104 protein-coding genes and 3 pseudogenes (2 of these 107 running past the window's edge) are annotated in these 115,343 nt (G+C 44.4%); 51 read left to right on the top strand and 56 right to left on the bottom strand.

The features are described from left to right. A protein-coding gene (locus tag ITG10_RS15060; RefSeq protein ID WP_017632865.1) for an ACT domain-containing protein crosses the window boundary here: on the top strand, nucleotides 1-100 show its 3' end. It extends 302 nt beyond the left edge of the window; only the last 100 of its 402 coding nucleotides appear in the window; its start codon lies off the left edge, out of view; the stop codon is at nucleotides 98-100. 99 nt (nucleotides 101-199) lie between these two features. On the opposite strand, the gene ITG10_RS15055 is transcribed toward ITG10_RS15060, so the two are convergent. Continuing rightward, entirely contained in the window at nucleotides 200-2,086 is a 1,887-nt protein-coding gene (locus ITG10_RS15055; RefSeq protein WP_017632866.1) for a methyl-accepting chemotaxis protein, read from the bottom strand. A gap of 304 nt (nucleotides 2,087-2,390) precedes the next feature. Between ITG10_RS15055 and ITG10_RS15050 the strand changes: the two genes are divergently transcribed. Next, nucleotides 2,391-3,092 carry a YafY family protein gene (locus ITG10_RS15050; RefSeq protein WP_026084449.1) on the top strand — a complete coding sequence of 234 codons (702 nt, stop codon included), beginning with the start codon at nucleotides 2,391-2,393 and terminating at the stop codon, nucleotides 3,090-3,092. A gap of 133 nt (nucleotides 3,093-3,225) precedes the next feature. Continuing rightward, nucleotides 3,226-3,585 carry a VOC family protein gene (locus tag ITG10_RS15045; protein ID WP_017632868.1) on the top strand — a complete coding sequence of 120 codons (360 nt, stop codon included), beginning with the start codon at nucleotides 3,226-3,228 and terminating at the stop codon, nucleotides 3,583-3,585. A 77-nt stretch (nucleotides 3,586-3,662) separates the two neighbouring features. On the opposite strand, the gene ITG10_RS15040 is transcribed toward ITG10_RS15045, so the two are convergent. Further along, nucleotides 3,663-4,379 (bottom strand): DUF1826 domain-containing protein, encoded by a 717-nt coding sequence (locus tag ITG10_RS15040; protein ID WP_017632869.1) that lies wholly within the window; start codon nucleotides 4,377-4,379, stop codon nucleotides 3,663-3,665. Between the two features lie 232 nt (nucleotides 4,380-4,611). On the opposite strand from ITG10_RS15040, the gene ITG10_RS15035 reads away from it, so the two are divergent. The 7 genes from ITG10_RS15035 (at nucleotide 4,612) to ITG10_RS15005 (ending at nucleotide 9,980) form a co-directional block, all read left to right on the top strand. Further along, a complete protein-coding gene (locus tag ITG10_RS15035) occupies nucleotides 4,612-5,184 on the top strand; it encodes a YceI family protein (protein WP_017632870.1) in 573 nt (190 codons plus the stop codon). Between the two features lie 211 nt (nucleotides 5,185-5,395). After that, on the top strand, nucleotides 5,396-6,640 hold the full coding sequence (locus tag ITG10_RS15030; RefSeq protein WP_017632871.1) for an NADH:flavin oxidoreductase/NADH oxidase family protein: 1,245 nt from the start codon (nucleotides 5,396-5,398) through the stop codon (nucleotides 6,638-6,640). A 154-nt stretch (nucleotides 6,641-6,794) separates the two neighbouring features. After that, on the top strand, nucleotides 6,795-7,490 hold the full coding sequence (locus tag ITG10_RS15025) for a VC0807 family protein (RefSeq protein WP_017632872.1): 696 nt from the start codon (nucleotides 6,795-6,797) through the stop codon (nucleotides 7,488-7,490). A gap of 352 nt (nucleotides 7,491-7,842) precedes the next feature. Then, nucleotides 7,843-8,118: an HU family DNA-binding protein gene (locus ITG10_RS15020; protein ID WP_017632873.1), complete on the top strand. Its 276-nt coding sequence runs from the start codon at nucleotides 7,843-7,845 to the stop codon at nucleotides 8,116-8,118. A 27-nt stretch (nucleotides 8,119-8,145) separates the two neighbouring features. Next, on the top strand, nucleotides 8,146-8,292 hold the full coding sequence (locus ITG10_RS15015; RefSeq protein WP_017632874.1) for a hypothetical protein: 147 nt from the start codon (nucleotides 8,146-8,148) through the stop codon (nucleotides 8,290-8,292). Between the two features lie 321 nt (nucleotides 8,293-8,613). After that, the gene (locus tag ITG10_RS15010) at nucleotides 8,614-9,528 is read left to right on the top strand and encodes a VirK/YbjX family protein (protein ID WP_248386473.1); all 915 of its coding nucleotides are present in this window, start codon (nucleotides 8,614-8,616) and stop codon (nucleotides 9,526-9,528) included. A gap of 248 nt (nucleotides 9,529-9,776) precedes the next feature. Continuing rightward, complete coding sequence (locus ITG10_RS15005; protein WP_017632875.1) at nucleotides 9,777-9,980, top strand: hypothetical protein; 204 nt, start codon at nucleotides 9,777-9,779, stop codon at nucleotides 9,978-9,980. Between the two features lie 42 nt (nucleotides 9,981-10,022). On the opposite strand, the gene ITG10_RS15000 is transcribed toward ITG10_RS15005, so the two are convergent. Both ITG10_RS15000 and ITG10_RS14995 read right to left on the bottom strand, forming a co-directional pair. Beyond that, the gene (locus ITG10_RS15000; RefSeq protein ID WP_017632876.1) at nucleotides 10,023-11,114 is read right to left on the bottom strand and encodes a transporter substrate-binding domain-containing protein; all 1,092 of its coding nucleotides are present in this window, start codon (nucleotides 11,112-11,114) and stop codon (nucleotides 10,023-10,025) included. 185 nt (nucleotides 11,115-11,299) lie between these two features. Further along, nucleotides 11,300-11,713, bottom strand: a complete 414-nt coding sequence (locus ITG10_RS14995; RefSeq protein ID WP_017632877.1) for a PaaI family thioesterase — start codon at nucleotides 11,711-11,713, stop codon at nucleotides 11,300-11,302. 44 nt (nucleotides 11,714-11,757) lie between these two features. Between ITG10_RS14995 and ITG10_RS14990 the strand changes: the two genes are divergently transcribed. Beyond that, complete coding sequence (locus tag ITG10_RS14990) at nucleotides 11,758-12,036, top strand: DUF134 domain-containing protein (protein ID WP_017632878.1); 279 nt, start codon at nucleotides 11,758-11,760, stop codon at nucleotides 12,034-12,036. Between the two features lie 43 nt (nucleotides 12,037-12,079). Here the strand turns inward: ITG10_RS14990 and nqrM are convergent, their stop codons facing one another. Continuing rightward, the gene (gene nqrM / locus ITG10_RS14985; protein ID WP_248386472.1) at nucleotides 12,080-12,277 is read right to left on the bottom strand and encodes a (Na+)-NQR maturation NqrM; all 198 of its coding nucleotides are present in this window, start codon (nucleotides 12,275-12,277) and stop codon (nucleotides 12,080-12,082) included. Further along, nucleotides 12,274-12,720, bottom strand: coding sequence for a NifB/NifX family molybdenum-iron cluster-binding protein (locus ITG10_RS14980; RefSeq protein ID WP_017632879.1), 447 nt, complete (start codon nucleotides 12,718-12,720; stop codon nucleotides 12,274-12,276). Before ITG10_RS14980 ends, nqrM begins: the two co-directional genes overlap by 4 nt. A 239-nt stretch (nucleotides 12,721-12,959) precedes the next feature. Here ITG10_RS14980 and ITG10_RS14975 point away from each other — a divergent pair, with 239 nt between their 5' ends. Continuing rightward, the gene (locus ITG10_RS14975) at nucleotides 12,960-13,784 is read left to right on the top strand and encodes a DMT family transporter (protein WP_026084450.1); all 825 of its coding nucleotides are present in this window, start codon (nucleotides 12,960-12,962) and stop codon (nucleotides 13,782-13,784) included. A 32-nt stretch (nucleotides 13,785-13,816) separates the two neighbouring features. Here the strand turns inward: ITG10_RS14975 and ITG10_RS14970 are convergent, their stop codons facing one another. The 3 genes and pseudogenes from ITG10_RS14970 to tnpA (ITG10_RS14960) form a co-directional block, all read right to left on the bottom strand. After that, nucleotides 13,817-15,223 carry a HAMP domain-containing sensor histidine kinase gene (locus ITG10_RS14970; RefSeq protein WP_248386471.1) on the bottom strand — a complete coding sequence of 469 codons (1,407 nt, stop codon included), beginning with the start codon at nucleotides 15,221-15,223 and terminating at the stop codon, nucleotides 13,817-13,819. Beyond that, on the bottom strand, nucleotides 15,207-15,881 hold the full coding sequence (locus tag ITG10_RS14965) for a response regulator transcription factor (protein WP_026084451.1): 675 nt from the start codon (nucleotides 15,879-15,881) through the stop codon (nucleotides 15,207-15,209). Before ITG10_RS14965 ends, ITG10_RS14970 begins: the two co-directional genes overlap by 17 nt. Before the next feature lie 197 nt (nucleotides 15,882-16,078). Then, nucleotides 16,079-16,512 (bottom strand): annotated as a pseudogene (gene tnpA / locus ITG10_RS14960) (IS200/IS605 family transposase). A gap of 134 nt (nucleotides 16,513-16,646) precedes the next feature. Here tnpA (ITG10_RS14960) and ITG10_RS14955 point away from each other — a divergent pair. Beyond that, nucleotides 16,647-16,802, top strand: coding sequence for a DUF1289 domain-containing protein (locus ITG10_RS14955; RefSeq protein WP_277619149.1), 156 nt, complete (start codon nucleotides 16,647-16,649; stop codon nucleotides 16,800-16,802). Nucleotides 16,803-16,811: 9 nt separating this feature from the next. On the opposite strand, the gene rcnR is transcribed toward ITG10_RS14955, so the two are convergent. Further along, nucleotides 16,812-17,087, bottom strand: a complete 276-nt coding sequence (gene rcnR / locus ITG10_RS14950; RefSeq protein ID WP_017631168.1) for a Ni(II)/Co(II)-binding transcriptional repressor RcnR — start codon at nucleotides 17,085-17,087, stop codon at nucleotides 16,812-16,814. A gap of 316 nt (nucleotides 17,088-17,403) precedes the next feature. On the opposite strand from rcnR, the gene ITG10_RS14945 reads away from it, so the two are divergent. From ITG10_RS14945 to ITG10_RS14910, 8 genes and pseudogenes are all read left to right on the top strand, one after another. Further along, complete coding sequence (locus tag ITG10_RS14945; protein WP_248386470.1) at nucleotides 17,404-18,126, top strand: DUF1007 family protein; 723 nt, start codon at nucleotides 17,404-17,406, stop codon at nucleotides 18,124-18,126. Between the two features lie 94 nt (nucleotides 18,127-18,220). Beyond that, nucleotides 18,221-19,336, top strand: coding sequence for a nickel/cobalt transporter (locus ITG10_RS14940; RefSeq protein ID WP_248386469.1), 1,116 nt, complete (start codon nucleotides 18,221-18,223; stop codon nucleotides 19,334-19,336). Nucleotides 19,337-19,826: 490 nt separating this feature from the next. Continuing rightward, nucleotides 19,827-21,344 (top strand): alpha/beta hydrolase, encoded by a 1,518-nt coding sequence (locus ITG10_RS14935; protein WP_026084183.1) that lies wholly within the window; start codon nucleotides 19,827-19,829, stop codon nucleotides 21,342-21,344. A gap of 12 nt (nucleotides 21,345-21,356) precedes the next feature. Next, nucleotides 21,357-23,351 carry a choice-of-anchor X domain-containing protein gene (locus ITG10_RS14930; RefSeq protein WP_017630268.1) on the top strand — a complete coding sequence of 665 codons (1,995 nt, stop codon included), beginning with the start codon at nucleotides 21,357-21,359 and terminating at the stop codon, nucleotides 23,349-23,351. A gap of 468 nt (nucleotides 23,352-23,819) precedes the next feature. Continuing rightward, entirely contained in the window at nucleotides 23,820-24,323 is a 504-nt protein-coding gene (locus tag ITG10_RS14925) for a YcxB family protein (RefSeq protein WP_248386468.1), read from the top strand. A gap of 88 nt (nucleotides 24,324-24,411) precedes the next feature. Further along, nucleotides 24,412-25,137, top strand: a complete 726-nt coding sequence (locus tag ITG10_RS14920; RefSeq protein WP_017630270.1) for a metallophosphoesterase — start codon at nucleotides 24,412-24,414, stop codon at nucleotides 25,135-25,137. Between the two features lie 125 nt (nucleotides 25,138-25,262). Next, nucleotides 25,263-27,304 (top strand): annotated as a pseudogene (locus ITG10_RS14915) (FUSC family protein). 340 nt (nucleotides 27,305-27,644) lie between these two features. After that, the gene (locus ITG10_RS14910) at nucleotides 27,645-27,890 is read left to right on the top strand and encodes a hypothetical protein (protein ID WP_017630271.1); all 246 of its coding nucleotides are present in this window, start codon (nucleotides 27,645-27,647) and stop codon (nucleotides 27,888-27,890) included. 57 nt (nucleotides 27,891-27,947) lie between these two features. Here ITG10_RS14910 and ITG10_RS14905 read toward each other — a convergent pair whose 3' ends face one another. Continuing rightward, nucleotides 27,948-29,759, bottom strand: a complete 1,812-nt coding sequence (locus ITG10_RS14905; RefSeq protein WP_017630272.1) for a PLP-dependent transferase — start codon at nucleotides 29,757-29,759, stop codon at nucleotides 27,948-27,950. 142 nt (nucleotides 29,760-29,901) lie between these two features. On the opposite strand from ITG10_RS14905, the gene ITG10_RS14900 reads away from it, so the two are divergent. Then, a complete protein-coding gene (locus ITG10_RS14900; RefSeq protein ID WP_012604166.1) occupies nucleotides 29,902-30,357 on the top strand; it encodes an Lrp/AsnC family transcriptional regulator in 456 nt (151 codons plus the stop codon). 11 nt (nucleotides 30,358-30,368) lie between these two features. Here the strand turns inward: ITG10_RS14900 and ITG10_RS14895 are convergent, their stop codons facing one another. Further along, nucleotides 30,369-30,995 (bottom strand): type II secretion system protein, encoded by a 627-nt coding sequence (locus ITG10_RS14895; protein WP_017630273.1) that lies wholly within the window; start codon nucleotides 30,993-30,995, stop codon nucleotides 30,369-30,371. 345 nt (nucleotides 30,996-31,340) lie between these two features. On the opposite strand from ITG10_RS14895, the gene ITG10_RS14890 reads away from it, so the two are divergent. The 3 genes from ITG10_RS14890 (at nucleotide 31,341) to ITG10_RS14880 (ending at nucleotide 34,142) form a co-directional block, all read left to right on the top strand. Next, complete coding sequence (locus tag ITG10_RS14890) at nucleotides 31,341-32,249, top strand: dienelactone hydrolase family protein (protein ID WP_017630274.1); 909 nt, start codon at nucleotides 31,341-31,343, stop codon at nucleotides 32,247-32,249. A gap of 207 nt (nucleotides 32,250-32,456) precedes the next feature. Continuing rightward, nucleotides 32,457-33,260 (top strand): MetQ/NlpA family ABC transporter substrate-binding protein, encoded by an 804-nt coding sequence (locus tag ITG10_RS14885; RefSeq protein WP_248386467.1) that lies wholly within the window; start codon nucleotides 32,457-32,459, stop codon nucleotides 33,258-33,260. A 201-nt stretch (nucleotides 33,261-33,461) separates the two neighbouring features. Beyond that, nucleotides 33,462-34,142, top strand: coding sequence for a haloacid dehalogenase type II (locus ITG10_RS14880; RefSeq protein WP_017632860.1), 681 nt, complete (start codon nucleotides 33,462-33,464; stop codon nucleotides 34,140-34,142). Between the two features lie 155 nt (nucleotides 34,143-34,297). Here ITG10_RS14880 and ITG10_RS14875 read toward each other — a convergent pair whose 3' ends face one another. Continuing rightward, entirely contained in the window at nucleotides 34,298-34,636 is a 339-nt protein-coding gene (locus tag ITG10_RS14875) for a hypothetical protein (protein ID WP_017632859.1), read from the bottom strand. A gap of 289 nt (nucleotides 34,637-34,925) precedes the next feature. On the opposite strand from ITG10_RS14875, the gene folK reads away from it, so the two are divergent. The 4 genes from folK to folM all read left to right on the top strand — a co-directional run bounded on the left by folK (nucleotide 34,926) and on the right by folM (nucleotide 37,288). Then, complete coding sequence (gene folK / locus ITG10_RS14870; RefSeq protein ID WP_017632786.1) at nucleotides 34,926-35,423, top strand: 2-amino-4-hydroxy-6-hydroxymethyldihydropteridine diphosphokinase; 498 nt, start codon at nucleotides 34,926-34,928, stop codon at nucleotides 35,421-35,423. A gap of 125 nt (nucleotides 35,424-35,548) precedes the next feature. After that, a complete protein-coding gene (gene folX / locus ITG10_RS14865) occupies nucleotides 35,549-35,926 on the top strand; it encodes a dihydroneopterin triphosphate 2'-epimerase (protein WP_017632787.1) in 378 nt (125 codons plus the stop codon). Between the two features lie 10 nt (nucleotides 35,927-35,936). Further along, nucleotides 35,937-36,575 carry a GTP cyclohydrolase I FolE gene (folE, locus tag ITG10_RS14860; RefSeq protein WP_017632788.1) on the top strand — a complete coding sequence of 213 codons (639 nt, stop codon included), beginning with the start codon at nucleotides 35,937-35,939 and terminating at the stop codon, nucleotides 36,573-36,575. After that, entirely contained in the window at nucleotides 36,572-37,288 is a 717-nt protein-coding gene (gene folM, locus ITG10_RS14855) for a dihydromonapterin reductase (RefSeq protein WP_017632789.1), read from the top strand. Before folE ends, folM begins: the two co-directional genes overlap by 4 nt. Before the next feature lie 128 nt (nucleotides 37,289-37,416). On the opposite strand, the gene ITG10_RS14850 is transcribed toward folM, so the two are convergent. From ITG10_RS14850 to ITG10_RS14840, 3 genes are all read right to left on the bottom strand, one after another. Further along, nucleotides 37,417-37,785, bottom strand: a complete 369-nt coding sequence (locus tag ITG10_RS14850; RefSeq protein WP_128644433.1) for a hypothetical protein — start codon at nucleotides 37,783-37,785, stop codon at nucleotides 37,417-37,419. Nucleotides 37,786-37,800: 15 nt separating this feature from the next. Beyond that, the gene (locus ITG10_RS14845) at nucleotides 37,801-38,673 is read right to left on the bottom strand and encodes a patatin-like phospholipase family protein (RefSeq protein WP_017632791.1); all 873 of its coding nucleotides are present in this window, start codon (nucleotides 38,671-38,673) and stop codon (nucleotides 37,801-37,803) included. A gap of 395 nt (nucleotides 38,674-39,068) precedes the next feature. After that, nucleotides 39,069-39,623, bottom strand: coding sequence for a hypothetical protein (locus ITG10_RS14840; protein WP_017632792.1), 555 nt, complete (start codon nucleotides 39,621-39,623; stop codon nucleotides 39,069-39,071). Between the two features lie 518 nt (nucleotides 39,624-40,141). Here ITG10_RS14840 and ITG10_RS14835 point away from each other — a divergent pair. The 3 genes from ITG10_RS14835 to ITG10_RS14825 all read left to right on the top strand — a co-directional run bounded on the left by ITG10_RS14835 (nucleotide 40,142) and on the right by ITG10_RS14825 (nucleotide 43,944). Further along, the gene (locus ITG10_RS14835) at nucleotides 40,142-41,650 is read left to right on the top strand and encodes a DUF3360 domain-containing protein (protein WP_248386466.1); all 1,509 of its coding nucleotides are present in this window, start codon (nucleotides 40,142-40,144) and stop codon (nucleotides 41,648-41,650) included. A 444-nt stretch (nucleotides 41,651-42,094) separates the two neighbouring features. Then, entirely contained in the window at nucleotides 42,095-43,297 is a 1,203-nt protein-coding gene (locus tag ITG10_RS14830; protein WP_017632793.1) for a YbfB/YjiJ family MFS transporter, read from the top strand. 14 nt (nucleotides 43,298-43,311) lie between these two features. Then, nucleotides 43,312-43,944, top strand: a complete 633-nt coding sequence (locus tag ITG10_RS14825) for a glutathione S-transferase N-terminal domain-containing protein (RefSeq protein WP_017632794.1) — start codon at nucleotides 43,312-43,314, stop codon at nucleotides 43,942-43,944. Nucleotides 43,945-44,060: 116 nt separating this feature from the next. Here ITG10_RS14825 and ITG10_RS14820 read toward each other — a convergent pair whose 3' ends face one another. Further along, nucleotides 44,061-44,987 carry a hypothetical protein gene (locus ITG10_RS14820; RefSeq protein WP_017632795.1) on the bottom strand — a complete coding sequence of 309 codons (927 nt, stop codon included), beginning with the start codon at nucleotides 44,985-44,987 and terminating at the stop codon, nucleotides 44,061-44,063. Nucleotides 44,988-45,285: 298 nt separating this feature from the next. After that, the gene (locus ITG10_RS14815) at nucleotides 45,286-45,426 is read right to left on the bottom strand and encodes a hypothetical protein (protein ID WP_017632796.1); all 141 of its coding nucleotides are present in this window, start codon (nucleotides 45,424-45,426) and stop codon (nucleotides 45,286-45,288) included. Between the two features lie 65 nt (nucleotides 45,427-45,491). On the opposite strand from ITG10_RS14815, the gene ITG10_RS14810 reads away from it, so the two are divergent. Both ITG10_RS14810 and ITG10_RS26330 read left to right on the top strand, forming a co-directional pair. Then, nucleotides 45,492-45,749 (top strand): hypothetical protein, encoded by a 258-nt coding sequence (locus tag ITG10_RS14810; protein WP_017085640.1) that lies wholly within the window; start codon nucleotides 45,492-45,494, stop codon nucleotides 45,747-45,749. A gap of 60 nt (nucleotides 45,750-45,809) precedes the next feature. Beyond that, nucleotides 45,810-45,932 carry a hypothetical protein gene (locus ITG10_RS26330; RefSeq protein WP_258183960.1) on the top strand — a complete coding sequence of 41 codons (123 nt, stop codon included), beginning with the start codon at nucleotides 45,810-45,812 and terminating at the stop codon, nucleotides 45,930-45,932. A gap of 380 nt (nucleotides 45,933-46,312) precedes the next feature. Here ITG10_RS26330 and ITG10_RS14805 read toward each other — a convergent pair whose 3' ends face one another. Continuing rightward, on the bottom strand, nucleotides 46,313-47,185 hold the full coding sequence (locus tag ITG10_RS14805; RefSeq protein WP_017632797.1) for an alpha/beta hydrolase: 873 nt from the start codon (nucleotides 47,183-47,185) through the stop codon (nucleotides 46,313-46,315). 327 nt (nucleotides 47,186-47,512) lie between these two features. Here ITG10_RS14805 and ITG10_RS14800 point away from each other — a divergent pair, with 327 nt between their 5' ends. From ITG10_RS14800 to ITG10_RS14790, 3 genes are read left to right on the top strand one after another with little or no spacing between them, the layout of a single operon-like run. Next, nucleotides 47,513-47,974: a hypothetical protein gene (locus tag ITG10_RS14800; protein WP_017060455.1), complete on the top strand. Its 462-nt coding sequence runs from the start codon at nucleotides 47,513-47,515 to the stop codon at nucleotides 47,972-47,974. Between the two features lie 10 nt (nucleotides 47,975-47,984). Further along, a complete protein-coding gene (locus ITG10_RS14795) occupies nucleotides 47,985-49,214 on the top strand; it encodes a helix-turn-helix domain-containing protein (protein WP_248386465.1) in 1,230 nt (409 codons plus the stop codon). Then, on the top strand, nucleotides 49,211-50,317 hold the full coding sequence (locus tag ITG10_RS14790; RefSeq protein WP_017060453.1) for a beta family protein: 1,107 nt from the start codon (nucleotides 49,211-49,213) through the stop codon (nucleotides 50,315-50,317). The genes ITG10_RS14795 and ITG10_RS14790 overlap by 4 nt, the downstream gene beginning before the upstream one ends. On the opposite strand, the gene ITG10_RS14785 is transcribed toward ITG10_RS14790, so the two are convergent. The 7 genes from ITG10_RS14785 to ITG10_RS14755 all read right to left on the bottom strand — a co-directional run bounded on the left by ITG10_RS14785 (nucleotide 50,262) and on the right by ITG10_RS14755 (nucleotide 60,473). Further along, nucleotides 50,262-50,885 (bottom strand): sce7726 family protein, encoded by a 624-nt coding sequence (locus ITG10_RS14785; RefSeq protein ID WP_017060452.1) that lies wholly within the window; start codon nucleotides 50,883-50,885, stop codon nucleotides 50,262-50,264. The genes ITG10_RS14790 and ITG10_RS14785 overlap by 56 nt on opposite strands. Before the next feature lie 242 nt (nucleotides 50,886-51,127). Next, nucleotides 51,128-53,533: a phenylalanine--tRNA ligase subunit beta gene (gene pheT / locus ITG10_RS14780; protein ID WP_017632798.1), complete on the bottom strand. Its 2,406-nt coding sequence runs from the start codon at nucleotides 53,531-53,533 to the stop codon at nucleotides 51,128-51,130. An 18-nt stretch (nucleotides 53,534-53,551) separates the two neighbouring features. Beyond that, complete coding sequence (gene pheS / locus ITG10_RS14775) at nucleotides 53,552-54,535, bottom strand: phenylalanine--tRNA ligase subunit alpha (RefSeq protein ID WP_004734764.1); 984 nt, start codon at nucleotides 54,533-54,535, stop codon at nucleotides 53,552-53,554. A 414-nt stretch (nucleotides 54,536-54,949) separates the two neighbouring features. Continuing rightward, on the bottom strand, nucleotides 54,950-56,182 hold the full coding sequence (locus ITG10_RS14770) for a hypothetical protein (RefSeq protein ID WP_017632799.1): 1,233 nt from the start codon (nucleotides 56,180-56,182) through the stop codon (nucleotides 54,950-54,952). Between the two features lie 9 nt (nucleotides 56,183-56,191). Next, nucleotides 56,192-56,998: an outer membrane lipoprotein-sorting protein gene (locus tag ITG10_RS14765; RefSeq protein ID WP_017632800.1), complete on the bottom strand. Its 807-nt coding sequence runs from the start codon at nucleotides 56,996-56,998 to the stop codon at nucleotides 56,192-56,194. A 44-nt stretch (nucleotides 56,999-57,042) separates the two neighbouring features. After that, nucleotides 57,043-59,568: an MMPL family transporter gene (locus ITG10_RS14760; protein ID WP_128644438.1), complete on the bottom strand. Its 2,526-nt coding sequence runs from the start codon at nucleotides 59,566-59,568 to the stop codon at nucleotides 57,043-57,045. A gap of 119 nt (nucleotides 59,569-59,687) precedes the next feature. Then, on the bottom strand, nucleotides 59,688-60,473 hold the full coding sequence (locus ITG10_RS14755; RefSeq protein WP_017632802.1) for a TetR/AcrR family transcriptional regulator: 786 nt from the start codon (nucleotides 60,471-60,473) through the stop codon (nucleotides 59,688-59,690). Nucleotides 60,474-61,006: 533 nt separating this feature from the next. On the opposite strand from ITG10_RS14755, the gene ITG10_RS14750 reads away from it, so the two are divergent. Continuing rightward, nucleotides 61,007-61,792 carry a hypothetical protein gene (locus ITG10_RS14750; protein WP_017632803.1) on the top strand — a complete coding sequence of 262 codons (786 nt, stop codon included), beginning with the start codon at nucleotides 61,007-61,009 and terminating at the stop codon, nucleotides 61,790-61,792. Next, a complete protein-coding gene (locus ITG10_RS14745) occupies nucleotides 61,713-62,501 on the top strand; it encodes a hypothetical protein (protein ID WP_017632804.1) in 789 nt (262 codons plus the stop codon). The genes ITG10_RS14750 and ITG10_RS14745 overlap by 80 nt, the downstream gene beginning before the upstream one ends. A 114-nt stretch (nucleotides 62,502-62,615) precedes the next feature. On the opposite strand, the gene tnpA (ITG10_RS14740) is transcribed toward ITG10_RS14745, so the two are convergent. The 14 genes from tnpA (ITG10_RS14740) to ITG10_RS14675 form a co-directional block, all read right to left on the bottom strand. Beyond that, nucleotides 62,616-63,050, bottom strand: coding sequence for an IS200/IS605 family transposase (tnpA, locus tag ITG10_RS14740; RefSeq protein WP_017633274.1), 435 nt, complete (start codon nucleotides 63,048-63,050; stop codon nucleotides 62,616-62,618). Between the two features lie 214 nt (nucleotides 63,051-63,264). Then, nucleotides 63,265-63,759: an outer membrane beta-barrel protein gene (locus ITG10_RS14735; protein ID WP_017107497.1), complete on the bottom strand. Its 495-nt coding sequence runs from the start codon at nucleotides 63,757-63,759 to the stop codon at nucleotides 63,265-63,267. A 143-nt stretch (nucleotides 63,760-63,902) separates the two neighbouring features. Next, nucleotides 63,903-67,955, bottom strand: a complete 4,053-nt coding sequence (gene hrpA, locus ITG10_RS14730) for an ATP-dependent RNA helicase HrpA (RefSeq protein WP_248386464.1) — start codon at nucleotides 67,953-67,955, stop codon at nucleotides 63,903-63,905. A gap of 260 nt (nucleotides 67,956-68,215) precedes the next feature. Beyond that, nucleotides 68,216-70,372 (bottom strand): glycoside hydrolase family 3 N-terminal domain-containing protein, encoded by a 2,157-nt coding sequence (locus tag ITG10_RS14725; RefSeq protein WP_017629505.1) that lies wholly within the window; start codon nucleotides 70,370-70,372, stop codon nucleotides 68,216-68,218. A gap of 3 nt (nucleotides 70,373-70,375) precedes the next feature. Beyond that, on the bottom strand, nucleotides 70,376-70,861 hold the full coding sequence (locus ITG10_RS14720; protein ID WP_017629506.1) for a hypothetical protein: 486 nt from the start codon (nucleotides 70,859-70,861) through the stop codon (nucleotides 70,376-70,378). Beyond that, the gene (locus tag ITG10_RS14715; protein ID WP_008222128.1) at nucleotides 70,861-71,682 is read right to left on the bottom strand and encodes a carbohydrate ABC transporter permease; all 822 of its coding nucleotides are present in this window, start codon (nucleotides 71,680-71,682) and stop codon (nucleotides 70,861-70,863) included. Before ITG10_RS14715 ends, ITG10_RS14720 begins: the two co-directional genes overlap by 1 nt. A gap of 2 nt (nucleotides 71,683-71,684) precedes the next feature. Further along, entirely contained in the window at nucleotides 71,685-72,560 is an 876-nt protein-coding gene (locus ITG10_RS14710; RefSeq protein WP_017629507.1) for a sugar ABC transporter permease, read from the bottom strand. 22 nt (nucleotides 72,561-72,582) lie between these two features. After that, nucleotides 72,583-73,830, bottom strand: a complete 1,248-nt coding sequence (locus tag ITG10_RS14705) for an extracellular solute-binding protein (RefSeq protein WP_017629508.1) — start codon at nucleotides 73,828-73,830, stop codon at nucleotides 72,583-72,585. A 7-nt stretch (nucleotides 73,831-73,837) separates the two neighbouring features. Beyond that, entirely contained in the window at nucleotides 73,838-74,827 is a 990-nt protein-coding gene (locus ITG10_RS14700; protein WP_248386463.1) for a LacI family DNA-binding transcriptional regulator, read from the bottom strand. Nucleotides 74,828-74,922: 95 nt separating this feature from the next. Next, nucleotides 74,923-78,294, bottom strand: a complete 3,372-nt coding sequence (locus ITG10_RS14695; protein ID WP_017629510.1) for a cellobiose phosphorylase — start codon at nucleotides 78,292-78,294, stop codon at nucleotides 74,923-74,925. 17 nt (nucleotides 78,295-78,311) lie between these two features. Continuing rightward, nucleotides 78,312-79,436: a sn-glycerol-3-phosphate ABC transporter ATP-binding protein UgpC gene (gene ugpC / locus ITG10_RS14690; protein ID WP_017629511.1), complete on the bottom strand. Its 1,125-nt coding sequence runs from the start codon at nucleotides 79,434-79,436 to the stop codon at nucleotides 78,312-78,314. 154 nt (nucleotides 79,437-79,590) lie between these two features. Next, the gene (locus ITG10_RS14685; protein WP_017629512.1) at nucleotides 79,591-80,571 is read right to left on the bottom strand and encodes a hypothetical protein; all 981 of its coding nucleotides are present in this window, start codon (nucleotides 80,569-80,571) and stop codon (nucleotides 79,591-79,593) included. Between the two features lie 15 nt (nucleotides 80,572-80,586). Continuing rightward, nucleotides 80,587-81,879, bottom strand: a complete 1,293-nt coding sequence (locus tag ITG10_RS14680) for a hypothetical protein (RefSeq protein ID WP_241430274.1) — start codon at nucleotides 81,877-81,879, stop codon at nucleotides 80,587-80,589. A 417-nt stretch (nucleotides 81,880-82,296) separates the two neighbouring features. Beyond that, entirely contained in the window at nucleotides 82,297-83,613 is a 1,317-nt protein-coding gene (locus ITG10_RS14675) for a MipA/OmpV family protein (protein WP_017629514.1), read from the bottom strand. Nucleotides 83,614-83,694: 81 nt separating this feature from the next. Between ITG10_RS14675 and ITG10_RS14670 the strand changes: the two genes are divergently transcribed. The 3 genes from ITG10_RS14670 to ITG10_RS14660 all read left to right on the top strand — a co-directional run bounded on the left by ITG10_RS14670 (nucleotide 83,695) and on the right by ITG10_RS14660 (nucleotide 86,821). After that, complete coding sequence (locus tag ITG10_RS14670) at nucleotides 83,695-84,252, top strand: hypothetical protein (RefSeq protein ID WP_102327669.1); 558 nt, start codon at nucleotides 83,695-83,697, stop codon at nucleotides 84,250-84,252. Between the two features lie 8 nt (nucleotides 84,253-84,260). Then, on the top strand, nucleotides 84,261-86,258 hold the full coding sequence (locus tag ITG10_RS14665; RefSeq protein WP_017629516.1) for an alkaline phosphatase D family protein: 1,998 nt from the start codon (nucleotides 84,261-84,263) through the stop codon (nucleotides 86,256-86,258). Nucleotides 86,259-86,371: 113 nt separating this feature from the next. Next, the gene (locus ITG10_RS14660; protein ID WP_017109705.1) at nucleotides 86,372-86,821 is read left to right on the top strand and encodes a TerB family tellurite resistance protein; all 450 of its coding nucleotides are present in this window, start codon (nucleotides 86,372-86,374) and stop codon (nucleotides 86,819-86,821) included. Nucleotides 86,822-86,941: 120 nt separating this feature from the next. On the opposite strand, the gene ITG10_RS14655 is transcribed toward ITG10_RS14660, so the two are convergent. From ITG10_RS14655 to ITG10_RS14640, 4 genes are read right to left on the bottom strand one after another with little or no spacing between them, the layout of a single operon-like run. Further along, nucleotides 86,942-87,379 carry a hypothetical protein gene (locus ITG10_RS14655; RefSeq protein WP_017629517.1) on the bottom strand — a complete coding sequence of 146 codons (438 nt, stop codon included), beginning with the start codon at nucleotides 87,377-87,379 and terminating at the stop codon, nucleotides 86,942-86,944. Further along, nucleotides 87,369-88,256, bottom strand: a complete 888-nt coding sequence (locus ITG10_RS14650) for a winged helix-turn-helix domain-containing protein (protein ID WP_026084104.1) — start codon at nucleotides 88,254-88,256, stop codon at nucleotides 87,369-87,371. The genes ITG10_RS14655 and ITG10_RS14650 overlap by 11 nt, the downstream gene beginning before the upstream one ends. A gap of 48 nt (nucleotides 88,257-88,304) precedes the next feature. Next, nucleotides 88,305-88,985, bottom strand: a complete 681-nt coding sequence (locus ITG10_RS14645; RefSeq protein WP_017629519.1) for a hypothetical protein — start codon at nucleotides 88,983-88,985, stop codon at nucleotides 88,305-88,307. Nucleotides 88,986-89,001: 16 nt separating this feature from the next. After that, entirely contained in the window at nucleotides 89,002-89,358 is a 357-nt protein-coding gene (locus ITG10_RS14640; protein WP_026084105.1) for an antibiotic biosynthesis monooxygenase family protein, read from the bottom strand. A 194-nt stretch (nucleotides 89,359-89,552) separates the two neighbouring features. Between ITG10_RS14640 and ITG10_RS14635 the strand changes: the two genes are divergently transcribed. Beyond that, nucleotides 89,553-90,083, top strand: a complete 531-nt coding sequence (locus tag ITG10_RS14635; RefSeq protein ID WP_248386462.1) for a cytochrome b/b6 domain-containing protein — start codon at nucleotides 89,553-89,555, stop codon at nucleotides 90,081-90,083. A gap of 163 nt (nucleotides 90,084-90,246) precedes the next feature. After that, a pseudogene (locus ITG10_RS14630) lies at nucleotides 90,247-91,453 on the top strand (IS256 family transposase). Nucleotides 91,454-91,610: 157 nt separating this feature from the next. On the opposite strand, the gene ITG10_RS14625 reads toward ITG10_RS14630, so the two are convergent. Beyond that, on the bottom strand, nucleotides 91,611-92,141 hold the full coding sequence (locus ITG10_RS14625) for a 3'-5' exonuclease (protein ID WP_017109700.1): 531 nt from the start codon (nucleotides 92,139-92,141) through the stop codon (nucleotides 91,611-91,613). An 87-nt stretch (nucleotides 92,142-92,228) separates the two neighbouring features. Continuing rightward, complete coding sequence (locus ITG10_RS14620) at nucleotides 92,229-93,767, bottom strand: sensor domain-containing diguanylate cyclase (protein WP_248386461.1); 1,539 nt, start codon at nucleotides 93,765-93,767, stop codon at nucleotides 92,229-92,231. A 348-nt stretch (nucleotides 93,768-94,115) separates the two neighbouring features. On the opposite strand from ITG10_RS14620, the gene ITG10_RS14615 reads away from it, so the two are divergent. The 3 genes from ITG10_RS14615 (at nucleotide 94,116) to ITG10_RS14605 (ending at nucleotide 99,655) form a co-directional block, all read left to right on the top strand. After that, nucleotides 94,116-94,748 carry a DUF2760 domain-containing protein gene (locus tag ITG10_RS14615; protein WP_017631863.1) on the top strand — a complete coding sequence of 211 codons (633 nt, stop codon included), beginning with the start codon at nucleotides 94,116-94,118 and terminating at the stop codon, nucleotides 94,746-94,748. Beyond that, complete coding sequence (locus tag ITG10_RS14610; RefSeq protein WP_017631862.1) at nucleotides 94,748-96,676, top strand: Hsp70 family protein; 1,929 nt, start codon at nucleotides 94,748-94,750, stop codon at nucleotides 96,674-96,676. Before ITG10_RS14615 ends, ITG10_RS14610 begins: the two co-directional genes overlap by 1 nt. Nucleotides 96,677-96,814: 138 nt before the next feature. After that, nucleotides 96,815-99,655, top strand: a complete 2,841-nt coding sequence (locus ITG10_RS14605; RefSeq protein WP_017631861.1) for an Hsp70 family protein — start codon at nucleotides 96,815-96,817, stop codon at nucleotides 99,653-99,655. Nucleotides 99,656-99,827: 172 nt separating this feature from the next. On the opposite strand, the gene ITG10_RS14600 is transcribed toward ITG10_RS14605, so the two are convergent. The 8 genes from ITG10_RS14600 to ITG10_RS14565 all read right to left on the bottom strand — a co-directional run bounded on the left by ITG10_RS14600 (nucleotide 99,828) and on the right by ITG10_RS14565 (nucleotide 107,717). Further along, nucleotides 99,828-100,043, bottom strand: coding sequence for a hypothetical protein (locus tag ITG10_RS14600; protein ID WP_017108192.1), 216 nt, complete (start codon nucleotides 100,041-100,043; stop codon nucleotides 99,828-99,830). Nucleotides 100,044-100,298: 255 nt separating this feature from the next. Continuing rightward, nucleotides 100,299-100,772, bottom strand: coding sequence for a DUF2947 domain-containing protein (locus tag ITG10_RS14595; protein ID WP_026084354.1), 474 nt, complete (start codon nucleotides 100,770-100,772; stop codon nucleotides 100,299-100,301). 152 nt (nucleotides 100,773-100,924) lie between these two features. Further along, nucleotides 100,925-101,512 (bottom strand): ribosomal protein S5-alanine N-acetyltransferase, encoded by a 588-nt coding sequence (gene rimJ / locus ITG10_RS14590; RefSeq protein WP_017109695.1) that lies wholly within the window; start codon nucleotides 101,510-101,512, stop codon nucleotides 100,925-100,927. Between the two features lie 18 nt (nucleotides 101,513-101,530). After that, nucleotides 101,531-103,075, bottom strand: coding sequence for a transcriptional regulator TyrR (gene tyrR, locus ITG10_RS14585; RefSeq protein WP_017108195.1), 1,545 nt, complete (start codon nucleotides 103,073-103,075; stop codon nucleotides 101,531-101,533). A gap of 123 nt (nucleotides 103,076-103,198) precedes the next feature. Beyond that, on the bottom strand, nucleotides 103,199-104,251 hold the full coding sequence (locus ITG10_RS14580; protein WP_248386460.1) for a TIGR01620 family protein: 1,053 nt from the start codon (nucleotides 104,249-104,251) through the stop codon (nucleotides 103,199-103,201). Nucleotides 104,252-104,265: 14 nt separating this feature from the next. Further along, nucleotides 104,266-105,639 (bottom strand): YcjX family protein, encoded by a 1,374-nt coding sequence (locus ITG10_RS14575; RefSeq protein ID WP_017631858.1) that lies wholly within the window; start codon nucleotides 105,637-105,639, stop codon nucleotides 104,266-104,268. Between the two features lie 211 nt (nucleotides 105,640-105,850). Next, complete coding sequence (locus ITG10_RS14570) at nucleotides 105,851-106,036, bottom strand: hypothetical protein (RefSeq protein WP_004734731.1); 186 nt, start codon at nucleotides 106,034-106,036, stop codon at nucleotides 105,851-105,853. A gap of 163 nt (nucleotides 106,037-106,199) precedes the next feature. Next, nucleotides 106,200-107,717 carry a fumarate hydratase gene (locus tag ITG10_RS14565; protein ID WP_009847029.1) on the bottom strand — a complete coding sequence of 506 codons (1,518 nt, stop codon included), beginning with the start codon at nucleotides 107,715-107,717 and terminating at the stop codon, nucleotides 106,200-106,202. Nucleotides 107,718-107,971: 254 nt separating this feature from the next. On the opposite strand from ITG10_RS14565, the gene pabB reads away from it, so the two are divergent. Beyond that, nucleotides 107,972-109,351, top strand: a complete 1,380-nt coding sequence (pabB, locus tag ITG10_RS14560; protein ID WP_017631857.1) for an aminodeoxychorismate synthase component I — start codon at nucleotides 107,972-107,974, stop codon at nucleotides 109,349-109,351. A 161-nt stretch (nucleotides 109,352-109,512) separates the two neighbouring features. Here the strand turns inward: pabB and ITG10_RS14555 are convergent, their stop codons facing one another. Together ITG10_RS14555 and ITG10_RS14550 are read right to left on the bottom strand one after the other, a co-directional pair. After that, nucleotides 109,513-111,231, bottom strand: a complete 1,719-nt coding sequence (locus ITG10_RS14555; protein WP_017631856.1) for an ATP-binding protein — start codon at nucleotides 111,229-111,231, stop codon at nucleotides 109,513-109,515. 1 nt (nucleotide 111,232) lies between these two features. Next, nucleotides 111,233-111,775, bottom strand: a complete 543-nt coding sequence (locus ITG10_RS14550) for a heme NO-binding domain-containing protein (RefSeq protein ID WP_017631855.1) — start codon at nucleotides 111,773-111,775, stop codon at nucleotides 111,233-111,235. Nucleotides 111,776-112,075: 300 nt separating this feature from the next. On the opposite strand from ITG10_RS14550, the gene ITG10_RS14545 reads away from it, so the two are divergent. The 3 genes from ITG10_RS14545 to ITG10_RS14535 form a co-directional block, all read left to right on the top strand. Next, nucleotides 112,076-112,675: a CoA pyrophosphatase gene (locus ITG10_RS14545; RefSeq protein WP_017631854.1), complete on the top strand. Its 600-nt coding sequence runs from the start codon at nucleotides 112,076-112,078 to the stop codon at nucleotides 112,673-112,675. A 308-nt stretch (nucleotides 112,676-112,983) separates the two neighbouring features. Further along, complete coding sequence (locus ITG10_RS14540; protein WP_017631853.1) at nucleotides 112,984-114,237, top strand: aromatic amino acid transport family protein; 1,254 nt, start codon at nucleotides 112,984-112,986, stop codon at nucleotides 114,235-114,237. Nucleotides 114,238-114,357: 120 nt separating this feature from the next. After that, a protein-coding gene (locus ITG10_RS14535) for an L-serine ammonia-lyase (RefSeq protein WP_017631852.1) crosses the window boundary here: on the top strand, nucleotides 114,358-115,343 show its 5' portion. The gene runs 376 nt beyond the window's last position; the window shows 986 of its 1,362 coding nt (coding positions 1-986); it begins with the start codon at nucleotides 114,358-114,360; the stop codon falls past the right edge of the window.

The following is a 115,343-nucleotide window of genomic DNA, read 5'->3' as shown; positions in this document are numbered from 1 at the left end:
CAACGTAATTGCAGGCTATTACCATGACCACATCTTCGTTCAGAAAGACAAAGCTGAAGCTGCAATGGGCGCACTTAGAGAGTTTTCAGAAGCGAGCTAACAAAGCGTTCACCAGACACAAAAAAAGCGACGTAATCTACGTCGCTTTGGCTTATTGCTTAATGTTCATTCGCTGATCAGGCATCAGAGAATAAGACAGTTAAGCAAGCTTAAAAGTCGCCACTTTGTCACTTAAACCAGCGGCTTGGCTCTTAAGTTCGTTCGACTCAGTTAATCTGTCCTGTGCGCCCACAACTAGGTGGTCGGTAACATCTTTAATGGTCGTCACGTTCTGGGTAATTTCACCCGTCACATGTGTTTGCTCTTCAGCTGCTGTCGCAATTTGAGTCGCCATATCGCTGATCAAAGCAACGGCCGTATTGATCTCTTCAAGCGCGTGCGAAGCTCTGTCGGCATCTTCTACTGAATGTATTGCCAGTTTAGAACTGCTTTCCATCAACTCAACGGCTTGGGTCGTTGTACGCTGCAGTATGTCGATCGTCGATTTGATCTCTTCTGTTGAAGAGTGAGTGCGCTGTGAAAGCACACGAACTTCATCAGCGACCACGGCAAACCCGCGGCCTTGTTCACCCGCACGAGCCGCTTCAATCGCCGCATTTAACGCAAGTAAATTAGTTTGCTCTGCAATGCCTTGGATTGTCGCTAATACCGTTGAGATCTCTTGAGCGTGCTTGTTAAGTTCGCTAATCACATTGCCTGCTTCGTTCACTTCATTGGCCAAGTTATTAATTGAGCCTTTAGTGTCGACAACCAGAGCATGACCACTGTTAGTACTTGCCGCTGAGTCTTGTGCAGCTTTTGCGGTTTGCTCGGCATGCGATGCAATCTCTTGAGTTGCACAAGCCATCTCGGTGACTGCTGTCGCCACCATGGTGATTTCTTGTTGCTGGTGGTTAAGTTCATCCACAGAACGATTTGCACGCTGGGCACTTTGCTCCGACTGGCTGTTTAACTGCTCCGATTGTCCACGGATATGACCAATCAACTGCTGTAGACTGCCAACAAAGGTATTGAAGTTCTGAGCAAGCTCGCCCACTTCATCTTGATTATCAACATGAATACGTTGAGTTAAATCACCACTACCATTCGCGATTTGCGCCAGCGCTTGAGATACATGATTAAGTGGACGGAATAGAATCGTACACAGCAGGTTGAACAAAACAGTACATACGATGACAACCAGCAATGTCACCAACACTTGGCCAATCACAGCATCAAATAACGGTGCCACCAAAGAGTCATGGTTAACCACACTGATGGTAATCAGGTTTGTTCCATCAATCGCACGTGCGTAAAGAACATAGTCGCTGCCGTTTAAGTCGATCGAGGTATCTTTACCGCTCGCCAACGCCTTTTGTACATCCGCGAAATCAAGCCCAAGTGAGCTGATATTCTTGTTCAATAGCTTGGTGTCAGCGTGCGTGTAAACCGTGCCTTTGTTGGTCGCGATGAACATGTAACCTTCACCTGGAAGAATCACTTGCTCAAGGCTGTTAAGGATGTCGGTGATTTCTACATCCGCACCCAATACAACCTGCTGACCATGCAATTGCATTGCGGTACCCAGCGACACAACATTAGCGCCCGTTGCCGCCGCCACCGTTGGGTTGTCCATGAATACTTTACTTGGGTTTGCTACCGCATTGGTGTACCAACCCCATAGACGTGGGTCATCATTACCCGGTGGCAACACAACACCGTTCGCGTTCTTTTGCGAACCATCAGGAAATGCCAAGAAGACATTATCAAAAGAGGCAGAATCACGAACCTGTTTCAGGTGAGTCACCAAACTTTCTTGTTTAGACTCTTTTGACAGAGAAGTGAGCGCACGCTCTTTGGATAATATCCAATCTGATACGTATTGGTTGTAAGAAGCCGATGCCCCTTCCAGGCGCTGTTCAACTTCAGTATCCAATCGTTGCAACGATGCACGAAATGAAAGTGCCTCGACCAAAATCCCCCCTAGGATGATGGCCATACTGGCAGAGATCGCCAGCTTATTTTTAAGCGAGAGTTTCTTTAACATAGGAAACCTATAATTTTTATATAAATAACCGTGGGTAACAGAACCGTTCCCATCGGGTAGCAAGCGAATATATTTTACACATTAAAATAAATAATAAAACGGACTAACTCATTGTATTATCGTTATATGTGAACCAATAACAGATCCAGATCAATTCACAATCGAAAGAATGATATACGTTAAGTTGCGCCGTCAAAGCTACGCCTAAAATGCCGAGCCTTTTGCTTCATTTATCTCGATGTAATTAGCGTTCACATTCTCAATGCATTAATCTAATAAGCTGTTAAGTACACAGAGTTTTCCTATGTCCCGAAGCCAACGTCTCTTCGATCTGCTCCAATTATTGCGCTGTCATAAATACCCCGTGTCGGCCGATCATCTCGCTAAAGAGCTAAACGTGAGTACTCGCACCATTTATCGAGACATCGTGACACTGCAAGCACAAGGCGCTGAAATTGATGGTGAAGCCGGAGTTGGTTATCAGTTGAAACCGACTTTCACGCTACCGCCGATGATGTTTTCAATGGAAGAGTTGGAAGCATTAAGGCTCGGTGCTGAATGGGTCGCTAAGCAAGCCAATGGCGAGTTCAGCGAATCGGCTAGAAATGCGATTGCCAAGATTTCAGCCGTACTACCTGCTGATCATCAAGCCAAACGCAGTGAAGACATTATTCGTGTCGCTTCTATTATTGAAGTCGCAGAGTTAACCATTGAGCTTTCAGACATCAAGTTGGCAATTAAGCAACAGAACAAAGCTGAAATCCATTACACAGACGCAAAAGATCATGTTAGCGAAAGAATCGTTTGGCCGATGTTGATTGGCTTATTCGAACAGCACTATGTGTTAGTCGCTTGGTGTGAAACGCGAAGTGCGTATCGTAATTTCAGGCTCGATAGGATTGCCGATTGGAAAATGCTTGAAGAAATATATCAACGTCCGCGTCATGACTTAATCAAAGACTGGCAGAACATGGAAGGCATTGCAGATAAAGTGATTCGCTACTGACAAAAACTGTCACTGACTCGCGCTATATTTCTCTCAACCCAAGCGAACTCGATACAATTCGAGTTAACTTAAATCGCAACGGGTTTATTTAGAAACAACATCGCAAATCAAATTGACCAGCCTAGGAGCTACTATGTTTACCATTGATTCATTTGTTCTTTATGTCGCAGACATTCATCGCAGCATGGACTTTTACGCCAAGGCATTTGATTGCGAGCCAAAGCTTCTATCACCAACCTTCGCTGCCTTAGACTTTGCAGACAACGTAAAAATCACACTTAAGCAAGCGGATGTTCTAACCCCAGCAAGCAACATCAAGGGTGGTGGCACTGAGCTCTCTATGCCTGTTGCAGACAAAGAGACATTAGAAAGTCTTTACCAAGCTTGGAAAGAGGAAGGCATTCAATTTGAACAAGAGCCAGAAGAATCGGTTTACGGCATCAACTTCCTTGCTGTTGATCCGGACGGACACCGTATCCGCGTCTTCGCTTAAGCGGACAAGAGCAAGCTGCACTTGGCCGCTTGCTCATCTCATCTCATCTCATCTCATCTCATCTCATAAGAAGCTAACTAACCGAAATCTAGTGTCAGCAACAGTCGTGTTTCGTCAGATGAAGTGACTGGAGAGCGGTGAACAAGACCTGCGTTTTCATTGCCACTCCAACGCTCACCTTTCAATAGCGCCACGTCACCACTCGCCATTTGTTGAATATCAGATTCTCGTGCGTACAAGCCTGATGCAGAATCGGGTTGTCCGTTACTTCCACGACCTAACTTTGAACGATCGACTGAGTCATTCTGTAGCCATTGTGTTGCAACACCGTGGTAAGTGGTCACCAAGCGACAAGGAACTTGGTCGAAATGAAAACGAGGACACATTGCCTTATTTAAAACCGCTAAACGCAACCCTACTTCTTCAAGTTCAAACAAACAACAGAACATATCCACCAACTGTGCCATGTTTTCTAATAGCGCTTTAGAAGCCGTTCCATCTGTCGAAAATTCTAATTTCTCGTAGGCATTATCGGGTGACACACTCACAGATTTACTAAAATTTGGATTCGACGCGATAAACTCACCAATGTCGCCGATTAAATCAGCATCAAACTTACGCTGCCAAATCGCGATGTTGATATCACTTTGATAGATATCGGCTAATACCGTGGGCTGCTCCGAAGCACTAACGCATGGCGTGTGACTCGCCTGATCTTTGATACTCACAGCCGAACTAATATTAAGTGGCTGGTTATTATTGGTTGCCAAAGGCTTCGTTAACACGGCATTCATTACGTCTTCTCCTTGATACATACTTATCGCTTCACTCGTACTGCTACAATCGTTATTCGCAGCAAGAACGAATTTAGTTATGTTATAACATAACTAAAAATACACAAGTCAGTTAACCGATCATGCTTCCAATTATGTAGAGCTGCCTTTCTAGCTTTGGGTAATTCTTAAGATACTGACCTAAGCTTCTATCTACACTTACCAAAGAAACTCATCGATATGGTGACCACTTATGAAAAAGCTAATACCTGCACTCGGTCTGTTTTGTAGCCTCATTTCTGCACCCTCTTTTTCAGAAACGGGCTACACGTTGGATCCAAAGCTATCGAACGTGACGTTCGCAACCATTAAGAAGCAGTTTGTTGTAGAACCCGCATCCATAAAGCCTTTATCTGGTGGGCTGACAGAAGATGGCCAGTTTTCTATTTTGTTAGATTTGAAAAGCCTGAGTACCGGGGTATCCATTCGCGACCAACGACTCAATGAGCTCTACTTCGAATCAATGAGTTTTCCTGAAGTGAAGATCTCCGGAAAGGTTGATCCTTCAATGCTATCTGGCGACCCGAAAAACACCACCATCGCTGCCGAAGTTACCTTGCATGGCGTTACCAAAACCATCGACTTCCCTGTTATGGTTGTTCCTTCTGAAGGTTTTGTGATGGTCAATTCAACATCAACGATCATCGTCAATGGCGCTGATTTTGGGATTTCGACAGAAAACCTCAACAAGCTTTCTGCAACCGTTGGCGGGCTAGCGATTTCCGACAAGGTTCCACTAAGTTTCAATCTCATGTTCGACCAATAATCAACACCTCCCGCCCCACTCTTCTCTCTGACACTGAACCATTTAGCATAGTGCCTGAGAGAAGCGTGTTTGATTGAACATTGTATTTGAGAGGGTGTGCACTTGTTATGCGAAATCAGCTCGACCATACAATCAAACTCAAATAATTCGGAACGTTCGACAAAATAAGACATACTAGAACCATCTATAATGCACATCCGAACTCTTATCTATGCAACCTATTAGCCTCAGCGAACCGTTTACTCTTCCTAATGGTCACGTCATCAAAAACCGCCTGTTTAAATCAGCAATGAGCGAACAACTTGGCGACAAGCAACACAATCCTAAAACTGGGCTAGCGACCTTGTACCAACGTTGGGCAAAAGGTGGGATTGGTTTGTCTATGACGGGAAACGTGATGGTTGATAGGAACGCACTGGGTGAACCAAAGAACGTAGTTTTAGATGAACGCAGTGACCTCACTCAGTTTCAAGCTTGGGCAAGTGCTGGAAAGCAAAATGGCTCACAGATTTGGATGCAGTTAAACCACCCAGGAAAACAGATCCCCAAGTTCCTGTGTGATAAACCTGTCGCTCCTTCTGCTATCTCATTAGAACGCGGATTAGAGAAAGGCTTCAATATCCCGCGAGCACTGACTGATTCAGAAATCCATGAAGTGATTGGTAAGTTTGCCTTAAGCGCTAAGCTAGCAAAACAAGCTGGCTTTACTGGCGTACAAATTCACGGTGCTCATGGCTACCTTGTCAGCCAATTTTTATCTTCGAGACACAACCAACGAGATGATAAATGGGGCGGTTCGTTAGATAACCGACTTCGCTTTGTACTCGAACTGTATCGCGCCATTCGTGCAGAAGTTGGTGAAGATTTTCCTATCGGGATAAAACTCAACAGCGCTGACTTCATGAAAGGCGGCTTTACCGAAGAAGAGTCAATGCACGTTGTTCAAGCGCTTAGCCGTGAAGGTATCGACCTAATTGAAATCTCAGGTGGCACTTACGAGAGCCCGTCGATGATGGGTTCTAAGAACAAAAACGACCCCGTTAAAGCCAGCACAGCGAAACGTGAAGCGTATTTCTTGGATTACATGGTCAAAGTAAGAAAACTAGTTAGCACTCCTTTGGTGGTGACTGGTGGCTTTAGAACCGCACCGGCAATGAACGAAGCGTTGCAAACATCCGCTACCGACTTTATTGGTATTGCTCGTACCATGGCGGTTGATCCAGACTTTCCAAACAAACTCATTGAAAACCCAAGCCATGGAATGCCGTTAGATGTGCCAACCACAGGCAAACCGGTACTAGATAAAATAGCCATGGTGGGCTTAGTTTGGTACGAACATCAAATGTGGCGAATTGCCGCAGGTAAACATGCAGATCCGAAACTGAGCGCTCATGGCGTAGTGATTAAAACGATTTTGAGTGCAGGTTGGCATGCCTTCAAAAAACGTAGGGCATAACACTTTATTCAGGAAAATAGGGAACCTGACATTCCAAAATATGCCGTTGGTGTCACATGTCGTTACATAGCATGGCCCCTTAAGGCTTTACATCTTGGGCGAGGTAAACAACAATCCCTGAGAATAAATCCATAACATAATGTATTTAGAAATTATGAGTAATACAGAAAACAAAAAATCGAGCCCTCTTTTCGAAGTCGTTTTTAACGTCTTTCTTCCTTCATTCATCCTAATGAAGTTCAGTGGAGAAGAGCATCTCGGAACTGGCTTAGCTCTGCTTGTCGCACTCGCCTTCCCTATCGCTTACGGTGGTATGGAGCTCATCCGCAACAAGAAATTTAACTTCATCGCCGCGCTTGGCTTTGTCAGCGTGCTTTTAACGGGCGGCATTGGTTTCTTCGAATTAGACACGCGTTGGTTAGCACTAAAAGAAGCACTAATCCCTGGCTTAATCGGCTTGGCGGTACTTGGTTCTACCTTTACTCGCTACCCATTTATCCAAAAAGTGATCTTCACGCCTGCACTGTTAAACATCTCTCTGATTGAAGAGCGTTTAAGACAGTTTGGTAATCAAGCTAAGTTTGACCGTTGCCTGATGACATCAAACTACATGTTCGCTAGCACATTCGCTTTCTCATCTGCGATGAACTACTTCCTAGCGACTTGGATTGTAACCAGCCCTGCTGGCACTGCAGCTTTCAACGAAGAGCTTGGTAAACTGACACTTTACAGCTACCCAGCGATCGCGATCCCTAGCCTGCTTATGATGCTCGGTATTTTCTACTATATCTGGCGTCAGGTTCGTGACATGACATCGCTAGAAACAGAGCAGATATTTATCACTAAGTAACTGTCACTGATTTCGCACAGAAACGCATATCAAAAGCCCAGCACATACGCTGGGCTTTTTGTTTTTGTACTCGCACCAAGGCGCCTGTTAGGCATTACCTTTGATTGATCAAATGAATCACATCTAAAATTCGAGGTCACTTTTCTCAAGTTTGCTTGAGTAACTGACTTTAAATCCATAATAATCAATGAATTCCATTGATTGAACCGACAGATGCTTTTATAGTCGATTTTGTTGGTTACTTTACAAAGCCCTACCCAATCACTGACATTATTTCAGTTGCGATTGATAAGATCACATCAGCTAGGTGCTAAAGGTAGACGCCAACCGTACTCAATAAGGAATATAGATTATGAACAAATCTCAATTAGTTGAACACATCGCGACTTCTGCAGACATCTCAAAAGACCAAGCAGGCTCAGCATTAAATGCTCTCGTTGAAGGTATTTCTACAACGCTTGCGAACGGTGATGATGTGTCCATCCTTGGATTTGGCAGTTTTAAAGTGAACACTCGTGCTGCACGCACAGGTCGTAACCCACGAACTGGAGAAGAGATTCAAATTTCAGCATCAAAGACGCCAGCATTTAAAGCAGGTAAAGCTTTAAAAGAGGCATGCAACCTTTAACACAGCAATACAACAAGGAAAGTTACAATGACTACGCCAAAGGAAAAAGCGAAAACCAGTCGCAGTAAGAAAGCAGGCAAGTCAACGAAAGCACAAGCCGAAGGGCCGAAGGCTCGTCAACGCATTGAAGAGCTTCTCGAAGAACGCGAACTGGCGAAACTGTTAGAACTATAATTTATATAAGAACTCAAGTTTAGGCTTGAGCAAAGCATAGATTGTTAGTGTTTAAATGCCACTGCAGCCCTGCAGTGGCATTGTTTATTTAGAATTAAGCTCCTACTCCCCCCGTTATCCCTATCAATCCAATGTGATTATTAATAGAGGATTGAATAATTTCTGAACACTAAGTAACTGACTCAATTACATTGCTATACATACCCATACATACCCAAAAGACACTTTTCATTATCATCATCTCCCTTGTTATTTGTGAGAAGAAAGGAAGCTGTTCGCGGCACTGATGTGTTTGTGTTGTGCTTCTTTGTTGAGGTGATTATGAATGTAGTTCGCATGGGAATTGACGCTAATGTCCATAAGAATAAGGGAAAGTACAAAGCGATAATTAAGTTCGCTGCTCGTGCACTGTTTTATTATTCAGATACTAAAAAAATGAATGAGAATTTTAGCTCTGTCGAAAGAAAACTCCTATTCAAAAAGCAGCCAAATTTCCTATCTAAGTTTGTCACCCCTTACTTGTGTACTGACTTTAGTAAAAAAGAAAAAATCGAAATACTATCAAAGCATTATGATTGGTTCGAAAACAAGTTCACAACAGAAGCTCGCCATCAAATATATAACGAAAGGCTTAACCTTCTAGAGCTAGAAATCAGCGAGCAAACCTACTTGCTAAACCTGAGCTTTGAAAGAAATTCGAGAAAAGAAGGCGAGCTCACTCTCTCTCTTACTGATTACATGTTGAACAAAATGTACACCATATCATTCTCTGTTTTTAACAATGATATCTACATTGGTGGCGTTCAAGGCGGAGCAAATGACAATGGTTTCAGCCGTGCATTCACAAAGGCATTTTATGGTTTAAGACCCAAATCCTTTATGGTCGAAACCCTTCGATTAATGGCGATCAGTTTAGGTATTAATCACATCTATGCGGTCAACGAAACTGGACATGTTTCGAATTCATTACGCTATGGGAAGAAAGGAAAAGAGATAAGCCTTAAATACAATTGTTTGTGGGAAGAGCACGACGGGCAACAACATGACAAATGTTTTTACGCCCTGCCTATCCACTCAACAAGGAAAGATCTTGAAGCACTTAAACGTCAGAAACGAAAGCTATATCGTGAGCGCTACGCTTGGTTAGACCTATATGAACAAGACCTACATAACGTAATCAGTCAGCACACTAATGGTGCTGACATGCAACCAATTCAATTAGCAAAAGCGAGCTAATTTAATAGAACAGGGCCGAGGCCTCGCAATCGCGGGGCCTTTGATCCCAGATTCGATTTACCTCTACAGAACAATCCACTTCCAAAAACGAAATTTTAGCTTACTGGCTTTAGACCGATATCGCGTTGACGGTTAGGCTTGAGAAGCGCATGCTTTTATTTCCAAGCAGAACCGTTCTTGGTCGCGTTAATAGCTTAAGCCGCCGATAACTTGTTCTGTATAACGCATTTCATTGAAAGGCTGGTCACATGAATAAAGTTATTATGTTAGTTATGGGGCTGCTGTTTACCAGTCGATTGTTTGCCAGTATTGTGCCGCACGTTAACCAACTTGAGCATGACGCGCCTATCCTCCTACGCTCTGCACTTATCGTTGGTGTTGCGGCTTATGCCGTTTGGACAGCGTTTAAATACTTCAAGAAAAACAAAGCTTCAAGTTCTGACCAGTTGTAACGATAAATACCCAGAAAGCTCAAGGCTCGTCACTGGTGTCGGTTACTTATCCACGAAGTATTCGACTAAGATTTTACGCCACTTCCTAGACTCCCGAATTTGCAGCAGTGCGCGGTTTATCTCTTCTTCATACGGGTTATTTTCCGTGATGATGAAACCATAGTTTTGTTTCTCTAGCTGATACGGCAACACCTCTAAATCTTCAAATTGGCCGCTCATTCTACCGTTACCGATCATATATTTGAGCACCACATCATCGGCTACAATGGCATCTACCTCCCCTTCCTCTAGAGCAACCAAAAGCCTTGGCATATCGATATAGTTTTCGTGTCTGATACCGAAGCTCGTCAATAACAGAGAGGACGTAGTCGCGACCTTGGCACCTACTTTGACATTCGCAAGATCATTAATACCTTTGATCTGTGAAGAGCCTTGGCTAAGCGTGAGTTTACTCGCCAACACAGCGGTAATACTGGCGATAAAAAGCATACTGAATACACCGATGAACACCGTCGCAATTCGCCCTGTTAAGCTCTTAAATTCAAAGTAATTGAAGGGACCTCGGGTAATAAAAAGCAAACCCAAGATAAAGCTCTCTAGCCAACGCCCCGTGCGGCTTTTCATGGTGTATAGCTTTTCGTTTTCTCCATGTTCCAATGCATAGAAGAATGCGCCAATAGCTCCAGCGACAAAGACGATCACTCCAATAATGAGCCACAACGCAGGGTTCAAGAATATCGAATGTAACGTCTCTAAGTAGCCTTTCTTCTTCACTGCGATAGCAAGGTGAGTTTCGTAGAATGAATGTGAGAAATCAGCGAACAGTTCACGTTCTGGCGTGATTGAAATGCAAGAGACACCAATATCGATTTGCCCAGCTTCAATGGAGCTGAGTAAATCATCGAGAGGGTGATTTTCTACCGTGAACTCAACGCCCATGTCTTGGGCGATCTTTTCCCACAGTTCAATGCTGAGTCCATCCCACTCATTATCCATAGAACCAATAATAAAAGGAGGACAAGGGTAAACGCCAACTTTAAGCGGTGCAGCCGAAGAAAAAGTGCTGAAGAATGGAAATAGTAAAACGATTGAAAGAGCACAGTATCGAGATATCGATTTGAAGAATTTTTGCATCAGCAGCCCTCCAGAACAGGGCAGCGATGAATTGAATCGAGTGCAAAGGTTCGTCTAGCGAACACACCTTAGCGTCCTCAAAAATGAAAAGAGTTTATGATAAATTCAATGCTGCCATAGCTTTAATAGTTGTTACTTTAACTATAGAGAACCCTATTTATTCTGCAAAATATTGAGCTCTAAACCTAAGACATAAACTGACTTTGTGCCGATGAACACAACTTCCCATTCTGAATAATTTTGCTCTCTAAGAAGTGAATCTTGCGTCTGCTTTTGACCCATTGAGCGCGAACTTCCAACTCTTGACCAATTGCTATTGGATGATGAAAGCGAGACGTTAAACTCACCGTCATCGCATTGATACTGTTTTGGAACAAACAATGCAGCATCGCGCTGTCGTGTAATGTGGTAACAATACCGCCCTGCATGATGCCATCGTAGCCCTCGACTTTATCTGTTGGTACAATCTTGGCTATAACATCATACTTAGGTTTAACTTCATGCGTGCCAACGGTTTCAAAACAAATGGGGTTGTCTGCGAAAAAACCTTGGCTGCACACTTGGCAACGGCGATGGTTGTGAGGAATGAAAACCTTCATACTTTCCCTTATTCCTTTTTACCCTTAGATTCTTAGAGATTGATATGGCTCGACCAAAAAAACATCGCCAGTTATGTACCCGTGCGGCTTACTCTTGTTTCAAGCCCAATGGTGTTCCTATGGATGAACTTCATAAGGAAGAACTGCTGTTAGAAGAATTGGAAGCCTTGCGCTTAGCGGATCAAGAAGGTCTGAGCCAACTTGAAGCCGCCGAGCAAATGCAGGTGTCGCGCCAAACATTCGGAAACATCATTAAACGAGCACGAACCAAAGTCGCTGAGTGCATCGTCAACGGTCATGCATTAGTGATTCAAGGCTCATAGTTCGAAGCTTTAACTTTGCTTGTCGAAAGGATCTCAAAGAGCACTAATATGATGGCTCAGTAATCTGATACAGCTTTCGGCTTTGCCCTTCGCACACATCCTTGCAATTGCATTCGCGCTCAATGTCTACCTGCGCGAGTCCTCCACAACTGCCTTTTATTGGCTTACGTGAAAAAATCACGCCTATCGCCATTAACGCAATCACTCCAACAAAAGCCATGAGTGTGAGTAAGAATGTCATTTTCGGACACCTCGAATAACATTGAACCTATTTAACTGGGGCGTGAGAATCAACGTTTCTTTCTTGTATCCTTTCTCGCCACACGTTTTCTTGCTGCATCCGCTATTTCGTGACTCTCGGCCGTAATCAAGATCGGTGACTTCTTGCAGATTGTTGAAGTCCAAAGTCGCCACTTCCGCCTTTTCTTTAGACGCAAAAACACGAATATCGTTGTTGAACAAGTGCGCCAACATCTTCTTCCCGATGTGTCGAACCACCACAGCCTGCACATCGTAAGATTTAACGACAGACATCCATTGTTTCTTCTTATTGCACGGGCTATCTGACTCAATCAAAGGGATAAGATGCTTGATTTGTTGTCGCTCATCGACAATAGCTATCTGAGGAGAACGAGCAAAGTGGTTGCCGATATGAAGGTCGCGGCAAGGTACTGCGTATAACATGGTAACTTCCTGTTATTGATGATCAGGAGCTCAGAATACGCCTAGTTATTTGCATATGCCAATAACTATCGTGTGGAAAATTAGATTTACCGTTTGTAGAGATCTAAATGGCAAGTATGCAAAATCTGATTAAACAATAGGTTTCAATTGAATGAAGCGGTTAAATTCTGCACAATCACTCAGTATGGAAACCTGATACGCACGATAAGGAAATCACTATCTCATCAACGATTCTTTGGATAATAGGCACACTGATGTCATTCAGTTTGATGGCCATCGGAGCGCGAGAGCTTAGCGGTAACATCAGTACTTATCAAGTGTTGTTAGTACGAAGCATCATTGGGTTGTGTGTCGTGTCATTTCTGATCATCGCGGCCAAGCAAAAGGGACTGTTTTCAACACAGCGACTCCGCTTACATAGCCTGCGTAATGTCTTTCACTTTGGAGGGCAGTTTGGCTGGTTTGTTGGAATTGGATTACTTCCCCTGTCGGAAGTGTTCGCGCTTGAATTCACCGTCCCACTTTGGACAGCTCTATTGGCGAGCCTTTTCCTGGGCGAAAGTCTGACGCTTAAGAAAATGTTGGCTATCGCATTAGGGCTATTCGGCGTTGTCATCATTGTTCAGCCGACTCAAGATGTCATGAATGCCGGAGCTATTGTCGTGTTGTGTGCAGCTTTTTGTTACGCAGTCGCGCATACGTCGACCAAATCATTAGCCAGCACCGAGGCTCCGCTGAGCATCCTGTTTTACATGTGTTTAATCCAACTGCCTATCGGCTTGATTCTGTCTTGGCAAGTATGGAAAACACCTACAACTCTTGAATCGGCTTGGTTGCTCCTCGTCGCCCTTTCGGCACTCTCCGCTCATTATTGTTTGACCAAAGCCATGAAGAACGCTGAAGTAACTCTGGTGATGATACTCGACTTCTTCAGGCTTCCTGTTATCGCGGTAGTCGGAATTGTGCTTTATGACGAGCCATTGACGTTCTCGCTAATCATCGGTGGTGTGGTGATGCTGCTCGGTAACCTACTCGTTACTTACAAAGGTCGCCGTCCTTCGTAGCCAATAAAAACGACAACCTGCAATCCCGCTTATCAAAGCGTAAGTGTGAAGGTGCTCCCCACACCTAGCTCAGATTTCACTTTCAAAGTGCCTTCGAGGTTCTCGACCATAGCAAGCGCCAAAGATAACCCAAGACCATATCCCTCAACGTTACTTCGGCTGCTGTCGGCTCGGTAAAGCCTTTCAAAAATCAGATCCTGATATTTCTGCTCTATACCTATACCAGTATCTCGAACGCTAATCTCTACCTTATCCAGAGCATTTCTATCTACATGAACCGTCACTTTCCCCTTTGGTTCCGTGTACTTAATGGCATTGTCTACAAGGTTGACCAACACCTGAGACAATTTTTCAGGGTCTGACTGAACAACAACCTTAAGCTCACCTTCCACCAGCAGCTCGATTTGTTTATCTTCAGCGACATCTTCATACCAACTCACCACATTGGTAATCACATCCGATACCTGTGTCGGCACTTTCTGTGGTGTGCGCTTGCCAGTAAGTTCATCGTTTAGCTTCATCAAGGCGGTTAGCATATTACTTGCCTGCATCGCATGTTCAGAACAGTCTGCCAACGCATCTTTCATTGCTCGCTCATCGGCGTTATTCAGCAATGCGGTTTGAGACGCTAAAGTGATGCGAGATAAAGGGGTTCGAATATCATGTGCGATAGCATCGACGGTCGTATTCAAGGTAGTCGTCACGTGCTGCAGTTTCGCAACCGCCGTGTGAACACTGGAACTGATGATGTTGAGGCCTTGTTGCTGTGTTTCAGATTCGGTTTCTTTCTGATCGCTAATGCTGGAAAGTTCTAACTGCCCTTTTTTCAACTTATCGAGCAGATCGCCAAAGGTAATCAGTGGCGACATCGCGCTGTGAATAATTTTACGAGTAAACACCGCAGTAACCGCCACAAGTGCAAGCAATGCGTACAAGGTCATTAACCATTGATTGTAAGCGACATAATCTCTCGAACGGTTGTCCAAGACCAACCAGAAGTCATATTGCTCCCCTTCAATTGCCAAAGACATATAAGGGCTAAGTATGAAGCTCTCTAGCCACGAGCGGTTGTCTTCAATTTGGTAGCTGGAAAAAGGCTCTGTTGCTGGTTGGTGTTGAGTTCCCGCAATGAACGTTCCCTCAGATGAAACGCCCTTTTCAACCTTATAAGCGGCTATGTTGTTCTCAAGTAACCGATGTGGGTTAGCCTCTAAAACGTGAATCAAACGTTCGCTAGAGTCGTAAGTTAGAATACGTTGATACTCAGTCGACATTGACGTAAGAATCTTCTTCTCCGTTTGATAAAGATCGAAAAAGAAAATGGCCCCCACGATCATTTCCACCAGCAGCAAGCAGAGTAGCAAGGTCGACATAAAACGAACCAATAAATGTCTCTGCGTTTTGGCAAGCGCCTGTTCAATACTACGACTTGAGGACATAGCCAACACCTCGAAGTGTGTGAATCAGTGGCTTAGAGAAACCTTTATCGACTTTGCTGCGAAGTCGGCACACGAGCACATCCACAACGTTGGTTTGCGGATCAAACTGATGTCCCCAAACATGCTCAAGAATCGCCGTTTTCGACATCACTGACTCTGGATTTTCCAGCAGTAGCTTCATCAACATAAACTCACGTTGATTGATGGTGATCGTTTGTTGATCTCTTTGTAGCGTGTGCTTTAGAAGGTCTAGACTTAGGGGACCATAATGCAGTTCTAATGGTTGAGATGTCGGTTGCTTTCCTCGGCGCACCAAGGTTTGGCAACGAGCGAGTAACTCAGGAAATGCAAAAGGCTTCACCAAATAATCATCTGCCCCCGACTGCAGCCCTTGCACACGCTCTTCCACCGAGTGCTTGGCACTTAATATGATGACGGGTGTCGCGTAGCCCTGCCCTCGCAGCTCGGCAAGCACTTCAAATCCATCTTTCTTCGGTAACATGATATCGAGAATGATCACGTCGCATTCTGCAGTTACGGCCTCGTGTAATCCATCAACACCATCCGCTGAGTGGGTCACCGTTATCCCTTCTTGCTGAAAACCGTTCACCAAAAATTTTGCGATATGAATGTCATCCTCAATCAATAGTATTTTCATTAACGTCCGTTTATCTGTTAGCCGTGGTCTAAACACACTCTATCAATATCCTTTCTCGAATATAACCAACATTGCAACTTTGTAATGTTCGAGAAAGCTCCTCGTAATCCTGCGTTCGTTAGTATGAACCTGTTGAGTAAATTACCACCTTCTAAAGAAGGTGGCTTTATGTGAGCCCCCTAAAAGGGGGCCTTTGTTTAGTCCAACGCCAATTGCTGCTGCTCCACGCGCTCTTTTTTCTCTTGATGTCTTACATAGCGTCGAATGATTTCTTCATTAACCCCTACGCTATCGACAAAATAGCCCCTTGCCAAAAGTGGTTACCCCAGAGTTTGTTTCTCCTTAAATATGGAAATTTACTAAAGAGTTTTAAAGCTATTTTGCCTTTCAATACGCCCATCAACTTGGATATCGATAACTTAGGCGGAACTTTTACTACCAAGTGCACGTGGTCAACTTGAACGTTTAATTCAACGACTTCACATCCAAGTTGATTACAGTAAACGTTTATACATCGATAAACTTCTTTACCTACATTGTTTTTCAAAATCCTAAATCGATACTTTGGTGTCCACACTATGTGATATTGACATCTCCAAAATACGTGGGAAGCTTGATTATATCTGCTCATGTTATTTGTCCTCTTTGACTTCGCTAAAAATCAAGGGAGCATTTAACATGGGTAGAACTACAGGCAAAGCCAAACTGAATGATAACCACCTACTGAAGTAGGTGGTTTAGGGCTGAAAACAAAAAAGCCCATGTATTGATATGTGCGACTTTTCAAACAGTAAAGGATGGTGCTTGGGGTGTGGGAGAACCCGAGAAGAGTGTAAGGCTTGGAAATCGATGAAGCCTTACGCCATCAATACTCTTAAGAAAGAGCTGCAGAAAAGAAAGTCTCAAATGAAGGCAGATTAACCAAGCCGATTACTTGATGTAAGAGTCTAAGACTTTAAGCACAACTTCCATATCTTCTTCACGCTGAACTTTGTCATCTTCTAGTACCACATGTTCTAGCAGGTGACCTTTGATCACTTCTCGCATCAAGCCATTCACAGCGCCACGAATGGCTGCAATCTGTTGTAATACATCCTGGCATTGCTGTTCTTCATCATCCAACATCTTTTTAAGACCATTAACCTGACCTTGTATCTTGCTCACTCTTGCCTTGAGTTTTTTCTGATCTTTGGCTGTGTGTGACATACGTTGTTACTCAATGTGGTTGGAAGAAAGATTTAACAAGTAATATAGCACCTTACCTATACTGGGGGGTAGTTGCTAAGCCAATAGGGTGTGTAATCCTATCGACGCGTTAAGATCCAAACCAAGCTGCGCGCCACTCAAACATTGACTTAATTAATGCTGCGATGAGCGTTATTCAACGAATTAATAGCGATAAGAGAATTAGACAGGCAGTCATGGATTGAGACAATTTAGAAGTAAACAAACTTACATTTTGAAGTGAACAATGGCACGGATTGTTATAATATAACATTAAACTAAATAACCATTCGTTCTCATGAAACAGCTATTTATTCTAACCAACGCATTCAATCACCTACCTTCGCGCTATGTAAGCCGTTTTTCAGCGGGCTTACGTTCTATTAAGCGCTTGCCTCTTTGGTTGGCATTATTCTCTTTTGCTCCGAGCCTATCTGCTCACCCGCATTCTTGGATTGAAATGAAAACCCACATAGAAGGCGAAAACGGCATGATCACTGGCCTTTCAATGGAATGGTCTTTTGACGCCATGACATCTATGTACATGTTAGACGGGGAAGATGTCTCTCCAGAAAAAGAAGTCGAGACATACAAAAACCTTGCAGCATCCGTCATCGAAAACATGATGTACGAGCACTACTTCACCTACTTCTATGACGGTGAAGAGCCAATCAAATATCAAGTGGCTGAACATGCCAAATTTGAGCGTGACAAAGCCAAGATGGTGCTGACTTTTGACCTGCCACTTTCAAAACCAAAACACGTTACCCGAGACTCGCTTCGCGTGCTGATTTTTGATCCAAGTTACTTCGTCGATATGTCGTGGATCTCAAATAACGATGTGACTTTATCGTCTTCACTCGCAAGACAGTGCCAGTTGGAGATCATTGAACCAAACCCGACACCTGAACAAATGAGCTATGCGATGTCTTTACCTGCCGATGCCGATCCAGACAACACGTTAGGCCAACTGTTTACTCAATCGGTTGAGCTTCACTGTGCTGCAGTTCCAGCTTCTTAATCATAATGGGTCGTTTCAGTTATAAAACGTCTTAACTCAAACTCATTAAACCTCTCACTCAATGAGAAAGGTCTCTGATACAGGTTCTTGTTAAATGCAGAAAAATCAAATCAAAACAAATTACTACCTCATTGGTATTGGCGCTTTATTACTGGTTGCTGTCGGCGCATACCAATTGTGGTCTATGTGGCCATCATTGGTTATCTCTAGTATCCAATGGCAAAGAGAAGTTAACTCAGAGCTTGCTGACCTACTCTATGAAGCTAAGTATAACCCTTGGGGCGCAGGCAGCTACCTCATCGGATTCAGCTTCGTCTACGGCATGCTTCACTCTTTAGGCCCAGGTCACGGTAAGGTTATCGTGTCCACTTACTTAGCAACTCACCCAACTAAGGCGAAAGCGAGTCTCGTGCTCACGGTTGTCTCTGCGTTTTTACAAGCGCTGGTTGCTATCTTACTGGTGAGTGTATTGCTGTGGGGCTTTAGCGCATCAATGCGAGTGGTGAATGACAAGGCTAATATGTTTGTCTCGTTGAGCTTTGCGTTAGTCGCGGTCGTGGGTGCTTTGATCTGTTGGAAAGCTCTGAAAAACATCTATACAACGATGCGTAAGCCAAAGTTGAAAGTGAAAGCCATCACCACATTAGCGGCTGATACGTCTTCGCCAATGTCTGCTCGCTCGTCGATTTCAGTCCAATCACCAATGGCGCTTCGCTCATCAGTATCTCCAGGTTCAATGATGTTGAATCCATCTAGCGCATTACAATCTGCAGAGCACTCTCACGCAGATCATTCTCATGCCGACTGTGGATGCGGCCACCAGCATGTTGCCGATGCAGACGCAATAAACAAAGCTTCAACGCTCCGTGAATACGCCGGAATCATCGTTACTATTGGAGTAAGACCATGTACAGGTGCCATTATGGTTCTGCTGTTCGCGAATATGGTCAGCTTGTATTGGATGGGCGTTCTGAGTGCCTTCGCCATGGCAGTAGGTACCGCGTTCACGACCTCGACGATTGCAATCATGACACTAACAGGTAAGAACTTGGTAAAACGCTATTTGGCAGCAGGTAACAAGAATAACAGTGCGTCACTAAAAGCCGCAGGTCATTATTTACAGCTATTTGGTGGTGTTTTACTTGTCTTAATTGGCTTGTTGCTAATGAGTGGACAAGACAGTGGTATGTCGCCAGTGTTTACTATGTAAGCGCACGATATAATAACAAACCTCAGTTTGTTACAACCTTTGCTGTTTATGCTAACGGACACTAGTCCTTATCTCTCAACCTGAATTAACAACTACATAATTTCTACTAACCTAACTTTACACAGTCCGTTAGGTTAGTCATCAACCATTCAGAACACCACACTAAATGTATAATCTGTAACGAAGCCACATCAAACTGTTACTTTCCTATTCTTAGCTACGTTTCCATAAACTAACTTAGATTATTCTAACAATCCCAAATAACTATCCCCACCTTTTAAAAATATGGGCACAGCTTCCCGCAATCCAGAAACTGCGATCGTGCTCTTCCTATTTTGCAAAAAAATAGAGCAACGGTTTTATCAATTGAGTAACCAGTCGAAATTAAATGCAGCAAGTTTCACATAACAATTCAAACCTCTACCTTACTTCTGCAAATAAAGTTTTCTTCACCCAAATTCTTGGATAAACCATACTCAAAGGTAAACAAATGAAACTATACATTCCGAGCGCCACGCTCAGTGTTTTGTTACTTTCTCCGAGTTTCGCGAATGCCGAAGATATACCTGATTCACACGAATTGCGTAATTTTTCGATACGTTCACAAAGCTCTGGGATAGCCCCACCGCAAGAAGAACTCGGCGTTTATGTTGTCAATTCTGGTCCTGGTCTGGATACCGGTTGTACCTATGCTTCTGGCGGACCTCTACTTATCTCTTTACCTGTTCCTATGGTCGTAAGCCCCAACGTTTTACAAAATGACGGGAGAATAGCCCCAAGTAAACTGGGCGATATGCAGCAAAAAGGCGTTATCGGTTCTAACGCAAGGATCAGCATGCCGGTCTTCGACATAGACTCCAATGCCAACGTCAGTAATATTGCTCCAGAAATAGATGTCGTATCTTTTAACGGAAAATCTTTAAGTACGCTGCAAGGCGCTGATAACCGTTGGACGGATACTAACCTTCAAGTCGATATCAGTGATATCAAGTTCGGCCAAAACAATGAGATTCGCGTCGATATTGATACTGGCAATACGGGAGACAACTGGTGTATGTCTGTCGATTGGGTCTCAATCGAGTTTGATGTTGCCATTCCTGTAGTTCTTGCCCATGGCATTGCTGCACAATCAGACACTTGGGATGATGATACGGCTCCAGGCGTGCTTTCTACACTTGATGACTATGGCATTCGTTATACTCGTTTCTCTGCTGACAAAAATGGGACCACAGCGACTAACGCTAATATCTTGAACAACAAAATTCAGGGTTTTCTCGATGAGTTGAAATCCGATAAAGTTCACGTCATTGCGCACAGTAAAGGCGGGCTAGATACCCAAAACCTCAAAGCACTTAGCCCTTCCTTTGAGATAACCTCCCTTTCTACTTTCTCGACACCTCACCTTGGTAGCGTCGCAGCAGATTTGTCGGTGATAAAAATGGACCACTACGCCGATATCTACAGTAACGTCAGTGCCGATCCAAATAATTACGCAGGCAAATACATGCAGCTCCCAAATATACCGTTTGCAGGCCCTAAAATGCCTGGTATCCGTGATCTAACAACAGATACCGCATCGAACGCGCTCCAAATGCGTACTCGCGGCAATATTGCAAATACATTTTCTATTGGGGCAAATGCCGATCTCAACCAAGACGGTGTTATTGAGAAAGATCCTGACATCGTTGGTCTATTCCCATGGGGTTCGCGTTGGGCGGGCGTTACCGCTTGGCAGGCACTAAGAAGCTTTAGTTCTGCGGCCTACCTCGATACTCAAACTCAGTCGGTCACAACGCCAAGCGTGTATGGACCACAAGCTCATCCAATCACCATAGTCAGTTACCAAGCCATTCAAACAGTACCGCAAGAAAATGATGTTGTTGTGACCTTGGCAAGCGCTAACCCAAGTTATGCCAATGCATTGGGTAACGTATTGGCTAACCATTCAACAATGAAAACGGGACAAAACGTTGAACGTTTTCTACAACAAATTATTTCAATGCGCTAAGGAGTGGCCACAATGAAATTCATCAAGCAATTAGTGATGGTGTTCAGTCTTTTCTGTACCTTCATCACACCGGCTATCGCCAGTAATGCAATACCCGTTGGGATGAGTACAAGTACGACACTATCTCAGCCAGTGACTAATAGCGATAACGAAGTCACAATGTTATTTACCATCGACAAAGCGGAAGCCCTAAAAGCAGAAATCGTCGTGCCGTTGGATGATGCAACCGTATATTTAGTCAAGCCTAACGGGCAAGTCGCAACATCATCCAATGATGTGCAAGCGAACATCCTTTCAGGTGACACACAAAGTCCGCCGCTACCGGGAAGCTATGTATTTTTACCTGAAATCACTAACCCTGAATCTGGCGAATGGAAGATCGTCGTTGATTTTCCAAACCCAAGTTACAACACAGTAATCATTGCTCAAGTTGCGATCCAGTCCCCTATTGCGTTTGGCATGGCGATAGCCGCTAACCAATTTGTGGTCGGTGAACCAGTTCCTGTTTCTGCATTACTGACAAACAAAGGGTTACCGATTACAGGTGCCCAAACCAACGCAGTGATCACTGATGAAACTGGAGTACAAACACGTCTAAAGCTTAAAGATGAAGGTGTCAATTTCGATGCTGTTGCTGAAGATGGTGTCTATAGCAATATTTTTGTTCCACCCACTGAAGGCGAGTACCTAATTGAAGGCACAACGTCTTTTGAAGAATATGGAAAAACTATCAATCGCCAGACAAGTAAAAAAATCCACGTACTACCCGCTGACATTGAATTTGTCAGCCACTCACTCGCTCCATTGTTTTCCTCTGAAGGCTGTGTTATTGCCTTAGAGCAGCGCTTGGAACTTGATGTTAAATCCGCGGGTGACTTTGCCATTCATGGTTACCTCACCGATGGAATTGACGAGCTGAACACAAGCAAACGTCTGCAACTAAAACCTGCGAAGCAAATCGTCAGTCTACAGTACTCAACTGAAGATATTTTTGGCGCGTTTGATTCGACGTCTACTTTGATCTCCAATCCGACGATCATCTACGCAATCACTCAAGATGACATACGAGTTTCAGCTCCTCGAATTCAGTTTGAAGAATTGATTTATTTAGCATCTTTTGAGCGTTGCCGCGAACCGATTGAAGTCACGGGGGATTTAGTCACCACACCGACTATGTCGCAAGATGGAACCTACATTGATTCGCTGAATTTTGAGTTTCCTGTCCATGTTACGCGCAGTGGAACTTACACAGGTTCGGTAAATATCGTGGGGGCAGCCGGAGAGTATTTAGAGCTAGTGAGTTTCCAAGAGCCGCTTGAGGCTGGCGAAAACACTATCAAATTTACCGTTCCTGGTGACACGTTTAAACAAGCCGATGGTCCTTATGAGCTGAACGCACTGTTAATCTATAGTGGCGCTGACTCCTATCGACAAGGAGTCCTCGGTCAAACTCCACCATACCAAGCCTCTGATTTCAGTCCGCCAGTCAACGTGACCCTCCCCTCTAACCTATTCGGGTTAGAAAGAGAAAACTGGCAAGCAACCCCGGCAACACAAGTCACGCAACATCGTGTCGGCGGTTACTTAAGGGCGGGGGCTTCAATCCCATACGACTACGAAACACTAGCGAGTTTTGACTTAAGCGAGGTTCGAGGGAAAATTAAACAGGCAACGCTTATTGTTGATTTCGGAGATTCAACTCTTCAATTCCCATTCAACAATGTGGGAGTATATGTAGTTGATAAAGCGTGGTCTCCGAGTACATTGGATTACGATACATTCTGTCAATCTTTTGCTGTGTGCCCTGCGTGGAGCAATCCGCTAAATACATTCAACAACGTAGAAGCAGGTCAAACGCTTAAGTTTACCAACTCTAAACTATTAGAAGCGTTAAATGAGAAGAGAGTATCTGGGCTGAACAAACTAGATATAGCTCTTACCTCAGCTCCTTATGAAATAAGTTATTTCATTAACGTTAAGCAGGTGTCATTATTCATCGAATACTGACCCCTTGACTGAAATAGAACAAGGTCATGCCCGATGTCTCGCTTCGGGCATGACCTCTCAGAGTGAACGGTGATGAACTTAATAAGCTTTGTATTTTTATTCTCTTAGAGCTTGACTACGCCAGCATCTTCAACAGTAGTGCTAAAGCAACGCTACCCACTTTAGGCCCATCAATCACCAACATAAGATCGAATTTTTATCCAAAAAGGGCAATGGCCCAAACAACAAAGCGACGCCACCGGTCTATCCGTTCCATCACCAATTTTTTAGTTGATCTTAGAGATGCCCCCTAAGATAGCCATGTGACGATGGTTAGAATGGACCCGATAAGTATCATCGATTTACAAAAGAGGGTTAAAACCGCTAAAGAAAAGCACCGAGAAGCGATATAATGCTCAAGTTGCAAGAATGCAGCATGGATGCCATCTATAGAAAGCCCATTTATAGAGAACCTTAAAGTAGTCACACATGTCTAAAGAACCCGGTTTCACCACAGAATACACCCTCGACAAGACGTTTTTTGCAGAGTGTTATGATCAAACTAGCCTTCCGACTCAGTTTCCAAAAGCCTATTTAAAGGGAATATTGTTTCTTATTTTTGGTGTGGTTCTACTAGAGTTTGAACTATTACCTAATGGCTACGTTGGTTGGTTCTTTATTGTTTTGAGTGTGATTGAAGCGTTCAGTGTGTACTGCAAAAGAACCTGGTGGTTGTGGAGACAAAAAATCAGCTCAGGCGCTGGCAGTAAAATAGTCTTTCAAGGTGATGTTAACGGAGTGAGTTACAAAAACCACAAAGCGACCAACACTATGGCGTGGACTGACATCGACCAACTTGAGCAGACCGATCTCGGCTTTATCCTTCATATCGGTAAACAGCGCCAATATGTGAGTAAATCTTGTTTAACTGATGAAGCCATTGCCTTCATGATTGAACAACACGAAGCTTCCAACGCTCCTAAAACGCCCTAAGCAAACTAACACCAATAAATGCCTGCTGACTTAGCAGGCATTTTTCTATCACCTATCAAAAAGTGAATGAAATAACCGGACAACATCAATGACTACCGTATACCAAATCAGTGATTGCCACCTTTCAAATGAATCCAGCTACGAGAACTTGCGTAAAGCCTTGGAACACGTCGCTAACGATCCAACCTGTAAGACCATTTTCCTGACCGGTGATATTTGTTGTAATCCCAAACCGGGTGACTACATTCGATTGGAATCGTTCATAAGGCAACACATTAACACCAAGTCTATTTACGCGATTGCGGGCAATCATGACGACTCTTGCTTAATGCGTACTGAGCTAAAAAGCTCGACGATTTTCGTCACCGATAAAGCGATTATCAATGGACGAGAGTTTGTATTTCTGGACTCTAGCGCTAAGCCGCTTGATAGCCGTCATCCATTAGGTTCAGGGCGTATTAATAACCGTGGAATAGCTCTTCTAAAACAGCAACTAAGAAAGGCCAATGATCCCGTCGTTGTAATTCACCACCCTATCATTCCCGTCGGTTCTGAATGGATGAAAGCAATCCGTTTGGAAAACGATACCGAGGTAATGAAGGTGCTTCGCAAGTATCGCGTGCGAGACGTTATTTGTGGTCACGGCCATGATGGAATAACTGCCACACAACAAGGAATAACCCAATATATGGCACCTTCAACCGCCTATGGGTTTGACCACTCTATCAATGAATACAATCGCAGCGAAAAGGTAGGATTGAGTCGAATTCGTTGTTCTACTAACTCAATCGATTATCAAGCTGTCTATTTTTGAGCCCTCTATCTTTAATCTTGCTGTCTTAACCCTTGTAGCTTCAATTCATCAATCTGTGATTGAAACCAGCACAATACATAGGTTTGGCGTTACACTGAATGAGACATAGCAAGTAAAGAGGGTCTATGACGTTTTCTCCTGCCATTCTGCGTAAAATCTGGTACTCCCCTTCGATTAACCTAGGGCTTCGCGCCACCAGTGCCATTGTGCTATTTTTCGGCTTAGGGTTGCTGTCGAGTCATATCAATATTGCCATGACCGCACTCATGACCATGCCTGCCGCTTTGATTAGTGGCCTTGATGCTGCAGGCCCAAGGCGGTGGACACGTTTTGCGATTACCGCAACCGCTTGGGGAATCACTTTAGCCGTCAGTTATATCCTGCTGATCAGCGGGCTGCCCTTATGGTTAACCTATGGCGCACTGGGTGCCTTACTTGCCAGTGCGGCGGTAATGGTCCATTTTGAGCACGACTCGGCATGTCTAGCCTCCTGATTGCTGTCGTTACCCTATCACTTCATAATTCCAACACAGCGCTAAGCTTGTACCCAATGCTGGTACTGGGCCCTCTTACTTTCGCGCTATTTAGCTGGCTTTGGTTTGCCCTGTGGAAACACTATGCGCTGCGCGTATGTTTGTCTGCAATTTACGAGACGTTGGCAGACTACATCCAATATCGCCAAGCCTTCTTGTTAGGAGGCGAAAATGAAGCGCCAAAAAGACGCATCAAATACCAGCTCATCGAGTTGTTCCAACAGGCGCTTCAATCCGAATCTTTTCGCTCTAAACATGAAGATGCAAACTCGCTCCGACAAGCCTTGTTCCTTGCTCTTGATACCTTTGAAGTGATACTGAGCAGTCACACCACGAATCCCGACCTATTAAGCCAATTTCAATCCAGTAAACAAAAGCGAGATTTGTTATTGGTTTGGAGCCAACATTGTCAGCAACGATTAAGACACAAAGCCAAACAGCTATTGCACAACACGAACGAAGAGATGAAGCATTTAAGCTCATTAGAGCAAGAGGCCAATGACTTGATTGAAACAGTGAAGCTTGAAGACCAACCCCGTTTTCGTTATTGGGCCTACGCTGTGAAGCACATTTCTCGCCGTATCGAGCTTAATGAACCCGCTTATGAACGCTCTTTTGAAGTGCAGCCGTTCGAATTGTCTTTCCGTCTACCAGGCCGAGGCAACCCAATCTGGCGTCATGTTACCCGTGTCGGTTTAATGTTCGCGCTTGGTGCTGGGGTTGCCGAATACTTTGAATTGATCCGACCTGACTGGGTATTGATTTCGATGCTCATGGTGATTCAGCCAAGCTTCTTGGCGACACGCAGTAAAACTTGGCAACGCTGTTTGGGTACTGCGCTTGGCGTACTCTTTGCGACTTCCTTGATTCATATTGGCGTATCAACGACCGCGATGTATACGTTAATTGTCGTCCTCTTGCCCGTCGCGATGCTTAACATCATGCGAAATTACTCGCTCGCCATTGGTTGTATTACCGCGCTATTGATTTTAATTTATCAAACCATGGCGCACCAAGGGCTCGATTTCGCAGCGCCACGTTTGATCGACAACATCATTGGTAGTGCTATTGTGCTGCTCGGTTATGGTTTGTTGTGGCCACAATGGCGAGGAAAAGAGATCCACAATCAAGCGCTAACGGCTCTGAACAGTTCAAAAAGCTTGTTTGTGTATTGCTATGAACAACTGCAAGTCGACCCTGAACAACGCGACCACATGGACTTAACTAAGCAACGTGCTGCGATGCTCACCGCAGAAAGCGACCTTGAGCTGATTTACAATGAGATGCAGCAAGAGCCAAGACACACTCGAGCCGATCCCCATTATTACGAGGACATGCTGAGTCACTATCGATTGTTGAGCCATTATCTCTGCTTGCTGATTCCACTCATCAGAACAGGCACGCAATACCAAGGGACGCAACAAGTCGAACGCTTAATTCATGATGCGATGGACGCGTTGATCAATACCATCCGTGATAACCGCGTCCATGAACTACCTGCACTAACCAATAAAACCGATGCCGACCAACCCACTTCCACAGCGGGTCAACGCTCGGTAGAAGAAATCATCTGGTTAGCTTTGATGACAATAAAACAGATGCACGATTTAGTTAGGCGCAATCTGGAAAGCTAGATAACAGCATTATGATTATATCCTCGCAAGCAACTAGCGCCTACAACACGTGCAGTAGCGATCAATCCATCCCCACCATAGCTTGATACAACTGGCGGATGAGATCGGCGTAAAAGACACCAGTTACTTGTGTAAAATTTTCCGATAAAGATTCGGAATGACTCCGACCCAACGCCGTCGTAATTTGGTTAAGTAATTGTATTGAGATTGGCTTCTTGGTTCTGCTTCCTGCATTTACACTAGCTTCTTATGGTTAAGATGCCGTATGGTACAAACAATCAATTATAAAGACTCACGGCCTTTGCCAAAGAGACTTTCCATTTAAACGAAAAGACTGACTATGAATTTTGATATCAATGCACTGAAACACCACCAACTGGTCGAAGATGGTCAACTTGAGGGGTGTTACATTCATCAGCCTGTGCAAGGCAGTCAACCAGATGACAAGGCCGTTTTAGAAGAGCGCCAAGCGCTGGAAAGCCAAGGATTTGAGGTGGTTCAGGTTAAAGCGAAAGGCGGAACAACGACGTTTGCCGAAGCGATGCAAAAGTTTGCCAAGAAGACAGGTCATCAAACCAAAGACTAAGAAATTGGTTAGAAAGATGCACCCTGCCGACTATTCGGTCAGCAGGATGTTTTTTATTTACTGACTAAGCTGACCGAACTTCGGCAAGCTCTTCACGAACCTTTGATGGACATCCATATAGGTTTGCATATAGATTTCGTCGATACGCTCGTTACTCGGGAAACTGGATGAGAAGTCTGCATGATTGCGGTCAATCGATAACTTGGCTGCCTCGATAATATGAGCAATGAACATTCGAGGATCTTCCAACCCAATCGAAATACGCATTGTTGTTGGCTTAATGCCCGCTTCATTGAGTGCATCGTCGCTGAGTTCTGAATGCGTGGTCAATGCTGGACACAAGGCGACCGTATTAGTTTGCCCTAAGCTCACTTGCATGCCGATAGCGGGCTCGAGCATATCGAAGAACTGTTTAAACCCATCACGATTGATTGGTGCACGATTGCCGTTACCTTCCATATCGATAGTAAACAGCGCTGCTGGTAGCCCCAAATACATGTGGTTTTGGCAATGTTCATAGTTATCACTGTCTGGCAAAGCAGGACACGACACATTGATGTCTGGGTGAGCATCAAAGATCTTCGCGAGAGTCAGTGTATTAATTGTTTTTTGCACTACACGCATCTCATAGGTTTTCATACCATTGAGCACTTCGAACGCTTTGTCTGCATCTAAGAACGCGCCTTTGATGTAGTACACATTCCAAAACAGCGTTTCGTTCCATGAAATGATTGCCTCATCGCCATTGGGTTTGGTGAAAGTCACCTCCTCTCCTTTTGGCACAAACATAGTTTCATTACGACCAATGACTACGCCAGCCGTTGTGGTGCCAAAACCTGCAAGCTCTTTGGTGTAGGAGTGAATCACATAATCGGGCCTTTCCGCCACATCGTCACGTTTGAGTACAGGATGAAGCAATGGTGTACCTACTGTTGAGTCGACAATCACATCCCACCCCCGAGAGTGACCAGCTTTACTGATGCTAGCAACGTCTAACACGAAGCCATGCGGGTTACACGGTGATTCAAGGTAAACATAGATTTTCTTACCCGCGGCGAGGCGGTCAGTATATTTTTCAGCAACCTCATCAAGGCGAGTCGCAAACTCATCACCGGAATAACCATCGACCCACTCTACCGCGACATTTAAGTTAGAAGGCTTGCCAAACCAATCTTCCAGCAGTTGGTAGGAACCGCCGTAGATATTGCGTGAGGCCAAAACAATGTCTTCATGTCCAAGTAAGTGACTCAACAACCCATCAATGGCCGCCATACCGGAGTTAAAGTTCCATGCGAGATACTCGTTGGCTCTAGAACCAGCCTCTAGGTCAACCATGTGGTTAGCCAGTGAGATCGATGTTGGGTTAAGCAGTCGAGAATAAATATCGTGCAGCGGTTCTTTACCGTTGAACGCATCCTCAATCCATTCTGTACACGCAAACAAATAGGTCGCAGTGCGAGTAATCACAGGGCTTGCAGAGAAGATAGCAGCAACATTATCGAAGATAGGATATGCACCTTTTGAAGCAAAATTGCCATTATTGGTGGCAATGGATTGGTAAGTGGCACGCATTGGGTTTTGCAGGTTGTCTAGGATCTTCGCGATCTGGAATGACAAAAAACGTTTTGCGTTAAACCAAGCGATCCGGTCACTCTTATCGAGTTCTGAAAGTCCATCAACCGTCAATGCCCAAAGATCGTGTGTCTTGGTATTAGCTTTGTACAGGGTCGTCGCCAGTTCAATCAGCGTGACGCCATAATCACTATTTGGGTCGATACCAAAGTGTTTTGCTTGCTCAATGGCAAGGGCTTCCGCTTGTTCATGTTTAGTGGTTTTACGCAGCGGGCTAAGTTGAGTTGAAGTATTCATAATTCCTAAGTCATTCCATGCTTGTTGTTCCTCCTTTAATTTTAGTTTTGGGCAGATGCTAAAAATTGCTATTTGCGAAGTAAGACATACACTTTGAGCAATAATATTGCCAAATAAACTTCAATATTAATGGAATATGCTAATGGACGAGATCGATAAGAAAATACTGGCTGAACTGCAAAGCAACGCTCGCCTGACTAATCAAGAGTTGGCCGATCGCGTAGCGCTATCCCCCTCACCTTGCTTACGCCGAGTTCGAGCACTGGAGAAACAAGGGATTATTCGCGGCTATCACGCCAGCGTAGATCAAGAAGCGTGTGGCTTACCTGTGAATGTGTTTGTATTGGTGAAGCTTGAAAAGCCGACAGAAGAGAACATGCGAGATTTTGAGCAACACATTGAAGTAATTGATGAAGTGTTGGAGTGCTTTCTAATGACAGGCAATCACGACTACCTATTACATGTAGTGAGCGAGTCACTCAAAAGCTACGAGCAATTTATCCGTAAACAACTAACTCGCCTGCCCAATATTGCTTCTATTGAATCCAGCTTCGCCTTTGGTCAGGTAAAAACAAAGACTAAGCTGCCAGTAAGGTAATTAGAAACGACTTAGTTAGGCTGTGTAGAAGGAATTGGATAGTCATCTCCAATCATACATACAAGTGCGCCACCAAAAGCTTTGTCGTAACGTACTTTTCCGGTCGTATTAGGACTTTCGATACTCGTGGTGCCATCGATAATTTGATTAATTTCTTGTGCCACTTTTGTTGGTACCAACCAGATACAAGCCGCAAGAGAACAGGTTGCTGACGACGATTCACAACCTGTCTCTGAGCTTCCTCGAGCCCATTGGCTGCCCTTTTCTTTAAGCAGTAATTGCGTTGCTATGTAATCGGGATGATCGATGTACTGATCGCCACCTATCCAAGTATCGTCAAAAGGTAGATATGGTCCTTTCCATGTTGATAGGCCCGGATTTTCAATTAAGTGATTGATGTTTAAGTATCCGTATTTGGTGTCGGTATCGGAAGTAATTGGAGGCAAAGAACCATTATCACGAGAATATTGCTCAGCGGCATCCAACACAGTATTCATTTGCCCGATCAAAAAGTTTGCCTCGTCGACACGGGACATACGGTTGCCAAACTGGTTGTAGATAAAAAATGCGGCAATGAGTATGAGCAAACTAAACGCTGCAAGTTTCCATTTTTTTATCTGGCACAAAAGTTTCAACATCTAATCTTTATCTCTCATCAAAACAGTTCTAATAACGCTAAGGCTTCTCTTATGGGGAAAGATTATACCAGAGTAAAATCAAGCGTTTTGTATTGAAACATACTGCCTTATTGACCGTAAATATGCCTAGCTCTTAAAGGCCAATTTAGAGCTAGACCCTCCCCCAAATAAAAAAACAAACCTGAGACATGGGGATCGATTCCGAAGTGGTCGTTTTATCTGACTGTCATCTAATTTTTGTACTTTGATATAACAAATAGCCAAAAAGATATTGAGCGATCGTTCAAATATATTAAGATTTCCACTATAGTTGATTGATCAAACAACTCACAACAAGGAAAAGTTATGAATAAAAGTACAGAATCTCAATCAGATCCAACTCGATCTATCCCCCAAGAAGCATTTGATTGGTACGACGAATATGCACACGGTCTGATTGATCGCCGAGAGTTTATGGCTCGCCTATCCGGGTTGGCTGTACTTGGATTAACCATGACAACATTAACGTCTGCATTGATTCCTAATTATGCGAAGGCAGAGCAAGTCTCTTTCAATGATCCTTCCATCAAAGCAACCTACGAGAAGTTTCCTTCGCCTAAAGGACACGGAGAAGGCTATGGCTACTTGGTGGTACCCAAAGAGCTAGAGGGTAATGCGCCTGTTGTATTGGTCATTCATGAAAATAGAGGCTTAAATCCATACGTAAAGGATGTGGCGAGACGACTCGCGGCCGCTGGGTTTATTGCGTTTGCACCTGATGCACTCTATTCGCTTGGCGGTTACCCAGGCAATGATGATGAAGGTCGAGCAATGCAAAAATCATTATCCAGAGAGAAAATCGAAGAAGACTTTATCGCCGCTGCGAACTTCTTGAAGTCTCATGACAAAAGTAACGGAAAACTAGGCGCTGTAGGATTTTGCTTCGGTGGCTATATCGTGAATATGTTGGCGGCGGTAATGCCAGAGCAACTGGATGCGGGCGTTCCATTTTACGGCACTCCTGCCGCTCCTGATTTAAGAAAGAACGTTAAAGGGCCATTACTGATCCAATTCGCTGGAATCGATAAACGTGTGAATGCAACTTGGCCAGACTATGAAGCCGAACTCAAAGAGAATGGAGCAGACTATACCGCTTACATCTATGACGGTGTGAATCATGGCTTCCATAACGATTCAACTGGTCGATATGCTGAAGAAGAAGCTGAGTTAGCATGGGCACGCACGCTTGAGTTCTTTAACCAAAAGCTTTCTTGATAGGCGAGATTACCGAATCTGTTTTCTTTAAATTTCAAGTGACTGCCCTATACCTTACTCAACGAAACCCAAAGGCCTCATACGTGCGAGGCCTTTGTTTTCTCGATCTAACTTTGCTTCTAACAAACCTATTGACCCAACTTTATAAATAGATAATATAGACATCTAGACACCCAAACGTCTTTTGGTTAATTAAATGGAGTTATCATGAACCGCTACAAAAAAATCACAGCATCCCTGTTGGCATTAGCATTCGTATTCGGCGTGACAGGATGTGGAGAAAAAGACGAAGCTGTCATCAAGATTGGCGCGACAGTTGGCCCACATGCACAAGTTGTACAGGCAGTCGCTAAAGAAGCAGCAAAGCAAGGGATTAACATTGAACTCGTCGAATTCTCAGACTACATCACCCCTAACGCAGCATTGGATGATGGAAGTATCCAACTGAATAGTTACCAGCATCAGCCATTTCTCGATAACTTTAATGCCAATCATGATAGCAAGTTAGTTTCTATCGGACGTTCAATTTTGATGCGTATGGGCGTTTACTCGAACAAGTACACTTCGCTTGACTCTATCCCAGATAACGCACGAATCGCGATTCCAAACGACCCTACGAATGGCGGGCGCGGACTATTGTTGCTTGAAGATGCTGGGCTGATTTCTTTAAAAGACAACGTTGGTTTCAACGCTTCATTAAACGATATTGTTGATAACCCGAAGAACATTCGATTTGTTGAAGTGGATGCCGCTCAACTACCCCGCTCTCTTGACGATGTAGATGCAGCAGCAATCACCATGAATTACGTAATGTCGGCTGGACTCGATCCTAAGAAACAAGGCATTTACTTAGAGAAAAAAGACGCACCTTTAGCTGTGATGGTTGTGGCAGCGCGAGAAGAAGACAAAAACAATGAAACGTATAAAAAGATCATTTCAATTTACCACTCTCAAGAGATCAATGACTTTTTAGACACCACTTTCAAAGGCACTATCGAAGCTGCAAATTAAGCTAAATAAATCATTTCAGATTTGGCGTTGTCTGCAACTCAGTAAGCAACGCCAGATTTGAGTGGCATGTTCATCGCTGACTCATTCCAGCCCTCTTTCTAATTAGAGAGCAAAGCTTAAGTTACTTAAATCGAGGTTGAAAACCGGGTCATCAGAGCGGATTATTTAAGTACGAAATTCAATTAAATCTGGGTTCTTCGCATGAATAAAGAAGTGATACTGTTTGATATAAACGAAACGGTTTTAAATTTGGAGTCATTACAGCCTAAATTTAAAGCGGTATTTGGCAGTGAGGATGCACTATCGCTGTGGTTCTCAAAGCTTTTGCACTCTTCAACGGTTTGCATCGCAACAAACGTAAAGTCTACTTTTTCTGAACTAGCGAATGCAGCGCTCGACGCTATTGCACAGAGATACAAGTGTGATTTAACGGTGGAAAGCAAAGATGCCTTGTTAACTTCCTTTGCCAATCTACCACCGCACACTGATATCAAAGCATCTTTACTTGAATTGCGTAACAACGGCTTTAAAACCGTCGCTTTTTCCAACTCATCCCTCGACCTAATCACTTCTCAAATCAAGAACTCGGGCTTAGAAGACTATTTCGACACTGTCATTTCCGTTGAAGAAACAGGCAGTTTCAAACCTAATCCAGATGTGTATAGATTTGCAGCAGAAACGTTAAAAGAGCCTGTCGAAAACCTTCGTCTTGTGGCAACTCACGATTGGGACACTCATGGTGCGTTATCTGCTGGCTTACAAGCAGCCTACATAGACCGCACAGGAGTTGAGTATCATTCCCTGTATTTGAAGCCTGAAATTAGCTCCACAACGATGAATGGTGTGGTGGAACAAATCATTAAGCGCAATTTGGAAAAGTAATACCTCAAGAGGCTTTCTCCTGATTCGATACAAAAAAAGGCCTCGCACATGCGAGGCCTTCGTTTGATCAACAGAGCGGTTTATCCATAGCTAATTAACCTATTAGCCAATTAACTAAGCTACCAATTCACCGATCTAAAAATACTGAATTATGTTCAGTCCATTCGAGTAATGAAGGTTTGCTCGTCATCCACGAAAGCCACGTAGTCGCCATGATAGATAAACACCCGACCTCGCCCTTCAACGATACACGCAAGCTGTGGGTTCAAATCTTCTTCAAGATCTTTACTTTGATACGTGCCGGTGTCTGTGACCACACCGCGGAGTGTCGGCAAAAAACCATAGCTGCGCTTGGCTTGATCGATCAGGCTCAATTCACTGGCGGTCGAGAAGTAAGATGGAATTGGACCAGCATCTTCGATAAACATCGGTTTTAGTTCTTCAAAAGCAGTAATCACCAGCCAGTCGATGCCGTTAACGTGATGGATAAACATTGTTTATAAATACCTAGATTCTCGATAATTCTGATGCGGGGATTCTATCACTATCAAAGATGGAACGTTGTAGAAATTGAGTTTCTAAAGACGGTAATCCAGAACCTTCACAGGCTGAATTTTTACTCGTGGTACTTTCTAGCTGGCAAGTATCACTTTGAAGGCTCAAAGACAGACAAGATTTACGACCGAACTGTATTTTCTTTTATCTTCCTGCCTTTAAGAGGATGCATAGCTGATCTTCATCGCGAGTTGGACGTATAGGTTCCTTAAACAAAAAGGAAATACTATGGCTAACGTCTATGTCAGCATCGGAAGCAACATTAACCGCGAACATCACGTCACAGAATCTCTCAAAGCATTGAATGAACGCTTTGCACCCCTGCACATTTCTAATTTCTACGATTGCGAGCCTGTTGGGTTTGAAGGAGATAACTTCCTCAACCTAGTCGTTGGGTTCGAATGTGACCTCCCTATCGCCGAACTGGTTGAAGTTCTGCATCAAATCGAAGCAGAGAACGATCGCAAGCGCCAAACCAAAGCCTACGCTTCACGTACGATGGACATCGACATCCTTCTTTATGGCAATCAAGTGGGCATTATCGATGGTGTAGAGCTGCCGAGAGACGAAATCACCGAATACGCATTTGTGCTTAGGCCATTAGTTGATATCGCCGCGCAAGAACGCCACCCCACTCTAGACATTTCGTTTCATCAGCTCTGGGAAAACTTCGATCAGTTGAGCCAGAAAACCGAACCCATCCCTTTCGAGCTTAGCCTCACTTAGCCCGTACATGACTGAAAAAAACGGCAGCAACAAGAACGACTGAACTCTTAATCACCTGAACTTTACTGATCTTTTCTTAAAACAAGCACGTAACTGACTTCACTTTCTAAGGAATGGACACTGTTATGAATCACAACGCCATTATCACCATCACAAACCTGAGACTAAGAACCTTCATCGGTTTCAACGAAGAAGAAAAGTCTAAGCAACAAGACATCGTTATCAATGCAGAAATCCACTATCCCGCCAACAACCTTTGTCTCTCTGATGATGTAGACAACGCGCTCAACTACAAAAACATCTGCAAGAAGATCATTCAACACGTTGAATCAGGAAGATTTCTGCTTTTGGAAAAATTGACCAGCGATGTACTCGGTATCTGTATCGATCATCCATGGGTGAAATACGCTCAAGTTAGAATCGACAAGCCTCATGCGCTACGTTTTGCCGACTCTGTTTCGCTCACCCTAAGCTATGAAGCAGACAACGACAAGAATTCATAAGGAGAGAGTCATGCTGAATACAGAAGCCGAAAAAGTAAGAGAAGCTTTGCTCGCAAAAGGACTTGAAACCCCAATGACAGCGAGCGAAATGACCCCCGACCAAAAGTACAACCGCATCAAAGGACTCTTAACCGAAGTGGTCAGTACGCTTGGATTGGATTTAACTGATGACAGTCTTGCTGAAACCCCTCACCGCATTGCGAAGATGTACGTACACGAGATCTTTTCAGGGCTCGATTACAACAACTTCCCAAAGATCAGCGTTATCGACAACAAAATGTCCGTTGATGAAATGGTTAAGGTATCGGATATCGACTTAACATCGACGTGCGAACATCACTTCATCACCATCGATGGTTTAGCGGAAGTAGCCTACATCCCTGAAAACAAGATTCTTGGGCTGTCTAAAATAAACCGCATTGTTCGATTCTTTGCTCAGCGCCCTCAAGTACAAGAACGCCTTACTCAGCAAATCTTAGTTGCGATTCAAACTCTTGTTGAAACCGAAAACGTAGCCGTGACGATTAAAGCAACCCACTACTGCGTTAAATCCAGAGGCGTCATGGATGCAAACTCTGAAACCTCAACAACCGCACTCGGTGGTATTTTCAAAACTAACCCTCAAACTAGAGCTGAGTTTTTACGATGAGTGGAACGATACTGATAACTGGCGTTGGAAAGCGACTCGGCTTTGCACTGGCGCAGCAACTTTTAGCGGATGGATACAACGTGGTTGGCACCTACCGCAGCGACTATCCTCAACTGCAACTGTTGCGCGACAGTGGCGCCGACTTGCAACAGATCGACTTTTATCAACAAAGCAGCCTAGAAGAATTTCTTCATTATGTCGGCCAAGAATATAAGACACTCCGAGCCATAATACACAACGCTTCGGACTGGAAGCCTGAGAACAAGAATAATCCAAGCGAAAATGCCTCACACATCATGCACCAGATGATGACGATCCACGCTACTGTGCCTTATCTAGTCAACTTAACACTCAAAGATCAACTGATGTCTGGCGATCAAACTTCAGACATCATCCACATCAGTGATTACGTTGCGGAAAAAGGCAGTAAAAAACACATCGCTTACGCCGCCAGTAAAGCTGCGCTAAACAACCTGACTCTGTCGTTCTCAGCAATGTTGGCTCCCAAAGTGAAAGTAAATACCATCTCCCCAGCCATGATTAAGTTCAATGATCATGACGATGAGGCATATAAAACCAAAGCATTGCAAAAAGCTCTGATCCCCACAGAAGCTGGCTTTGAGGAAATAATAGATGGCATCAAGTTTGTGTTGGCCAGTTACTACATGACAGGAAGAACTTTACACCTTGATGGCGGCAGGCATTTGAAGTAAAGCCCATGTATTGTGGGCTTACTCAACATAGAAACACAAAAGACTAGAGACTGCTGTTACCAAGAAACCGCTATAAGCTAGAAACTCTTATGACCTAGAAACTGCTATAACCTAGAAACTGCTATAACCTAGAAACTACTAAAAGAGTAAGGAAGGCGATTTTCTTCATCCCATCCTAGCAACTCAATATTGATCAATGATTTGCGCTTCTCATTACACAGTGAAGCGATATTGATGATAGGTAGCTGGCTGCGAAACTGCGCAGTAAGTATGACCTTTTTACTTTCACTTAGGCTACTTCGGCATTGCGCCAAAATAGCTTCTGTATCTAACTTGTGTGCGTTCTCGATAATCTGGATATCGGCGTTCTCTTGATAACCATTTATCAGCCAAGACACGGTAGCCACTTCTGAGCTGGTGAGCACGATAACATCTTTGTTTGTGACCAATTCTTTGAGTTCAAGTAGTTTTAGTTCAGTTTCCATACATACTCTCATTCAGCAGCAAATACATTAAAGGCGGTTGCCCAGTTTAGCCTGTGCCAAATGGTAGCCTCTGTCTATCATCTCTTGAGAACGATCAAACTCTAAGGTGCCACAGGCATTGCGTGGAAGCTCAAGCGTAATATCGGCAGGATATGCGGCCAGTTTTTGACGAGCAATGGTCGATTGCATTGCATCAAACGCTTGGTTGGCAATGTCGTAGGCAGCAAAATTGAAGCTCATTTTGCTTTTTACACTGCTACCGAGATTATCGATAAAATGAACCACCTTCTCATGCAGGTTACTCTCTTTCGTTGGTAGAGAAACCGGTATCACTTCCTGTTGAAGTATTTCAGGTTCACCCCCTAAGTTCACAGCCAGAGTAAAGTCTGTCTTGTCACCAAAGGTAGGCGCAATCGGCACAGGGTTGAGTACCCCGCCATCAATCAGTTCTTCGCCATTAATGACATGAGGTGTAAAGAACAATGGCAAAGAGATAGAAGCGCGAATGGCATCAAACAGAGAGCCTGTTTGTAGCCAAACCTCTTTTTCATCGGCGACGTTGGCGGCAACTGCGGTATATGGGATAGGCAAATCCTCAATTGAAGTCTCGCCGATCAACCCACGCAGTGTGTCGATGATTTTATCGCCTTTGAAGATCCCACTCGATTGCCATGAAAAGTCCAACATCATCGCCATATCCGATTGGTCGATACTGGTAACCCACTCTTCAAATTCATCCAACTTACCCGCAGCGTAGACACCGCCAATAAGTGCACCAATTGAACAACCAGAGATGGATTTTATCTCATAACCATGCTCAATCAGCCAACGGATGATTCCAACATGAACCAAGCCTCTTGCGCCACCACTACCCAGTACCAATGAGATCGTTTTTGCCATCGTACTCATCCTTTAAATCGTTAGTTCTTTAGTTCTTCAGCAAAATCATATCACTTCGTGTCACCGTAAGCAGCGTAATGCTTTGAAAACTGTCCCATATGTACATCTGAGTGTTTCAGCGAATGAAATTGAGACGGTCTAAGATCATGGGTGAAAGATATAAATACCCTAGGCTAGCTCCCCCAACACCAAAAACCCGAAGCTCTAAGCTCTAAGCTCTAATCTCTAATCTCTAATCCCAAAAAACAAAAGCGCGTCATTCCAGCAAGCCTAAGCGCGACTAGGAATCTGGTTTCCACGAACGCTTGATACAAAAAAGGTCGCTCACTTAAAAGCGAGCGACCTCCTGTTGTTAATTCTGTTTCTGTGCTCATTCTGTTCATGAGAACAGGGAATTAGAGCACACGTAAGCACTCTTCTGGCGACAAACTCAAGAGTGTGTTGGCGAAGTTGATCTTCTCATCTCGCCATTTCAATGCCGCTTCTCTGCTGTCTTGCGAATGTCGGTCGGCTTCAAAATAGCTTTGTCTTGGTAGTCCGTTTGCTGGCGTCATCACCATAGATTGTTCGTTCAAGCGAATCGTAAATAGGAACTGACCACGCTGCCCAGTTTGCGCGGCTGGATGGTGTAATGTGCTATCACAGCAATAGCGTTTATCACGTAATGCACGGCATGTGTATTCAAAGACATCTTGAGCGCCACGCCCAGGGAAAGCGGTATAAATACTAATGCCATCACGTTGCAAAGACTGATCACCCGCCGCCAATTTAACCGCGTACTGGATAATCCTAAAGCCGAGCACCACGCCGCCAATGCTGTTCAACCCACTGTATTGAATTGCTCCCTCTAAGCTGAGTCGAAGTTTGTCTTCGCCTTCATAGAGAAAGAGATCAGGCGATGCCCAATCACTCTTTGGAATAAGCAGTTGAGTAATATCCGAGTGTTCCATGTTGGTCTCCAAAACAATGAGTATGTTTGAGACCACAACATAACGTAATGAGAATTATTATCAATAAGTTTAAATCGGAAACGTTACTTCCAGAAGGATTTAAAGTTAAGCTTGAAACGGCTTAAAGCAGTTGGTGAACATCTTCATTTTGGGGGAGTAAAAATTGTCTTCGAGCGTATACCTTGATCTCAGACGACTGAACAACGTTGAAGGTAGTTTCACCATCAAAATACCCTTCAAAACGCCAGAAAGCACTCGTCGATTGACGTTATCCGGCGCTTTAGCACCAAGCATTTCTTGTTAGATATTCGTTTATTACCAATAAAGCTCGTCGGCTGGCTCTACGACTAATGTCTAACCGACTGAGTCTATTTGTTTTTTTTGGTTTGGTATAAGGTACTAACAAGTAAGTGTTAATGAGTTTTTAATAATAAGTTGACGCATTGTTTGCATATCTGCATGAGTCAACAACGTTTGTTGGAATAACACACCTCAGAGTGTGAACGAAAGGAATCAACATGAGCAGTACTTTAGAGTCCGTACATATACAAGCAGATAAGCCTCAAGCCAATGAGGATGAACTCAGTTATGAACAACAACACAAACCAAGATCGGAATTTGATTCCCGCGAACAATATTTAGAGCATGAATTACAAATCATGGCGCCTAAACGCTGGCGTCCAAATTTACCGTTTAAAGATTATCGATTCGAGATAGAAGACACCATCCCAGCGATGGCAGCGACCATTGGTAAAGTTGTGATGGTGGGCGCGATTGCTGCTACCTTTGCGGGAGCTCTCGGATTAAATGAAGACTTCATTCTAGAAAACGTTCGTTATGAACTCCTCATCGCCTCAGTTTTCATTATTATTTTCTCTGGCTTCCTATTGCCGACCGCGAACCTCGCAGGTACACACGGCCCACTCATCCCTTTAATTCCAATTGTGGTTGCAGCAGGCGGACACCCTATGGCCTTTGGCTTGTTGATTGGCGCTTTTGGCCTCATCTTAGCCATCAGTAAAGGGGGCAGCATGTTGGCCAACCTCACCAGTAAAGGCGTGTGTGGCGGCTTATTGCTTTACCTTGGCTTTGTTGGCACCGCTTCTCAAGTGAAAAAACTATTCGCTTGGGCTGAGGGAATCGGCATGAGCCACATCGCGTTTGTCGTGATCTTTTGCACCATTATCTTGTACGCGCTATTGGAACACTTCCGTAAGCGCTGGTTAGCTGTGCCTCTTAGTTGCTTACTGGGTGGTACGATTGCATTTGCCATGGGAGCGCCATTTGCTTTCCACACAGAGCCAGGTTTGCCTAACATGAACCCTATGTATTGGTGGGGAGAAAATACAGGTTGGATGCTAGGCCTACCGACGATTGAACACTTCATGGTGGTATTGCCGTTTGCTATTTTAGCTGTGGCTATGTGGTCACCAGATTTCTTAGGACATCAAGTATTCCAAAAGATCAGCTACCCAGAGCGTACCGAAAAAGTACACATGAACATCGACGACACCATGACCACGGCATCAATTCGTCAAACGTTCGGTTCTCTGCTTGGCGGTACTAACTTTACGTCTTCATGGGGTACTTATATCGTACCGGCGGCGATTGCTAAACGCCCTATTCCTGCTGGTGCTTTGCTCACGGCTCTGTTCTGTATCATCGCCGCAGTTTGGGGTTACCCGATGGATTTAGCTATTTGGCAACCTGTACTTTGTGTCGCGCTGATTGTTGGGGTATTTGTGCCATTGCTAGAAGCTGGAATGGAAATGACACGTGAAGGAAAAACCACCCAATCAGCAGCAATTGTTGTGTTTTCTTCAGCGCTCGTTAACCCTGCATTTGGTTGGGCTCTCACTATGCTGTTAGACAACTTAGGCTTAGTCGGTTGTAAAGAACGCAGCGGTGAACTGAGTAAAATGAGCCGTTGGGTGTTACCTGGCATCATGTTTATTGTACTAAGTGGCGTAATGGCGTTGGTTGGCCTTCTACCGGGGATTCCAGCGATTATCCCAAGCTTTCGTTAACCTCAATTAATATTTAGTTTTAGTGGAACACAAAAAGGCCTCGCAATCGCGAGGCCTTGTTTTATCTATCGAACGGTTACAGCTAATCTTTATCAACGGCAACGCCTTACTGCACTGACTTCAAAGCTTTCATCAACATTGCGTTGAACGGATCTAGCATCAAAGTCTCTCAAGATCTCTTTAGATCAACGTTCGAGGGGGAGCGCATTCTTTGCCATTGAACATATAGCTATAGTTGTAACGATCGATATTCAGTCACTCCCCCCTTCTCCCATTAGCTTTTACCTATACCAGCTAGAAATTAGAGATGTAAATGACCAATCTGACACTTACAAAAAATGTAAGTTGTCATCAAACCTTAAACATTAGAGCAGAAACTCAGCTTAGATAGTTCAAGTTTAAATGTTAGCGTAATGTTACAGATACATATTAAGGGTACGTGACATGCAGCACGTAAAACTATTGAACCGCAACACCTTCGCAGGGCTCGCAGCAACATTAGTTGGGAACGGCATTGGGCGATTTGCTTATATAGCTTTAATGCCAGTGCTCATTCAAAGTGGGTGGTTCTCAAGCGAAGATGCTTCCATACTTGGCGCTGCGACGCTGATTGGCTATATCTTCGGGGCTCCTGCTTCGAGCTTTTTACAGAGGTATTATTCAACAGGCACACTCATACGCGCCTCTCTGTTGTTAAGTAGCTTTAGTTATCTTGGTTGTGCTTTAAAGTCTGCCCCCTTTGAATGGTTTTTAACGCTTAGAACCATTGCGGGCGTAGCGGGAGCCGTACTTATGGTACTCGCACCACCCGTGATCACCAGCCTTCACCCTCAAGAGATGAAAGCAAGGATCAGTGGCGTCGTGTTTTCAGGCATTGGCCTCGGCGCCATGATTTCAGGAACCATCATACCTTTGCTAATCTACCAAAGTGTTGAAAGTGCATGGTTAGGTATGGGAGCGATCGCTTTCCTCGCAACCGTCCTGACGTGGAACACATGGTCTCTTGAGGTTAAGCCAAACCATTGCGATAAAAGTCCATCGACGTTTAATGCCTTATCTAAGAATGAGCGTATCAGTGTTAGCTGTGTACTTTTAGCCTATACCTTCAACGCTATTGGCTATTTACCTCATACTCTTTTCTGGGTCGACTATATTGTTCGAGAGCTGAAAATGAGTTTTGCGAGTGGTGGTTTTTATTGGGCTGTCTTTGGCATAGGAGCAGCGATTGGGCCAATAGTAACCGGGATACTAGGTGATAAATTTGGACTTAAAAAAGCACTATTAGCGGCGTTTATTTGTAAAGCTGTGGGGGTTGCTCTTCCGCTATTAAGCACCAGCGAAATAGCACTTTTTGCTTCATCTCTGTTGGTCGGTATGTTTACTCCTGGCACCGTAACACTGGTCTCAACTTATACCTTAGAGATCGTTGGGACACAGCTCCATACGAAATCTTGGGGAGCAATGACAATGGCTTTTGCGATATCGCAAGGAATAGTCGGCTTTGTTATGGCTCATTACGCCCCGCAACTCACCAGTTATAACCTCTTATTTATGATCAGCGCGAGTGCACTCATTTTGTCGGTACTCTGCATTACGTTTACATCAACCAAACAACAGACTTTAAACACTGCTCAAATAAATTCTTAGCAAAGGAATCGCTCATGAAACTGTATTTAAACGACACCTCCCCATTCTCCAGAGCAGTGTTAGCCACGGCCTATCTGTGTGATGCTCCAATAGTTCTTGAATGGATCGACCCATGGCAAACGCCCAACACATTGGTCACAATCAATCCATTCAGTACCATTCCGGTTCTAGAAACCAGTGATGAGGTTGCACTCACCGAGAGCTTAACGATCTGCGAGTTTCTCATGCAAGCTTACCCAACTGAAAAACTGACAGCGACCAAGGCTAGCGACACTCAACGCATGTCGTTATTGGGACTGAGTAAAACGCTAATGGAAGTGGCATTTCGCTGCGCAGCACTGAGCCGCTTCGAAGCTGAGCAAAACGTGCTAACGATTAGAGGAAAGGAAGGTATTCAAAGAAGCGTTAAGGCACTTATCGGGCAGTTGAATAACAATCATGATTTGCTTCAAGCTGACTTCTCAACATTGTACCTGCACATAGCATTAGATTACGTATTATTCAGGCATGCTAATTTGCTTTCAGCAGAAGAGCGCGACATCCTCACTACTGCCTTACATAATTCGCCTTTTAAAGACACATTGGCAAAACTTAGCCTAGAGTCGCTTTCAAAAAAACTTAGCTATTGCGAATACAAAAATTCTTAATCACTTTGATCAGTGTTGTGTTGAATGAGTCTAGCAAGGCCTCGCACACGCGAGGCCTTAGTTTTATCTATGTTTCAACGAACGAACAGCGAAGCAATCGGCAATGGTAAACCAAATCAACTAGAGAGCCATTCATCCAGTACTGTGATGAATTTAGGGTTAATGAGATAGCCGATGGAAGCATGTGGATTGCTTTCTCCGTTGCGAATATTGAGGTTGTAGATCGGGTGGATGTCTTTCATTCCGCCGGGTATCAGATCCAGTTTAAGCATACCTTTAAAGTCATTTCTAATTTTGCTGTCATGAGAGATAAAGTCATCTTCTGCCGATATGTTTATCCATTGCTGAATGTTTAACGGGTACTTCTTCTCATCTTTCAAGCGGCTCCCTTTAAGCCTGTCTTTTACGTTTTCATCTCCTAACGGTGACCCGAGCGTCAGCCATAAGTTAACCTTCTTGTCCGCACCATAGTCGTGTCTATACTCTCCGTAATGAAACAACTTCCACAACACGTCATAACTGATCATCGACCCAAGGCTATGCGATACAATCATCACGTCATCCTGATTATCAAGCGCTTCCTTCAGTTCAACCATTAGCCGATGCCTAACATCGCTGCCAAAATAGGTATCTTCATACCAATAATGCGCCATATCCGGCGCGACCTTCGTTATAAGTGTCTCAGCCACACCCAGCTTTCCAAATAGCGATGAAAAGGTATCTGCTAACGCCTCTTTTAGAAAACCAATTTTAGATACCTTGTTATACGTTGTTTTATTGAACTGGCTTGTCTTGTACTTTTTGAGTTCAGACAGCGCTTGTTGTCGACTTGCAGGGTCTTCCGTTGGTTTCTCTAACAATGTGTTCGATAGTTCACCGTAATAGACAAACCGTTTATCGACATCTTTAAAAGCTTGTAATGAACTTGAGTATCCACAATCTCGCTGCAAGCCATGTTCTATAGCCTCGTACCAGAGTGCTTGAAGGGGAGCTTTATCGGGCTTTTGAGCGCGACCATGAATGAATATTATTTTCTTAGCCATAGCAGAACGTCCTAAACACATAGTTGAAGTGATTATCAGTAGAAAGCACCCCTAGGTTCGGTCAGCCCTTACTAATCACAGTGGTGCTAATTACGTATCTAGGAGTGGTTGATAGAGCATTTATATAACTATGAGGCCGTCGTTTAAGGACCATAAACGAGTGAACGATGCGATCATTACTCGCAAATTAAAATGAATGTATCTAGCAAAACCTCCAACTCACAAAAAGGCCTCGCAATCGCGAGGCCTTAGTTTTATCTATCAACGATGACATTCATCTTTTAACAACTACAGCGCCCTACTTCACTGACTGCACCGCTTTCATCAACGTTGTATTGAACTGCTGTGGTTGCTCTAGCATTGGGAAGTAACCTGAACCCTCAATGTAGTAAATGCGGTAATCCTTGATGTGTTTCTTGTTCGACCCTAAATCCTCCAACCTAAAAATTCTTTCTAAAAAGGTAGAAAAGTTTATAGTATTTTTAGATGAAGTAGAGAATCGATATGTCATTACAGAAAAAACAATCCAAAGTATCACTGAACATCAAAATCTCATCAGACTTAGATGTTCGTCTTAAACGAGCAAGAAAAGCAGCGCGTGAACAGGGCTTAATGTTCAACGTATCTCAAGAAGTTGAAAAGTTTCTTGAGAAGGAAATAAAGAAAGTGGAACGCCAGCTATCAATCGATGAAGAGATTAAGAATAACCTCGAGGATCTTGGTGGGCTTAATATAGATAAAATGATGAAATCAATGGATTAATCAAAACACTAACGTATTGATTAAACTGAATTTAAAAAATAACAAAGCGTGGAGATGATTATGGGCACAATAATTGGACTGTTAATTTTGGCTGGTATCAGCGTATTCCTAAAGCGTCAAACGGGGCTTCATTTGCATGAGTGGATTGCAAAAAAATATAAAGAATCTCAAGACAAAAAATAATGGACTCTATCAGAGTGACAGATTCCATCGATTTGACTCAGAAAACTAAGGCCTAGTACACACGAGGCTTTTGTTTTATCTATCTAACAGTTTAATGAATACAGCGCCCTACCTCACTGACTTAGCCGCTTTCATCAATATTGTGTGAATGGTTCGAGTAGACCAAAACCTCCCCCTCTAGCTCCCCCTCGAATGGAGTGAACCGATCTCTTGAGATATAAGAATGAGGGGGGAGAATATTCTTTGGCGCTGAACATATAGCAGCACAAGTAGCGATCGGTATTCAGTTCCTCCCCTTTCCCATTACCAACAAGAGATTGGAGATGTAAACCAAGGGGAGGTTAGGAGGGGATTATCAGTCTATTCTCATGCACAACCACCTACTTCACTGACTTCACCGCTTCCATCAACGTTGCGTTGAACTGCTCTGGTTGCTCTAGCATTGGGAAGTGGCCTGAGTCTTCAATGTAGTAAATGCTGTAATCCTTGATGTGTTTCTTGTTCGCTTCTGAATCGGTTGGCCATAGGCGAGCGTTAACCAATATTACTGGCACGTTCACGTTCTCATACACGCGATGTGCTTCGCCTGTTACATATTGACCTAGATAATGGCGGAACTGGTTTATCGCGATAGTTGGCGGTGCTGATGCCATGTCTTGCGTTACCCAGTAAAGTAAATCTGCGTCTACGTCTTTTGGTAGCGAGCCTTTCACGAACATAGTAATGCCCGCTTGGAAGTCTGCTTCAAACGGTTTGGTCATCGCATCTAAGTCGCTTTGTGAAAATGCTAGTGCGACGTTTTGCGATGTATCGACACCAATAATGCCCTTCACTCTTTTCGGCATCAGTTTTGCGGCTTCTGCAATAACGCCACCCGCCATCGAATGGCCGACTAAGATGACAGATTCGAGTTGTTCTTTGTCGATGATTGCCTTGATGTCTTCAGCGAACGCAAGCATGGTGTACTCTTCTCTGTTGAACGATGAGTTACCGTGCCCTGCTAAGTCCATGGTGATCACTTGGTACTGCTTTGAAAACTCACTCACTTGGTTTTGCCACAATCTGCTGTCTAAGCTCCAACCGTGAATGAAGATCAGCGCTGTATCCTCACTTCCACTTTTGCCATACGCAATTTGCTCACCATCGTGAGATATCGCAATACCGTACTTAACCATAGAATCATGAGCTATGGCACTCATGCTACCAAGTGCCATGAATACCAAGAGTGTGATGTTTAGAATTAAACGTTTCATAGTGTCTCTCTACTTACTTTAGAGGGAACACAGAAAGCGCCCCTCTCAATCAATATAGTCACTATAAAGTGTGAAGCTTTAGACAGGTCAAGAGTCCATTGATCCTCTTTTAACCAACTTTGGTTTTCAGTTAACTTTACTAGCTGCTGCAATATCACTAATGCAAATGCTTTTACTAGATTATATGAGTAGTAACGAAAGCGACGAGCAGACTCATATCCATTATTTTAATGTGGACATGTCTCATTATTGAAATAGATGTTTTTAATTTTACTATCAACCTATGATATAAGCCTTGCTTATATTTAACTAATTTCATTTCAAATAATGTCTATTCGCTTTGTTGACTATCCTTTAGCACCATGGCCTGTGCTTGAGGAAGGTATACATAAACTAGGTCTTGAAGAGTTTCGTAAGATTTTTGTATTCAACCCCCATAGACGAAAGCAATATGAAGGGCTTTTGGATGCTATGAAAGCTCTAAAACAAGCTGGATGCACTAAAGTTTATATTGACGGGAGTTATGTCACGAGAAAGCCTCTCCCCGGCGACTACGATGCATGTTGGGATGCTATCGGAGTTGACCAAGCAAAACTAGACACAGTTTTCTTGGACTTCAGTAACGGCCGACAATCTCAAAAGACTAAGTACGAAGGAGAGTTTTTCCCAGCTCAGTGCTTTGCAGACTCTCAACAGACACCCTATACCGAATTCTTTCAAAGAGAAAAGCATTCTGGTGAAAAAAAGGGGATTGTTTTATTAGAACTTGACGGAAATTTAGGAAGTTAAGGGGTATACGATGATACTTAACGACGTAGAGCTAGGCCTATCTCAAGAAGCTCGCGAAAAACTTATCGAAGCATTAAAAACACTCAAAAGTGATTCTTCATGGTTAGCTGATATTCAAAGAGACTCTATCGTTCATCAGATTTCTGAGCTAAATGAAGCTATAGATTATTATAGAAGCTTAACTAATGGACATTTCCAAGAGATTGATGAGTTAACAATCGACAAGCTTCCCAAATACCTTGTGAGTTCAAGAATTACTAAAGGAATTAGTCAAGATAAGTTAGCGGAGCACCTAAATATCCCGACTAAACAACTCCAAGCCCTAGAGTCTGAGCAATATAAAGGCACTAGTCTCTCTAGGATATTAAAAATCTCACAGTTCCTTGGCCTAAACCGGTTTAGTGTCCTAGATGATTCAGGTGATATCATTTTCGATTCATGTGAAGAATCCGACTTCCAATGGAGCTCCTTACCTGTAAAAGAAATGCAAAAACGAGGCTGGATTAAGAAAGGGGAAAACTCTATTGAATCAGCTAAGCAGTTCATTCAAGGAGCTTTTGGCTTTGGCTTACAACCTGCTTTACATCGTAAAACGAGTTTCAAAGGAAAATCAGCACACGCGATATCTTTAATAGCGTGGCAAGCAAATATCTTATCTAATGCAGAGAAGTTAATAAAGTCACACCAAGTCTCTCAGTTTGAATTTAATGATTCTTGGATACCCGAATTAGTTTCTCTAAGCACACAGGAGGATGGTCCAATTTTGGCTCGAGACTTCCTTGAGTCTAAAGGAGTTATTCTAATTTATGAACCTCACTTAGAAGGCACATATTTAGACGGAGCTGCAATGCTCTCTGAAAGCGGTAATCCTATCATCGGAATGACAATACGACATGACAGGGTTGATAATTTTTGGTTCGTACTTCTACATGAACTTGGGCACGTTTTTTTACACCTTTCTCAACTAGGTACCGAATTTATTGATGAAAATGTAGGCGAAAGTAGTAATTCTCTTGAAGACCAAGCCGATGCATTTGCATTGAATAACTTGATAGCTCCTGAAGCATGGAAGTTGTCTGTATCGAGGGTCATCGCGACCGAAGCTGCGATTGTGGGAGATGCAAAAAGGTTAGGGGTAAATCCTGCAATAATTGCAGGTAGATTAAGAAAAGAAAAAAATGACTACAGTAAATTTAATAATCTAATTGGTTACGGAAAAGTAAGAGGTCAATTCGAATGAGCGTTGAGTTAAGTTCCTATAAAAAGTATCTTCCCATCATAAAGTGGAGACAAGGTGAGTACCAAGCCCTGCTCCGCCTTAAGCAAGGCATAAAACAAAACCTATATCCTCTATTTGTAATCCCTCCTATTGAATTTGATTTCGAAGAACAAAAGCTTAAGAAGTCTGCGGAAGAACATGTAGAAAAGCTAGCCAACAGATATAAAACTAAATGGGGAACCGCTTCATCTCTCATAGATATAGACTCTAGCTTACACTTAGATCACGTTAAAGACGGTAGAACAATCCCTGAATTTGTATTCGATGAGCTTAGATCAGTCAAAGGAGTATTCTCTCCAGTGATTCAAATGGACTATGACGCAAGCTATATTAACGCAGTCAAAAAAAACTGGCTCGCTGGTGGTATCGGTGTGGGTATTAGAATTTCATTAGATGAATTAGCAGACCCTTCCAATCACACCAAAATTTTGACTCTATTGTCAACTTTGACATGTCCGACGTCTTCCACTGATTTGATTATCGACTTCAGAAAAGGAGCAAACTACGAACCAAACGAAGATGTTATTTTAATGTTATCTGCCCTTTTAGGGTTACTACCCAAGATCAATGAGTTTAGGTCGATATACGTGGCTGGCACATCACTACAACTAGATCTTGTTAAAAAGCCAGGTTCTGTCCAGAAACGACAAGATTGGATATTTTACAAATCGTTACATGCAAAAATCACGAGAGATTTCCCAAGATTAGGTTTTGGTGATTATACAATTGAGACTCCAGAGTTTAGCTCATTGGATATGCGAATGATGAAACCTGCAGCGAAACTTGTTTACTCATACAAAGATGAGTGGATTATCTATAAAGGAGGCTCTTTTAGAGATGACACTTCTCAAATGAAAGATTTGTGTTCCAAGTTAGTCAATTCACCTCAAAATTACTTTTATGGGGAACCATTTTCTCCAGGAGATAAGAAGATCTATGACTGCGCTCAGGGCAAGTGTGGTACGGGTAACCTGAGTACATGGAAAGAAGCAGCAATCAGTCATCACCTCACACTAGTTGTACACCAGAACGCCAGTTTGAACGGTTTTCAAACGTTACCTTAATATTTTTTACAAGCTGATCTGTACTGATATGTTCAACGAGAGTTTTGTATAGGTCTAGCCTGGTAGCTCGACGGTTATTAGATGAGACTCCTAGCTCCTCAAGCAAAGCTTGAGTTTCATCTTTCCACAAAAGGTGCGCAACTTTTATAGCTTCAACCTTAGGATTTCTTTTCGCTTTTCGAAGCGTTCGAAAATGTATAGCTCCTTTACTTCCTTTAGTTGCAATGATGATACCGACCCAATCAGGAGCTACATCTAAAATACCGCTTGTATGGTTTGGCGCAACAATTACAGTCAACTTCTGTAAAGTTTTCATATAAGTATCAAGTTGATCTTTAAAGCGCGTTAATGTGTCTTTAGAGCTTTTAATTTCATACCCATGTATACAGCCATTAACAACAGCAATATCAATCCGATTCGAACCATGCATAAGCCCTAGCTCATCAATTACAAGAGTTTGGTTATCTTCATGCTGGCTCTTTAACTTTTTTTTATGAAATGCTTCTCTAATTTCAGAATCATTGGTCGCAAACATCTTTTCAATCTCAATCGAGTAATTTTTAAACAACTAGTTTTTCAATATCCTATTCTACACCAAATTTAACAATACGGTCATCTAAGCTATTACACTAGAATGACTCTCACCTCATTCTTTTAGTCTAATTCATAGATCGGAGTTTTTCAGGTTTGGCTTTTCTTCCGATTGATTCAGCTCAGCAAATAACGATATTCGTAGCGAGTCTCTATAAAAAAGAAACATCAAAAAAAGGCCTCGCAATGCGAGGCCTTTGATTTTTCTATCAGAAGAGATTAGTCGCGAAGTGCTGCGCCGAATTTCTCTGAGATTGAAGCTACGATAGCATCTACTGAACCAGCGATGTCTGCATCTTCTAGTGTGCGCTCTACAGACTGTAGGCTAAGTGCGATTGCTAGGCTCTTCTTACCTTCTTCAACGCCTTGACCAACGTATACGTCGAATAGTTTAGCGTCTGTTAGGAATTCGCCACCAGCTGCGATACACGCTTCTACGATGTCGCCAGAAGCGACTGCTTCGTCAACAACAACCGCGATATCACGACGGTTTGCAGGGAACTTAGATACCGCTACTGCTTCTGGAAGCACGCGAGTGTTGATAGCTGCCCATTCGATTTCGAATACGATAGTACGGCCGTTTAGACCAAACTTACGCTCTAGTTCTGGGTGAACAGTACCAATGATACCCACTTCTTTGCCGTCTACTACGATAGCCGCAGTTTGACCTGGGTGAAGTGCTGGGTGCTTAGCTGCTTTGAAGCTGTAAGCTTTTTCGTTCGCTGTTAGCTCTAGAACTGCTTCTAGGTCGCCTTTCAGGTCGAAGAAGTCAACAGTGTTAGTTGCAACGTCCCAGTGCTCTTCACCGCGAGTACCAGAGATAACACCCGCAAGCATCATTTCTTGGCGCATGCCGTTTTCAGCTGTTTCTTCAGGGATGAAACGTAGACCTGATTCGAATAGACGAACGCGAGACTGTTGACGCTTCTGGTTGTGAACAACTGTGTTTAGTAGACCTTGGATTAGGCCAAGACGCATTGCTGACATGTCCGCAGAGATTGGGAATGGCAGGATTAGCGGCTCAACACCAGGTACAACAAGCTTTTGCTGTTCTGGTTCGACGAAGCTGTATGTGATTGCTTCGTGGTAACCACGGTCTACAAGAAGGTCACGAACGCGCTTAAGCGGTTGGTTAGCTTCTTTGTGGTCATTCATTTTAAGTGCCGCTTTAGGCGCTTGGTTTGGAATGTTATCGTAACCGTAGATACGACCTACTTCTTCAATTAGGTCTTGCTCGATTGCGATATCGAAACGCCAAGATGGAGACGTTGCCGTCCAACCTGCGTCCGTAGTCTCAACTTCACAACCTAGGCGAGTAAGAATTTCCACTACGTCTGTAGATGGAATTTCGTGACCTAGTAGGCTGTCTAGCTTAGCGCGACGTAGAGCAACTACGTTTGCTTTAGGAAGATCAGCTTCAGATTCGCTGCCGTTTACTGGCGCAACTTCACCACCACAGATTTCAACTAGAAGCTGTGTTGCACGCTCCATTGCTGCTGCTTGAAGTGTTGAATCAACACCACGTTCGAAACGTAGAGAAGAATCTGTGTGAAGACCGTAAGCACGTGCGCGACCACGGATGTGATCCGGTGCGAAGAATGCCGCTTCAAGAAGCACGTCTGTTGTTTCAGTAGTCACACCTGAATCTTGACCGCCAAAGATACCAGCGATTGCTAGTGCTTTGTTGTGGTCAGCGATAACAAGTGTGTTGCTGTTTAGTTCAGCTTCGTTACCATCTAGAAGTGTTAGCTTTTCGCCCTGCTCTGCTAGACGAACCACGATACCGCCTTCGATCTTAGCTAGATCAAATGCGTGCATTGGTTGGCCTTGCTCTAGCATCACGTAGTTTGTGATGTCTACAACTGGGTCGATTGAACGGATACCACAACGGCGCAGTTTTTCTTGCATCCAGATTGGAGATTCCGCTTTCACGTTTACGTTCTTAACCACACGGCCAAGGTAACGTGGACAAGCATCAGTTGCTTTAATTTCAACAGATACTGTGTCTTCAATGCTTGTTGCAACAGCTTCAACTGTTGGCTCTGTAACGTCTGCGCGGTTTAGTACGCCAACTTCACGAGCAAGGCCACGGATGCTGAAGCAGTCTGCGCGGTTTGCTGTTAGGTCTACGTCGATAGTTACGTCGTTAAGCTCAAGAAGCTCACGTACGTCCATACCTAGCGTTGTGCCTTCTGGCAGCTCAAGGATGCCGTCAGACTCTACGTCGATACCTAGCTCAGAGAAAGAACAAAGCATGCCGTGCGATGGAACGCCACGTAGTTTTGCTTTCTTGATTTTGAAGTCACCAGGAAGTACTGCGCCAACTGTTGCTACTGCTACAGTTAGGCCAAGACGACAGTTAGATGCACCACATACGATGTCTAAAAGCTGTTTATTTCCATCAAGATCGGCTTCGCCGATATCAATTTTTGTAACTTGTAGCTTGTCTGCGTCTGGGTGCTGACCGCACTCAACCACTTTACCTACTTTAACGCCGGTGAATTCACCAGCAACAGGTTCTACATCGTCAACTTCCAAACCAGCCATAGTGATTTGGTGAGCTAGCTCTTCGCTGTTAATTGCAGGTTTAACCCACTCGCGTAGCCAAGATTCACTGAATTTCATAGTTTTGACTGCCCCGGATTACTTGAATTGTTTAAGGAAACGAAGGTCGTTCTCGAAGAACGCACGAAGGTCATTTACGCCGTAACGAAGCATCGTTAGACGCTCTACACCCATACCGAATGCAAAACCAGAGTATTTCTCAGGGTCGATGCCAACAGAGCGAAGTACGTTAGGGTGAACCATGCCACAGCCTAGAACTTCTAGCCATTTGCCATCTTTACGTTTCACGTCAACTTCAGCTGAAGGCTCTGTGAACGGGAAGAATGAAGGACGGAAACGCACTTCAACTTCTTCTTCAAAGAAGTTACAAAGGAAATCGTTAAGAATGCCTTTAAGTTGTGCGAAGTTTACGTTCTCATCAACTAACATACCTTCCACTTGGTGGAACATTGGCGTGTGAGTTTGATCGTAGTCGTTACGGTAAACACGACCCGGAGCAATGAAGCGGAATGGCGGTTTGCCGTTTTCCATCGTACGGATTTGAACACCAGAAGTGTGCGTACGTAGCATTAGATCAGGGTTGAAGAAGAAAGTATCGTGATCAGTACGAGCTGGGTGATCGTCTGCGATGTTTAGTGCATCAAAGTTGTGGAATGCATCTTCGATCTCAGGGCCAGACTCAGTGCTAAAGCCAAGCTCACCAAAGAACTGTTCGATACGCTCAACTGTGCGAGTAACTGGGTGAAGACCACCGTTCTCAATGCGACGACCTGGTAGGCTCACATCGATAGTTTCTTCAGCTAGTTTCGCTTCAAGCTCTGCACGTTGTAGTGCGTCTTTGCGAGCTGCGATCGCTTGTTGAACAGCACCTTTCGCTTTGTTGATCTCTTGACCAGCAGTGCGACGCTCTTCAGGTGGAAGTTTACCTAGGCTTTGTAGTTGAAGAGTTAGTTCACCCTTCTTACCTAAATACTGAACTCGCACTTCATCAAGTGCGACTAACGAATCTGCTGTATCAATAGCAGTCGTTGCATTAGCAATGATCTCTTCTAGATGTTGCATCATTTCCTCATCTACCAGTTGGTAGTGTCCGTATCGGATGATTAGTTTTTTTAGATAGCTACACATAGTAATCAAACACGCATCCAATGCCAAATTGAATCGCTAAAAGAACAAGTTATTGACTAAAAACACGGCAAATTTAACGTTAGGAATCAGAAATTCATTCAAATCAGCAAAATCAAAGAGAAACGGATACATAAACGTCACCAAGTGAGACAGTTTGATTACATTCGGTGAACCTTAGCTAAGGCCGTGATGTTCACAAGAGGTGGATATAGCGAGTGGGACTATGGAAGGAAGCCAAAGAGCGAGGTTTGAAGCCGTCGCTCTTTGTTTTTACGTGAGATTGTTTGTAGGAAACTTGGTTTGTTAAAGAGATGACCCGTGAAAAACTTATCTTTTTGAAGTTAACGGTTAGAAATAGTACTCCAATGCGACTTCAACAAAGTCATCCTTACGAGCAAAGAACAATAAGTCTTCTGGGGTTTCGTTCTCAAACAACCAAGCATTCAATCGCCACTTGAGGTTGTTATTGATACGGCTTGAGGCTTCGAGCTTTGCACTGTAGACATCGCTGTTGTCCAAGTCTTGAGTGATACCTGTAAGCACTTCGGTGCCGTCTTCATCGTTCAAGGCGAAACGCGCACCAAGGAACACATCGTTTTGACCGATGGTTTGGGCGTTATTACCTCGGCTGTCATACAGGTATTCAGCGATGAAGCCGACGTCCCAGTAGGATTCAAGCGCCCCAACCCATGTGTATTCAAAGCCTGTTGCTACGCCTGTGTGGTTGTCGTAACTGTCGCGATAAATGCTTTCCAGCTTCCATAACCAATCACCAATAATGCCTTGCACATCCAATCCAAAGTGCTGCATTTGGGCGTAGTATGGCTTGAGCTGATTGCCTTCCACACGGTAGTAAGGGTCGCGGTTTGTCCCGCCTAAATAGCTTAAACCGACATCCCAATCGCCGTACATTTGGCTATAGCGCAGTGCCACATCAACGTGCTTTTCTTCTCGCGAAGATTCGTAAAGCGCATCGTCCGAAACGGGCACCGTTGGCCTTAAGCGTCCGTCTTCCCCTGCAAAGGTGCGCTCACGAAAATACGGCAACAACATGGCGTCTATGGTTCCCCAGTCTTTTATCGAGGTGAAGTGCACCATTGGCTGACCTAACTTGGATTCACCATCGACCGATTCAATGGCATCGGTTTGGTTTACCACATCCACCAAATGCGCCGATTCGGTTACACCCCAGAACACTTTGCCAACACCTACTCGCAGTTCATAATCGTCCCAATAATTGAGATACAGAGCTTCACGAACATCGCCATGGGTACGCTCATCGTCTTCGCTGTCTAGGCGATAAAACGGGGTGAAGGTAAAGCTGCCATTGCCCTCTTGTTGCTCCCAGTAAAACTCCGGTTGCAACACCAGTGAGCTTTGCCCTTTATCCTGCCCTTGTAAGCCGTCACTAAAGAACTGCCTGTGTTCAAGGTTTACCTGCCCTGCTAGCTGTGGGGTGACCTGTTCTACGAACTCAGAGCTAAAACCTGCTGCCACACATGGCAACGACACCTGCATAAGCCCAACTGTCGCTGCCAAAGTTAAAGATAACTGCGTTCCTGTTAACACAATCCTTTTCATATTCTTGCCTTACTTTGCACGTTTAAGTGTGTTTTTTTGAAAGTCCTTGTCCTTAAGACCGGTCTGGAAGGCTAAATCTGTCGTGGTTAATACCGTACTTTTGCCTGTTTGGTGGTTTTGCATCGACATGGTGTGTGCGCGCCAGTATTGGTTTAGGTACTGTTTGTAGTCTTGGAACGACAGGGTTTTTAGCAGTGCGCCTTTGCGATCGTAAAATTCCACTTGAACTGGGCGGTAATATTGTTGGTCTAGCCATACTTTTTGCATGGTGTAGCCGGAGTTTTTATCGGTCGGTACTTGCTCCAAAACAAAGGTATCCACGCCTTCAATTTTGGCGTCTTCAATGTAGTTGAAAGTGTACTTTTTCAGCTCAAACGAGCTTAAGTCTTCATAAGCAAATTCACTGCCCATAAACGGGCCAGATTTGTTACGTGAAGAGATGCGTTTTACACGTTTCAATGCAGGCAGATACAACCATTGATCATCAGACTTAGTGATGTGTGAATGGTTTAAGAAAGCCGTGCCTTTTACGTCGCGTGGCTCATCAAAAATAGTCAGTCCTTTGTCTCCATCGTCATCCACTTCTAACGACTTCAATCGCATTAGGCGTGTGCTGCTTTCACCTTGTTTATTACGAAGCAGCATTTCCATGGTCGCGACAGAATCGCCCCACCCCATATCAACGGCTTTACGTTGTTCGGCAATTTCTAAGCCTTTCGCAGGGTCGGCTAACGCAGGGAAAGCTAATACAGCACCCACGGTTAATGAACTGAAAGCAAATAGTGTCTTAACGAGAGTTTGTTTAACGATTTTCATAAATTTCTCCTTGAGCCAGCCCACCGCAGCAGGCTGACGATTCCTTATTTAGTCGAAGTAGACAGTTCGCCAGCTGGGCTAGATTGCTCTGCTGTAGTTAACTCGGCTTTAAGTGGCTTTGATTCGTGCTGAGGTTTATCTGAGTAGTGAGTCTGTTTGTCGAAGATCATCAGTAAGCTCGGTAGCAAGATGAAGTCGACCACCAACGCAATGAAAATCACAATCGCACTGAGTAAGCCCATGTCGGAGTTGAGTCTGAAGCTCGACATCGCCAATACCGAGAAACCCGCCACAAGTACAACGGTGGTGATCCACAATGCGCGACCAACGGTGTGGAAGGCGTAACGAACCGCTTCTTCTGCTGATTTTCCTTCCATTCTGGCGCGTTGGTATTTACTCAAGAAATGCACTGCATCATCGACCACGATACCCAATGTAAGGGTGACAACGACCGACAAACCCAAGTTGATTTCACCCGAGATAAGCGCCCACAAGCCGAAGCCGATAATTGCCGGAGCAATGTTTGGCACTAGGCTGATCACCCCTAAGCGAACCGAGCGCAATGCAAAGATCATCAAGCCAGAGATAAGCACTAAGGTGATAGGTAGAGTCGAGAGCATGCTCGCCATGTTGGTTTCGCCGATGTGAGCAAACATCAGTGATGGGCTCGACGCGACCACTTCATACTGAGGTGCATTAGCGGCAAACCATGAGTAGATGCGCTCTTCGAGTTCCACCAATTCCATACTGCCTAGGTTGTCTACCGTAAGTACCATTTTGATCGATGACTTATCGACGTTGATCTGGTTGTTTAGGTCCAACCCATAAGGCAGAGACATCTCATATAGCAGTAGGTATTGCGCGGCAAGTTCACGGTTAAGTGGCAGTTGGTAGTAACTGTCATCATCGCCATGCATGTTCTTATTCAAACGCATGTAAACATCGGAAAGCGTGGCCACATGGTCGGTTTCTGGTTGAACGCGTAGCCACTCAGTAAAGTCGCCAATCGCTTGTAAGAACACAGGATCAGCAATCGCTTGAGATTCGTTGGTTTTGACTGCGATGCTGATGGTGGTCATGCCGCTTACGGTCTCTTCCATGAAATCGGCTGCTTGTCTGAACTCACTTGATGTATCGAAATACTTCACCGATTCATCATTCACTTTGTTGAGTGGAATTAACGCGGCAGCACCCACAATCACAAGAGTAGAAATAGGCAGCAATGCTTTACGATTGGTCACGACAAAGTCACCGAGCTTATCCATGAAGGTCACTTTATATGCCGCTAATGGATTTGCTGGCAAGCTCTTAACTGGCAAGAGTTTTAACAGCGCAGGAAGCATAGTCACAGAGAGAAAACACGCGATGATCACGCCCAATGCCGACAAGTTACCGAAGTCTCGCAATACGGGAGAATCCGACATGTTCATCATCAAGAAACCAATCGCGGTGGTGACAGAAGTAATTAAGATCGGCATCGCATTAAGCTTGATGCTGTATTGAATGGCTTGTGCTTTCTCCATCCCGCGTTGCATTGCTTGTCTCATGGTCACAATCACGTGAACACAATCGGCAACAGCAAGGGTTAATACTAAGGTTGGAACGTTAACCGTCGCGGTGCTGAGGAACATCCCAGCCCAGCCAGACAAACCCATGGTCGCGACAATCGACGAGATAATCACAACTAAGGTAGCCACCACACTAAAGAATGAGCGCAACATAAAGGTCAGGAACACCAACACCACCAACAGCATTAACGGAACCAGCGTTGAACTGTCTTCTTGAGCCGACATCATAAACGCGTTGTTCATGGCAATGATGCCCGCTTTATGGAATTCGACATTCGGATAATCGGCTTGATACTTAGCGATCATGGTGTTGATTGCTGCAATGACTTCTTGCACTTCGGCGGTTTTATCCACTTCAGGCAATTGCACGGTGACGTTCACAATGGTCACATCACCAGAGGCTGACACTAAAGCGTTTTTAAGCAGTGGTTCGTTGAGAGCGATCTGTTTTACTTTGGCGATTCGCTCTGGTGTGTGCTCGTATTCTTCATACAGCAAGTCTTCGACCAAGAGGTCGTCTTCAACCGCTTCGGTATGCTGATAATTGGCAAGGGAATCGACACGGCTTGAGTACGGAATCTGCCACGCATCGACCGTGAGGTTTTGAATTAGGGTGAGGGTTTCTGGGGTGAAGACATTGCCATCTTCAGGCGCGACAACAATCGCGAGGTTATCGGTTTTTGCAAAGGTAGTTTGAATTTCGTCGAACGCCATCAACTGTTTGTTGGTGCCTTCGAAGAAGATGTTGTAGTCCCCTCTAAAGTAGAGGTTCTTTGCCCCTAATGCAGAGAGAATGATGATTGAAAAAACCACCAGCAGAACGATAAACGAACGCTTGGTCGGTATTGAGTGCCAACTGTTATTTAGATCCCCGCTATCGACGTTACGGTTATCTCGATTTTGGTGATCGAAAGCGAGCTTCTGGCTGTCATGTTCCATCACAGTCTCCATTTGTGACGATTCGTCATAGTTGTGTCTTAAAAAGCCAGCCGAAGCTGACAAAAACACAATTCTTAGTCATATACTCAAGAAAGCCTAAACCACATTCGGCTAAACTTAAGTTTGTGACGAATCGTCATAAATGGTTATTAATAAACCCACATGAGTGGGCTTAATGGAAGCTATCGACCTACAGATTCTAAGTAGGCAATCTCTTCGCTGAACAGTTCTTGTTCTACTCGACGCCAAGTTTTGCGGTAGTCCCAATCAGTAGAAAGAGGCTGCCAGTTGAGGCCGTCTAGTAGCATGTTCGCGTTGTATAATACTGAATACGGGTCTTGTAACCGCTTAATACAATGACTGTTGGATGCGTTCTGTGACAAGGCATTTGAACCAAATGCGATTGACCAGTTTGCAAACACGATGGCGTCTGAACCCATACCGGAAGGGAACTTTAAGTCACCAGCATCAACTGCTTGGTTAACCATTAAATCGGCTTGTTCAATCACCAATTCTTCCAGTTCATTCATCTCGGCTACGCGTGCACTAGACGCTTTCTCTAGTACCCACGGGCTTTTCGCCATGATCGCACAGGTTGATAGTACCGGCTCCATGCGAACATAGATTCGGTAAGCAACGTGTAATGCAACGACCTTTTCGCGTGAGTTGCCTTCAAACTCTCCAGAACGAGCAAACATTAATGCTTCGGCCTTTAAAGAGTGAATACACAAGGCTAAAACTACGTCTTCTTTGCTGCAAAAGTGATTGTATATTGTACCTTTCGAATAAGAGCTCGCGGCCGTTAGCTTATCCATCGTAAGGTTTCCGAACCCTTGTTCTCGAACCAGATCTTTTGCTAACAACATCAACTCTACTTCTCGGTCTGCGATAGACTGCTGCTTTTTAGACAACACGCCTTTGCAACCAAAGATACCTTGTTTATCGCCTTTACAACCAAAGCCAAACATAATTTCTCAGTCCGTATTTTAGCTTAGCTATCATCTAAGCTTCGCCAGTATTTAAAACACTCCTATCCAATATATTAACACGAATAGTAAATTCATGTAGTTAACCATTTTGTGACGCTTCGTCATTTCTGACTTATCGTCATAATAGCGCAAATATTGATCATATCAAGGTGTTTTATAAATTAAATACAGTTTATGTATAGATAGATAAGTGGATGGGGAGTCGATTAGACAATCATCAATAGTCGACCTTAAGAGAAGACCTGTATTTTGACCAACAGAATGTGAAAGCGAATTGGTCACTCTTAACCTTACAAAGAATGTCGTCACTTTAAGCGGCTATGCGTATTCATGCCCAATGATTCCTAGCGTAAACCACAAGAATGAATGACTGTAGGCTTACTTTCTGGAGCAGACCTCTCCTTATGGTCAATATTTGGCTTACTAATGCCGTTTTTTGTTAAGTTGCTATAAATTCGGTAAGGGGTGACTTACAATAGTGACAACGACTTACCTTTTTTGAGAACACGATATTGAGCGCCAAATATTCTTATTTAGCTTGGCAAGTGAATACTTCTAGCCCAGCAGAAAAGCTGGTTTTATTGATGCTTGCAGATGGTGCTGATGAATTCGGTTACACCAATGTATGCCTGCAAACGGCAGGTCAGCTTTGTGCTCTCTCTACGTTTGGTTTATCCGACTGCCTTAAGTGTTTAGTCGACCAAGGTTTTCTCGATAAGGTGAAAGTAGACTATCGAGATAAGAAAGAGATCCACGTTTTCAAAATGCTCATTGAGCAAGAGCAAGCTGCGCCGCACGTTGAGGTTCAACCGACCAATAGTATTCCGGTCTACTCTACTGCACCTGCACCTGCACCTGCACCTGCACCTGCACCTAAGTTTCAGCCTGCTCCGGCGCCAATGCAACACATGCAACAGGCCCCTCGCCCACAAGGCCGAGGCTCAATGAACAGCAACACCGTTTCAACGCATGATTTGGATGAAGAGATCATTCCAACATGGGCGGAACGTGCGTTTAAATTCTCCGGCCTAGCTGGTGATCATAGTTTAATATGGAAGAAATTTGTCCTCTGGTATAAAGCCAAAGCCAATGAACTAATGCCAATATCACGCATCGAATCTAAGTTGCAGTACTGGTTAGTTAACGAGAAGCAAAATGAAAGACAACAACAGCAGAAGACCTCTCAATATTCAGGAAATGCAGGACAAGCTCAAGGAAATGGGTATCGACAAAAGCTTAGCCCATCTGAACGCTTCAGGCAGCAGCTCATTCAGAAAGGCAAAAAGCCAACCTTCTGAGTCAGCTTCACCTGTTGTTCCTGATGTACTGCCTAAAGATGCCGTAGTACCTGACGTTATTGAAGCGCAAAGTACCGAAGTAAAAATAGCGACACCAAACGCTGCTGGCTCTGGTGCGTCTCAGCAAGTGCCTGTTGTTGATCAAGATCCAGCTGAATTAGAGCTGACCGATTGGTGTATCCATGTGTTTGGCTCTTTCTTGAGCGTGTACGAAACACAGTGGGAATACCAATACGGTAGTGAGCCAAGCGGTAAATTCATTGAGTTTGCTAATTCTGTTGATTCAGACGGCCTAAACCGCGTTCTAATGCACTGTCACGAACGCATTCAACTTGGCAACAGCTGGCCGCCACAAATGGGTGAGCTGTGGATCTTAAAAGATTCTCTGACAGAAGAAGAGCTGTTGGATAGCCGCATTCGTGTGTTGTCTCGCTCCGCTGCGAATAAGATTGAGAAATGGCTGATTCAAAACAAGCTGTATGACTTGAAGCGCACTGCGGAAAACAAGCTCGATGGCCTGTTTAAGAAGTACTATCTAGAGGCAAAACGTTTAGACGAGAAAGGCATGCTAGAAACGGAATTACCGCAATTCCTGCTTGCTGCTAACTCAGTCAAGAACCTGAATGACTTGAAACGCGAAGAATACGAAAGCCAACACGGCAAAGCACTGAACCCGCGAATTCAACAGATCCTAAACAGTAAAAAGTAATTGCCCGCTACCTGTAACAAGAAAGCAGAGTAGCGATTACACGGTTAACAGATGTAAATTACCACCTTCTAAAGAAGGTGGCTTTATGTGAGCCCCCTAAAAGGGGGCCTTTGTTTAGTCCAACGCCAATTGCTGCTGCTCCACGCGCTCTTTTTTCTCTTGATGTCTTACATAGCGTCGAATGATTTCTTCATTAACCCCTACGCTATCGACAAAATAGCCCCTTTGCCAAAAGTGGTTACCCCAGAGTTTGTTTCTCCTTAAATATGGAAATTTACTAAAGAGTTTTAAAGCTATTTTGCCTTTCAATACGCCCATCAACTTGGATATCGATAACTTAGGCGGAACTTTTACTACCAAGTGCACGTGGTCAACTTGAACGTTTAATTCAACGACTTCACATCCAAGTTGATTACAGTAAACGTTTATACATCGATAAACTTCTTTACCTACATTGTTTTTCAAAATCCTAAATCGATACTTTGGTGTCCACACTATGTGATATTGACATCTCCAAAATACGTGGGAAGCTTGATTATATCTGCTCATGTTATTTGTCCTCTTTGACTTCGCTAAAAATCAAGGGAGCATTTAACATGGGTAGAACTACAGGCAAAGCCAAACTGAATGATAACCACCTACTGAAGTAGGTGGTTTAGGGCTGAAAACAAAAACGCCAGCTAACAAGCTGGCATTTTTTATGAATTCTTGCGAACTCTTTAACGACTATCCGACCGCTATTTACGATCGCTTTACTGATTAATTACAGTAGGTGGATAGTTGCGTTTAGAGAGAAAACGCCTGCGTCGTCATCTTTCATTTTGAAGTTTTGGTAGCTAGCGCCTACAGATAGTGGACCAAAGATGAAGTATTCAGCGCCTACAGCGTACATGATATCAACGTCGTCTTGCTTGAAGTTATCGCCTTTTACTTCGTAAGAGTGAAGGCCACCCTTCGCGTATACGTGAAGAGGACCGAAGTCGATACTTGGTTTGATCGCTAGATAAGCAGTGCTTACGTCAACACCTTGCTTAGCACGGTTACCGTAGCTAACGTTGTCGAAAGAACCTAGATCCCAGTAACCCGCTTCAACACCGATTAGTGGCAAAATACCTGTACCTACGTGGATGCCCACCGCATTTTCATCTTCACCAGCGAATGAGTTTTGACCACCCATTACACCGCCGTACAACCAAGAGTCAGCCATTGCGGTTGAAGATGCACCTAGTAGTGCTAGTGCCAATAACGTTTTTTTCATATTCGACCTTTTTCGTCCTAGTGGCAGGCCTTGAGTGGTAATAAATTGCCACCAAGTCGCCCTGTATGTAATAACTATTCAATTAGTAATGCAACAAGCAAGATTTATACCCAAACCTTGCCATTGCGTCTAGCTTTATTCCTTTAGCAAGCATCAATCGCGTTTTTAACACGCTTATCTGATACTGGGTAAGGCGTACCGAGCTGCTGTGCGAAGAAGCTTACACGAAGTTCTTCAATCATCCAACGCACCTCTTTTACGTTTTCTGGAACCGCGATCCCTTTTGGAATTTTATTCAGCAGTTCTTTGTAATCATTCATTACTGACTCGACTTTGATCATATGAAGACGATCTTTGTTCGGGTCAATTGGCAGTTTTTCCATGCGGCGTTCAATCGCTCTCATATAGCGTAGAATATCCGGCAGGCGTTTCCACCCACATTCTGTGGCAAACCCCTTAAAAATCAAACCTTCTACCTGAGCTTTTATGTCAGAAAGTGCGAATGCCATAGAAAGATCCACGCGCCCTTTCAGCTTCTTACTGATGCTGAATGCCGTTGTTAAGATGGTTTCAACCTGTTGAGCAATTTCAATAACCGTATCACCCAGCTCTGCACGTACGTGCTCTTTCAGTGCTTCGAACTGCTCTGGCTCCCAAACCAAACCGCCCTTCTCTTCGATCAGCTTATCAATACCACAAGCAATACAGTCATCGATAAGATCGAGTACCTGTCCGTATGGGTTGAAGTACAAGCCAAGTTTCGATTTGTTCGGTAGGTTCGAGTGCAAATATTTGATCGGCGATGGTACGTTCAACAAGATTAAACGGCGCTGACCTGATTTCATTGCCGAGATCTGCTCTTGCTCGGTTTCGAACAGTTTGATCTCTACGCTGTCTTTCGTATCCACCAGCGCAGGGAAGGCTTTAACATCGTAGCCGCCGCGTTTCTGTTGGTAGACTTTTGGTAGCTCACCAAAGCTCCACGTGTGCAAGTTCTGCTGCTCAATGTCATCGTCTGCCACTTTAGAAAGCGTTTCTTGAACCTTGTCTTTCAGGCTCTCTTTAAGTTCATGCAGGTCTTTCTGTTCTTTCAGCTTACGCTTGCGATGATCTACAGCGCGGAATGTTACCTTTAAGTGCTCTGGAATCTGGTCTAACTTCCAGTCATCACGCACCACTTCCACACCCGTCATGCGGCGTAGCTCTTTCTCAAGAGAACCCAGTAACGGTGCTTCAAGCGGCGTCACGCGTGCCAAGAAAGCATCTGCGTAGTTTGGCGCAGGTACAAAGTTACGGCGTAGCGTTTTAGGTAACGACTTGATTAAGCTAATCACCAACTCCTGACGTAGGCCTGGGATTTGCCAATCGAAACCGTTCTGGTCGATTTGGTTCAAGATAGGCAGCGGAATGTGTACCGTTACACCATCGTTGTCGTCGCCCGGCTCAAATTGATAGCTCAGCTTCAGCTTAATACCGTTTTGATGCCAGAAGTTCGGGTAGTCCAAATCAGTAACGTGGCTAGCATCGCCTCTGAACAGCATCGACTTTTCAAAGTTGAGTAGCTCTGGTGTTTTCTGGCTGGTCTTCTTCCACCATGTATCGAAGTGACGGCCTGAAACCGCTTCTTCACCCACACGCTGGTCATAGAAATCGAACAGCTCATCATCATCGATCAAGATGTCACGACGACGAGACTTGTGCTCTAGCTCTTCCACTTCTTGCAGTAGCTTGCGGTTTTGCATAAAGAAGGTGTGCTTGGTTTCCCACTCACCTTCTACCAACGCGCTGCGCACAAACAACTCACGACTGACAGTTGCATCAATTGCTCCGTAGTTCACAAGGCGTTTAGGAACAATTGGAATTCCGTAAAGCATCACTTTTTCGTGTGCCATTACCGCCGCTTGCTTCTTCGACCAATGTGGTTCGCTGTAGCTGCGTTTAATCAGGTGTTTCGCGAGCGGTTCAATCCATTCAGGTTGAATCTTGGCGATGACGCGTCCCCAAAGCTTTGAGGTTTCCACCAGCTCAGCAGACATGATCCACTTAGGCTGTTTCTTAAATAGGCCAGACGCAGGGAAGATATGGAAGCGCGCATTACGTGCACCTTGATATTCATTCTTCTCTTGGTCTTTCATACCGATGTGCGAAAGCAGACCTGATAGCAAAGACATATGAATGCCATCGTAGCTACCTGGTTCAGTGTTCAGTTTGGTATCCAATTCACGCATTGCTTGGTGAATTTGGAAGTACACATCTTGCCATTCACGAATACGTAAATAGTTGAGGTAATCCTGCTTACACTGTTTGCGGAATTGGTTACTCGACAGCGCTTTTTGCTGCTGCTTGATGTAATCCCATAGGTTCACAAACGTGATGAAATCAGACTCTTTATCGAAGAAGCGCTTGTGCTTGTCATCTGACGATTGTTGCTTATCTGACGGGCGTTCACGCGGGTCTTGAATCGACAACGCAGACGCAATAACCATCACTTCATGCAAACAACGGTTTCGTGGCGCTTCAATCACCATACGAGCTAAACGTGGATCGATAGGCAGCTTCGCTAGCTTACGACCAATCGCCGTGAGCTTCTTCTTATCGTCGCCTTGATTCTTGTTTTTATTAGCAGCAGGCTCAGTTGTCGCAATTGCACCAAGCTCTTCAAGAAGCCTTACGCCATCTTGAATGTTGCGCTTATCTGGCGCTTCAACAAATGGGAATGCTTGAATGTCGCCTAGGCCAAGCGCTGTCATCTGAAGGATAACCGATGCTAGGTTAGTACGAAGAATCTCTGGATCAGTAAACTCTGGGCGTGACTCGAAGTCTTCCTCAGAGTACAGACGAATACAGATACCTTCCGCAACACGACCACAACGACCTTTACGCTGGTTTGCGCTCGCTTGAGACACTGGCTCAATCGGTAGGCGCTGTACTTTAGTACGGTAGCTGTAACGGCTAATACGCGCCGTACCCGGGTCGATGACATACTTAATGCCCGGAACGGTTAACGAGGTCTCTGCCACGTTGGTCGCCAGAACGATGCGTCGACCAGTGTGAGACTGGAAGATACGGTTCTGCTCACCCGCCGAAAGACGAGCATATAGCGGAACGATCTCAGTATCACGCAGGTTACGTTTGCTCAGTGCATCCGCAGTATCACGAATCTCTCGTTCACCGTTCATGAAGATCAAGATATCGCCAAGACCTTCATCACACAGCTCATCAACCGCTTCAAAGATGCCTTCGATTTGGTCACGGTCTGAATCACTTTCATCACCACCTAATGGGCGGTAACGCGTATCTACTGGATAAGTACGGCCAGACACTTCGATGATTGGTGCATTATTGAAGTGCTTAGAGAAACGCTCTGGGTCGATGGTTGCAGACGTGATGATCACTTTCAGATCAGGACGCTTTGGTAGCAACTCTTTCAAGTAACCCATAATGAAATCGATGTTCAGGCTGCGTTCGTGCGCTTCATCGATAATGATGGTGTCGTACTGGTTTAAGAAACGGTCGTGCTGAATCTCCGCCAGTAGAATACCGTCGGTCATCAATTTGATTTGTGTGTTGTCAGAAATCTGGTCGTTGAATCGAACCTTATAACCAACAAACTCACCCAGCTGTGTTTCCATCTCTTCAGCAATACGGTTCGCAACCGAACGCGCAGCAAGACGACGAGGCTGAGTGTGACCAATTAGGCCAAAGCGGCCGCGGCCAAGCTCAGAACAGATTTTTGGTAACTGAGTAGTTTTACCCGAGCCTGTTTCACCCGCCAAGATAACCACTTGGTTTTCAGCAATGGCTTTCGCGATGTCGTCGCGCTTTTGGCTAACAGGGAGAATTTCTGGGTATTCAATCGTTGGTTTTTGCGCAGCACGCTGGGTTGCCGTCATCATCGACTTGGCAATGTCTAATGCGATTTCATCGAAAACAGCATGCTTAGATTGTTCGTTCTTAATACGGCTTGCACCAGAGATTCGCTTACTTAAACGGAAGCGGTCGCGCATCATGCACTCATTTAAGGCCTTACGAAGAGAGGCTGGGCTATTTTGAGATGATTTGTTGTTTGTCGCTGATTGCTCAGCTTTTGTGGCATTTGATTGCTCAGCAGATTTTTTCGATGCAGCGTTGTTCTTTGAGGAACTCGATTGGGCTGCATTCTTGTTGTTGTCTGCTTTTTCCGGAGACGAAGTCAAAGCGTGTCCTATTCTTGTACTTATTAAACTCGCGCGATTGTACCACAAGTGAGCCAGACTATAGAATGGGAAGCCACTTACACGTGTTGTTTAAATTATCGAAGCCTAAGCGCTCTCATTGATATGAGAAACTCAATTAGTGTCACAACCTCTTAAAAACAAAAAGAGATTGGTGCGACCCAATCTTTTTTCTATATTTTAACAACTTACATCAAGCGAGCCGTTTAATTTAGATAAATACTGTATCTTGCCCAAACACCTTATAGTAAGTGAACCGTCACTGAATCCATTGCTAAACTGCTTCCACCGACATACACATCCACTTCGCCCTTTTCATACATAAAGCACGCTTGGCTGCCGTAGAATTTTAGGTCATCTGCATCAATCTCAAGCCGAACGGTTTTGCGCTCATGCCCTTCTAAACAGCACTTCGTAAAGGCTTTCAGTTCTCTCTGTGGACGAGTCGTCGAAGAGACTTGGCGAGAGATATAGCACTGAACGACTTCCTGCCCAGCAATCGCAGAGGTGTTTTCAACTTCAACCTCGACAATTAGGTTCTCATTCTCTGTAATTTCAGGCGTCACAACGGTCAACTTGCCGTATTCAAACTGCGAGTAACTTAAACCGAAACCGAATGGGTAAAGCGGTGTATCTTGCTCATTTTTGTACGGCATGTACTCTTGATACGCTCGCATTTTACCAATCGGCTTGCGGCCGTAATACATAGGGATTTGCCCTGTGCTTCTTGGCACTGTCATGGTTAACTTGCCACTTGGGTTGCTATGACCAAACAACAAGTTACCGACTGCGTTACCTGTCTCTGTTCCGCTTTGCCATGCGTAAATCAATGACTGAGCATATTGTTCAATCTTAGCTGACGGTACGGGTCTGCCAGTACACTGAACCACAACTAGAGGTTTGCCCGTTTTGCCGATAGCCTCAATCAGCTCTTCTTGGCCAGGTGGCAGTACAAGCTCGGCGATATTACGCGCTTCTCCGGTTCGGCGATGACTTTCACCGACACAGAGTACAACTACATCACCGCGATGCGCACACTCCATCATGTCATCACTAAATGCGCTTGAATCGGTAATCACTGTATTCTCTGGCGCAGCGGCTTGGATACCGTCAGTAATCGTTGCAACGTCGTCCGCATTGCCATCTAAACACCAAGAGCCAAGGTGCTGCCTTTGTGAGTGCGCATGAGGGCCAATCACAGCAATGGTTAAGCCTTTCAAGTTCAGCGGTAGCAAGTCACCATCATTTTTAAGCAGCACCATGCTTTCTTGTGTTAGCTCCAGCGCTTTTTGTTTATGTTCTTCTAAGCCCAACACACTCTTATGCAGCTCAGGGTCGATGTATGGTCGTTCAAACAGACCAGCGCGGAACTTGGTGAGCAACACTCGGTAAACAGCCTCATCTAGCGACTCTTGCAAGCTTGGATTGCTCGTCACCAGTTCTTCAAGGGTATCTTCGTATGCTTCGTGGGTCATCGCCATATCAACACCCGCATCCAACGCCTTTAACGCCGCTGCCGATGGGTCTTTCGCAACTTGGAAGTATTCCAGATCGGAAATAGAGCCCCAATCACTGACGACCATGCCATCAAACTTATGCTCGCCTTTGAGCCAGTCTCGAATCAATGGATGAGAGCCGGTTACCGGTGTACCACCAAGGTCGTTAAATCCAGACATCATGGTTGCAACCCCGGCCTTCACTGCTGCGGCAAACGGAGGCAAGTGCACATTGTGTAAGGTGTTCTCACTCAACTCAGTAGTGTCGTAGTCTCGACCACCTTCTGATGCACCGTAGCCAACAAAGTGTTTGGCACACGCCACCAGCTTATTCGGTTGTGAAGGGTCGTCACCTTGGAAACCTTTCACCACGGATTTTGCAAACTGACTGGTTAAATAAGGGTCTTCGCCAGAGCTCTCAATCACTCGCCCCCAGCGAGGGTCTCGAACAATGTCGAGCATGGGCGCAAAGGTCCAGTTGATACCTAAAGAAGCCGCTTCAGCAGCGATGCATTCATATGATTCTTCAACCAATTGTGGATTCCAAGAACATGCCTGAGCCAGAGGAATGGGTAGCACTGTCTTTTGACCATAAATCACATCACGAGCGAATATGATGGGAATCCCAAGGCGGCTTTTTTCCATCGCCACCTTTTGGATCTCATTGAGTTGATGCGGATTAACCGACTCACCCGGTGCATTACCCGCCCACGCCGTGTCAGCAAGGATGCGCGAACCATACGCACCCTGCTCTACTTTCATCAAATACTCTTGCTTGTTGTCGTCATAATCTAGCATTGGCGATTGACAAAGCTGACCCACTTTCTCGGCAAGCGTCATCTGAGACAGTAAATCTTGTGTTCTGGTTTGGTAACTCACAGAGTTGTCTTTGTATAGAGTCATCGATTAGATCTCTTTCAATTTGTAACGTGGGAAAGCTTCGGCTAGAAACTCGGTCATCTCTTGGTATAACGCATCATTACCAGACTGCTTCGCTAAGCGTCGCAGTTGGTCAGCAGCCGTTGGAACATATCGAGAATCAAGCTGAACATAGATCTCGATGAACGCCATTAACTGCTGTTCGTTAAGTTGCTCAATGATCAATGTAGGTTTTTCTAATGACTGATAGTAAGCGTCTGGCTTAGGACCAAGCGTTGCGTTTCGCCAAGTTTCAATCACCTGCTGATAGCCGCCCAAGTACTCGTCTTCAATTCTGAGTTCGAGTTTGTTCATCCCTTTCAGCGCAGTCACCAGTTCACCTTGCTCGTATTGCTGCTCTGCGTATGCAAAGTAGTTTTCCGATAGTGAATAGGCTTTCAACCAAGCCGAACCGTAGGCGATTAAAATAACCGAGGCCAGCGCTAATAATTTATATCCTGTCGATACTTTCATTACTTAACCCCTACGCCAGTAAATGCCTTGATGAAGTTCTTCTGTAGGCAGAAAAAGACAATCACAACAGGAACCGCAATCATGGTGGTCATCGCCCACAGTTGCTCTAAGTTGGTTCCCGGTACTTCTGTTTTAAAGTTGTACAGAGCAAGCTGCAGTGTCATCAGAGAGTCGTCTCGTACGTAAAGTAGTGGTCCCATAAAGTCGTTCCATGCCCCCATAAAAGTCAGGATACCGACCGTTGCTAGAGCTGGTCGCATCATAGGCAGAATGATTTTGAAGAAGATACGCATCTCACTCGCGCCATCAATTCGAGCCGCTTCCAAGTAGGCGTTGTCTATCTGCTTCATAAACTGCACCATCAAGAAGATGTTGTATGCACTGATGGCACCCGGAATGATCAGCACGCGATAGGTGTTAATCCAGTTCCACTCATACATCATCATGTAAGTTGGGATGGTGAACAGAATCGCCGGAATCATCATCGAACCAAGAATCACTTTTAGCCAAAACTCTCGGCCAGGTAAGTTGGTTTTGACAATCGAATACGCGACCATCGATGAGAACAATGTGTTCAGTACCGTGACAGTGACCGAGATGAAAATGGTGTTAAAGAACACCCTCCCCAAATTCACTGAATCAAACACCTTGATGTAACCAGCAAACGACCACTCTTTTGGTAAACTATTCGGGCTGTGCATGATCTCAGGGCCCGTCTTAAATGAGTTGATCACCATGTAGAAAAACGGATACAACACAATAAGCGTGGCAACCAGAAGTGTGCCGTAAATCAGTAGGTTTTTTTTCTTATCAGCATTCATGATTAGTCTTCCTTACTGGTGATTTTTAACTGCATCATCGTCAGCAGGTAAATTACGCAAGCGAGCATTAAGCCAATGGTTGAAGCTTCACCCATCTTCATTTGCTCAAAGCCGGTTTGGTAGAGGTAGAGCACAGGTGTAAGTGCCGATTGGTAAGGACCGCCGTTTAAGTCGAAGTTCATGAACACTTCGATAAACATCTGCAAGCCGTTGATGATGTTCATTGTCATCACGAAAACGATCTGCGGCATGATCATCGGCAAAGTAATTTTCTTTGTCTTACGCCACCACGATGCACCATCAATATCAGCCGCTTCGAACAGCGATTTATCGATACTCGCGATACCACCTAGAAAGATGATCATCTGCACACCGAACCACTTCCAAGCACTGAACACCGCAATCACAGGCATTGGTAACCACTCTTCAAACTTCCAGAACACCGGCTCTGAAAGAAGATTCGCCCCCACCATAGTGCTTTGAATTGGACCTGAAGGGCCTGATACGAAGTCAAAAATGATCATCGCCACGGTAATGGAGGTCACCACCGGAATGAACATGATGGTGCGGAACATGCTCGACAAGAATTTGATCTCGTTGAGTAATAAGGCCAAACCCAGTCCAATCACAAAGCTCAACGACACGAAGATGACTTGGTTGAACACCACGTTGAACAACGATTTCCAGAACGTAAAGTCAGTAACGACTGTGATCCAGTTGGTTAATCCAATAAACTTGGTGTTCTCTGGCATCAAGATGTTTACGCTGAGAAAGCTGCTCTCAAACGACAAGAAGAACGGGTAAATCAAAAAGACCGCGAAGTACACAATCCATGGAGCAAGGAACAGGTAGCCGGTTATGAGGTTATCTTTTTTCATAGTTTCACTTAGACCTATCACACTATTCGTTAATGAGTTTTTCAGCTTGCTTCGCCGCTGCTTCTACCGCTTCCTCAGCAGAAACATCTTGCTTAACCACAGCTTTGGAATACTGCTCAAGAATGACGCCAGCCATATCTGATGAAAGTGCAAAAGGTTCATTCAGTTTTGCGTTTGGTAGTTGCTCAACAAATGGCTTGGCTTCTGATGTGTTGTAGTAAGGTCGATCTTTTAGCGAGATCAGGGTTGGCAGTTGTCCCAGCGCCACATTGGCTTTGTGGTTAAACTCGTCTTCCATCATCAGCTCTAAGAACGCCCACGACAGCTGCTCTTTCTCGACGCTATTTTTGAAGATCATTAGCGCGCGACCATCCAGTGTAGAATATGAGGTGTCGCCTTTGTTCAGCGTCGGAATCGGTGCTAATCCAACATCTTCTCCCACCACCATCGGCTTACCAGCCGCTTCAGTTAAGTTTGCTTTCCAGCCAAAGCCAAACTGTGGCCACATACCAATGGTGCGTGAGAAGAAGTTCTTCTCCATGGTCAGTGGAGAATACTGCTGCGCCTTCGCCATGGTTTCAAAGAACAGCGCTAGGTTCGCTTCTTCTCTATCGAAGTTAGGGTTGGTACCGAAACGATTAAGCAAGCCGTATTGGCCGTCGTTGAAGTTGTAGTACATCTGAGCCAGCATGCTCCAGTACCAGCTACCCCAAGACAGTGCTTCGTTCCAGAATACGGTGCCGTACACTGGGCTGCCATCTGCTCTTGGAGGCAGTTGGCTGATCTTTTCTGCCGCGTGTAAAAATTCGTCCCAGGTTTGAGGTGGGTCCTCTGGATCTAAACCCGCTTCAATGAACAGCTCTTTGTTGTAGAGCATCAGCGTCGTTGTTGCATTCCAAGGGATGTAGTAGTTTCGACCGTAATTTTTCTGCATGAATACAGGATCGATCCTGTCCTCCATCGCATTGAACCCTTCGAACTGCTCTAAGTAAGCGAGCTTACCCATCTTGGCGTATTTCGCGGGTTGGTAACCAAACACACCTGCATATAGGTTTGGCACATCGCCTGCTGCCATGCGGGTTTCCAGGTTTTCATCGTTTGATACGACTACATCTACGTTTGGATATCTTTTTTTGAACTCAGGAACTAACTCAGAACGGACAAAGTCCATGTAGTTACCCACTGGGGTCATGACTTCGATACGGGTATTATCTGCGAGTGACACTTGCGAACTCAGCGCAAGCACACATCCAATCAACCACTTTTTCATAACTATCCTACAGAGTTTCACGTAAAATTAATGACGTTGGCAAAATCGTTAATGCTTGTGAGTCTTTAGCTTTTTCATCAAGCGCATTGATAAGCGTTGATGCTGCAAGCTCCCCCATCCCCTCTTTCTCATGGGTAACGGTCGTTAAACTCGGAATCATTAACTCTGCCATTCTTATATTGTCGAAACCGACGAGCTTCATTTCGCTCGGGATGTCTATTTCAAAACGCTTCGCTGCGCGAATTATGCCGATCGCCATTTCATCATTGGCCGCAAATACCGCGTCGGGCCTGCGCCCCTGTTCCAATAACTCATTCATCTGCTTGTAAGCGGTCTTTTCTGTGAAATCGCTTTTAATCAAATGATGGTTTTTAACTGGTATATTGAAATAGCCCAAAGCTGAGATGTAGCCATCCAGTCGCTTCTTGCTATCGTATGAGTCTTCAGGCCCAGTGAAGAAGTAGATGTCTTTGCAGCCCTTAAGCACCAACTCTTTGGTTGCACTGAATGCGCCACCAAAGTTGTCGATAAGGATGTTATAGATACCGGGAGCACTTATTTCTCGGTCTAGAACCACCATAGGGAAGTCTGGGCCTGCGACCGACTTTAGAAACTCGGTATCAAATGAATTGGTTAAAACCACCGCGCCATCAACAACTCGATCTCGAATATACTTGTGAGCAGTAGAGTCTTCATTTCCATACATGCTACAAGCGACGACATCATAGCCACGCTGGTGACATACCTTCTCGATACCTTTTACAAGTTCGCTGTATATCGGGCCAAACCAGTTGTTTAGAAATAGGCCGATTGCATAGCTACGACGCTGTTTCAACTGCTTGGCATTAGTGTTAGCGACGTAGTTCATTTCGTTAGCAATATTGAGAACGTGCTGACGCGTCTTTTCACTGACGCGATTGCAGTCATTCATTGCGTACGAAACGGTTGCGATGGAGACATTCGCTTTTTTAGCTACGTCTTTAATGGTCACTTTCATTTCACTTATTTCCTTTAAGAGCCCAGCTCTTCACACCTTGCATTTTTCTCATACTCAGCCTTTGAGTTGGGCCCATCGCTGAGCCCAACAGATTATTAAAGGGAGATATGAAGGGTGTTTTCTTCACTACTCAATCTCTGAAGCAACCATTCGCGCGAGATCTTCGCGCCACCAGAGCGGTAGCGGTTCTCAGTAAGCTCGAATGGCACCGTTTCACCGTTTATCGAGATTGCTTTTGGCGTGTGTGAACCTTCAACCAAATCGATAACTAAGGTCATTGGCTTCTCATCAAGCTCGAAGTGAATCTTCGTTTGACCAACTCGCGAAGAGATTACTGGGTCAAGAATGAGATCGTTGTTCGAGAATCGAACGCCAAATACGTTAGAGATAAGTTGATTCACATAGATACCCGGACCACTTGAGTAGATTCTCCAGCCACCTTTCACCGCAACCTCACCGTTTTTCACTTGGTCAAAGTTATCGTAAGCCGTTGGTCTGTCATTGAACTTCGCATCTGAACTTGAGAAGTATGCATTCGACTGACGAAGCTCAGCATTTGGCACGTGGTCTTGAATACCCACAGGGATAATTTTGTACAGGTTGTCGAATACTGCTTCCGCGTCGCCCAACTTACACAGCGCTTCGATGAATCGAATATGAGCGTGACAATACTGAAGGCCCACTTCACGTCCAAGGTTGGCTGCCAGTTCTGCGCGCTTAAAGTAGCTCTGTTTACCTGCTTTGTACTCAGCCATTTTATCCATCAAGCGAACTCCGTCAGGGTGCACAAGGTTTTGCTTAATGATCTCCATGTGAGAGCTTGCCATTTCTGGATCAAACACTTCTGAAATGATTGAGCGGCTTGCTGGCAATAGTCGGTAGTTGATACCCGTTTTTTGATCTGATGGATGCAGCAAGTGTTCGATTTGCTTAACGCTTCCCTCTTCATCGCGATCGAAGTGGATAAAGCCTGCAATCACGCCATCTTTAATCAAGTAGTGGTGGTAATCGCTTTCCATCTTGTCGGCCAATTCCATCAAAGAAGCGGCGTAGTTTTGATGTTCACTACCTTGAAGGGCTTGGTACATTCCTTTAAGCGCTTGTAGCGTTAATGGAATTGTCCAACCACTCACCATGTTCTCACGCAGTGATTGATTCGCTGGCTGTAGCGTATCGTCCCAGTCGCCATCACCGTAACAAGAGAGTGATGTGCCAGGTACAAGGTTATCCAGCATATGCTGGATTTGAGTTTGTACGTGATGCATTAACGTGAAGCTGCTTTCGCTCTTTACAAAACCCTCTTCTGCTAGCGTGTATGGCAGTTCAACATCCAGAATGCTGATGTCACCCGTCGTATTTAGGTAATCAGCTAGAGCTTTGAGCGGCCACACTACGATGTCACCGTGCGCTTCTTCTTGTTGAATAGTTGCGTATTGGTCAAACATGAACCACTGAGGCCAAGTACCCGTTTCTTGGTATTGGTGGCTGTAGATCTCTTCTAGCACCGCTTTTGCCTTTGCGTATTCCTGCATCGACATAAACAATTCGAATGGGCCTTGAGAAACATCACGCGTACCCCATGCCGCACCTGAGTATTGCTCTAAGCCGTGTGGTGTCGAGTAGTGAACTAAAGCATTGTGAGTGAACCAGTTCAGACACGTATTGATGCGCTGGCTGTTTCCATTGTCTTCACTGAAATCAACATTGAAGCCTTTGGTCAGTGACTGAATACCTTTTTGGTATTGCTCGCGTTCCGCCTCAAACGCCATAAATTGTGCGGTAGTATCTAGCGCGTCCGTCTTACTGCCAATCGCGATGGAACAGTGGCTCTCAAGAGAACCGTTAAGTACCAAGTACTCCACTGAATCAGACTCCGCACGTCCGATCGTTTCCGCCGTTACGTCCATGCCTTGCACTGCAAGACCATAGCTCAGCTTCGGCATGAATTGATCAATCAGTTCATTTTTGCCTGTCACTGTGAACAGTTCGCCATCTCTTGCAATCTCAACACTGCCTTCACCTTCGTTGTTACCAAAAACAAGTTGGTGTGACACTTTGATTGAAAGCGGAGCCTCAATACCGTGCTTAGTGATATCTAGCTGGATCATTGGGTTTTGTGCATTTGAGAACGAAACGATCTCTAGGTAGCCGCCAAATAGTTTATAAATCCAACGTGAATAGTTTTGGCCAGTTTCGTAAGCCGAAGGCATGCCCAATACGCGGAAGGTTCCATCCACTACAACCCATACTCTTTGCCCTGCATGAGTGAATTGGTTTAACGGGTTTCGGCACACGCCCAACAGCTTATTGAATGAGGTATTACCCAGCGTCAGCTGTGAGTTGAAAACACCGCCGATGTAGTGAGTCGAGCTCATGATAGATTGCTGGTAATCTTGATTATTACCCGACGCAATCACATGACCTGTCATACGCTCTAGATGCTTCTCTTTTTCTGGCAGCGTCACGTATTTGCTTTCGCCGTAGAAGAATGAAAGCAGTTCACCGTCTTTAACGTCTGCGAACGTTTGATCATCACCGAAGAACTCTGCGATCTCTTTCTTGCTCAGCTTCTCGCCCTGCAGGTACTCGCCTTTAGGTTGGTGCACACAAGATAAAGGCTCACGTTCCATTTCTTCAGATAACGTCAGTTGAGCGTGCTTAGCTGTAATCTCTTCCAGTTCAATAGGCTCGCCCGAATTTGATTTCGGGAAGTCCGCAGTGACAACACCATAGAAAACCACTTCCTTAGACGATTCTGTTGCAAGCGTGATCTCTTCAGTTTGAAGCGCGATGTAACCCATCTCATATTGATATTTTTGGTTTTCAAGTTGCGGCGCGTTCAATGCTACGGCCTCACCTGTTAACTTGAACTCTTTGCCAAAGAACTGGAAACCATCGGTGCTGTAGCCAACGACAGGAGAAAGAGAACCCAATTGAATGCGCGGGTTGCCTGAAGATTGAGGCAAGTTCTGACGGCTACAAACCACGTAACCCATTTGGTTTTCAAAGATTTGATGGTCAAGGTACTGAGAGCAGTACAGTTCATTGGTTTTAACTGCGCCTTCATCCGCAAGACCTATGTCTTGACCGTAAATCAGGTCATACGTCAGTGGCAGTGAAGAGAGGTTGGTAATGCTCACATCGCAGAAAAACGCATGGCCAGCCGTTTTAATCGACACAACAGCTTCAAAGTCTTCCGTTGTTGTTACCCACTGTAATGAACCATCGCTCTGCTTAAACGTTTCAATCTTGTTATTAAAAAAAAGCAGTGGTGTGACATTTAATTTACCTTCGCTTTTAACACGAAGAAATACATTCGAGATAGCCATTTCTGAGTCAGGCGTATCGAACAAAGACACCATTAAACGATCACTGCGAATTGCGCCTAGTACGCCATCTGCGTTGAATGTGAGGTTTAGGCTTTCGTTGCCAACGTTCATTTGTGATCCAGGTTGAATGTGGTGCATAAAGCTTTACTCCAAACTTATTTTGATTCTGTGTAGTGGATATTTTCTTGAGAAGCGTCATCAAAGACGTGGCATTTCTCGACTTGAAGTTGAATGTGGCAATGGGTGCCGACATCTGGTGTTTGCTCGGTATCGAGTAGCTTACAAACCACCGGTTTATCGAAGATGGTCACATGTAAGTAGACTTCTGACCCTAACTCTTCTTTCGCCTCAACTTTTGCTGGTAGCGTGTTTTGATTCGCTTGATTAGATACCGACAAGTGCTCTGGACGAATACCAAGGTGAACACGGTGCCCTACCCACTCTTTCGCTTTTTCTTGATGTGCTTTCGACAATTCGATGGTGTGCTCATTGAGTTGAACGCACGCTTTACCGCTTTGATCCAATAGAGTGCCTTCAAGCATATTCATGGCTGGGGAGCCAATAAACTCAGCAACAAACTTGTTTTTAGGGTTGTGGTACACATTCATCGGCGTATCGACTTGCATGATGCGACCCTGGTTAAGAATGCAGACGCGATCTCCCATAGTCATCGCTTCAACCTGATCGTGGGTTACATAGATCATGGTTGCAGGCTTGCCTGATTCTTGAAGTTGGCTGTGCAGACGAATGATTCGGCGACGCATCGACACACGCAATTTTGCATCTAGGTTAGATAGCGGTTCATCGAATAAGAACACATCCGGGTTACGTACCATTGCGCGCCCTAAGGCAACACGTTGGCGCTGACCACCTGACATCTGCTTTGGCTTTCTATCGAGCAGGTCGGTGATTTCAAGAAGCTCAGCGGCTTTGGCGACACGCTCTTTGATTTCGGCTTTCGATTTCTTTGCCGTTTCCAAACCAAATGCTAGGTTTTCGTAAGCGGTCATATGCGGGTACAGAGCGTAATTCTGGAATACCATCGCGATGCCACGGTCTTTTGGCGGCAGGTCATTACACTCTCGGTCACCAATTACAAGCTGCCCATCGGTAATGCTCTCCAAGCCCGCGACCATTCTCAACATCGTGGATTTAGCACAGCCTGATGGACCAACAAGCACCATGAATTCACCATCTTTGATGTCTAAACTCACATCGTGAATAGCGTGGAAGCCGTTGTCATAGACTTTGTTTACATTTTGTAGCGTTACTTTCGCCATGATTCTGCATTCCTATTTATAAATGCGTTCACTATTTAGGTCACACCTTCCTTCGCGGTATATCCAAACAATAGTGCAAGTGGTTAAGTGTGGGATTACCAAATTTGCGCCTTTTGTAGCTAATCAGTAATCCCACGGTAACTAAAGTTGCTTGTTAAAACTTCCAAACAATCCCGACTTTGGAGAACCACACCAGTTGGTCCCCAGTCCAAGGTGCCGTATCTGCGTGGCGATCTTTAACCTGAATATCAGCCAAGAAGGAGAAATGTTCATTGATTGGAAGATCCGTGTATAGCGCATAAACATCATAGTCATAATGGTCGCGATTACTTGGATCTGAACCCATATCTAACGTACCTCTTTCATAACGCAGCTCTAAGTAGTTACCATTATCAAAGTTGAATTGCACCAAGGGCTTAACGGCAAATTCAACATAGTTGAAGTCGTTATGCTCTTCGACATAGATGACCTTCGCACCGATATTGATGCCGTTATCTAAGCGGTAAAGGTATAAAGGTTCAGATTCAATGAACGCGCCTCGACCGCCCGGACCTTGCCTTTCATCTTTGTAGCCTAGCTCTGCACTCAAGTGTAAGAAGTGACGGCCAAAGCTAAGGTCAATACCCGGTTTTGCCATGTATTTATCGTAATGCCATTCACCGATGGTTTTTTCATACGACAGCATCAGGTTGTAAGCAACGTTGTCGTTTTGACGCCAGTAAAAACTCGGAATGATTTCAGAGTAGTTACTTTGCCCCGTGCTCTCGCCTCCACGACTGTGGTGTATCTCTTTGAATACATACCCCATGCTGAAAGTGTCTGTGACTCGCGTAAAACCATCAGCGTAGATATAGTGAAGAAGCTCTTCATTGGGTTGGTTTTCGTTGTCAATATGCTCGTACTCGATACCCGTTAGTGCACGAGTTCTTGGGGCTGCATTACTGCTTTGTGCTGATTCGGTACTTAAAATAAGGTCCCTATACTCATGATCACTCCATAATCCAACTTCTGTTTCAATTTCAGCTTGTTCTTCTGTTACAGGCTCATCAGCATTGGCTGTCAGAGGAATAGCTAGCGCTAACAACGGAACGAAGCTTGTTAGTTTTATTGCGTTCACTGCTTTTTCAAAGTTCACGGTTCATTCCTCTGTCTATTTATTATTTGGTTCAAAGGTTTCATACATATCAACAATGGCGGCGTAGTAATTTTTGCTTTCTAGGTACTTACGCACATCTTGGTTGATAGCCGGTGAAAGGAAGGCACCGACAAACATACCTTGGTCTAGAGACAGAATTTTCGTTGATGTTTCACCTTTACCGTTTATCGCGTCATACCAGCCATATGGCGTTTCAAGTTGTGGGTAGTAGTCGATCACTGTGTTTAACAGACTGACAGCTTCAAACGGGTTCACCATATAAGAAAGCGCAAGCGCATGAGGTGTACCCGTATCACCACCAGCAAGATCTGTGTTATTAAAGCGGACTTTAGACTCTGATAACTGTGGGACACCGAACGCAGCGTAACCATCGTCAACAGTTGCGGCTGACGAAACAAAAGGAATTTGATGCTTGATAGCGTGGTACTTTTGGATCTCTGTCATATCTTCGATCATCGAGAAATCTGGGATCAATGAGCGTTCTTCCAACCAAATCATCGAAAGCATGCCTTGGAAATAAGCACCATCCCAAGTCAGCATCGGAGAGTACTTCTTGCCATCTAGGTAATAGTCTTGGGTGTATAACTCCATATCATTGAACGCAGTTTTCGGGACCGTATTTTCTGAGTTTTGAGTAATTAAATGCGCCCAGATTGGAGCCAATCGACTCTCATTTGCTTTACGATCAATATGGTAAGAGAGTGGTGCTTCTTTTTTCGTTGACCACCCAGAATAAAGCAGACCTCGGCTCTCATCATAGAGTGCTGACCAACCATCTGTTTGGCTCTTAAGAATAGATTCGACCTTAGCAACGACTTCTTTTTCATCGGATTGCTTTGAGTCAAGGTAAGCACCTGCTACACCAGCAAGAGCAAATGCTAAGTTTGCGTTATCTACGGCGGGAACAATGCCATCTTTGTTTGGTTTTAGTTGCTTTCCTTCAATGTCATAAGGCCAGAAAAACAGACCTTTCCAAGTAGGAGCTCCTGCTAGCGCATCCAGTGTTTCATGGATACGAATGAGAGCATTGGCATTGCCGTTTTTATGTGCTTCAACAAGCACATTTAGGTACAGGCCAATCTCTGTTGTATTGACATAATAGTCGTGTTCAATTTGGCCATTTTTATCGACGAAAATCGTGTCGTATGGAACTTTGGCTTTTTGATCCACACCTACGCCATCAACAAAGAAGTCCAAGTTTCTTTGTAAATGCTGTTCAAATCCTACTGGGTAGAGTTGTGGGTTAACGGTAAGTTCGGTGATCGTGACATCAGCGAACGCAGACATGCTAGCCATGAGGGTACAGGTAGCTAAAAGGCTTTTTTTTATCATTTCTCGTATCGACCTTTGTGTATAAACGTTTCACAACGGATATTCCCATCTCAGTAACATTGTCAGCAATGTGGTCACTTACCTTTTGTGATTATGGGGTTATCCGAACGAACCTTATTGCTTAAACCTTTAAGCATTTAAGCTAAACGTGTGAGAGGGTTATCATGTTTTCTATGGGTAAAGAGAGAGCCAGTAAGGCAATATCGGCGTTATGGAAAGGTTACGAATAAAAAGAACACATAACTCGTTCAAGTAAAAAGCAGTAATAACATTGATCACGCAAATTTAGTAAAACCTATACAAAACAAGCCAACCCCGTAAACGGAAGTTGGCTTGTATAACGTAACCTGAACTTTAAATTGCAGGTTGTGGTTAAAACTCATATTGGAAATAAACGGTGTTGTAGTTACTGCCGCCTTTGATACGACCAAACTGAGAGGCGTTTTCAAAGATTGCCGAACGGTGGTGTAGAGAGTAACCGAACCACAAGTTGTTCAGGTCATTCTTACCAATCAAGTCACCCACATTCACATCAAATGAGAAGTCTAGGTAGTTCAACAAGTGGCTTGCAGTGTAGCCTTTACGGTCCATTTCAGAACCTTCGATGTAGGTAATCGAATCTATGTATGACATACCTTCTGCGACACCAAATCGCCACTGTGTTGGCCAGTTGAATGTGTAGTAAGCCTTAATCGCAATGATGTATTCCGTGCTGCTCGATTGAACATCTGAACTCCAGTGATGCGCAATACCCGGCGTTAGGTAGATATCCAACGGGAAACCAAAGATCTCATCAGTTAAAGGGTGACCATAAAAGAACGATGTGAGTTGGTTGTTGTATTCGTCTTTCTCCGCGTTGAACTTCATGATGTCGCCAATGTTCGATGGCGTTGCCCAACCGTGTGCAACACGCAGGTAAGGGGCGTTACTTAGCTTAGGTTTAGGCGCTTTCTCTTTATCATTGAAGAAACCAAAGCCAAGGTAGAGTTCACCTTGATAACGATCTTCCACAATCGAAGAGTCGTAAGCATTGTCATCCAATCGAGTGACACTAGTCGAACCCAATAGATAAAGGTTCGAAAACACGTGATAACGCGCTTCTACGCCGACATTTAGATCAACGCCTGCACCAATGGTTTCATTGGATGCTGAATAGTATTCACTGTTGAAATCGGCACTCTTATAACGCAGCGTCGCGCTTGGAGAGAATTCCCAATCGCCAGTTTCATACTTGGCTTTGGCACGCAGGTTACCGTGGAAGTTGTACTCACTGTCACTCATAATTTCCGTCTCGACAGCCCATTGGTCATCAAGTTGGTAAGTCAGTTGAGCACCGAAATCGGCGGTATCGCCCTCAATGGCGTTTTGCTCTGAAGCTGGAATATCAATAAAACGCATACGAGAAATAGCGTTAAATGACCACTTTTCATCTTCGGTTTGATACAGGTAAGCACCCATTTCTGTACCGTCGATAAACACGTAATCGTTCTTAAAGAATAACATCGGGACAAATGTGTTAACCGACTGGTCACCACCAGAGGTGTCGTAAGGAATGCTCGCGGTTCGGAACATTGCTGCAACGCCCCACTCCTGCTCTTCCGCAGCCGACGCCACGCTATTACCTAGAAAAGCGTTACCTAATAAAACCGCCCCATACGAAATGAGCTTCGGTGAAAATTTGTGCTTCATTCTTGTGTCATTGCTCTTTGTAATAAATATTGTGTTACTGAATAGACATTTATTGGCCATGCCAGCCAACTAATTTTAGGTTTGATCGACATTGACCGTTACAATGTCGAATATTCTCGGTTAAATGAAAGTATTGTGAAAGTCTCAGAATTACAAAACATTATAGACCACTTACCCAATGATTCCGACCCAGATATCGTTATGGGCGAGGAATGGCTGCCAGAGCGATTGGTCAATACAAAGTTAGACGGTGAGCTGCTGTTTATGAAGTTCGATAACGCCCCTGAAGAAAACCAAGGGGACGACGAAGGCCGTGGCTTTGTGGAGCACGAGATTGCTATGATTCGAGAAAAGCTTGAACAGTTGTTAGACGAACCTTCCGATACCAAGACTAAAGCCGATGCCCTATTGGCAATATTTCTAATGGGTCATGAACTTTCTAGCTCAGAAGTTATCGAAGTTCTTGAAACAACAGAAGCTGAGATGGCTGAGTCTGAGGTTATGGAGCTCGAGGAAAATGAGGCTGATATGGCGCCACCGGCAACATCTGCGCTCGAAATTAACGAGCCTCAAACACCAGAACTCGAAACCTCTGCTCTTGAAACGAAACATCTCAACGACTCACCTCCAACGATTTAGGAACCGCATTGAAACGCTCGACGACATCACCTCTTCCCTTATTGCTTGCTGGCCCAATTTTAAGAAAAACCACCGCAACTGAGGTGGTACTCTGGATAGTCACCAGCGCCCCACTTTCGGGCACAACTCAACTATTCAATGCAGAGCAAGAAACGCCTTTTTATTCGTCATCACTCGATGAGCAAGAGTCGATTCAGGTCGGCACACACGCTTGGGTCACCTTGATTCATTTACAGGGTGAGTTCCCCACCAACGTTCCGTTGGAATATCAAATAGAAACCGAGCAAGGTTCAATCACTGAGCTGGCACCGCATTTGATTTACAAGGACACGCGAACCAACAACGACAGTTCTCGAATCGAATTTAAGATATCTACAGCTGCCGACTACATTTTGCATGGCTCTTGTCGTAACCCTCATCACCCGAGCAAGGACAGCCTAGTAGCAGCAGACAACAAAATCGCCAATCAAACGGTACTTGAACGACCGGATATGTTGATGATGAGCGGCGACCAAATCTACGCTGACCATGTGGCAGGCCCAACGCTGGATGCCATTCAGCAAGTGATTCAATTGCTTGGTCTGGTTGGTGAAGCATTACCAACCGACTCACAAGTCAGCCAAATCAATAGCAGCGATGCCTTGTATGAGAGCGAATATCACCTCTACCAACGCCATCACCTACTGCCACACCACAACACTTCGGATTCGCTGCTCGATAAGTTATTCCCTAAACGCGGGATTCCTATCTTTAGCTCGACCGATTGTGAGAATCACTTAGTCACCTTATCTGAATTCATCGCGATGTACCTGCTGGTTTGGTCCCCGACCTTGTGGCAATGCATCAACCGTGAGCGATTAATCGACAATGATTTCAAGCAGGCTGATCGTCAATTAACACCTGCCGAGCAACAACAGTGGCGTGACGAAAGCGTTATCATTGATGACTTCGTCGCAGGCTTGCCACAAGTGCAGCGATTATTCGCTCATATTCCGACTTACATGATCTTCGATGACCACGATGTCACTGATGACTGGAACTTAACCGTAGGTTGGGAACATGCCGTCGATCAAAATCGCTTTGCGACTCAAGTGATTGGTAACGGCCTTGCAGCTTATTTGATGTGCCAAGGTTGGGGTAACGCGCCAGAGAAGTTCAGCAGCGAATTCATTGAGCAGACCAAACAGCTTTTCTCTCCGGTGATTAGCAGTAACGAAAGCGAAAGTCGTGTCGAAAGCAACGGCGATCTCAGTAAGAACATCGATCCCCAACAGCACCAACAATATTTAGAGATGATCGATCGCTTTGAAGAGTGGCATTACACCATCAACACGTCACCCAAAGTGATTGTATTAGATACTCGGACACGTCGTTGGCGATCTGAATCACGAATGAACAAGCCATCGGGTCTGATGGACTGGGAAGCGCTGACGGAATTTCAGCATCAATTGATTAATCAAGAAAAGGTGGTGATTGTTTCTGCTGCACCAATGTTCGGCGTTAAGTTCATTGAAACACTACAAAAGATGGCGACAACAATAGGTAAGCCATTGATGATTGATGCTGAAAACTGGATGGCACACCCAGGCAGTGCTAACACGCTCATCAGTATCTTTACCCACACCAAAACGCCCACCAACTTTGTGGTGCTTTCTGGTGATGTTCACTACTCGTTTGCCTACGACATTAAGCTTAGGTATCGCCGAAACAGTCCGAACATCTACCAGATTACTTGTAGTGGTATCAAGAATCAGTTCCCTGCACCATTGCTTAAATTTTGCGATGTGTGTGACCGATTATTGTATAGCCCGCGCTCAGTTCTTAACTATTTCACCAAGCGAAAGCGCCTAAAAATAGAGAAACGTAGCCCTGACAATCAGACCTTTTATCGCCTTTCAAACCGCAGTGCAATTGGTGAGTTAAGGTTGGATAGCGACGGGAAGCCACAGGCGATTACGACGTTAAGTGGCGATGGAAAAGTCACGCGTTTTCCAGAACCGGACTAAACAAGTGTTCCTTATTGCTGACCTCTTCGTAATGTCAGTTTTAAGTAAAGACGCTTGCGATCACACTCTGTAGGCCCAATAGTAATAATATTCACCATAACTGGAATGCTCTTATGTTTAACTCACTTACCTCGTTATTTAAACAATTAGTTGAAGGCTCTGATTTGGGTAAAACACCCACCGCCTCACCTAACTTAGCTATCGCCAGCTTGTTATGTGAAGTGGCCGGTGCAGACCACGCGATCAACGAATCAGAACAAGAAGCCAAGCTTCACTTACTACAGCGTTTGTTGAACATAACAGAAGAAGAATCCAAAGCCTTATTGGCGCAAGCTGAGCCTCAAGTTGAACAATCTGTTTCTCTGTACGATTTCACTTCTCAACTGCGAGAACTTTCGCAGCCAGTTCGCATAGACTTGATCAAAGCTATGTGGGAAGTCGCGCATGCCGATGGAGAGATTGACCCACTTGAAGATTCAGTGATTCGCAAAACAGCAGAACTACTTTACGTTGACCACAAAGACTTCATCAAAAGTAAATTAAGCGTTCTGGGCGAAGATTAGACTCTGAACGGAATCAAAAGCGACGGCTTAAAAGCCGTCGTTATTGGATTTGATGAGCCAGAATCAAATGATTTAAGGTGAACTGTTATCTACAAGCTTGCTTAAAGAACGGGACATGAATTAGCGAAGAGATCGCCCGTAGAGAATGCCTTTCAATTCCAGTATTTTCCCATCTTTGGTCACGTAAGCACCACGCTGATCTGAAACCATCACGCTACGCTTATTACTGTGGTGCTGAATAAAAAGATTCTTCACATTGAAGGTCTGCTGCCCGTGCGCTTGGTCCTGTTCAATCTGATAGAAATAGTAGTGATTGCCCCAGCGCAAGAAGACACCAAAAAACTGCTTGGTTTGCACGACTTGGCCGTCGATATTATAACCAACATAACGCATCTTTGAACGGCCATTCTTCAGATCCAGCGTCAGCACTTCATAACCGACGTTTTCATAGATTCCCTCAAACTGATAAGCCCCTCGGGTCATCACACCGGAAATGACACCAAACAGAAAAATAGCGGACAAGGTAACCACGATAGGTAACCAAAACTTACGCTTCATCAACCGTTCCTTCTGTTGCTTGGTTTATTCCCAGCCTATTAATTGGTTCGATCTCATAAAGCCCAACGTGCGCATCATTGCAGTGTGTCAATTTAAAGCTTGAGCTGATGTCTTTCCAGCCACTTTGGTTCAATATCACCACCTGTATAGCGCCGCAATCAACACCCATACGATGCAGGTATATTGCTTCGACTCCAGGTTCAGCAATCGATGTTAAGTCTTCCACCAGCATTGAATCCAAGTTGACGCTGTCGTGGTACACCGCAATCCCATTAATAGACGTTTTCTCCATAAAAAAGCCAAGACAAGACAACACCACGACCAACAACGCGCTCGCCGCAATACCAGCCGCTAACGGTACAAAATAGAGTTTGTTTTTGCCATTAGCTTGATTAAGTAATGAGTGACGCTTAGAAGAAGGCATCTCTATAACATCAGAAACTTCGATAGGATCTTTTACTACTTGCGGAGCACTGTTAATTTCTAGTCGCTCTGGGGCTCTCTCGCTAGGGTTGTTGATAAGCTCAGTCACTTGAGCCTCACCTTTATCTGGTGAAATAAAGCAATATCCTTCTTTTTGGACCGTGACAACTTTGCATTCCGAACCGACTGCTTTAAGCGCGGTACGAACGTTTTTAATTGCGACGTTAAGAGAACTGCTTGTTACCACCCTACCCGGCCAACAATGCTTTAGGAGGAACTCTCGCCCTATGGTTTGTGAACAATTATCCATCAAGTGCTTTAAAATTAAACATTCTGATGGGGATAAGGTCACATGCTTATTTAAAGAAAGGTTAAGCAGCTGTCGATTTTCAAGTTCAATAACCAAGCTATATTCTTGTATTTTATTATTATTCATAAGGTGAGTTAAATGCATTGAATAAACTCACCCTAGAATAACATGGAAATTTATTTTATTTCAAAATCATAACGCGAGTTTAAAACCAAGTTCACTGATATTGACACTAGCAAACCCTAATTTAACGGCATTAAGTTCATTAGCAATTTCAAGTGCATGTTGTTCATCTCGTGCTAATACAGCAATCGAATAGATAGGTCTGATCATCGCCATTTGATTAGCTTGAGCTTCTGCAATCGCTTGGTTTTTTAAATAGGCCGAAGTAATAACGCCTTGAGCACTCCAGTCCACCACTTTTTGCAAATCGACGCTGATTACTTTGTCTGCAATTAATTGATCTTCAGGCTCTTTCCAAGATAACTCAATCGCATAATTTTTAAACGCAACTTCAGTATCTAACCACTTGCTTCCGATATCTCTCACCTCTGTTATTTCTGCTAACTCTTTAAATTGAAGAGGAAGATTACCAATAACACGTCGAACTTCTTCTTCACTGCCTGCCTCCATTACAAATTTAATGATTGGAAATGCTTGATCGCCAATAAAGCTTTCAGAGATAAACATGTCGTGAATTAGCCCTGCATCAATCAAATTCGCAAACGCCTTTTTCTGAGTAGGCATGGCATCGAATACCGCTTGGGCGTCTTGTGTCTTCCATGCAACGGAAACGCCATAAGCCGCAGAATAACTGCTGACAGAGAACAAAAAGCTAAAAAGAACTAAAAACAATCGTGGTACATATTTCATTTAAACAAACTCTCAATTAGTGGCGAATAACTTCGTAAAGATTGGGATCGGCAGTCACACCCTTAATATCGAGTGCAGGCAGTTGTTTCCTCATCACAGAGATAGCGTCGATAAAATGCTTCTGGCTCTCCCAATTAGCGACGTTCACATACAGGTAGGTGGCATCAGCGCTTAGTGAGCGGTGCAGCGTGGTAGAGATGTATCCCGGTTGTTCAATGAGTACGTCCCTAGCGCTTTCCCAATACGCTAACGTTTCAGCTTCTTTACTAGTTTCAACTGAGAAGGTGTTAATAAGTACAACGGGCTGGGCTAAAACTAAGGGGCTCACACTCAACAAACTCAACGCAATGGCTCGTTTAATCAAACTCTTGATGTTCTTCATGTCGTTCTCCGTGGGTTAGATTCGACCACGCTAACAGAGATAAAACCGCCATCAAGAGCAATACGAACGATTTAATATTAATTAAATCGATACGTTATTATTAATATTAAACATTCGGTGAACATATTCATAACACACGTCAGATAAATATAATAAATCGAACAACACTAATAATGGAATATCGTATGAACCGAGAAATAATACAAAATAGAATAAACAAACACGAAAATAACAAAGTCGATTCATTACATTGGGCAATGTTGTGTGCTGTTATGATGACCTTAACGCTTGGGTTTATATCAAGCCGATTGCTCCCCTTCCCAGATAAATACCCAACAATATTAATACATCAGATTTTTGGTTCTGTTGTTTTGGTGTTGATCAACATACTGATTGCAAGAATGCTCGCTAAACCGAAAAGAGGTGAACGTCGATTTACCATCCCTAGAGTAGTTCAACTTATTCAGGCGGTAACACTGACCTTTATTACGGTATCGGGTTTAAGTATCGCATTGATTGATACACCGATATTCAGTGTTTACTCATGGGTATTTAGTGAAGGGGCAACAAAAAGAGAGATGGTTAGCCTATTGTTTTTTATTCATGCAACTGCAATTAAGGTGTTCATGTCGTTGGTCACATTACATGTGTTAGGCGCGATGAAGCATCACTTTTTCGATAAGGGTGATAAGTTAAAAAACATGCTTGGCAAGTAGTTAGATCGAATTAGGCACTAGGTTAAATAAGGAAACAGGCTGAATAACAAGCTAGATTGGATAACTAGAATCGAAAGTTTGATTTACTTGTCATCTTTTGATGACTGTCCTAAATTCTGTGTAACTGTCTAGACTTAAGCCTTAAAGGCTAAGGATGGATAGTATGGATAAGAAAGCACTTGAAGCTTTTGCTCGTGAAGCAGCTAAATCAATTAAGACAGAATCTGATCTTGATGACTTCCGAAAAATGTTAACCAAGGTGACTGTTGAGACAGCATTGAATGTTGAGCTTGATGAGCACCTTGGCTACGAAAACACTCCCAAAACCCAGCTCCAACTCACGTAATGGGTATACCAGCAAGTCTATTATCACTGATGATGGTGAAGTGCCGATAGACGTTCCTCGTGACCGTGAGTCAAGCTTTGAACCAAAGCTGGTTCGCAAGCACCAAACTCGTTTCCAGTCGATGGATGACAAAATCTTAAGCCTCTATGCTAAAGGCATGACGACCCGAGAAATCGTAGCCACATTCAAGGAAATGTACGATGCGGATGTCTCACCAACCCTTATATCTAAGGTGACGGACTCTGTTCTAGAGCAGGTTGTTGAATGGCAATCTCGCCCATTAGATGAAGTCTACCCAATCGTTTATCTCGACTGCATTGTCGTTAAAATCAGGCAAGATAAACAAGTCATCAACAAAGCTGTTTATCTTGCGCTAGGCGTGAACATGGAGGGTCAAAAAGAGCTGCTTGGCATGTGGTTGTCAGAGACGGAAGGTGCTAAGTTCTGGCTTGCTGTGCTAACAGAGCTACAAAACCGCGGAGTAAAAGACATTCTCATTGCTTGTGTCGATGGTCTGAAGGGCTTTCCTGATGCCATTAATGCCGCATTCCCAAATACTCAGATCCAGCTCTGTATCGTCCATATGGTGAGAAACTCAGTTAGGTATGTACCTTGGAAAGATTATAAAGCTGTGGCTGCCGATCTTAAGAAGATCTATCAGTCGAAGACAGAAGATGAAGCCTTGCTAGCGCTAGAGCAGTTCTCAGATAAATGGGATGGCAAATACCCTCAGATCAGCCGCTCTTGGACAGCACATTGGAATAACCTGAACACGCTCTTCAACTACCCAGAAGATATTAGGCGAGCAATTTATACGACTAATGCCATAGAATCACTTAATAGTGTTATTAGAAAAGCGATTAAAAAGCGTAAGCTGTTCCCGACAGATGAATCGGCAAGGAAGGTGATCTTCTTAGCGATCCAGGATGCCTCCAAAAGATGGACGATGCCAATTAGAAACTGGCGACAAGCCCTGAACCGCTTTATGATTATGTTCGAAGACCGATTAACTGAATATATGTAACCCCGACAGTTACACAGAATTATTTACAGGGTCCATCTTTCCTTAAATAACAAAAAAGCCACCTAGTTTTTCATATAGATACTCAGATCATATAGAGACTTAGAAGGTGGCTTTTTGTTGTCTGTTGTTCTTTTCAGAGACCTAACGCTTTTAAAGGCTAAAGCATCGTCAATGTCAGTTTCGCGAGGTTGTAAGCATCGACATAACCCGAGTGCTGACGACCTTCCCACTCAATGTTCTTAGCTTCTTGAGCGGCGCGATGTCCGATGCGTTTCTCTTTAAGGCGGTTTTGAACACGATAAAGTGTGGCGATATTCAAGAACTCGCTAAACGGTGGTTCGATGCCTTTCTCTATACATTCTTTATGTAAGATAAGGTCATCACGTCCCCAAGCAGCATAGATTTTCTTTGGGCCACCGAAATTCTTAATCATCGATTTAATCACCGACTCTAAAGGGCGACCCTGCTTTTCTATCTTGCGAGGTGTAATGCCTGTTAGCTCTGCACAAAACAGAGAGACTTCGTCTTTTTCGGGCTTAACGTAATATTGCGCGCGCTTCACGATGGTTCCAGATACAAGATCGATCTCAGCAAGACCCACTTCAATGATCTCTCCTGTTGTTCCTACACCATCTTTGCTCCAACAGCACATTTCTAAATCGAAACATACCACTCGATTGTGATTCATACGTCGCCCAATTCTTTCATCAAAAGTTTTTTGAAATTGTACATGAGCCCAATAAAGAACTCGACCCCAGTTGCATCAAGTGCTCATTTAGCCTGCAATTGTGGCTCTATTTCGGCCATTTGACTTACTTTGGTAGAGCATGCTGTCCGCTTTTTGCATGATCTCTTCAGAGTCCTCACTGTCACGAATGGCTGCACCGATACTCAAGGTACAACTTAACTGTCGACCTTTGTGTTCACAATGAGAGCGACTTACGGTGTTGATAATGCACTCTAAGTAACGATTCAGGGCTTCATGGTTTGAGATGTTAGAAATAATACAGAACTCATCACCACCTAAGCGGAACAGGTCGTCCCCTTCTTTCAGGTTCACCGAGATCAGCTTGATGACATGAATAAGCAAAGCATCACCCGCTGGGTGACCGAACTGGTCGTTAATACCTTTAAACTTGTCGATATCAAACCCAACGAGACAAAAGGGCTGGTTTCGCTCAATGGCTTTGTCTAGCTTCTTATTGAACGCGCGTCGGTTATAAATTTCCGTCAGGCTGTCGTGATCAGCTAAGAAGCGAAGCTCTTCAGTCCGCTTATTCAGCATTCGATACAAACGCTCTTTCTCTCTGATTTGCATGTTAACGATATACGCCAACAACAGTGAGATGGTTGTACCGACCAATGCGATGCCTGTTAACACCAAATAACCATAAAAAGAGATGCAAGAGTCTATCTTGTACTCAACCTTCCAGTCACGGTTGGTCAGTGCGATTGTCTTGGTGATGTGGTGCCCGGATACCGCGTCATAGCCATCAGTTTCGAACAAGATTGGTGAATCTTCCGCTTCGAATCCAGTATCGGTAACACGAACATAAACATCCATATCGCCCACCGCTGACGCCAGCAGATTTTCAAAGTAATACGTGGTGCGAACTACGCCAATAACAACACCGAGTAAATTGTCACTTTCACCTTCAAAAACTGGGTGATAAACCAGCATACCTGTCTTTGGTGTGTCTTGATCTAAGCCGTCTTGAAGCAAGCGAACTTTGTCTGAAATATTCGCTTTACGCGTCTGTTTAATATTATCTAAAACCAGTTTGAAGCGCTCACGAGAAGAGTAAAAACCGAGAACTCTATCGTTCGCTGGGGTATTGGGATAGATATCGCTGGCGATAAAAGCTGGCTCGCCATCTAAGATGTAGCCATAGGTTTTTGCTTCATGCTTCGGGATGGTGAATAGCTTATAGAATGGGGACTTTTCTTCCATTTTAGCCGTGTGTTCAGCAATCTCATCTACTGACACTTTTTGCATCCACTGCAAACCGATTAGACTCTTTGAATCGTTAATGGTTTGTTGAGCAAAGCGGTCGAATTTATCCCAGTTCTCGGGATCATTGGAATAGAAAAAATTAGCGCCGGAACCTATGTAAGCCACATCATTACCGATAAATGCTTCCAAGCTCAGGGTCTGATGATTAGCAAAACTATTCAAATTCATATTCAGTGCGCGATTTTGGTTAAGCGCGACTAAGATAAAACACAACACAGTAATCAAAAAACTGACCGCAAATACGACCAATGGGAGAGTTCGTCTCTTCAACCCTGTTAATGGGTCGGTGGTGTGAGGCATATAGGTTCCAAATAGGCTCTAATGAGTTGAAAGTATATAACGGAAGAGAATCGTGCTCCATTTCTGTTTAGTCTTAAAACTGACATAAAACGGGCATAGTTTACCTCTCGCTTACATCAGAGACCAATATTCAGACAAATCTCGGCTAAATTTCAAGCTAACACGCCAAAAACCCACTTAATCGAAAACATTAAATACCACTCTTAAGCCTTGAATATGCTAGTATCCACCCATATTTATAGCTTGAAAGTGACCGTTTTGGACTTGTGCCATCGTGTTTCTTTCCAACCTGTATATTCCTTTAAACCGACGAATATACCGTTAAATCAATTTTAAAGAGAAATCACTATGATCGTTGATTTGAACCTAATCCCACAGACGTTTGATATGCTCCACGCAGGCTTAACTGCATCAAGCGTTTTACTACTGTTAATTGCCGTTTCTCGTAAAACCAAAGTGGTTGAGAAAGTCGTAGAAAAACCAGTAGAGAAAATCGTTGAAGTTGAAAAGCAAGTTGAAAAAATTGTCGAAGTAGAGAAAGTTGTTGAAGTAGAAAAAGTGATCGAGAAAGTCGTTGAAGTTGAATCTAAGCTAGCAACAGCACCGACAGATTCTGCAATGCAACTTCTGTCTATCATGCAACAAGAAGCGCGTTTAATCGATTTCCTAAAAGAAGACCTGACTTCGTTCTCTGATGAAGAAGTTGGTGCAGCAGCACGTGTTATTCACACTGGCGGTAAAAAAGTACTAGCAGACTACGTAACGCTTTCTCACATCCGCACAGAAGATGAAGAAACGCGCATCACGGTTGTTGAAGGCTTCAACCCACAAGAAATTCGCCTAACAGGCAACGTAATGGGCAATGCACCGTTCAATGGCACATTGGTTCACAAAGGTTGGAAAGCAACTGACATGAACCTGCCTAAGCTTGCTGAGAACTACGATGCATCTGTGATTGCACCGGCAGAGGTGGAGCTATAATGGAACACCAAAATCAGGCGCCTAAGTTCAGTGTTGGTATCGATTTAGGTACCACACACTGCGTTTTGTCTTACATCGACACAACCAATGAAGATGCTCGTGTAGAGGTGATGCAAATCCCTCAGCTAACGGCACCTGGTACAGTAGAAACTCGCAGCCAACTTGGCTCGTTCCTATACCAGCCGCACGAACATGAAATGAATGCGGGTTCTCGCGTTCTGCCTTGGTCTTCTGAGCCTAAATCACTGGTTGGTGCTATTGCGCGTAACCTTGGTTCTAAAACCCCTATCCGCTTGGTCGCAAGTGCTAAATCTTGGCTATGCCACGGTGGTGTGAACCGTCGTGATGCGTTCCTTCCTGCAGGTAGCCCTGAAGAAGTTGAAAAAGTATCTCCGCTTAAGACAACTGAGTTGTACCTAGAGCATCTTAAAGATGCTTGGAACCACGCTAACCCAGAACACAAACTGGCAGACCAAGATGTAACGATCACCGTTCCAGCTTCGTTTGATCCTGCAGCTCGTGACCTAACAGCTGAAGCTGCGCGTAATGTTGGTTTCACTCATCTGACACTTCTTGAGGAGCCACAAGCGGCTCTTTACAGCTGGATTGATAACAGCAACGACACATGGCGTGATGAAGTGAACGTTGGCGACATCGTTCTTGTTGTTGATATCGGTGGTGGTACGACTGACCTTTCGTTGGTTGAAGTAACACAAGATGAAGGCAACCTAAGTCTGAACCGTATCGCAGTAGGTGAACACATCCTACTTGGCGGCGACAACATGGACTTAGCGTTAGCTTACCGTCTGAAAATGAAACTGGCTCAAGAAGGCAAAGAACTGGCTCCTTGGCAGGTTCAAGCTATGACTCACGCATGTCGTGATGCGAAAGAAGCACTGCTTAACGATGCTGAACTGCAATCTGTGCCGATCGTTGTTCCAAGCCGTGGTTCTAAACTACTTGGCGCAACACTGAAAACAGAACTGACTCAGCAAGAAGTACAACAAACATTGGTTGATGGCTTCTTCCCGAAAGTAGCCGTGACTGAACATCCAGTGCAAAAGACGCGTGGCGCACTGACTCAAATGGGTCTGCCTTACGCTCAAGACGCAGGTATTACTCGTCACATTGCCGCATTCCTTTCTAAGCAAGCGAACGCGCTTTCTGGAAACAGCGAAACGGCTCAACAAGATTTCAACCCGTTTGCAAACATGCCCGGTATGCCCGGTACAGAAGCGCAAGGGTCAGAAGCGCCAGCGGCAGACTTCATCAAGCCAACAGCAATCCTGTTCAATGGTGGTGTTCTAAAATCGAACCTACTTGCCGATCGTCTTTCAGATACGATCAACGAATGGCTGATCAATGCTGACGAAGAGTTCGCTAAACAGCTTTCAGGTCTAGATTTAGACCTAGCAGTAGCAAGCGGCGCTTCATACTACGGCGCAGTTCGTCGTGGCCAAGGCGTTCGTATCCGTGGCGGTATCGCTTCTTCTTACTACGTAGGAATTGAAAGCGCGATGCCAGCAATCCCGGGTATGGCTCCTCCAATGGAAGCACTGTGTGTTGCACCATTTGGTATGGAAGAAGGTTCAAGCGTTCAAGTACCTAGCCAAGAGTTCGGTCTAGTGATTGGTCAGCCAGTTCACTTCCAATTCTTCGGTTCAACCACACGTCGTGAAGACCAAGCGGGTACGCACCTTGATCACTGGGCTCCAGAAGATCTTGATGAGCTTCCTGAAATCCAAGTGACACTGCCTGTTTCTGAAGGCCGTCGCGAAGGTGAAGTGGTTCCGGTGACTTTAGCGTCTCGTGTTACTGAATTAGGCACGTTATACCTAGAAGCGATTGCCACTGACAATGGTCAGAAATGGCACGTTGAGTTCGACGTTCGTGAAGATACGAATAGCGACTCAAACGAACAAGCATAATGAATCAACGGCACCTTAACGGGTGCCGTTACTTTATCAATGCGATTCCCTAGCCCTGTATTAAAAACATTCCAAAGACAATAATAAGACCAAGACTATCCATTAACTGGTCATCACTTTGGCAAAATAAGGTTTTGTATGGCATCTCCTCGTTTTTTAGTCGGCATTGACTTAGGCACAACCAACACTGTGGTTGCCTACTGTGAAATCAACGACGACCTACAACATGCTCCCGTTTCTCTTTTCGATATTGACCAACTCATCGGCCCCGGTGAAGTGGTTCGCAAGCCGCTACTTCCATCATTTCGTTACCATCCGGCACAAGGTCAGATTTCTCCTTCCGATCTCACCATGCCTTGGGAACCGAGCTTGGTTGAAGGCGATATTCAAAACGTCATCGTTGGTGAGTGGGCTCGCGAACTGGGTGCAAAAGTCGAAGGCCGCCAAGTATCCAGTGCTAAGAGCTGGTTATCTCACCAAGCGGTTGATCGTAACTCCGACATTCTGCCTTGGGCAGGCGCAACTGACGTCGATAAGGTGTCTCCTGTTGTCGCAAGCGCAAGCTACCTGAACCACATCCGTCAAGCATGGAACTACCGTAACCCAAGCAACAAGCTTGAAGACCAAGACGTTGTAGTAACTGTTCCCGCTTCATTCGATGAGACAGCACGTAAGCTGACACTCGAAGCGGCAGAACTGGCGGGCTTAGGTAAGATTCTGTTGCTCGAAGAACCTCAAGCCGTTTGTTATGACTGGTATGCACGTCACCAAAAAACCGCTGCAGATGAACTTCAACAGATCCCGCTGATTCTAGTGTGTGATGTTGGTGGCGGTACTACCGATTTAAGTTTGATCGAAGCTAGCTTCAACTCAAGCAATAGCGATGACCAAGAACTCGCACTCGACCGTATCGGCGTTGGCGAACACTTGATGCTCGGGGGTGATAACCTCGATTTGGCTCTTGCCCACCTTGCAGAGCAACGCTTTAATCAAAACAAAAAGTTGAATGCGTCTAGCCTAACCAAACTGATTCAACAAACTCGCGCCGCAAAAGAGAGCCTGCTTTCTGCTAATGCGCCAGACGATGTGAAAATCACCATGCTGGGCAGCGGTTCAAAACTGCTTGGCGGTACGAAGAGTATTGGTTTAACCAAGCAAGAAGTTCATCAGATTGCTCTGGAAGGTTTCTTCCCACTTTCTGAGTTCACTGAAGTGCCAGACAAACGCCGCAGCGCGGTGGTTGAGTTCGGCCTACCCTACGCAGCAGATCCTGCGGTAAGTAAGCACGTTGCCGAATTCCTAGCGACACACCAGCAAGTATCAAAAGCGGCACTAGAGAAATCTGGCGCAGTCGAATTTGATGAGACAAAACCAGCGATACCTGTCGGTGTGCTACTCAACGGCGGTGTATTCAACAGTGAGCTTGTCACTGAACGTATTACTCAGTTACTGGGCAATTGGAACGGTGCACCAATCACCGTCTTAGATAACCCTCACCCTGACTGGTCTGTAGCCCTTGGTGCAGTAGCTTTTGGTAAAGCACGTCGTGGTGCACAACTGAAAATCGGTGGCGGTGCGGCTCGTTCTTACTTCTTACATCTACAAGAAAAGAACAAAATGGGTAAAGCGCTTTGTCTGCTTGCCAAAGGGACTGAAGAAGGCCAAGAAATACGTTTGAACAGCCGTCGTTTCTCACTGACTTTGGGTGAGCCGGTACGTTTCAATCTACTGACTTCAACGCACGATCAAATTGCTCATGACACTGCCATTCAAAACGGTGTAATGGTCAATGTCGATGCTGACTTGTTCTCCCCTCTTCCACCTTATATTTCTACGCTGGAAGGATCAGGCACTGCAGAGCTTCAGGCCAACCAAAAAGAGCGCGTTGAAGTGTTGCTTGCTTGTCAGTTAACCGAAGTCGGCACATTGAAAATGGAATGTGTGAGTACGGAAGATGACACTAAGCGTTGGTTGCTTGAGTTCGAAGTCAGAAACAAGCAAAGCGATGAATCCGATAACTCTAAACTTCATCCAAGACTGGACGAATGTAAGGAGTTGATTTCTCGCCTGTACAGCGGCAACAAGAAAAGTGCGGAATCTAAAGAGATCAAAACGCTTGCCAAAGATCTTGAGATACGACTTGGTAAGCGCGAAGAGTGGGACTTTACTACTCTCCGTCACCTGTTTGATTCGTTCTCACTAGGGCGTAAACGCCGTCGTCGCTCTGAAGCACACGAGAAAAACTGGCTGCGTTTAGCGGGTTACTCTATGCGACCTGGCTTTGGTGATCCAACCGACTCATGGCGTATTGAACAAATTTGGGGGCTATACCAACAAAACATCCAATTCCAGAACCATCAAGGTTGGACAGATTGGTGGGTATTCTGGCGCCGTGTTGCGGGTGGCCTGAATCAAGAGCAGCAAGAGACCATCTTGGCTGATATCGCGAAGTACCTTCACCCAGGTGCAATGAAGAACCCTAAAACGGCTAAAGATGCACAAGACAATGGTTATGAAGCCATGGTGCGATTGGCAGCATCACTTGAGCAACTTGAAGTGGAAGACAAGCTTCTATTAGCGACTTGGTTCTTAAGCAAAGCAATTAACCATAATCAGTTCGAACAAGCTCACTGGTGGACTCTCGGTCGCTTAGCGTCTCGCACACCTTTGTACGGAAGCCAACACAGCGTCATTCCAAGAGAGCAAGCAGAACAGTGGTTACCAAAGCTGCTTGACCAGAATTGGCAGAAAGAGCAGATGATTGCCTTCGCGGCTGTAATGATTTGTCGTAAGACGGGTGACCGTCAGTTCGATATCTCTGATGACTACCGTGCTCAAGTTCTTGAAAAGTTAAAGCAAAGCAAGGTGCCAGAGTCTTGGCTAACGCTAGTAAGTGAAGTTACTGAGCTTTCTGAGAGCGAGTCTAAGCGCGTGTTTGGTGATGCATTACCAAGCGGCTTAAGCCTGATCAATAGTTAGCATTTAAAACGATTAGCTTTAGTTGTTAACGAGTAAAGAAGCTAACGAGAAAAGAAAAAGCCACTTTCGGTTCGTTGAAAGTGGCTTTTTTATTGCTGGCTTAAGGCTGGTATGTTTAATCGACTTATAGCTTTTGGGTTAAGAGCCTTAGCCGTGTTGCAGTTAATCATTATTAATGTTTCGTTCCGGTTGGGTTAATAGGAAATTCAGTGTTTTCATAGATGTCTGATAACTTTTTCGGTTTCTTCTCTTTCTCTCCATTCTTAGATTGATTATGAGTTTCGCTTAAAAGCCATTGCTCATGCATTTTTGCCGAATCCAGAAAATCCGGATCCTCCATTGCTTCCTTGCGAAGTTTATTTACACGTTCGAGAGTATCCCAAATCATAATACTTCACCTCCACTAAGGCAGTACTATAAAGATAAACCAAACCCACAAAACTTCAACTAAGCCAATGAGATAGCGATCTCAATTTCGAAAATTACCCACTCTGAGCTAACGAAAACCCTCATCAGAAATCGACTTCAAATAACATGTATTTACCAATGATCTTCGACGATCTTTAGGTACAAAAAAGCGAGCTCAGAGCTCGCTTTTTATCGATCGTTCGTACAACATCGACTTAAATAAATAATGTATTACTTAAGCTCGGCTACCAATTTTAACGGTGCCGTTTGTTGCAAACCAAAGAGCTTCTGAACGACGGCGACCTAGTAAAATTGGGCCATCATCGTAGAACAAAAAGTTCTTCCAGTGTTTCTTAAAAACTGACCATTTAGTTTCGAGAATGTTATATTTTTCATAACAAAAATAAACAGTTACGTCATCTTGCCAATCAATGAAGTTAAGGATCTCTTCTGGCATTTCAGGCTCATCGGCTTCCCAATTTGCCATCCAGCTGATCTCTTCGTTCCAGTTGGATGCCTTGCTTGGCCAGTCTTGTGAACTTAGTCTTTCTGCGTCCGGGCTTTGAGGGCTTACGTTCTCTTTCCAAAACTGAGACGCCCTTGCCTGTGTCATTGGCTTAATCTTTTCCAAGTCCTCTGCCGGTAATGGCATCGACTGGTGAGTAAAAATCCATTTTCTTTGGTATTCGTCCAAAGTTGTATATGACATCAAAATTCCTCAAATTTCTTCTTAGGCTTATGGATTACCATGCCTATATGCTCTTTTTGATACAGTGACGGTTTCATTTTATCTATGTTCGTCACTGCCTCTAAATCTGTATTTACGTTTAATTGATACTTACGCCTAATGACTATTAGTATCTAAACAGCGCGTCTATCTTCCCAGTTCGGGTTAACTAGCGCAGTCAGTATATGGTCTTCCCATTTACCGTTGATCTGCAAATAATCTTTGGCAAAGCCTTCACGAACAAAACCTAAATGTTCCAATACACCAGCGCTACGCTCATTATGAGGCATATAACCCGCCATCAAACGATGCATGTTCTGAACATCAAACATATAGTCCTTTGCCATGCTTAAGCCTCTGCGCATGTAACCGTGGCCTTGTGCACTTTCAGCAAGCGAATAGCCCACGTTACACGCATAGAAAGGGAATCGAGACAGATTGCTGAATGAAATGGTGCCCAACATTTCGTTAGTGTCATCATTAACAAGCAAACAGTAATAACCTAGCCCCATTTTATGAAGCTCATTTAGCTTAATCAGGCGCTGCGCCCAACCCGTTCTATCAAAAAACACATCTTCACGAATTGGTTCCCAAGGCTTAAGGTACTCTCGGTTAGTTTGAAAGTAATCACTGATCATATTCGCATCGTCTATCTCTGCGGTGCGTAGAATCAGGTTTCCATCGCGCTTATAAATGCGTTCTGGTGTGCTCAAATCTTCCATAATCATGTTCTTATTCGATCAGTTCTTTCTGATACCGTAATCGCGAAGTTTGTTCGCAATTGAGGTGTGAGAAACATTCAGACGTTTTGCTAACTTACGGCTCGATGGGAACGACTGATACAGCTTCTCTAGAATCTGCGACTCGTAGTCTTTCATGATTTCATCGAGTGAACCGTCTAGACTTAAGTTCGCCATACCAGCTGTCATAGTTTCTAGTTGAGGCAAGTGGAATTGCTCAACGGTTAACGTGTCTGAATCCAGCTCAGTCAATGCACGCAGCACCATGTTATCAAGTTGACGGATGTTGCCCGGCCATTGGTAGTTCCCTAACTGATCGATAAGTTCTACCGTCAGTTTTGGTTTTAACATGCCCAATTGCTGTGCGTATTTAGCAACAAACAGTTCCAACAAAGGCGCTACGTCGTTTGAGCGTTCACGCAGTGCCGGAATAGACAGAGTCAAAACGTTTAAACGGTAGAACAGATCTTCACGGAATGAACCAGAGTCAGCTAATTCAGAAAGACGATGACGTGTTGACGCGATAATACGCACATCGGCGTGCATCTCTTCTTCTTCGCCCACGCGTCGGAATGAACCATCTTGTAGGAAACGCAACAGTTTGATTTGTAGATGCGGGCTCATCTCGCCGATCTCATCTAAAAATACCGTACCGCCATTCGCTTGTTCGAAAATGCCTTTATGACCTTGTTCATGGTTAAATGAACCCGGTGCATGACCAAACAGCTCAGTTTCAGCCACATCATCAGGCATTGATGCACAGCTTAAAATCAAGAATGGAAAAGACGCTCGGTTCGAACGGTTATGACACGCTTTAGCCAACATCTCTTTGCCCGTACCTGTGTCCCCTTCAATAAGTAGAGGCTGATCCAGCATAGCCAATTTCTTAGCTTGGCTGATCAAGGCTTTATGGCGATTAGAGACACCAACAAAGTGTTCAAAACCTAGGTTGTTCTGTTCAGGGATTGAATCTGGTGAGTTCATCTCTTGATTACAAGAACGAATCGTCATTACTGCGCTCGCCAGTACCGCTTCGTTAACGTCACCGCCAAGATAAATCGGCAGTATCTCGATAGAGAAGTCCAAGCCTTCCAGCACCACGACTTCACGATGGCGCGTTACATCGCCTTCGATCCAACGAGCAAAATTAAAGCTAGGCACAAACGTCGCTAGCGGCTCACCGATGACTTCGTCTTCTTGCTTGCCGAATAGGTTCAATGCAGCGTGGTTCGCCATGTCGACTGAGCCTTTAAGGTCAATCGCAATCACGGGGTCTGGCAGGTTAGCCAGCAGAGCAATCAGCTCGGTATTATGCCTTTCGCTCGGCATAAATTGGATTTTACGTACATCCTTCACACCTGAAATTCGGCGAATTTCAGCCATAAGTTCACTAAAAGCATCAAAATTAATATCAGGGCAATTTAGGTAAATAATGCCTTTAACATCAATTTCGATTCCTCTTAAATCAATGCTTTTTGAGGCCAAGATATCGAGCAACTCACGCGTTAAGCCGAGTCTGTCTTCACACAATACTTCAAGACGCACAAATAGTCCTATTATAGGTGTCAGGATAAGTTGACAGTAGTGTGGATTAAGCTCTGAGTTCAGTCAAGAAGAAGAGTAAACATATGTTTACTCTTCTTCTCAAACTATTGAGCTTTCAATGCTTTATTTGAGAGTGATACGCTTTATTTCAGAAAGGACGGCTTTGCGGAGGTCTGATAGTTTTACTTTTCGGTCATTGTGCCAAGGCATAGGTCGAAGCAATGACATGGCTTTCAGACCAAGTCGTGCAGTAAGAATACCAACACCAAGACCCTGCCCTGCTCGAGCTGAGACTTTACCCGCAAGATCCATCGAGACTAAGTCCATACTCGCATCAATCGCCAGCTCACTCGCCCCTGCCGCAGCCATGTTGATTAACACCAACTTGAACAACTTAATGCGAGACCAGTAACCAAGCTCAATACCATAGACGTCGGCAAGCTTATCTATCATAGTGAAATTACGCCATGCCACCAGCAACATATCAGCAGCAGCCAACGGACTCACCGCGACCAAAGCCGCCGATTCAGTCGAGAACTTAGTGACAATTTGAGTCGCCACTTTGTCTTGTCGAGCGACAACCAGAGCATCATACATGTCCAACACTTCAGCATCGCTGTGTGCTGGGTTAATGCTGTTTCGCCACTTATCATACGAAGGGGACTCGGCAATAATCCCGCCCTGCTTCGCGATATTTTCACAGAATGCTTTACCCTTGCCGACACTTTGGCTTTGGAGTAGCTCTTCACTCTGCTCTTGTACACTAAAGTGATCTTTAAGTGAGCGGAGTTTCCACAGCTCTTTGCCTATTGCGCCTAAACCCAATGAAGCAATTGCAGCAATAAAGCCTGCCCAACCTAACGCCAGCCAATCGGCCGTTTGAATCGCGGTAATAACCGAATCAATTGCCTGCCAGCCAACTAAGCCAGAGAAAGCGACCAATAAACCCGTTCCAAACCACTTCTTCTTTTTGCTCGGTCGAATCACTTGTTCCAATTGCAGCTCAGCGTCACCATCTAGGTCTACTTCCACTTGTGGCGCGACGGGCACAAACTTCTCTTGTTCCGTGAATAGCTGTTGGGCACCCAAGTCTGGGGTAACTTCATTTTTATCCGGCTCATCGAACGAGGTCTTCAACGGTTCATCAAAGACCTGTTTTGTTTTCAATTCACTCATTTTGATTACCTCAATTACTTCAACTTATCGCCAATGAGATACTCTAAAACCTTGTCGACTCTCAGATGCTGACAAGGCTCATCGGAGTGTTGTTCCATTGGCCTAAAGCTAGTGAAATCAAACTGGTTGGTTTCCCAATACTGTTTGTTCGGCAGTTTGCGCGGCACCTCACCCGGATACATGGTTTGAGGCTCGTTGTTTAAAGTGACACCTTGCAGTGCTGGAACATTGTCTGAACCCGACGAGATATATCCCGCACTGGTCGCTTGAATAGACGCGATGCTCATACAACTCATGTCGATATGTTCAAACGCCGCCTGTTGCCAAGCAGGGTGTACCATCTGCTGTAACAGTGATACCAAGTTCGGATGTTGATCCGGTGTCACATGGTCAGCTTTGGTGGCTGCAAACAAAATCTTGTCGATCTTCGGTGCAAACAAGCGTCTTAGCATATTGCTTCGCCCGTACTTAAAGCTCTTCAATAACTGTTCTAACGCACCACGCATGTCCATGAAAGAGTCATAGCCTGCGTTAAGTGGTTGTAAGCAATCCACCAGCACGATTTGTCTATCGAATGTCGCGAAGTGATTCTTATAGAACGCCTTTACGACCTTCTGTTGGTACTCTTCATAACGAGCTTTTAGCACTGCATAGTTGCTGGTTTTCGAGAATTTACCCTCGGGCGCAGTACACGGGAAGAATTGCAGCACAGGCGCACCTTCAAGCTCACCCGGCAATACGAATCGACCCGGCTGTACCCAGTGCAATCCGTTATCCTTACAAGTATGAAGGTACTGAGTATAGCTATCGGCAATCGCGACCAGTTTCTTTTCGTCGGCTTCGGCTAGCAAGTCAATGTCACCACGCATTGCGTTCCACTGTTGCGAGTAGGTTTCTCTGTCGCCTTTCAACGCGGCGAATTGGGATTGGCTCCAAGTATCAAAGTCCATATCTAGCAAAGGTAAATCAAGTAGCCACTCACCCGGATAATCGACAATATCGAGGTAAAGGGTGCTGTTTTTACTCAACAGCTTCTTTGCGCCTTTAGCTGGCTTATATTTGATGGCTAGACGAATCTCACTAACATCGCGTGTCGGTACTGGCCATTCTGGTGGCTGCGCATTCAAAGATTCCATCGCTTCATCATAAGAGAAGCGTGGGATCATCATGTTGTGTTGCGGGATGCGCTTAGCGCCAATAATTCTTCCGTCTCTCGCCGATGCAAGTAGAGGCAGATTTTTGTGGGTAGACGTATGAAGAAGCTGATTAACCAGCGAAGTAATGAAGGCTGTCTTACCCGCACGAGAAAGCCCCGTGACCGCTACTCGAATGTGAGAATCCGTTCCTCTGCTTATAAAGTCACTCATTTCTTGAGTTAGGTGTTTCATTTGAACGACTCCGTGATAGTTAGGCTAGCTGATTATTATAATAGAGAGGCAAGCCTATGTTCTTTCCCAGTTGGGATAGTTTGTATGCTTTTGCTTGTTCTTTTACTAATAGTGGTGAGTATGCAATACCCATTCTTAATGCTAGATGAATAAAAGCCCCTGACTACATTCATAATCAGGGGCTTTAGAATTTTTCTGCGATATTCGACTCTTAATCGTCTTCAATCAACTTGTAGATAACAAACAGTGCAATCTCTGCAATTAGCCAAAGCGCACAAGTAATCGTCACGTATTTATTATCAAAGATACTGATCCCTTTCAAGATCAGGTCGTAACCAACAAAAGCACCAATCACCACTGCCAAGATAATCTGTAGGATCTGAATAAAACGAGGCATTCCTCTCTCCTATGTTCTTATATCAAACTATGTGTTCATCACTATATCATTGATAATAAGACAAAAGTGCAAATAATGCTGCACTTTTGTCTTCAACTTTCTGTCAAGAATTGCAATTCAAACGCTGAAGCTAGCGCCTGTTACGACTTTTGACTTCGGTAAATTATGCTTTTTCAGCTTCAGCAATTTTCACTTTCCACGTGTCAGGGCCGATCTGGTGCGCGTTCACGCCGTTAGAGTCAACCGCAACCGTTACCGGCATATCTTCAACTTCAAACTCGTAAATCGCTTCCATACCGAGATCTTCAAACGCGACCACACGTGCTTTTTTAATGGCTTTAGCCACTAAATAAGCTGCACCACCAACCGCCATCAGGTAAACCGATTTATGTTGTTTGATTGACTCAACCGTTGCAGGGCCGCGCTCTGCTTTACCAATCATGCCCATAATGCCGGTTTCTTCTAGCATCATGTCGGTGAACTTATCCATACGAGTAGACGTTGTTGGGCCAGCAGGACCTACCGCTTCATCGCCTACTGCATCAACAGGGCCTACGTAGTAAATGAACTTACCTTTCAGGTCGACACCTTCTGGTAAACCTTCACCACTTTCAAGCATGCCTTGAATACGCTTATGCGCTGCATCACGACCGGTTAAGATCTTGCCTGATAGAAGAACCGTTTCGCCGGTCTTCCACTCTTGAACGTCTTCTTTAGTAATTTCATCAAGGTTAACACGGCGTGTATTCGCGCCTGCTTCCCAAGTAATATCTGGCCACTCTTCTAACTTAGGTGGTGTTAGCTCTGCTGGGCCGCTGCCATCTAACGTGAAATGTACGTGACGTGTTGCTGCACAGTTCGGGATCAAGCAAACAGGCTTAGAGGCTGCGTGCGTTGGCGCGGTTTTGATTTTCACGTCAACCACAGTTGTTAGACCGCCAAGACCTTGTGCGCCAATACCCAGTTTGTTTACACGGTTGAAGATATCTAAACGAAGCTCTTCTTCAGCGTTCTCTGGACCTTTGTCGATAAGCTCCTGAATATCGATGTGTTCCATCAGAGATTCTTTTGCTAGTACTGCGGCTTTCTCTGCCGTACCGCCAATACCTATGCCTAGCATGCCAGGTGGACACCAACCCGCACCCATTGTTGGTAGCGTCTTCTCTACCCATTCTGCAATATCATCAGAAGGGTTTAGCATAACCATCTTGGTTTTGTTCTCAGAACCGCCGCCTTTTGCTGCGATTTGAATTTCAACTTTGTTGCCAGGAACCATATTAATGTGAACAACCGCTGGTGTGTTGTCTTTGGTATTAATACGCTTACCTGCAGGGTCCATTAGGACAGATGCACGCAATGGGTTATCTGGGTTGTTGTAAGCTTGACGAACGCCTTCATCAACCATCTGTTGTACTGTTTGATCCGTTTCCCACCTAACATCCATACCGATGTTCACGAAACAAGTAACAATACCCGTATCCTGACAAATTGGACGATGCCCTTCTGCAGACATACGCGAGTTGATAAGAATCTGAGCGATAGCATCTTTTGCTGCTTGGCTCTCTTCTTTCTCGTACGCTTTTTCTAGGGCTTGGACAAAGTCTAAAGGGTGATAATAAGAAATGTACTGAAGTGCGTCAGCGACACTGCTGATCACATCTTGCTTACGAATAACCGTCATTGCATGCCTCTTTATTGTTCTGGTTCCATGTGGGGTCTTGGTTAGACTGTTTTTGTCTAACCGGATTAGTTGGCTTAGCTTTTTATTATGTTGAGCTGTATTTAGTTGCTTTAGCAATCGCTTGCATAGCTTTAAACTAAACCATGTGGTTTGCACCGTTCTAATCAAGAACCCATTTTATTTTCAATTTATGATACTCTTGCTTCCTCTCACACGCCATGCAGTGATCGAACTCTTTGTCACAAATTAAACAAATGAATAACAACGAATTTCGCTCTATCCAAATCAAGCCGCTTGAATATCAATCAACTTTAGCTAAACAGCTGTTTTCCCATATTGAAAACCTGCCGTGGGCAATGCTATTACGCTCCGCTTCAGAAAGCCACGTTGATAGTCGATACGATATTTTAGTTGCTCAACCCATCGCCACCTTCGAGACAATCGGTGCAAAAACGACCGTTAATGTTAATGAGACGTGCGAGGTTTCAGACTCCGATCCTTTCGAACTACTCGACCAATATCAGCAGCAATTATTGCCTGCGACTAAAGAGCACACTGAGTTGCCATTCGTTGGCGGCGCTTTAGGCTATTTTAGCTATGATTTAGGGCGCAGAGTCGAAACACTTCCATCACTCGCAAAGCGTGATATTGAAGCACCTGACATGGCAGTTGGCTTGTATGAATGGGCTGTAATCGTTGATCACCAACTGAAAACGGCGTGTATTGTCGGCAGCAATATCGACGAACATCATGATTGGCTGATGCAACAAATGGCTCAATCACACCTAACACATCCGCCCTTTGGATTAACCACACCGTGGAAATCCAATATGAGCGAAGCGAGCTACGCCACTAAGTTCGATAGTGTTCAAGAGTACCTGTTATCCGGCGACTGCTATCAGATTAACTTAGCTCAGCGCTTCAATGCCCAATACCAAGGCAGTGAATGGCTGGCTTATGACAAGTTAGAACAGTACAACTCAGCGCCCTTTTCTGGTTTCATCCGTTTGGCCGACTGCGCAATCATCAGTGTTTCGCCAGAGCGATTCTTAGAACTCAAAGACAACGTCATTGAAACCAAGCCAATCAAAGGCACACGCCCTCGTTCTGACGACCCGATGATTGATGATGCTAACGCGCGGGACCTAGCAAGCGCCGATAAAGATCAGGCGGAGAACCTGATGATCGTCGACCTACTTCGTAATGACATTGGCCGAGTTGCCAAACCGGGAACGGTGCATGTACCAAAGTTGTTCGATATTGAGAGCTTCCCTGCCGTGCACCACTTAGTAAGCACGATCAGAGCAGACCTTGATGAGCAATATTCTGCGACTGACCTTCTAAGAGCGTGTTTCCCTGGAGGGTCGATTACTGGCGCACCAAAAGTTCGCGCGATGCAGATCATTGAAGAGTTAGAACCGCATCGACGTTCAGCGTACTGCGGCAGTATTGGTTACATCAGCCGAAATGGCAGAATGGATACCAGTATTACCATTCGTACCTTAGTCGCCGAGAACAATACGCTTTATGCATGGGCTGGTGGTGGTGTGGTATTTGATAGTGATTGTGCTTCTGAATACCAAGAAACTCTGGATAAGCTGAGTCGAATTCTACCGGTACTTGAAGATTGCTAAACCTAGCGTCATTAACTGCGAGTTCCGCTACTTAATGACGAGCTCTGCGGCTTAACGCTCAGCAAAAGCTCTATATAAGAAGAAACCGAAGGCTCGTAAGATCCTTCGGTTTTTTAGTCTTTGAACTAGAGTGCATTGCTCACAACGCATTATTAGCGTGTTTAAGCGACCTTCACCGCAGAGACACCCCACTTCTTAAGCATCTCTTTCAGATCGTTGGCGGTGTAAGGTTTACTCAAAATGTCATCCATCCCACACTGAATACAACGTTCGCGTTCTTCAAGTGTCGTTCCGGCGGTCAGAGCCACAATAGATTTAACGTAACCCTTCTCTCTTAGCTTCTCTGTTGCTTCAAACCCGTCCATAACAGGCATTCTGCAATCCATGAATACAATGTCGTATTCGTTGTCTGACGCGAGCTCAAACCCTTCGACACCATTACTTGCGATAGCCGGTTCAATCTCATGTTTACGAAGCATTTGCTGGATGATGATCTGGTTCATCTTAATATCATCAACCACCAGCACTTTAAGTAGTGACAATTCCGCCTCAGACTCAAAGCCCTTGGCGACACTATCACTCTCTGCCGGAACATCGACAACTTGAAGTGGAATCGAGATGGTAAACGTCGTGCCTGAACCAACAACACTGGTCACCCCAATATCGCCATTCATCAGAGCCACCAGTTTGCGACAAATCGCTAACCCAAGCCCGGTGCCCTCATAGTTTCGGCTACTTGAGTTATCTGCCTGCGTAAAAGGTTCAAACAGCGTCTTATGCGCCGATTCAGCAATCCCTACTCCGGTGTCTTCCACAGAAAAAACGAAGTGGTTGTTGTCCGACTCGATATCTACGTTCACGTGCCCTTTATCAGTAAATTTAATCGCATTTCCGATTAGGTTTACAAACAGCTGTGTGATGCGTTCTAAATCGCCTTGGAAATGTGAGGGAACGTTTGATGCGACACTGATATTAAATTCAAGCTGCTTTTCTATTGCTCGATTGACGAAGATACTTTCAATCGTATTTCGTAGATCACGCAGCGCAAATTTCTTGGGAATCAACTCCAACATCCCAGCATTAATTTTGCTGTAATCGAGTAGGTCGTTAATGATGGTTCTGAGAAACTCACCAGATTGGCTCAGGTTATTCACTATCTCACGCTGAGAACTGCTCAGTTCGGTGTCGCTGATCAATTCGGCGCTGCCCAACAAGCCGTTGAGTGGCGTACGTAATTCATGGTTTATCATTGCCACAAAGTCGCGAGTCGCCCTTTCAGACTCTTCTGCTCTTTGGCGCGATTCAATATTACGGTTAATCGCAAGCTGATGGGTTAATGCACTACAAATTAGGTCTGTAACCAATAGTAATTGGCTCTGAATAAATTCGTAATCTTGGTCGAGTAGACGCACTCTCACGATCAGCGTTCCAACTATCACCTTCTCAACTTCTAAAGGCACAGTCAGTACCTCACCATTCCAAAGCGGTTCTTGTATGTCTTGGTCGAGAGCTTCTACCGTATCATCACCGTAATCGTTAGCTTGGAGTTGAGGAAGCAGCTTAGGGGGAAGTATTAACCGACTGGCTTCAATCAGATAACTGTTTGTCACATTGGTCGTCAGCTCCGAAAGCATGACATCGTTTAGGTCATTTCTAAGGAAAGCGCGTCCGAAATCAATCAACAAGTTGTCGATTTGTTGCTGAAACTCAATACGACGTATGTTCGCATTGGAGCGCTTTTCTAATTGGCGCAAAGCAATCTCTAGCTGTTGGTTCGCCTCAAAGAGCTCAAGGCTTTTTTGCTCCAACAACTTCTCAGCTTCTTTTCTTGCTGCTATCTGGCGATTAAGCTTCTTCTCTAGGGCAGAGGCCGGCGTCATATCACTTTTCTACTTTGAGATTAAATCGAACCACACTTTGGTCATCATTTTGAGGAGTCATTTCTACGGCAATAGTTTCACCGTGGTAATCCGCACATCCCTCGATGAGCCCTAAGCAAACATGAGACATACACCTCGCGCTTTTATAGTCAAAGACCAACTGCGCTTCGGTCGTAGTAATAAAGCTAAATTCTGGTGGCTCAGCATCTGGGTACAATTTTTTCACTTCAACATGAATGTAACGCTCTACGTGCTGAATAAATTGGAGGGTGGTATTGCTATGCGCGAGGCTGGATTTGTTGGGTAACGAAGCCAACAGGTTCTTAAATACCGATTGCCCGAATACACGTTGTAAACTGGCTGCATCGATATCGGTTTTCTTACTTAAATTGATAATGAGTTTCACAAGGTCTTTATGATCGTAACTACCTACAGACGTATAGATCCCCTCGTCCTCAGACATTTCCAACACTTCTTCCAAAAGCTCTAAACCAAACTTATCTTCAACAAGTTCTAAAAATTCGGTGAATATGATTCCTTTCATTTCATACCTTTTCTTCTATTTCTTTTTAGAATGGTCCACTAAGTTATTGTTATCAAATTTTTAAACAAAAAATATACGTTTCGTCACCCAATTTTATGACACGGGTAACGCTTACTCGCCTATATGCACATATTGAACGACGACAAATTCACCATTTTAAGGAGCTTCATCGGTAAACAGCCGCTCATGGCGCTTAATTCGCAGAAAAAAGGAAAGCAAATCAACTAAAACTCAACATTGGTAATCAACCCACGATTATGTCTATACTTAAAATCATAATAATCAATATATTGGCTTGATATGAATAAAGAAAGCTTCCTTCAACAATTCCAACTTAACTCTACTGTTGGTTATCACCCTGAGTCAGTGGAGCGTGTGTCGCACATCAGTGGCGAACAATTGCGCAAAGCAGCAGTAGTGGTCGGTTTAGTTGAAAGAGAAGATGGTTTACATGTCATTTTTACTAAAAGAGCCGCTCACTTAAAACATCACCCCGGCCAAGTTAGCTTTCCAGGTGGCAAACACGAACTTTCTGACCCTTCTATGCAATTTACTGCACTTAGAGAGCTCCATGAAGAGGTGGGGATTCGATCGGATCAAGTTAAAATTGTTGGGCAATTACCCGCCTTGAGTACCATTAGTAAATTTTCTGTTACGCCGATTGTCGCATTAGTTGATCCTGACTATAAACCCATCATCGATGAGAACGAAGTGGCCTCTATTTTTGAGGTTCCTGCCACTTATGTTTTAGACCAAGCGAAATTACACAGCCATATGGTCAACTTTAAACAAATCAAGCATCGCGTTTTTGCCATGCCCTTCCAAGAGCACCTAATTTGGGGCGTTACGGCTCAAATTATCCAATCATTGCAGCAGCATGTAGTGCAACAAGTTACATAGCAACTGCGTTTTGTTTAATCTCTGTTAACAAATCGCAAGCTTTGTATGGAACAGAATTATTAATGCAATTTTACGCAAACGTTTACCTGCTATAGATCTATACAACCCGCCCTTTCGCATAAAAAAACTAATACCAAGCATAAACATAAATCACCTGTGGCACGCTATTTTCGTGATCAAAAATCCGTTTTTCGCATATCATGTGACACGCCGTTTCATTACATGATTTAGATCTATTTTTTGCAGACGAAAATTCTGCAGAATTAGCCCCGACTTATTTCCTGTTCCCAAAAAATGAGTAATTTAACATGAACACAACAACTTCTTCGGCGAATGCCGTTAAAGATTCAAGCAAGTTTAACTATAAAGATTTTACCTGGTGTTTATCACTATTCGGTACAGCAGTTGGTGCTGGTGTACTATTTCTTCCAATCAAAGCTGGTGCGGGTGGTTTTTGGCCATTAGTTATCTTAGCTCTAATCGCGGCACCAATGACTTGGTTCGCACACAAATCTCTAGCTCGTTTTGTACTGTCAGCTAAAAACCCTGAAGCAGATATTACAGATACAGTTGAAGAACACTTCGGTAAGACTGGCGCAAACATTATTACTTTCGCTTACTTCTTCGCTATCTACCCAATCGTTCTTATCTACGGTGTTGGTATCACAAACACAGTTGATTCTTTCCTAATAAACCAAATGGGTATGGAATCTATTCCACGTCCTCTTCTTTCTGGTGCACTTATCCTTGCTATGACAGCGGGTGTTGTATTCGGTAAAGAGCTGATGCTTAAAGCAACGTCAGCGATGGTTTACCCACTAGTATTCATCCTACTAGCACTATCTTTCTACCTAGTTCCTGACTGGAACACTTCAATGATGGAAGTTAGCCCAGAATGGTCAACAATGCCTTCTATTATCTGGCTTGCAATTCCTATCATCGTGTTCTCTTTCAACCACAGCCCAATCATTTCACAGTTCTCTAAAGAGCAACGTCGTGTATACGGTGAAAACGCAGTTAAGAAAACTGACGCTATCACTGGCGGCGCAGCAATGATGCTGATGGGTTTTGTAATGTTCTTCGTATTCTCTGTAGTTCTTTCTCTATCTCCAGAGCAACTAGCAACAGCACAAGCACAGAACATCTCTGTTCTTTCTTACCTAGCAAACGTACATGAGTCTCCACTTATCTCTTACATGGGTCCTCTAGTAGCGTTCGCAGCGATTACTTCAAGCTACTTCGGTCACTTCCTAGGTGCTCACGAAGGTCTTGTTGGTCTAATCAAGTCTCGCTCTGGTTCTTCAGTAAGCACTATCGAAAAAGCATCTCTAGCGTTCATCGTTGTTACAACTTGGATTGTTGCGGTAGTTAACCCAAGCATCCTAGGTATGATTGAAACAATGGGTGCTCCAATGATTGCAGCTATCCTGTTCCTTATGCCTGTATTCGCGATGCAAAAAGTACCAGCAATGGCTAAGTACAAAACTTCAGCACCTGTACAAATCTTTACAGCTTTATGTGGTCTAGCGGCTATTAGTTCTGTAATCTACGGCGCTCTTTAATCTTAAGCACTTTTTATAAGATGACTTTCATCTTATATCGCGAGATTAGACACAAAATATAATGATAATAAATGAGCCTCCCTACTCCCCTTGGGAGGCTCTCTTTTTGAGGTAATCGCTATGATTAGTGTATTTGATATCTATAAAATCGGTGTTGGTCCATCGAGCTCACACACAGTTGGACCAATGAAAGCGGGTAAAGAATTTATTGATGACCTACGTTCAATGGGAAAATTGCGCGACATCACTAAAATCACCGTGGACGTATATGGATCACTATCACTGACAGGGAAAGGTCACCACACAGATATCGCAATCATCATGGGTCTTGCTGGCAATACTCCTGAGCGTGTTGATATCGATTCTATTGCTGGCTTCATTGCTCGCGTAGAAGAAACTGAGCGCCTTCCTGTTGGCATGCACTGTCATACAGTATCGTTCCCACGCGATGGCGGTATGAACTTCCATACTAGCAACCTTTCTCTACACGAGAATGGCATGAGCATTCACGCTTGGGTTGACGACGAAGTAGCATACTCAAAAACTTACTACTCAATTGGTGGCGGTTTCATCGTTGACGAAGAGAACTTCGGCAAAGAAGAAGAAAACCCAATCAAAGCACATTACGAATTTACAACAGCTGAAGAGCTGGTTAATCAGTGTAAAGAAAGCGGTCTTTCTATCAGTACACTGGTTATGAAAAACCAAGCGGCTTTCCACTCAGACGAAGAGTCTCGTACTTACTTCGCAAACATTTGGAAAACAATGCGTGAGTGTATGGATCGCGGTATGAATACTGAAGGTATCCTACCTGGTCCACTGCGTGTACCTCGTCGTGCTGCAGCACTTCGTCAACAGCTAATCACTTCAGAAAAAACAACGAACGATCCAATGACTGTTGTTGACTGGGTGAACATGTTTGCTTTTGCTGTAAACGAAGAAAACGCTGCGGGTGGTCGTGTAGTAACGGCTCCAACAAATGGCGCGTGTGGCATCATCCCTGCTGTTTTGGCTTACTACGATAAGTTCATTCAAACAGTGACAGAGAAAGACTACATCCGTTACTTCGCAGCTTCTGGCGCGATCGGTGCTCTTTACAAGCGTAA

This window comes from Vibrio sp. ED004, assembly GCF_023206395.1.
In the GTDB taxonomy this organism is placed as follows: Bacteria; Pseudomonadota; Gammaproteobacteria; order Enterobacterales; family Vibrionaceae; genus Vibrio.
Note: the sequence above shows the minus strand (reverse complement) of the source record. Positions and strands in the feature narration are given on the sequence as shown.

Coding starts and splice junctions, on each gene's coding strand:
- ITG10_RS15055 (WP_017632866.1), bottom strand. CDS start 2,086: ATGTTAAAGAAACTCTCGCTTAAAAATAAGCTGGCGATCTCTGCCAGT.
- ITG10_RS15050 (WP_026084449.1), top strand. CDS start 2,391: ATGTCCCGAAGCCAACGTCTCTTCGATCTGCTCCAATTATTGCGCTGT.
- ITG10_RS15045 (WP_017632868.1), top strand. CDS start 3,226: ATGTTTACCATTGATTCATTTGTTCTTTATGTCGCAGACATTCATCGC.
- ITG10_RS15040 (WP_017632869.1), bottom strand. CDS start 4,379: ATGAATGCCGTGTTAACGAAGCCTTTGGCAACCAATAATAACCAGCCA.
- ITG10_RS15035 (WP_017632870.1), top strand. CDS start 4,612: ATGAAAAAGCTAATACCTGCACTCGGTCTGTTTTGTAGCCTCATTTCT.
- ITG10_RS15030 (WP_017632871.1), top strand. CDS start 5,396: ATGCAACCTATTAGCCTCAGCGAACCGTTTACTCTTCCTAATGGTCAC.
- ITG10_RS15025 (WP_017632872.1), top strand. CDS start 6,795: ATGAGTAATACAGAAAACAAAAAATCGAGCCCTCTTTTCGAAGTCGTT.
- ITG10_RS15020 (WP_017632873.1), top strand. CDS start 7,843: ATGAACAAATCTCAATTAGTTGAACACATCGCGACTTCTGCAGACATC.
- ITG10_RS15015 (WP_017632874.1), top strand. CDS start 8,146: ATGACTACGCCAAAGGAAAAAGCGAAAACCAGTCGCAGTAAGAAAGCA.
- ITG10_RS15010 (WP_248386473.1), top strand. CDS start 8,614: ATGAATGTAGTTCGCATGGGAATTGACGCTAATGTCCATAAGAATAAG.
- ITG10_RS15005 (WP_017632875.1), top strand. CDS start 9,777: ATGAATAAAGTTATTATGTTAGTTATGGGGCTGCTGTTTACCAGTCGA.
- ITG10_RS15000 (WP_017632876.1), bottom strand. CDS start 11,114: ATGCAAAAATTCTTCAAATCGATATCTCGATACTGTGCTCTTTCAATC.
- ITG10_RS14995 (WP_017632877.1), bottom strand. CDS start 11,713: ATGAAGGTTTTCATTCCTCACAACCATCGCCGTTGCCAAGTGTGCAGC.
- ITG10_RS14990 (WP_017632878.1), top strand. CDS start 11,758: ATGGCTCGACCAAAAAAACATCGCCAGTTATGTACCCGTGCGGCTTAC.
- nqrM (WP_248386472.1), bottom strand. CDS start 12,277: ATGACATTCTTACTCACACTCATGGCTTTTGTTGGAGTGATTGCGTTA.
- ITG10_RS14980 (WP_017632879.1), bottom strand. CDS start 12,720: ATGTTATACGCAGTACCTTGCCGCGACCTTCATATCGGCAACCACTTT.
- ITG10_RS14970 (WP_248386471.1), bottom strand. CDS start 15,223: ATGTCCTCAAGTCGTAGTATTGAACAGGCGCTTGCCAAAACGCAGAGA.
- ITG10_RS14965 (WP_026084451.1), bottom strand. CDS start 15,881: ATGAAAATACTATTGATTGAGGATGACATTCATATCGCAAAATTTTTG.
- rcnR (WP_017631168.1), bottom strand. CDS start 17,087: ATGTCACACACAGCCAAAGATCAGAAAAAACTCAAGGCAAGAGTGAGC.
- ITG10_RS14945 (WP_248386470.1), top strand. CDS start 17,404: ATGAAACAGCTATTTATTCTAACCAACGCATTCAATCACCTACCTTCG.
- ITG10_RS14940 (WP_248386469.1), top strand. CDS start 18,221: ATGCAGAAAAATCAAATCAAAACAAATTACTACCTCATTGGTATTGGC.
- ITG10_RS14935 (WP_026084183.1), top strand. CDS start 19,827: ATGAAACTATACATTCCGAGCGCCACGCTCAGTGTTTTGTTACTTTCT.
- ITG10_RS14930 (WP_017630268.1), top strand. CDS start 21,357: ATGAAATTCATCAAGCAATTAGTGATGGTGTTCAGTCTTTTCTGTACC.
- ITG10_RS14925 (WP_248386468.1), top strand. CDS start 23,820: ATGTCTAAAGAACCCGGTTTCACCACAGAATACACCCTCGACAAGACG.
- ITG10_RS14920 (WP_017630270.1), top strand. CDS start 24,412: ATGACTACCGTATACCAAATCAGTGATTGCCACCTTTCAAATGAATCC.
- ITG10_RS14910 (WP_017630271.1), top strand. CDS start 27,645: ATGAATTTTGATATCAATGCACTGAAACACCACCAACTGGTCGAAGAT.
- ITG10_RS14905 (WP_017630272.1), bottom strand. CDS start 29,759: ATGAATACTTCAACTCAACTTAGCCCGCTGCGTAAAACCACTAAACAT.
- ITG10_RS14900 (WP_012604166.1), top strand. CDS start 29,902: ATGGACGAGATCGATAAGAAAATACTGGCTGAACTGCAAAGCAACGCT.
- ITG10_RS14895 (WP_017630273.1), bottom strand. CDS start 30,995: ATGTTGAAACTTTTGTGCCAGATAAAAAAATGGAAACTTGCAGCGTTT.
- ITG10_RS14890 (WP_017630274.1), top strand. CDS start 31,341: ATGAATAAAAGTACAGAATCTCAATCAGATCCAACTCGATCTATCCCC.
- ITG10_RS14885 (WP_248386467.1), top strand. CDS start 32,457: ATGAACCGCTACAAAAAAATCACAGCATCCCTGTTGGCATTAGCATTC.
- ITG10_RS14880 (WP_017632860.1), top strand. CDS start 33,462: ATGAATAAAGAAGTGATACTGTTTGATATAAACGAAACGGTTTTAAAT.
- ITG10_RS14875 (WP_017632859.1), bottom strand. CDS start 34,636: ATGTTTATCCATCACGTTAACGGCATCGACTGGCTGGTGATTACTGCT.
- folK (WP_017632786.1), top strand. CDS start 34,926: ATGGCTAACGTCTATGTCAGCATCGGAAGCAACATTAACCGCGAACAT.
- folX (WP_017632787.1), top strand. CDS start 35,549: ATGAATCACAACGCCATTATCACCATCACAAACCTGAGACTAAGAACC.
- folE (WP_017632788.1), top strand. CDS start 35,937: ATGCTGAATACAGAAGCCGAAAAAGTAAGAGAAGCTTTGCTCGCAAAA.
- folM (WP_017632789.1), top strand. CDS start 36,572: ATGAGTGGAACGATACTGATAACTGGCGTTGGAAAGCGACTCGGCTTT.
- ITG10_RS14850 (WP_128644433.1), bottom strand. CDS start 37,785: ATGAGAGTATGTATGGAAACTGAACTAAAACTACTTGAACTCAAAGAA.
- ITG10_RS14845 (WP_017632791.1), bottom strand. CDS start 38,673: ATGGCAAAAACGATCTCATTGGTACTGGGTAGTGGTGGCGCAAGAGGC.
- ITG10_RS14840 (WP_017632792.1), bottom strand. CDS start 39,623: ATGGAACACTCGGATATTACTCAACTGCTTATTCCAAAGAGTGATTGG.
- ITG10_RS14835 (WP_248386466.1), top strand. CDS start 40,142: ATGAGCAGTACTTTAGAGTCCGTACATATACAAGCAGATAAGCCTCAA.
- ITG10_RS14830 (WP_017632793.1), top strand. CDS start 42,095: ATGCAGCACGTAAAACTATTGAACCGCAACACCTTCGCAGGGCTCGCA.
- ITG10_RS14825 (WP_017632794.1), top strand. CDS start 43,312: ATGAAACTGTATTTAAACGACACCTCCCCATTCTCCAGAGCAGTGTTA.
- ITG10_RS14820 (WP_017632795.1), bottom strand. CDS start 44,987: ATGGCTAAGAAAATAATATTCATTCATGGTCGCGCTCAAAAGCCCGAT.
- ITG10_RS14810 (WP_017085640.1), top strand. CDS start 45,492: ATGTCATTACAGAAAAAACAATCCAAAGTATCACTGAACATCAAAATC.
- ITG10_RS26330 (WP_258183960.1), top strand. CDS start 45,810: ATGGGCACAATAATTGGACTGTTAATTTTGGCTGGTATCAGCGTATTC.
- ITG10_RS14805 (WP_017632797.1), bottom strand. CDS start 47,185: ATGAAACGTTTAATTCTAAACATCACACTCTTGGTATTCATGGCACTT.
- ITG10_RS14800 (WP_017060455.1), top strand. CDS start 47,513: ATGTCTATTCGCTTTGTTGACTATCCTTTAGCACCATGGCCTGTGCTT.
- ITG10_RS14795 (WP_248386465.1), top strand. CDS start 47,985: ATGATACTTAACGACGTAGAGCTAGGCCTATCTCAAGAAGCTCGCGAA.
- ITG10_RS14790 (WP_017060453.1), top strand. CDS start 49,211: ATGAGCGTTGAGTTAAGTTCCTATAAAAAGTATCTTCCCATCATAAAG.
- pheT (WP_017632798.1), bottom strand. CDS start 53,533: ATGAAATTCAGTGAATCTTGGCTACGCGAGTGGGTTAAACCTGCAATT.
- pheS (WP_004734764.1), bottom strand. CDS start 54,535: ATGCAACATCTAGAAGAGATCATTGCTAATGCAACGACTGCTATTGAT.
- ITG10_RS14770 (WP_017632799.1), bottom strand. CDS start 56,182: ATGAAAAGGATTGTGTTAACAGGAACGCAGTTATCTTTAACTTTGGCA.
- ITG10_RS14765 (WP_017632800.1), bottom strand. CDS start 56,998: ATGAAAATCGTTAAACAAACTCTCGTTAAGACACTATTTGCTTTCAGT.
- ITG10_RS14755 (WP_017632802.1), bottom strand. CDS start 60,473: ATGTTTGGCTTTGGTTGTAAAGGCGATAAACAAGGTATCTTTGGTTGC.
- ITG10_RS14745 (WP_017632804.1), top strand. CDS start 61,713: ATGGGTATCGACAAAAGCTTAGCCCATCTGAACGCTTCAGGCAGCAGC.
- tnpA (WP_017633274.1), bottom strand. CDS start 63,050: ATGAGCAGATATAATCAAGCTTCCCACGTATTTTGGAGATGTCAATAT.
- ITG10_RS14735 (WP_017107497.1), bottom strand. CDS start 63,759: ATGAAAAAAACGTTATTGGCACTAGCACTACTAGGTGCATCTTCAACC.
- ITG10_RS14725 (WP_017629505.1), bottom strand. CDS start 70,372: ATGACTCTATACAAAGACAACTCTGTGAGTTACCAAACCAGAACACAA.
- ITG10_RS14720 (WP_017629506.1), bottom strand. CDS start 70,861: ATGAAAGTATCGACAGGATATAAATTATTAGCGCTGGCCTCGGTTATT.
- ITG10_RS14715 (WP_008222128.1), bottom strand. CDS start 71,682: ATGAATGCTGATAAGAAAAAAAACCTACTGATTTACGGCACACTTCTG.
- ITG10_RS14710 (WP_017629507.1), bottom strand. CDS start 72,560: ATGAAAAAAGATAACCTCATAACCGGCTACCTGTTCCTTGCTCCATGG.
- ITG10_RS14705 (WP_017629508.1), bottom strand. CDS start 73,830: ATGAAAAAGTGGTTGATTGGATGTGTGCTTGCGCTGAGTTCGCAAGTG.
- ITG10_RS14700 (WP_248386463.1), bottom strand. CDS start 74,827: ATGAAAGTGACCATTAAAGACGTAGCTAAAAAAGCGAATGTCTCCATC.
- ITG10_RS14695 (WP_017629510.1), bottom strand. CDS start 78,294: ATGCACCACATTCAACCTGGATCACAAATGAACGTTGGCAACGAAAGC.
- ugpC (WP_017629511.1), bottom strand. CDS start 79,436: ATGGCGAAAGTAACGCTACAAAATGTAAACAAAGTCTATGACAACGGC.
- ITG10_RS14680 (WP_241430274.1), bottom strand. CDS start 81,879: ATGTCTGCGTTCGCTGATGTCACGATCACCGAACTTACCGTTAACCCA.
- ITG10_RS14675 (WP_017629514.1), bottom strand. CDS start 83,613: ATGAAGCACAAATTTTCACCGAAGCTCATTTCGTATGGGGCGGTTTTA.
- ITG10_RS14660 (WP_017109705.1), top strand. CDS start 86,372: ATGTTTAACTCACTTACCTCGTTATTTAAACAATTAGTTGAAGGCTCT.
- ITG10_RS14655 (WP_017629517.1), bottom strand. CDS start 87,379: ATGAAGCGTAAGTTTTGGTTACCTATCGTGGTTACCTTGTCCGCTATT.
- ITG10_RS14650 (WP_026084104.1), bottom strand. CDS start 88,256: ATGCATTTAACTCACCTTATGAATAATAATAAAATACAAGAATATAGC.
- ITG10_RS14645 (WP_017629519.1), bottom strand. CDS start 88,985: ATGAAATATGTACCACGATTGTTTTTAGTTCTTTTTAGCTTTTTGTTC.
- ITG10_RS14635 (WP_248386462.1), top strand. CDS start 89,553: ATGAACCGAGAAATAATACAAAATAGAATAAACAAACACGAAAATAAC.
- ITG10_RS14625 (WP_017109700.1), bottom strand. CDS start 92,141: ATGAATCACAATCGAGTGGTATGTTTCGATTTAGAAATGTGCTGTTGG.
- ITG10_RS14620 (WP_248386461.1), bottom strand. CDS start 93,767: ATGCCTCACACCACCGACCCATTAACAGGGTTGAAGAGACGAACTCTC.
- ITG10_RS14615 (WP_017631863.1), top strand. CDS start 94,116: ATGATCGTTGATTTGAACCTAATCCCACAGACGTTTGATATGCTCCAC.
- ITG10_RS14610 (WP_017631862.1), top strand. CDS start 94,748: ATGGAACACCAAAATCAGGCGCCTAAGTTCAGTGTTGGTATCGATTTA.
- ITG10_RS14605 (WP_017631861.1), top strand. CDS start 96,815: ATGGCATCTCCTCGTTTTTTAGTCGGCATTGACTTAGGCACAACCAAC.
- ITG10_RS14600 (WP_017108192.1), bottom strand. CDS start 100,043: ATGATTTGGGATACTCTCGAACGTGTAAATAAACTTCGCAAGGAAGCA.
- ITG10_RS14595 (WP_026084354.1), bottom strand. CDS start 100,772: ATGTCATATACAACTTTGGACGAATACCAAAGAAAATGGATTTTTACT.
- rimJ (WP_017109695.1), bottom strand. CDS start 101,512: ATGGAAGATTTGAGCACACCAGAACGCATTTATAAGCGCGATGGAAAC.
- ITG10_RS14580 (WP_248386460.1), bottom strand. CDS start 104,251: ATGAGTGAATTGAAAACAAAACAGGTCTTTGATGAACCGTTGAAGACC.
- ITG10_RS14575 (WP_017631858.1), bottom strand. CDS start 105,639: ATGAAACACCTAACTCAAGAAATGAGTGACTTTATAAGCAGAGGAACG.
- ITG10_RS14570 (WP_004734731.1), bottom strand. CDS start 106,036: ATGCCTCGTTTTATTCAGATCCTACAGATTATCTTGGCAGTGGTGATT.
- ITG10_RS14565 (WP_009847029.1), bottom strand. CDS start 107,717: ATGACGGTTATTCGTAAGCAAGATGTGATCAGCAGTGTCGCTGACGCA.
- pabB (WP_017631857.1), top strand. CDS start 107,972: ATGAATAACAACGAATTTCGCTCTATCCAAATCAAGCCGCTTGAATAT.
- ITG10_RS14555 (WP_017631856.1), bottom strand. CDS start 111,231: ATGACGCCGGCCTCTGCCCTAGAGAAGAAGCTTAATCGCCAGATAGCA.
- ITG10_RS14550 (WP_017631855.1), bottom strand. CDS start 111,775: ATGAAAGGAATCATATTCACCGAATTTTTAGAACTTGTTGAAGATAAG.
- ITG10_RS14545 (WP_017631854.1), top strand. CDS start 112,076: ATGAATAAAGAAAGCTTCCTTCAACAATTCCAACTTAACTCTACTGTT.
- ITG10_RS14540 (WP_017631853.1), top strand. CDS start 112,984: ATGAACACAACAACTTCTTCGGCGAATGCCGTTAAAGATTCAAGCAAG.